Source organism: Streptomyces sp. RKAG293 (assembly GCF_023701745.1).
Taxonomy (GTDB): Bacteria; Actinomycetota; Actinomycetes; order Streptomycetales; family Streptomycetaceae; genus Actinacidiphila.
The window spans coordinates 745,339-859,480 of record NZ_JAJOZB010000001.1 but is presented as its reverse complement, the minus strand read 5'-3'; the positions used below and the strand labels follow the sequence as shown (position 1 = coordinate 859,480).

At 70.0% G+C, this 114,142-nt stretch carries 100 protein-coding genes and 4 pseudogenes (2 of these 104 running past the window's edge); 47 read left to right on the top strand and 57 right to left on the bottom strand.

Features of this window, described 5'->3' with window-relative positions; genetic code table 11:
• Positions 1–359: the 5' end (the start) of a pyridoxamine 5'-phosphate oxidase family protein gene (locus LNW72_RS03745; protein ID WP_250974016.1), read on the bottom strand. 610 nt of this gene lie to the left of the window's left edge; the window shows 359 of its 969 coding nt (coding positions 1–359); it begins with the start codon at positions 357–359; its stop codon lies beyond the left edge, outside the window.
• A 225-nt stretch (positions 360–584) separates the two neighbouring features.
• On the bottom strand, positions 585–1,052 hold the full coding sequence (locus tag LNW72_RS03740) for a DUF2269 family protein (protein ID WP_250974015.1): 468 nt from the start codon (positions 1,050–1,052) through the stop codon (positions 585–587).
• A 341-nt stretch (positions 1,053–1,393) separates the two neighbouring features.
• On the opposite strand from LNW72_RS03740, the gene LNW72_RS03735 reads away from it, so the two are divergent.
• Positions 1,394–2,344 (top strand): GlxA family transcriptional regulator, encoded by a 951-nt coding sequence (locus LNW72_RS03735; protein ID WP_250974014.1) that lies wholly within the window; start codon positions 1,394–1,396, stop codon positions 2,342–2,344.
• On the opposite strand, the gene LNW72_RS03730 is transcribed toward LNW72_RS03735, so the two are convergent.
• Positions 2,255–2,860, bottom strand: a complete 606-nt coding sequence (locus LNW72_RS03730) for an ATP-binding protein (protein WP_250974013.1) — start codon at positions 2,858–2,860, stop codon at positions 2,255–2,257. The genes LNW72_RS03735 and LNW72_RS03730 overlap by 90 nt on opposite strands.
• Positions 2,861–3,068: 208 nt before the next feature.
• Here LNW72_RS03730 and LNW72_RS03725 point away from each other — a divergent pair, with 208 nt between their 5' ends.
• Positions 3,069–4,031: a helix-turn-helix domain-containing protein gene (locus tag LNW72_RS03725; RefSeq protein WP_250974012.1), complete on the top strand. Its 963-nt coding sequence runs from the start codon at positions 3,069–3,071 to the stop codon at positions 4,029–4,031.
• Between the two features lie 29 nt (positions 4,032–4,060).
• Here the strand turns inward: LNW72_RS03725 and LNW72_RS03720 are convergent, their stop codons facing one another.
• From LNW72_RS03720 to LNW72_RS03710, 3 genes are all read right to left on the bottom strand, one after another.
• A complete protein-coding gene (locus tag LNW72_RS03720; RefSeq protein ID WP_250974011.1) occupies positions 4,061–6,583 on the bottom strand; it encodes a discoidin domain-containing protein in 2,523 nt (840 codons plus the stop codon).
• A gap of 163 nt (positions 6,584–6,746) precedes the next feature.
• A complete protein-coding gene (locus tag LNW72_RS03715) occupies positions 6,747–7,955 on the bottom strand; it encodes a cytochrome P450 (protein ID WP_250974010.1) in 1,209 nt (402 codons plus the stop codon).
• Positions 7,945–8,694: a tRNA-dependent cyclodipeptide synthase gene (locus tag LNW72_RS03710; RefSeq protein WP_250974009.1), complete on the bottom strand. Its 750-nt coding sequence runs from the start codon at positions 8,692–8,694 to the stop codon at positions 7,945–7,947. Before LNW72_RS03710 ends, LNW72_RS03715 begins: the two co-directional genes overlap by 11 nt.
• A 383-nt stretch (positions 8,695–9,077) precedes the next feature.
• Between LNW72_RS03710 and LNW72_RS03705 the strand changes: the two genes are divergently transcribed.
• Positions 9,078–9,650: a TetR/AcrR family transcriptional regulator gene (locus LNW72_RS03705; protein WP_250974008.1), complete on the top strand. Its 573-nt coding sequence runs from the start codon at positions 9,078–9,080 to the stop codon at positions 9,648–9,650.
• A gap of 76 nt (positions 9,651–9,726) precedes the next feature.
• On the opposite strand, the gene LNW72_RS03700 is transcribed toward LNW72_RS03705, so the two are convergent.
• Both LNW72_RS03700 and LNW72_RS03695 read right to left on the bottom strand, forming a co-directional pair.
• On the bottom strand, positions 9,727–10,146 hold the full coding sequence (locus LNW72_RS03700) for a nuclear transport factor 2 family protein (protein WP_250974007.1): 420 nt from the start codon (positions 10,144–10,146) through the stop codon (positions 9,727–9,729).
• Positions 10,147–10,361: 215 nt separating this feature from the next.
• Positions 10,362–11,084, bottom strand: a complete 723-nt coding sequence (locus LNW72_RS03695) for a spermidine synthase (RefSeq protein ID WP_250974006.1) — start codon at positions 11,082–11,084, stop codon at positions 10,362–10,364.
• A 192-nt stretch (positions 11,085–11,276) separates the two neighbouring features.
• Between LNW72_RS03695 and LNW72_RS03690 the strand changes: the two genes are divergently transcribed.
• Together LNW72_RS03690 and LNW72_RS03685 are read left to right on the top strand one after the other, a co-directional pair.
• Positions 11,277–11,873, top strand: coding sequence for a dihydrofolate reductase family protein (locus LNW72_RS03690; protein ID WP_250974005.1), 597 nt, complete (start codon positions 11,277–11,279; stop codon positions 11,871–11,873).
• Positions 11,874–12,084: 211 nt separating this feature from the next.
• A complete protein-coding gene (locus LNW72_RS03685; protein WP_250974004.1) occupies positions 12,085–13,164 on the top strand; it encodes an alpha/beta hydrolase family protein in 1,080 nt (359 codons plus the stop codon).
• Between the two features lie 93 nt (positions 13,165–13,257).
• On the opposite strand, the pseudogene LNW72_RS03680 reads toward LNW72_RS03685, so the two are convergent.
• Positions 13,258–13,476: pseudogene (locus LNW72_RS03680) on the bottom strand (GNAT family N-acetyltransferase); the annotation flags it as partial.
• A gap of 209 nt (positions 13,477–13,685) precedes the next feature.
• Here LNW72_RS03680 and LNW72_RS03675 point away from each other — a divergent pair.
• The 6 genes from LNW72_RS03675 (at position 13,686) to LNW72_RS03650 (ending at position 19,390) form a co-directional block, all read left to right on the top strand.
• Entirely contained in the window at positions 13,686–13,904 is a 219-nt protein-coding gene (locus LNW72_RS03675; protein WP_250974003.1) for a DUF6243 family protein, read from the top strand.
• 415 nt (positions 13,905–14,319) lie between these two features.
• On the top strand, positions 14,320–14,970 hold the full coding sequence (locus LNW72_RS03670) for a hypothetical protein (RefSeq protein ID WP_250974002.1): 651 nt from the start codon (positions 14,320–14,322) through the stop codon (positions 14,968–14,970).
• 273 nt (positions 14,971–15,243) lie between these two features.
• The gene (locus LNW72_RS03665; RefSeq protein ID WP_250974001.1) at positions 15,244–15,843 is read left to right on the top strand and encodes a TetR/AcrR family transcriptional regulator; all 600 of its coding nucleotides are present in this window, start codon (positions 15,244–15,246) and stop codon (positions 15,841–15,843) included.
• A 59-nt stretch (positions 15,844–15,902) separates the two neighbouring features.
• Positions 15,903–17,420, top strand: coding sequence for an MFS transporter (locus LNW72_RS03660; protein ID WP_250974000.1), 1,518 nt, complete (start codon positions 15,903–15,905; stop codon positions 17,418–17,420).
• Between the two features lie 126 nt (positions 17,421–17,546).
• Entirely contained in the window at positions 17,547–18,545 is a 999-nt protein-coding gene (locus LNW72_RS03655; RefSeq protein ID WP_250973999.1) for a pyridoxal-phosphate dependent enzyme, read from the top strand.
• A gap of 80 nt (positions 18,546–18,625) precedes the next feature.
• Positions 18,626–19,390, top strand: coding sequence for a hypothetical protein (locus tag LNW72_RS03650; RefSeq protein ID WP_250973998.1), 765 nt, complete (start codon positions 18,626–18,628; stop codon positions 19,388–19,390).
• 4 nt (positions 19,391–19,394) lie between these two features.
• Here the strand turns inward: LNW72_RS03650 and LNW72_RS03645 are convergent, their stop codons facing one another.
• Entirely contained in the window at positions 19,395–20,375 is a 981-nt protein-coding gene (locus LNW72_RS03645; protein ID WP_250973997.1) for a hypothetical protein, read from the bottom strand.
• A gap of 204 nt (positions 20,376–20,579) precedes the next feature.
• Between LNW72_RS03645 and LNW72_RS03640 the strand changes: the two genes are divergently transcribed.
• Positions 20,580–21,266 carry a formylglycine-generating enzyme family protein gene (locus LNW72_RS03640; RefSeq protein WP_250973996.1) on the top strand — a complete coding sequence of 229 codons (687 nt, stop codon included), beginning with the start codon at positions 20,580–20,582 and terminating at the stop codon, positions 21,264–21,266.
• Between the two features lie 87 nt (positions 21,267–21,353).
• On the opposite strand, the gene LNW72_RS03635 is transcribed toward LNW72_RS03640, so the two are convergent.
• Together LNW72_RS03635 and LNW72_RS03630 are read right to left on the bottom strand one after the other, a co-directional pair.
• Positions 21,354–21,785: a hypothetical protein gene (locus tag LNW72_RS03635; protein WP_250973995.1), complete on the bottom strand. Its 432-nt coding sequence runs from the start codon at positions 21,783–21,785 to the stop codon at positions 21,354–21,356.
• A 335-nt stretch (positions 21,786–22,120) separates the two neighbouring features.
• Complete coding sequence (locus LNW72_RS03630; RefSeq protein WP_250973994.1) at positions 22,121–22,345, bottom strand: hypothetical protein; 225 nt, start codon at positions 22,343–22,345, stop codon at positions 22,121–22,123.
• Positions 22,346–22,436: 91 nt separating this feature from the next.
• On the opposite strand from LNW72_RS03630, the gene LNW72_RS03625 reads away from it, so the two are divergent.
• A complete protein-coding gene (locus tag LNW72_RS03625; protein ID WP_250973993.1) occupies positions 22,437–23,057 on the top strand; it encodes an MBL fold metallo-hydrolase in 621 nt (206 codons plus the stop codon).
• Positions 23,058–23,102: 45 nt separating this feature from the next.
• Here the strand turns inward: LNW72_RS03625 and LNW72_RS03620 are convergent, their stop codons facing one another.
• Positions 23,103–23,882 carry a GNAT family N-acetyltransferase gene (locus tag LNW72_RS03620; protein WP_250973992.1) on the bottom strand — a complete coding sequence of 260 codons (780 nt, stop codon included), beginning with the start codon at positions 23,880–23,882 and terminating at the stop codon, positions 23,103–23,105.
• Positions 23,883–24,054: 172 nt separating this feature from the next.
• On the opposite strand from LNW72_RS03620, the gene LNW72_RS03615 reads away from it, so the two are divergent.
• Complete coding sequence (locus LNW72_RS03615) at positions 24,055–24,645, top strand: TIGR03086 family metal-binding protein (protein WP_250973991.1); 591 nt, start codon at positions 24,055–24,057, stop codon at positions 24,643–24,645.
• Between the two features lie 36 nt (positions 24,646–24,681).
• Positions 24,682–24,891 carry a hypothetical protein gene (locus tag LNW72_RS03610; RefSeq protein WP_250973990.1) on the top strand — a complete coding sequence of 70 codons (210 nt, stop codon included), beginning with the start codon at positions 24,682–24,684 and terminating at the stop codon, positions 24,889–24,891.
• A gap of 88 nt (positions 24,892–24,979) precedes the next feature.
• Here the strand turns inward: LNW72_RS03610 and LNW72_RS03605 are convergent, their stop codons facing one another.
• Together LNW72_RS03605 and LNW72_RS03600 are read right to left on the bottom strand one after the other, a co-directional pair.
• On the bottom strand, positions 24,980–26,545 hold the full coding sequence (locus LNW72_RS03605) for an oleate hydratase (protein WP_250973989.1): 1,566 nt from the start codon (positions 26,543–26,545) through the stop codon (positions 24,980–24,982).
• 213 nt (positions 26,546–26,758) lie between these two features.
• Positions 26,759–28,000: a GAF domain-containing SpoIIE family protein phosphatase gene (locus tag LNW72_RS03600; protein WP_250973988.1), complete on the bottom strand. Its 1,242-nt coding sequence runs from the start codon at positions 27,998–28,000 to the stop codon at positions 26,759–26,761.
• 301 nt (positions 28,001–28,301) lie between these two features.
• Between LNW72_RS03600 and LNW72_RS03595 the strand changes: the two genes are divergently transcribed.
• Both LNW72_RS03595 and LNW72_RS03590 read left to right on the top strand, forming a co-directional pair.
• Positions 28,302–30,551 carry a glycoside hydrolase family 3 N-terminal domain-containing protein gene (locus tag LNW72_RS03595; protein ID WP_250973987.1) on the top strand — a complete coding sequence of 750 codons (2,250 nt, stop codon included), beginning with the start codon at positions 28,302–28,304 and terminating at the stop codon, positions 30,549–30,551.
• A gap of 133 nt (positions 30,552–30,684) precedes the next feature.
• A complete protein-coding gene (locus LNW72_RS03590; RefSeq protein ID WP_250973986.1) occupies positions 30,685–31,608 on the top strand; it encodes a haloalkane dehalogenase in 924 nt (307 codons plus the stop codon).
• A gap of 15 nt (positions 31,609–31,623) precedes the next feature.
• On the opposite strand, the gene LNW72_RS03585 is transcribed toward LNW72_RS03590, so the two are convergent.
• Positions 31,624–32,622 carry a DUF5937 family protein gene (locus LNW72_RS03585; protein WP_250973985.1) on the bottom strand — a complete coding sequence of 333 codons (999 nt, stop codon included), beginning with the start codon at positions 32,620–32,622 and terminating at the stop codon, positions 31,624–31,626.
• Positions 32,623–32,679: 57 nt separating this feature from the next.
• Here LNW72_RS03585 and LNW72_RS03580 point away from each other — a divergent pair, with 57 nt between their 5' ends.
• Positions 32,680–33,612: an aldo/keto reductase gene (locus LNW72_RS03580; protein ID WP_250973984.1), complete on the top strand. Its 933-nt coding sequence runs from the start codon at positions 32,680–32,682 to the stop codon at positions 33,610–33,612.
• 6 nt (positions 33,613–33,618) lie between these two features.
• Here the strand turns inward: LNW72_RS03580 and LNW72_RS03575 are convergent, their stop codons facing one another.
• The 14 genes from LNW72_RS03575 to LNW72_RS03515 form a co-directional block, all read right to left on the bottom strand.
• Entirely contained in the window at positions 33,619–35,280 is a 1,662-nt protein-coding gene (locus LNW72_RS03575; RefSeq protein WP_250973983.1) for a hydrogenase maturation protein, read from the bottom strand.
• Positions 35,281–35,428: 148 nt separating this feature from the next.
• Positions 35,429–36,145 carry a DUF6390 family protein gene (locus tag LNW72_RS03570; protein WP_250973982.1) on the bottom strand — a complete coding sequence of 239 codons (717 nt, stop codon included), beginning with the start codon at positions 36,143–36,145 and terminating at the stop codon, positions 35,429–35,431.
• On the bottom strand, positions 36,146–37,210 hold the full coding sequence (gene hypE / locus LNW72_RS03565; protein ID WP_374117128.1) for a hydrogenase expression/formation protein HypE: 1,065 nt from the start codon (positions 37,208–37,210) through the stop codon (positions 36,146–36,148).
• An 8-nt stretch (positions 37,211–37,218) separates the two neighbouring features.
• The gene (hypD, locus tag LNW72_RS03560) at positions 37,219–38,322 is read right to left on the bottom strand and encodes a hydrogenase formation protein HypD (RefSeq protein WP_250973981.1); all 1,104 of its coding nucleotides are present in this window, start codon (positions 38,320–38,322) and stop codon (positions 37,219–37,221) included.
• Positions 38,319–38,615, bottom strand: a complete 297-nt coding sequence (locus tag LNW72_RS03555; protein WP_250973980.1) for a HypC/HybG/HupF family hydrogenase formation chaperone — start codon at positions 38,613–38,615, stop codon at positions 38,319–38,321. Before LNW72_RS03555 ends, hypD begins: the two co-directional genes overlap by 4 nt.
• 76 nt (positions 38,616–38,691) lie before the next feature.
• Positions 38,692–41,244: a carbamoyltransferase HypF gene (gene hypF / locus LNW72_RS03550; RefSeq protein ID WP_250973979.1), complete on the bottom strand. Its 2,553-nt coding sequence runs from the start codon at positions 41,242–41,244 to the stop codon at positions 38,692–38,694.
• 2 nt (positions 41,245–41,246) lie between these two features.
• Positions 41,247–41,759: a hydrogenase maturation protease gene (locus tag LNW72_RS03545; RefSeq protein ID WP_250973978.1), complete on the bottom strand. Its 513-nt coding sequence runs from the start codon at positions 41,757–41,759 to the stop codon at positions 41,247–41,249.
• Positions 41,760–41,846: 87 nt separating this feature from the next.
• Positions 41,847–41,966, bottom strand: a complete 120-nt coding sequence (locus tag LNW72_RS42025) for a hypothetical protein (protein ID WP_374117127.1) — start codon at positions 41,964–41,966, stop codon at positions 41,847–41,849.
• On the bottom strand, positions 41,963–43,411 hold the full coding sequence (locus LNW72_RS03540; protein ID WP_250973977.1) for a hypothetical protein: 1,449 nt from the start codon (positions 43,409–43,411) through the stop codon (positions 41,963–41,965). Before LNW72_RS03540 ends, LNW72_RS42025 begins: the two co-directional genes overlap by 4 nt.
• Positions 43,408–44,049 (bottom strand): DUF6084 family protein, encoded by a 642-nt coding sequence (locus LNW72_RS03535; protein WP_250973976.1) that lies wholly within the window; start codon positions 44,047–44,049, stop codon positions 43,408–43,410. Before LNW72_RS03535 ends, LNW72_RS03540 begins: the two co-directional genes overlap by 4 nt.
• A complete protein-coding gene (locus tag LNW72_RS03530) occupies positions 44,046–44,699 on the bottom strand; it encodes a DUF5947 family protein (protein WP_250973975.1) in 654 nt (217 codons plus the stop codon). The genes LNW72_RS03535 and LNW72_RS03530 overlap by 4 nt, the downstream gene beginning before the upstream one ends.
• Complete coding sequence (locus LNW72_RS41545; RefSeq protein ID WP_250973974.1) at positions 44,696–45,688, bottom strand: NifU family protein; 993 nt, start codon at positions 45,686–45,688, stop codon at positions 44,696–44,698. The genes LNW72_RS03530 and LNW72_RS41545 overlap by 4 nt, the downstream gene beginning before the upstream one ends.
• A 1-nt stretch (position 45,689) precedes the next feature.
• On the bottom strand, positions 45,690–47,483 hold the full coding sequence (locus tag LNW72_RS03520; RefSeq protein WP_250973973.1) for a nickel-dependent hydrogenase large subunit: 1,794 nt from the start codon (positions 47,481–47,483) through the stop codon (positions 45,690–45,692).
• Positions 47,484–47,517: 34 nt separating this feature from the next.
• Positions 47,518–48,573 (bottom strand): hydrogenase expression protein HypE, encoded by a 1,056-nt coding sequence (locus LNW72_RS03515; protein ID WP_138351533.1) that lies wholly within the window; start codon positions 48,571–48,573, stop codon positions 47,518–47,520.
• A gap of 278 nt (positions 48,574–48,851) precedes the next feature.
• On the opposite strand from LNW72_RS03515, the gene LNW72_RS03510 reads away from it, so the two are divergent.
• Entirely contained in the window at positions 48,852–49,181 is a 330-nt protein-coding gene (locus LNW72_RS03510; protein ID WP_250973972.1) for a hydrogenase maturation nickel metallochaperone HypA, read from the top strand.
• Between the two features lie 63 nt (positions 49,182–49,244).
• The gene (hypB, locus tag LNW72_RS03505) at positions 49,245–49,895 is read left to right on the top strand and encodes a hydrogenase nickel incorporation protein HypB (RefSeq protein ID WP_250973971.1); all 651 of its coding nucleotides are present in this window, start codon (positions 49,245–49,247) and stop codon (positions 49,893–49,895) included.
• Positions 49,896–49,992: 97 nt separating this feature from the next.
• Here hypB and LNW72_RS03500 read toward each other — a convergent pair whose 3' ends face one another.
• The 7 genes from LNW72_RS03500 to LNW72_RS03470 all read right to left on the bottom strand — a co-directional run bounded on the left by LNW72_RS03500 (position 49,993) and on the right by LNW72_RS03470 (position 56,796).
• Positions 49,993–50,562: a GNAT family N-acetyltransferase gene (locus LNW72_RS03500; RefSeq protein ID WP_250973970.1), complete on the bottom strand. Its 570-nt coding sequence runs from the start codon at positions 50,560–50,562 to the stop codon at positions 49,993–49,995.
• Positions 50,563–50,663: 101 nt separating this feature from the next.
• On the bottom strand, positions 50,664–51,902 hold the full coding sequence (locus tag LNW72_RS03495) for a GDSL-type esterase/lipase family protein (protein ID WP_250973969.1): 1,239 nt from the start codon (positions 51,900–51,902) through the stop codon (positions 50,664–50,666).
• A gap of 179 nt (positions 51,903–52,081) precedes the next feature.
• Complete coding sequence (locus LNW72_RS03490) at positions 52,082–52,957, bottom strand: RICIN domain-containing protein (protein WP_250973968.1); 876 nt, start codon at positions 52,955–52,957, stop codon at positions 52,082–52,084.
• A 140-nt stretch (positions 52,958–53,097) separates the two neighbouring features.
• On the bottom strand, positions 53,098–53,874 hold the full coding sequence (locus tag LNW72_RS03485) for a polysaccharide lyase family 7 protein (RefSeq protein WP_250973967.1): 777 nt from the start codon (positions 53,872–53,874) through the stop codon (positions 53,098–53,100).
• Between the two features lie 292 nt (positions 53,875–54,166).
• On the bottom strand, positions 54,167–55,081 hold the full coding sequence (locus LNW72_RS03480) for an SDR family oxidoreductase (protein ID WP_250973966.1): 915 nt from the start codon (positions 55,079–55,081) through the stop codon (positions 54,167–54,169).
• A 2-nt stretch (positions 55,082–55,083) separates the two neighbouring features.
• Entirely contained in the window at positions 55,084–55,695 is a 612-nt protein-coding gene (locus LNW72_RS03475; RefSeq protein ID WP_250973965.1) for a helix-turn-helix domain-containing protein, read from the bottom strand.
• Positions 55,696–56,019: 324 nt separating this feature from the next.
• Positions 56,020–56,796, bottom strand: a complete 777-nt coding sequence (locus LNW72_RS03470; protein WP_374117396.1) for an NPP1 family protein — start codon at positions 56,794–56,796, stop codon at positions 56,020–56,022.
• Positions 56,797–57,082: 286 nt separating this feature from the next.
• Here LNW72_RS03470 and LNW72_RS03465 point away from each other — a divergent pair, with 286 nt between their 5' ends.
• Both LNW72_RS03465 and LNW72_RS03460 read left to right on the top strand, forming a co-directional pair.
• Positions 57,083–57,883, top strand: a complete 801-nt coding sequence (locus LNW72_RS03465) for a formylglycine-generating enzyme family protein (protein WP_250973964.1) — start codon at positions 57,083–57,085, stop codon at positions 57,881–57,883.
• A gap of 155 nt (positions 57,884–58,038) precedes the next feature.
• The gene (locus LNW72_RS03460; protein ID WP_250973963.1) at positions 58,039–59,127 is read left to right on the top strand and encodes a hypothetical protein; all 1,089 of its coding nucleotides are present in this window, start codon (positions 58,039–58,041) and stop codon (positions 59,125–59,127) included.
• A 60-nt stretch (positions 59,128–59,187) separates the two neighbouring features.
• On the opposite strand, the gene LNW72_RS03455 is transcribed toward LNW72_RS03460, so the two are convergent.
• Positions 59,188–60,087 (bottom strand): LysR family transcriptional regulator, encoded by a 900-nt coding sequence (locus tag LNW72_RS03455; protein ID WP_250973962.1) that lies wholly within the window; start codon positions 60,085–60,087, stop codon positions 59,188–59,190.
• A 218-nt stretch (positions 60,088–60,305) separates the two neighbouring features.
• Between LNW72_RS03455 and LNW72_RS03450 the strand changes: the two genes are divergently transcribed.
• Both LNW72_RS03450 and LNW72_RS03445 read left to right on the top strand, forming a co-directional pair.
• Positions 60,306–61,415: a M20/M25/M40 family metallo-hydrolase gene (locus LNW72_RS03450; protein WP_250980004.1), complete on the top strand. Its 1,110-nt coding sequence runs from the start codon at positions 60,306–60,308 to the stop codon at positions 61,413–61,415.
• Between the two features lie 26 nt (positions 61,416–61,441).
• Positions 61,442–62,170: a DUF6585 family protein gene (locus LNW72_RS03445; RefSeq protein ID WP_250973961.1), complete on the top strand. Its 729-nt coding sequence runs from the start codon at positions 61,442–61,444 to the stop codon at positions 62,168–62,170.
• A 17-nt stretch (positions 62,171–62,187) separates the two neighbouring features.
• Here LNW72_RS03445 and LNW72_RS03440 read toward each other — a convergent pair whose 3' ends face one another.
• Positions 62,188–63,444 (bottom strand): YncE family protein, encoded by a 1,257-nt coding sequence (locus tag LNW72_RS03440; RefSeq protein ID WP_374117126.1) that lies wholly within the window; start codon positions 63,442–63,444, stop codon positions 62,188–62,190.
• 200 nt (positions 63,445–63,644) lie between these two features.
• Between LNW72_RS03440 and LNW72_RS41540 the strand changes: the two genes are divergently transcribed.
• Together LNW72_RS41540 and LNW72_RS03430 are read left to right on the top strand one after the other, a co-directional pair.
• The gene (locus LNW72_RS41540; RefSeq protein WP_250973959.1) at positions 63,645–63,851 is read left to right on the top strand and encodes a helix-turn-helix domain-containing protein; all 207 of its coding nucleotides are present in this window, start codon (positions 63,645–63,647) and stop codon (positions 63,849–63,851) included.
• 123 nt (positions 63,852–63,974) lie between these two features.
• Positions 63,975–65,009, top strand: coding sequence for a cation diffusion facilitator family transporter (locus LNW72_RS03430; protein ID WP_250973958.1), 1,035 nt, complete (start codon positions 63,975–63,977; stop codon positions 65,007–65,009).
• Between the two features lie 50 nt (positions 65,010–65,059).
• Here the strand turns inward: LNW72_RS03430 and LNW72_RS03425 are convergent, their stop codons facing one another.
• Positions 65,060–65,467, bottom strand: coding sequence for a DUF2690 domain-containing protein (locus LNW72_RS03425; RefSeq protein WP_250973957.1), 408 nt, complete (start codon positions 65,465–65,467; stop codon positions 65,060–65,062).
• Positions 65,468–65,732: 265 nt separating this feature from the next.
• Between LNW72_RS03425 and LNW72_RS03420 the strand changes: the two genes are divergently transcribed.
• Together LNW72_RS03420 and LNW72_RS03415 are read left to right on the top strand one after the other, a co-directional pair.
• Positions 65,733–66,719, top strand: a complete 987-nt coding sequence (locus tag LNW72_RS03420; protein ID WP_250973956.1) for an NAD-dependent epimerase/dehydratase family protein — start codon at positions 65,733–65,735, stop codon at positions 66,717–66,719.
• Positions 66,720–69,269: pseudogene (locus tag LNW72_RS03415) on the top strand (ABC transporter permease); the annotation flags it as partial.
• A 250-nt stretch (positions 69,270–69,519) separates the two neighbouring features.
• On the opposite strand, the gene LNW72_RS03410 reads toward LNW72_RS03415, so the two are convergent.
• Together LNW72_RS03410 and LNW72_RS03405 are read right to left on the bottom strand one after the other, a co-directional pair.
• Positions 69,520–69,885: a chaplin gene (locus tag LNW72_RS03410; protein ID WP_250973955.1), complete on the bottom strand. Its 366-nt coding sequence runs from the start codon at positions 69,883–69,885 to the stop codon at positions 69,520–69,522.
• Between the two features lie 247 nt (positions 69,886–70,132).
• On the bottom strand, positions 70,133–70,999 hold the full coding sequence (locus LNW72_RS03405) for a LysR substrate-binding domain-containing protein (protein WP_250973954.1): 867 nt from the start codon (positions 70,997–70,999) through the stop codon (positions 70,133–70,135).
• Between the two features lie 175 nt (positions 71,000–71,174).
• On the opposite strand from LNW72_RS03405, the gene LNW72_RS03400 reads away from it, so the two are divergent.
• Together LNW72_RS03400 and LNW72_RS03395 are read left to right on the top strand one after the other, a co-directional pair.
• On the top strand, positions 71,175–72,068 hold the full coding sequence (locus LNW72_RS03400; protein WP_250973953.1) for an MBL fold metallo-hydrolase: 894 nt from the start codon (positions 71,175–71,177) through the stop codon (positions 72,066–72,068).
• 22 nt (positions 72,069–72,090) lie between these two features.
• Positions 72,091–72,390, top strand: coding sequence for a hypothetical protein (locus LNW72_RS03395; protein ID WP_250973952.1), 300 nt, complete (start codon positions 72,091–72,093; stop codon positions 72,388–72,390).
• Here LNW72_RS03395 and LNW72_RS03390 read toward each other — a convergent pair.
• From LNW72_RS03390 to LNW72_RS03380, 3 genes are all read right to left on the bottom strand, one after another.
• The gene (locus LNW72_RS03390; protein ID WP_250973951.1) at positions 72,381–73,346 is read right to left on the bottom strand and encodes an aldo/keto reductase; all 966 of its coding nucleotides are present in this window, start codon (positions 73,344–73,346) and stop codon (positions 72,381–72,383) included. The two genes, LNW72_RS03395 and LNW72_RS03390, sit on opposite strands and share 10 nt — an antisense overlap.
• A 130-nt stretch (positions 73,347–73,476) precedes the next feature.
• Positions 73,477–74,673: a hypothetical protein gene (locus LNW72_RS03385; protein ID WP_250973950.1), complete on the bottom strand. Its 1,197-nt coding sequence runs from the start codon at positions 74,671–74,673 to the stop codon at positions 73,477–73,479.
• 271 nt (positions 74,674–74,944) lie between these two features.
• Complete coding sequence (locus LNW72_RS03380) at positions 74,945–75,412, bottom strand: DUF4442 domain-containing protein (RefSeq protein WP_250973949.1); 468 nt, start codon at positions 75,410–75,412, stop codon at positions 74,945–74,947.
• 152 nt (positions 75,413–75,564) lie between these two features.
• On the opposite strand from LNW72_RS03380, the gene LNW72_RS03375 reads away from it, so the two are divergent.
• A complete protein-coding gene (locus tag LNW72_RS03375) occupies positions 75,565–76,500 on the top strand; it encodes a GNAT family N-acetyltransferase (RefSeq protein ID WP_250973948.1) in 936 nt (311 codons plus the stop codon).
• Between the two features lie 56 nt (positions 76,501–76,556).
• Here the strand turns inward: LNW72_RS03375 and LNW72_RS03370 are convergent, their stop codons facing one another.
• A complete protein-coding gene (locus tag LNW72_RS03370; protein WP_250973947.1) occupies positions 76,557–78,101 on the bottom strand; it encodes an ABC transporter substrate-binding protein in 1,545 nt (514 codons plus the stop codon).
• The gene (locus LNW72_RS03365; RefSeq protein ID WP_250973946.1) at positions 78,098–80,176 is read right to left on the bottom strand and encodes a hypothetical protein; all 2,079 of its coding nucleotides are present in this window, start codon (positions 80,174–80,176) and stop codon (positions 78,098–78,100) included. The genes LNW72_RS03370 and LNW72_RS03365 overlap by 4 nt, the downstream gene beginning before the upstream one ends.
• A gap of 420 nt (positions 80,177–80,596) precedes the next feature.
• Between LNW72_RS03365 and LNW72_RS03360 the strand changes: the two genes are divergently transcribed.
• Positions 80,597–81,832: a glycosyltransferase gene (locus LNW72_RS03360; protein WP_250973945.1), complete on the top strand. Its 1,236-nt coding sequence runs from the start codon at positions 80,597–80,599 to the stop codon at positions 81,830–81,832.
• Positions 81,833–81,923: 91 nt separating this feature from the next.
• Here LNW72_RS03360 and LNW72_RS03355 read toward each other — a convergent pair.
• From LNW72_RS03355 to LNW72_RS03340, 4 genes and pseudogenes are all read right to left on the bottom strand, one after another.
• Positions 81,924–84,409: pseudogene (locus tag LNW72_RS03355) on the bottom strand (glycoside hydrolase family 3 C-terminal domain-containing protein).
• 77 nt (positions 84,410–84,486) lie between these two features.
• Entirely contained in the window at positions 84,487–85,407 is a 921-nt protein-coding gene (locus tag LNW72_RS03350) for a carbohydrate ABC transporter permease (protein ID WP_250973944.1), read from the bottom strand.
• Positions 85,404–86,387, bottom strand: coding sequence for a carbohydrate ABC transporter permease (locus LNW72_RS03345; protein ID WP_250973943.1), 984 nt, complete (start codon positions 86,385–86,387; stop codon positions 85,404–85,406). The genes LNW72_RS03350 and LNW72_RS03345 overlap by 4 nt, the downstream gene beginning before the upstream one ends.
• 54 nt (positions 86,388–86,441) lie before the next feature.
• Entirely contained in the window at positions 86,442–87,740 is a 1,299-nt protein-coding gene (locus tag LNW72_RS03340) for an ABC transporter substrate-binding protein (RefSeq protein ID WP_250973942.1), read from the bottom strand.
• Between the two features lie 149 nt (positions 87,741–87,889).
• Between LNW72_RS03340 and LNW72_RS42020 the strand changes: the two are divergent.
• Together LNW72_RS42020 and LNW72_RS42015 are read left to right on the top strand one after the other, a co-directional pair.
• Positions 87,890–88,549, top strand: a pseudogene (locus LNW72_RS42020) (discoidin domain-containing protein); the annotation flags it as partial.
• 852 nt (positions 88,550–89,401) lie between these two features.
• On the top strand, positions 89,402–91,090 hold the full coding sequence (locus LNW72_RS42015) for a discoidin domain-containing protein (RefSeq protein ID WP_374117395.1): 1,689 nt from the start codon (positions 89,402–89,404) through the stop codon (positions 91,088–91,090).
• A gap of 147 nt (positions 91,091–91,237) precedes the next feature.
• Here LNW72_RS42015 and LNW72_RS03330 read toward each other — a convergent pair whose 3' ends face one another.
• A complete protein-coding gene (locus LNW72_RS03330) occupies positions 91,238–92,278 on the bottom strand; it encodes a DUF1996 domain-containing protein (protein WP_250973940.1) in 1,041 nt (346 codons plus the stop codon).
• Between the two features lie 491 nt (positions 92,279–92,769).
• Positions 92,770–93,042, bottom strand: a complete 273-nt coding sequence (locus LNW72_RS03325) for a hypothetical protein (RefSeq protein ID WP_250973939.1) — start codon at positions 93,040–93,042, stop codon at positions 92,770–92,772.
• A gap of 388 nt (positions 93,043–93,430) precedes the next feature.
• Between LNW72_RS03325 and LNW72_RS03320 the strand changes: the two genes are divergently transcribed.
• Together LNW72_RS03320 and LNW72_RS03315 are read left to right on the top strand one after the other, a co-directional pair.
• Positions 93,431–94,813 carry a family 2B encapsulin nanocompartment shell protein gene (locus LNW72_RS03320; RefSeq protein ID WP_250973938.1) on the top strand — a complete coding sequence of 461 codons (1,383 nt, stop codon included), beginning with the start codon at positions 93,431–93,433 and terminating at the stop codon, positions 94,811–94,813.
• Positions 94,800–96,221, top strand: a complete 1,422-nt coding sequence (locus tag LNW72_RS03315; RefSeq protein WP_250973937.1) for a cysteine desulfurase — start codon at positions 94,800–94,802, stop codon at positions 96,219–96,221. Before LNW72_RS03320 ends, LNW72_RS03315 begins: the two co-directional genes overlap by 14 nt.
• Before the next feature lie 114 nt (positions 96,222–96,335).
• On the opposite strand, the gene LNW72_RS03310 is transcribed toward LNW72_RS03315, so the two are convergent.
• Positions 96,336–96,539, bottom strand: coding sequence for a hypothetical protein (locus tag LNW72_RS03310; protein ID WP_250973936.1), 204 nt, complete (start codon positions 96,537–96,539; stop codon positions 96,336–96,338).
• 121 nt (positions 96,540–96,660) lie between these two features.
• Here LNW72_RS03310 and LNW72_RS03305 point away from each other — a divergent pair, with 121 nt between their 5' ends.
• From LNW72_RS03305 to LNW72_RS03295, 3 genes are all read left to right on the top strand, one after another.
• A complete protein-coding gene (locus LNW72_RS03305) occupies positions 96,661–97,173 on the top strand; it encodes a DinB family protein (protein ID WP_250973935.1) in 513 nt (170 codons plus the stop codon).
• Between the two features lie 175 nt (positions 97,174–97,348).
• The gene (locus LNW72_RS03300; RefSeq protein ID WP_250973934.1) at positions 97,349–98,365 is read left to right on the top strand and encodes a LacI family DNA-binding transcriptional regulator; all 1,017 of its coding nucleotides are present in this window, start codon (positions 97,349–97,351) and stop codon (positions 98,363–98,365) included.
• Between the two features lie 141 nt (positions 98,366–98,506).
• On the top strand, positions 98,507–99,562 hold the full coding sequence (locus tag LNW72_RS03295; protein ID WP_374117125.1) for a LacI family DNA-binding transcriptional regulator: 1,056 nt from the start codon (positions 98,507–98,509) through the stop codon (positions 99,560–99,562).
• A gap of 125 nt (positions 99,563–99,687) precedes the next feature.
• Here the strand turns inward: LNW72_RS03295 and mmsB are convergent, their stop codons facing one another.
• From mmsB to chvE, 3 genes are all read right to left on the bottom strand, one after another.
• A complete protein-coding gene (gene mmsB, locus LNW72_RS03290) occupies positions 99,688–100,941 on the bottom strand; it encodes a multiple monosaccharide ABC transporter permease (protein ID WP_250973932.1) in 1,254 nt (417 codons plus the stop codon).
• Between the two features lie 3 nt (positions 100,942–100,944).
• On the bottom strand, positions 100,945–102,492 hold the full coding sequence (mmsA, locus tag LNW72_RS03285; protein ID WP_250973931.1) for a multiple monosaccharide ABC transporter ATP-binding protein: 1,548 nt from the start codon (positions 102,490–102,492) through the stop codon (positions 100,945–100,947).
• 117 nt (positions 102,493–102,609) lie between these two features.
• Entirely contained in the window at positions 102,610–103,707 is a 1,098-nt protein-coding gene (gene chvE / locus LNW72_RS03280) for a multiple monosaccharide ABC transporter substrate-binding protein (RefSeq protein WP_374117124.1), read from the bottom strand.
• Positions 103,708–104,269: 562 nt separating this feature from the next.
• Between chvE and araB the strand changes: the two genes are divergently transcribed.
• The 8 genes from araB to LNW72_RS03240 form a co-directional block, all read left to right on the top strand.
• The gene (gene araB / locus LNW72_RS03275) at positions 104,270–106,012 is read left to right on the top strand and encodes a ribulokinase (protein WP_374117123.1); all 1,743 of its coding nucleotides are present in this window, start codon (positions 104,270–104,272) and stop codon (positions 106,010–106,012) included.
• A gap of 21 nt (positions 106,013–106,033) precedes the next feature.
• Positions 106,034–106,885: an L-ribulose-5-phosphate 4-epimerase gene (locus LNW72_RS03270; protein WP_250973928.1), complete on the top strand. Its 852-nt coding sequence runs from the start codon at positions 106,034–106,036 to the stop codon at positions 106,883–106,885.
• Positions 106,882–108,387, top strand: coding sequence for an L-arabinose isomerase (araA, locus tag LNW72_RS03265; RefSeq protein WP_250973927.1), 1,506 nt, complete (start codon positions 106,882–106,884; stop codon positions 108,385–108,387). The genes LNW72_RS03270 and araA overlap by 4 nt, the downstream gene beginning before the upstream one ends.
• A gap of 133 nt (positions 108,388–108,520) precedes the next feature.
• On the top strand, positions 108,521–109,561 hold the full coding sequence (locus LNW72_RS03260) for an ABC transporter substrate-binding protein (protein WP_250973926.1): 1,041 nt from the start codon (positions 108,521–108,523) through the stop codon (positions 109,559–109,561).
• A 99-nt stretch (positions 109,562–109,660) separates the two neighbouring features.
• Positions 109,661–111,190: a sugar ABC transporter ATP-binding protein gene (locus LNW72_RS03255; RefSeq protein ID WP_250973925.1), complete on the top strand. Its 1,530-nt coding sequence runs from the start codon at positions 109,661–109,663 to the stop codon at positions 111,188–111,190.
• Positions 111,190–112,314, top strand: a complete 1,125-nt coding sequence (locus LNW72_RS03250; RefSeq protein ID WP_250973924.1) for an ABC transporter permease — start codon at positions 111,190–111,192, stop codon at positions 112,312–112,314. The genes LNW72_RS03255 and LNW72_RS03250 overlap by 1 nt, the downstream gene beginning before the upstream one ends.
• Complete coding sequence (gene yjfF / locus LNW72_RS03245; RefSeq protein WP_374117122.1) at positions 112,311–113,321, top strand: galactofuranose ABC transporter, permease protein YjfF; 1,011 nt, start codon at positions 112,311–112,313, stop codon at positions 113,319–113,321. The genes LNW72_RS03250 and yjfF overlap by 4 nt, the downstream gene beginning before the upstream one ends.
• Positions 113,322–113,399: 78 nt before the next feature.
• Positions 113,400–114,142, top strand: the beginning of a protein-coding gene (locus LNW72_RS03240; RefSeq protein ID WP_250973923.1) for a LamG-like jellyroll fold domain-containing protein. 2,491 nt of this gene lie beyond the right edge of the window; only the first 743 of its 3,234 coding nucleotides appear in the window; it begins with the start codon at positions 113,400–113,402; the stop codon falls past the right edge of the window.

The window sequence follows — 114,142 nt, the reverse complement described above, 5'->3', positions numbered from 1 at the left end:
AGGCCGACCTGCTGCGCGGGCGCCGGCCCCGGTGCGGCCAGCGGATCGCCCGGCGCGGGCAGGGCGTGGACGCGGAGGGTCGTGTCGTGGCCGTCGAGAAAACCCGGGGCGCCGCGCAGAGGGGAGGTCCACAGCGTCCCGTCGTGGTCCCGGGCGGTGAGGACGGCCAGGTCACGCGCCTCCAGGAAGCGGCTCGCACCCCCGGTGAGGTCCGGCGGCGCGAGCATGCCCGACAGCCGGGCGGCCGCGCCGAGGGATCCGGCGCGGCGCTGCACGGCGAGTTCTCCGTCGTGGAATCCGGTGGGATCGGTCGTGGGGGCTGTCCTGGCGGCTTCGCCGGTCTGCGGGAGCTGGGACATCGTGAACGCCTTCCGTGGGAGCACTCACTTGTGCTAATGGATACAGAAAGCTCTATCCATTAGTACAATGCCACGGATGCCGACTCAGGGCAAATGGCTGGATGGACTTGCATCCGTTAGATCGGCCGGGATGGGGCGGGCGGGTCGGCTGCCCGGACAGGACCACGAGGGAGGCCGGTTCGACGGCGGCGGAGACGCGCAGCGGCTGCCGGGCGCGCTTCATGGTCATGCTCCTGTGGTGGAACCGGGGCGGACGATCATCAGGACGGTCACCGCGGCCCACAGCAGGTTGAAGATCCCGGTGAGCATCGCCAGCCGCGCTGTCGCGCCGCGCTCGACGGGTGGCGACCCCTCGTCGAGCTGGGTCAGCAGGGCGTCCTGGCGCGGCAGAACCAGGAGCGCCAGGACTCCGGCGGCCACCGCTGTGAGCACGATGGACACGATGAGCCAGGTGTCACCCAGGACACCGAGGCTGCTGGCGGTGGCGAACCCGAAGACCGGGACCGCCAGCGCGATCACGGCGTACACGCGGCAGATGCGGTGCAGCAGCCGGACTGTGGCGATGGACGACGCGTCCGGGCCCGCCGCCTGGGCGCGGCGGGCCGCGGCGGGCAGCATGCTGGCGGCGACGGTCACCGGACCGATTGCGACGATGGCGGCCAGGACATGGACGGCGAGGAGGAATTTCGTCATGACAGGACGCCGTGCTCCGGCTCCGCTCCGTCCCGCAGGGCCGGTTCCGCCCTGACGTGTTGCTCGCCCAGCGGGGTGTCGATCGTCAGGTTCCAGATGCCTTCGGCAGTCACGTTGCAGACGTACTTTCGCTCGCGGAGTGGGCCAGCACGGGCAGTCTCTCTTCCGTCGTTCTCAGCGGTGCCGCACCACACGCTAGGCGAACCGTCGGAGGCTTCCCATGGGCTGGAACGACAAATGCCAACGGGTTCTCGCCATCCTTCTGACATGGTCGATTCCACGGCAGAAGCCTGTGAACATGGCTTGGTTCCCATGGCGAGAACTCATCTATCGTGTACTCCATGCACACCGTCGCAGTCCTTGTCCTGGATCAGGTGGTGCCGTTCGACATGGCGACGCCCATCGAGGTGTTCGGGCGTACCCGCCTCCCCGACGGGCGCCGGCCGTATCGCGTGCGGGTCTGCGGCGCCACGCCGGAGGTGGCCAGCGAGACCTTCACCCTGCGCGTTCCCTGCGGTCTGGAAGCGCTGGCGGACGCGGACACGATCATCGTTCCGGGCTGCTCGGAGGACGCCCCGCCGCCCGGCCCCGAGGTTCTCGACGCGCTGCGCGCCGCGGCCGCTTCCGGCACCCGCATCGCCTCGATCTGCAGCGGCGCTTTCATCCTCGCGGCCACGGGTCTGCTGGACGGGCTGCCCGCGACGACCCACTGGGTGGCGGCGGACCGGTTCGCCGAACGGTTTCCCCTCGTCGAGGTGCGGCCCGACGTCCTGTACGTCGACAACGGCCGGCTCCTCACCTCCGCCGGCGCGGCGGCCGGCCTGGACCTGTGCCTGTACATGATCCGCCGCGACCTGGGTTCCGCCGTGGCGGCCGACGCCGCCCGGCTGGCGGTCGTGCCGCTGGAGCGGGAAGGCGGTCAGGCCCAGTTCATCGTCCACGAGCAGCCGCCCGTACCGCGGGGATCACTCCTGGAACCGGTGCTGTCCTGGATCGAGGACAACCTCGGACAGGACATCACCCTGGAGGCCATGGCCGCGTGCGGTGGGATGAGCGAGCGGACCTTCAGCCGGCGGTTCCGGGAGCAGACCGGCACCACGCCGCTGCAGTGGCTGCTGCGGGCGCGGGTGCGCCGGGCGCAGTTCCTGCTGGAGACCACCGACTACGCGGTGGAGCGGATCGCGACGCAAGCGGGTTTCGGGTCACCTACCGCGTTCCGCGAGCGATTCAAACGGGTCGTCGGAGTGACTCCGTACGGCTACCGGTCCTCGTTCCGCCGTTCCGCCGCCTGAGCGGACGCCGACGTCGCGGACGCCGACGTCGCGGACGCCGACGTCGCGGACGCCGGCGTCGCGGGTGCACGGCAGGGTCCGGTCGGGGCGGGGGAGCCGGACCAGGAGCGTCTTCCCCTGCTCGTCGGTGTCGGTGTGCGTGTGGGTACTGCCGAGGGCCTCCGCGGCGAGCTCCGCCACCAGCCGCAGTCCCCAGCCGCCGCTTCCGTCCGCATGCGGTTCGGGAGTCGGGCGGGGGCAGTGCGGGTGGCGGTCGTGCACGGCGACGATGAGACTGCGCGGGCCGAGCGCCAGGATGATGTCGGCGGTCGGGGACCGGTGCGCGGTGTGCTGAACGCTGTTGGTGAGCAGTTCCGTCAGGATGAACAGGGCCGTCTCCACCACCGGGTGCTCCACATCCAGATCCCACGTCGCGAAGTGCGCCCGGGCGCGGCGCCGGGCGGTGGGCACCGACACCGCGACGGTGGGCACGGTGAAGATGTGTTGGCGGAGCTGGGACTGGATGGAGACCGGCACAGCGCGGATCCTTCCGGTGGGGCGGCATCGAACCCGGGTGAAAACGTCCGCAGGCCGAGCGGGGCCGTTGCGGAATGGTGCCGCTGGGGAGGCCGGTCCAGTGGTTCGAACGGACTGGCTGAAACCCACCGTAAACCGACCCCTTCCTGAGGGGAATGCCGGATAGTAGACATTGACCATAAGTAGACGCACCCATTCTGGGGGTCAGGTGTCCGACGGTTTCCTGTCGCCGGTGGGGCTCGGAGAGGTCGAAAGCGGCCTCTACCTGCATCTTCTCTCGGCGCCGCGCAGCACTGCCGCACAGCTGGCCGTCCTGGACGGCTCGACCGCGGCACGGATCCGTCCGGCCCTGGGCCGCCTGGCGGACGCCGGCCTGATCACGCGGCTGACGGGCTCACCCGTGCGCTACGTCGCGTCCCCGCCCGAAGCGGCCGTCGGCTCGCTCGCCTCCCGCCGGCAGCAGGAACTGGAAGAGCTCCGTGCGCACGTCCGCTCCCTCGCGCTGCGGTTCCAGGGCGCCGACGCGGGCCACCCCAGCGAACTGGTCGAGCTGGTGGAGGGCCGCGAGGCCCAGCTGAACCGCGTCGAGCAGATGCAGCTCGGCTCGGCGGAGGAGATGCAGGTCATCGACTGCCCTCCGTACTTCAGCAGCCCGACGTTCAACCCGATCGAGTTCCAGCTGCTGCGCCGCGGGATCAGCTGCCGGGTGATCTACGACTCGGTGTCGCTCGAAGGGCGCATGCCCTTCGTCCAGGACTGTATCGACGCGGGTGAGCAGGCCCGGAGTCTGCCGGCGGTGCGGATGAAGATGCTCATCGCGGACCGGCGCGCCGCGATGATCCCGTTGAACTTCGAAGCGACCGAATCGATGGCGGCCCTGTTCGTCCACCCCTCTCCGCTGCTGACGGCCCTGGTCACCTGCTTCGACCTGCTGTGGGAACGGGCGACCCCGCTGGCCGTCGACAAGAAGGGCACGGCAGGCGGCCTGGCCCCCGCCGACCACGAGCTGCTGTCCATGCTGGCGGCCGGAATGAAGGACGCCACGATCACCCGCGCGCTCGGCATCACCCAGCGGACGATGACCCGCCGCGTCGCCCACCTGATGGATGCACTGGACGCGAAAACCCGCTTCCAGGCCGGTCTGCAGGCAGCCAAACGCGGCTGGTTGTAGACGTCGCAGGACCGGTGCGGCGAGGACGGTCAGCCGATGGTGATCGTCTTGGCGATGCTGGGCACCCCGGCGGCGTCGAGGGCGAACAGCAGATAGGAGCCGGGCAGCGCCACGCCGGGGTCGGTGGGGACGGTCAGTTCGTAGACCCCCGCCGATACCTGATGCGACGTCAGCGGCACCCGCCGTTGGTCGTTGTCCGTGGAGTGGGTGGCCGCTCCGGTGCGGACGAGGGAGAAGGCCGTGACCGGCGTGCTGGTCGTGACGGTCAGCGTGGCGCCGTAACCGGCCGTCGTGGGAGGGGTGTTGGTGATGACGGGCCGCGGCCGCTGGGTGCCGTCGGGGTTGAGGAGATACGGCGGCGTGAAGATCGCGCCGTCGAAGTGGTTGGTGGCGCAGTCGCCGCACAGTCCGCCGCCGCCGGAGAAGATCCGGCCGTCGGGGAGCAGGTTCGCGACGCTGTGGTAGTTGCGGGGTACGGCCATGGTCGCCAAGCGGGTGAAGGCGCCGGTGGCCGGGTTCCAGATCTCCGGTGTCATGGCCGAGGTGGCGTCGGAGAAGGGAACGGGCCGGGACTGGCCGCCGAAGACGGCGACCTTGCCGTCCGGCATGACGACGCTGTTGCTGAAGGCGCGGGCGAAGGCCATGTCGCCGGTGCGCGCGCTGACGGGCTGCGGCCCGGCGGTGAGGTCGACGGTGTAGGCGCGGTTGGTGGCGTTGACGTTCTCGTACGCGGTGGCGCCGCCGAGGGTGAGGAGCTTGCCGATGTCGTAGGCGACGGCGTTGCCGTTCATCGCGTCCGGGCTGTCGGCGCGCACTCCGGCCGGGGTGATGGTGCCGTTTCCGGTGGTGTCGATCCAGTTGAGCTGCTTGCTGGGCCCGAGCTGGAGCACCCGGCCGTTGGACGTGCCGTAGAGCCACTGGTGGTTGTCGGCCCGGTAGGGCCCGGCGGGGTCAGCCGTCATCGTGGTCGTGACCGGAACGCCTGAGAGGGTGCGCCAGGTGCCGGTCGCGGCCGACCACACCTCGCCGTCCTTGCCTCCCTGGCCGCCGTTCCAGGATCCGCCGATGACGAAGGCGTCGCCGTTGGAGAGCAGCGTCATGGCCTGGTAGCCGCGGGGGATGTTCATGTCCGCGGTCGCGCTCCAGGTATCGGTGCGGGGGTCGTAGATGCTGGCGCGGGCGGCGTTGCTGCCACCGGTGACCAGCACCCGGCCGTCGGCGAGCATCGCCACACCGGGGCAGAACATGTCGTGACCGGTGTTGTCGACGCGCCGCTGGGTGACCTGGCCGGTGGTGAGATCCATGATGGCGGTCTGGGTGTAGCCGTTGCTGCCGCCGAAGCGGTCGGTGGCGTAGGCCGACCAGGCGAGCAGCTTGTTGTTCGGCAGCAGCGCGGTGGCCACCGGTACGAGCGGGAAGCCGGTGATCGGGCTCCAGAGGCCCGCGACGGCCGGGTCCGCCGGCCCGCTGAGGCGGATCTCGGCCGCGGAGGACCACGGTCCGCGGGCGCCCGCCTCGCTGGTGGCGGTGAGGCGCACGAACCTGGCGGTGGTCGGCGCCGTGAAGGTGGCGCTCTTGACCGTGTCGTCGTCCTTCCACGTCCCGGCGGCCAGCGGAGCCCCGAAGGTGACCCCGTCCGGACTGGCGGTGACCGTATAGGCACCGATCCGGCCGTTGGCCCCCGACGCGCGCGGCGTGTAACTGAGCGCGGACACCAGCTGGTTGGTGTGCATGTCCAGCGTGATGGAGTGCGGCAGCGCGGTGGGCGTGCCGGACCACTTGCTGTGCCACAAGGTGGTGGCATCGCCGTCCAGGACGTTGCCGGCACGGTTGTTCTGCGCGGCCGTCTCCTCGTCACTGGCCGTGGCGGTCCAGCCCGTGACGGGAAGTTCGACGACGGAGGCGGGCAGACCGGGATCGCCCAGCAGGTTGATCTCGGCGGCCGATGTCCATGGGCCGCGGTTTCCGGCCTCCGTCGAGGCGGTCAGCCGGACGAACCTGGTTCCCTGGGCGGCGAAGTTCAGCGTCTTGATGGTGCCGTCGTCGGGCAGGGTGCCGGCCGCCACCGGTCGCGTCCACGTCAGCCCGTCCGCGCTGAGCGCGATGGCGTAGACCCCGACCCGGCCGTTGGCACCGTTGGTGCGCGGCCGGTAGACGAGCGCGGACACCACCGCGGTGCGATGCATGTCGATGGTGAGGCTGTGGGGCAGCGCGGTGGCGGGCGCCGTCCACTTGCTGTGCCACAAGGTGGCGGCGTCGCCGTCCAGGACGTTGGCCGCCCGGTCGTTCTCGCCGGCGGTCTCCTCGTCGCTCGCGGTCGCCGTCCAGCCGGCCCGGGACAGGACCGGTGCGATCGGCTCCATGGCGGACGCCGGTGCGACACCGTGGTGCGGGGCGGGTGGCGGCGCCGTACCGCCCACCACGGGGACGGCGGGACGGCCGTCCGCGACGGCAGGCCCGCCCGCCGCCAGGAATGGCACGAACGCGGCGGCGACCGCGGTGAGCGACGTCAGGATCAGCCACCGCGAGCGCAGCCGGAGCAGCCACGGCAAACGCGAGGTCAGAAACGGCACAACGGTCCCCCCAGACACGTCAGCGACCGCCGTGCCCCCCAATTGAACCCGGCGATGGCCCGACCGTGTCAGCAAGGAGCGCCACTGTAAAGAGGCACTCGCCCGCCCCGGCTCTCCCGGGACGGGCGAGGACCGTCGGCCGTTACCACATGACGGGGAGCCGCTCGGGCATCCGCTTCATGAACCCGGTCCGCCATACGAGCTGTTCGACGGGGACGGCGAGCTGCAGGTCCGGCATCCGCTCCAGCAGCACTTCCAGGGCGATCTCGGTGTGCTTCTTGCCCAGCGCGGTGGCGGGGCAGTAGTGCTGGCCGCCGCCGAACGACAGATGTGCCGCGGTGTTCTCACGGCCGAGATCCAGTCGGTGCGGATCGGCGAACACCTCGGGGTCGAAGTTGGCGCCTTCGACGAGCACCAGGACCAGTTCGCCCTTCTTGACCTCCACGTCCCCGAGCATGACGTCCTCGAGGGCCAGCCGCGGCAGGCCGTCGCCGATCGACAGGTTGATCCGCAGCAACTCGTCGACCGCCGCGGGGATCTTGCCGGGGTTCTCGCGCAGTTCGGCCCACGTCTCGGGGTGCTGGATGAGGGAGAACACCGCCATCGTCAGGAACGCCGAGGTCGAGATCACTCCCGCGCCGAACATGGTCACGCCCACCGTGGCGAGCATCTCGTCCGTGAGGTGGTCGTACTCCGGGTCCTTGCGCAGTGCGGCGATATCGGCCATCAGCCCGGTCGTCGACGGGTCGTCCAGCCGCTCCACCATGTACGCCATGTCGCGGTCCCAGTTCAGCTTCGCACCGCTGACGGGGCAGGCGGAGTTCATGAACGCGATGTCCAGACTCGCGGCCAGCCGGGGAGCGTCGTCCTGCGGGATGCCCAGGATGCGGCAGTGCATGGCCTCGGAGTACGGATTGGAGAACTGCGCCCGCAGATCCACCGGAGCACCCTGCGCCGCCAGGCCGTCGACCAGGCCGTCCGCGTGGGAACGCATCCAGTCCAGCAGGCCGTCGGCCTTCGGGTTGATGGCCTTGAGCACCGCTTTGCGAAGGCCCGCCCCCGTGATGTTGCCCATGTTGTTGACGACCTCGGGCGGGATCGTCAGGGCATACTGCCTCGGCGCACCCGGCATCGAGGTGTCCTTCAGACTGAACCGGGTGTCCTCCAGCACCTGCTTGCACAGGGCGTGGGAGGAGACCAGCCACGCCTCGTCGCCGGCGATCGTCCGGACCCGCTTGACGGGCTCCTCACGCAACGCATCTATTTCGTGCGGCAGTTGGTCACCGCGCCAGGAGAACGGGAAGTCGAGCAGCGTCCCGGCCTGCGGGTCGAGCAGCGTCTCAACGGACATCGGAATCTCCTTGTGCGGGTGTGACGATGGCATGGCCCTGGTTACGCGAGGCTCGCAGTCCGAATCCGCGCGAGTAGAGAAGTTCGGCCATCGGCAGGAGCTGGTGGTAGCAATTGAGGGAGGAGGGAACCTCCAGGATCGCGGGGGTGTCCAGGAACAAAGGGGCCTCCGCGCATACGTACTTGAGGCACACTTCGCGCTGCCGCTCGGTGCTGGGCCTCCCGTCCAGGACTTTGGAGGTGAGGAAGGAGTCCACGAGCGTGTCGCAGGTCTTCCGGAACTCCGGATCGGTGTCCAGAAGAGCCCAGAGGCGGTCGTGGATTCTCCGGTAGGCCGGGATGTCCAGGAAATCCGACATGGCGTGGGCCCTGAGCCGCCCCCCGTGGGAGGCGGCTTCCACGGCATTGGTCACCTTGGCCCGGACGCCGCGCAGATTCTTGACGGCCTTGCGCCGGGCGTCATCGGGCGTATAGCCGGATGCCTCGTACATCTCGGCGACATGGAGGTCGGTATAGACGAAATCGACCTGCCGGAAGTTGTCGATGCCCCAGCGGGCGAGATCGGAGATGCGCTGCGCCGAGAAGTAACTGTTTCCCGGCGACACACCGATGACGGCATGGTCGCCCTCAGCGCGGATCACCTGGCAGTGGGAGGTGTAGGGCTGAACCTCGAAGACTTCGGCCGCTGTCGCAACCGGTGTGCAGGACGGAATCTCGAAGATTTCGGTCGCTGTCGTCAACTGGAGAGCGTCCTTCGGTGTCGCTAGTCCCGGGGAGCCTTGTGCTCCTGGTGTGGCGACAATGCGAGAAGTTAGTGCCCGGCCACGGAGAGTGTCAACGGGGGATCCGGCGCGCGAGATGAACATGAATGGGACATGACGTCGCCTTGTATCAACACACCATGCGGGATTGGCAATTGATGAGGATTCTCCGATTGATGGGGCGTCACCTGCGGGATGGTCGGGTCGCAGCGGCTGATGAATGACGTGGCCATGTCGATTCCGGGCCAATGGAGGGCGGGGCGGGAACGGATTGCGCCGTCCGCAGGCATTTCCGGAGGCCGCCTGGGTTGTTGCTACCCTAGGAGAACGATGGTTCTCGACGTGAGCGGAGATGGCTGGAAGTGCTGACCCCCGAGCTGGCCGAGGCGCGCGTCCTGGACGCGGCCGAGACCCTGTTCTACGACCGCGGGATCCAGTTGGTGGGGATGGACGAGATCCGGTCCACCTCCGGCGTCTCCCTGAAGCGGCTGTATCAGCTGTACCCCGCCAAGGGGGACCTGGTCGAGGCGTATCTGCGGCGGCGGGACACGGCCTGGCGGCGCCGGCTGGCCGAGTACGCCGATGCCCGGCCGTCGCCGCGCGAGAGCCTGCTGGCGGTCTTCGACTGGCTCTACGACTGGTTCGGCGAGCCGGACTTCCGCGGTTGCGCCTTCATCAACTCGTTCGGCGAACTCGGCGCGACCTCGCCGGAAGTGGCCGCCATCGCCCGCGCCCACAAGGACGCCTTCCGGAGGTATCTCGCCGACCTCGTGGCCGCCGCCGGCGAACCGGCCTGGGTCGCCGACCATGTCGCCCTGCTGGCCGAGGGCGCCATCACCACGGCCGCGATCTGCGGTTCTCCCCAGTCCGCACGTCAGGCCAAGGACGCGGTGCGCATCATCCTCGAATCCACCGGCGGCACCCGGCCCGCCTGACGGCGACGGCGAGTGGCCCCGCCGGGGGTTCGGCGGGGCTCTCCGCGAACGGTGAAGGCCGTCCGGGCGGGCGGCGTCAGAGGGAGATGCGGCGTTCGTCGGCGGTGATCGCGAGGTCGTTGATGCTCGCGTAGCGGCGGCGCATCAGGCCGTTCTCGTCGAAGTCCCAGTTCTCGTTGCCGTAGCTGCGGTACCACTGGCCCTGGTCGGTGTGCCATTCGTACTCGAAGCGCACCGCGATGCGGTGGTCGGTGTAGGCCCAGAGTTCCTTGCGCAGGCGGTACTCCAGTTCGCGCTCCCACTTGGCCCGCAGGAACTCCACGATCTCGGCGCGGCCGTTGATGAACACGTCGCGGTTGCGCCACTCGGAATCCTCGGTGTACCCGAGGGAGACCCGCTCCGGATCGCGGCTGTTCCAGGCGTCCTCGGCGGCCCGGACCTTCTGCAGCGCGCTCTCGGCGGTGAACGGCGGCAGCGGCGGCCTCTGCTCAGGCATGGTGTATTCCTTCCCATGGGAGAACCAGCGTTCTCCTCGCTTCGCAGCTTAGGAGAACGCTGGTTCTCGCACAAGGTCCGGCCCGGTTGCCCACCGGCCTCCCCGGCTCCTAAGGGAGCTGCCCGGGTGGCGGTGCGGTGTCGGCGAGGAAGTCGAAGGCCAGGCCGCTGGAGCCCTCGCCCCGGCCGGTGCCGCGCGCACAGCGGGCCGGCGACCTACCGCGCCTTCCTTGCCACGTAGACGGTGTTCGTCGCCGTTCCCTCTTGCAGTGGATTGTCGAACGGGACGACGTGGGCGGCCGGTTCCGCGAAGACCTCCGCGAGGACGGAGTTGAACTCCTCGTCCGGCGGGTCGTTCGACCACAGGGCGAAGACACCGTCGGGGTGGAGGCGTTCGGCGAGCGAACGCAGGCCCGCAGGCTGGTAGAGCGCCGCGTGCCGCGGGTGCAGGACGTGGCGCGGTGAGTGGTCGACGTCCAGCAGGATGGCGTGGAAGCGGCGCTCCGGTGCCTGGGGGTCCAGGCCGGTGGAGTCGCCGACCATCGCGAAGAAGTCGCCCTGGACCAGCCGGCAGCGGGGGTCGGACGCCAGCCCGGCACCCAGCGGCACCAGGCCGCGCCGGTGCCAGTCGATCACCTCGCCCAGCGTGTCGACGACGATGAGCGAACGCACCCGCGGGTCGTCCAGCGCCGCCCGAGCGGTGTACCCGAGGCCGAGGCCGCCCACGACGACGTCCAGTTGGGCGGCGTCCGGCAGCGGCGCCAGTCCGAGCCGGGTGAGCGCGATCTCGCCCGCCGTGAAGAGGCTGGACATCAGGAACTCGTCGCCGAGCTTCACCTCGTACACCTCGTCGCCGGACACCGGGTCACGTCGGCGCCGCAGACTGATGTCGCCCATCGGCGTCGGCTGCCAGTCGATCTCCTCGAAACGCGCGCTCATCCGTTCGCCCTTCTGGTGCCGGGATGACAGGAGAATGCCCGGCAAATCCGAAACGCCCACTCTCTCATGGCACAGGAGACGACTCTGCCGTGTGGCGATGGATCAACACGATCCCGGCGGGAGCGATGATTCCGGAGCGGCGCCGCAGTCTTCAGTGCCGTACACCCGGAGCGAGGAAGAGGAGCGAGTCCCATGCGCATCGTCATCAGTGAGTTCATGAGCCTGGACGGCGTCGTACAGGCGCCCGGCGGTCCCGAGGAGGACACCGACGGCGGGTTCGCGCACGGCGGCTGGTCGCACCCGTTCTTCGATCCCGAGGTGGTGGGCGGCGCCTTCTCCGACGCGTTGGCCAAGGCCGAGGCGCTGTTGTTCGGGCGCAGCACATGGCAGACCATGGCCGCGGCGTGGCCCGAGCGAGCGGGCGACCCGTTCGCCGATCGGATGAACACCATTCCGAAGCACGTCGTGTCCGGGACGCTCAAGGACGACGAGCTGACGTGGGACAACACCACGCTCATCCCCGGCGACCAGGCGGCCTCCCGCATCCGGGAACTGCGGGACGCCGAGGGCGGCGACCTGCTGGTCATGGGGAGCCCGACGCTCGTGCGCACCCTTCTGGGCGAGGGCCTGATCGACGAACTCCGCCTCATGATCATGCCGGTACTGCTCGGCGGCGGTAAGAGGATCTTCCTTGACGACGGTGCGCTGCGCACGCTCGAGCTGGTGTCCACCGTCATCAGCGACGCGGGCGTGCACGTGTGCACCTACCGGCCCGTCGCCGGTCGGTAGCACCGGCTCGGGGCGGCCCTGGGGTCGGCGAGCGAAGACGCGAGCGCGTCCCCAAGTGCGGTATGCCCGGCCAGGTTCGGGCATGCCGCACAGCCGTCTGCCGGATGCGTGTGAGACGTTGACAACGAGCACCGGAACCCGGATCAGGGAACCGGATCGGCGGTTGGAGCAGCGTGGCATCGCGCCATCGCACCAGGGTGGGAGGCTTTACGTGAGTCTGACGGGAACGTCGTTCTGGGTCGTGCTCATCACCGTGACGCTGCTGATGGTCATCGGCACGATGCTCCTGTGGGCGAAGATTCCCGGACCGCGCCTGGTGCGGGCACTGACCCGGCTGGTCATGATCCTGCTGTGTCAGCTCACCGCGATCTCGGTGGTGGCCGTATGGATGAACAACAGCTACGGCCTCTACTCCTCCTGGGACGACCTGCTCGGCACACCCGACAACACCAACACCATCGCGATGCCCGGCCCGCCCGTGGCCCGCGCCCAGTTCAACCGCAGCGACAACGGGATTCTGGACACCTATTTCCACGGAACGCACTCCAAGCTCTCCGGGCAGGTCATCGTCTGGACACCTCCGCAGTACGACGATCCCGCGTTCCGCTCCACCCGCTTCCCCGTCCTGATGCTGCTGCACGGCGTGCCGGGATCACCTCAGTCGTGGCTGGAGCACGGCGGTATGCCGGACGCCTTCCAGAAGATGGTGGACGCCCACCAGTCGCACCCGTTCATCCTGGCCATGCCGGTGATCAACCCGGGCAGCGTCGATACGGACTGCAGCGATGTGCCGGACCGCAAGGTCGCCACCTGGCTCGCGGCGGACGTCCCGGAGCTGCTGCGGGAGAAGTTCCGTACGGTGCCCGGTCCCCACGGCTGGGGGGTGATGGGGTTCTCCACCGGCGGGTACTGCGCCGCGAAGCTCCCGCTGCAGTTCCCCCGCGTGTTCGGCGCCGGCGCCGCCCTCGATCCCGACCCGCTGACCGGCGACCCGTCCGTGCTGCCCGACCCGGCCCTGCGGGAGCGCAACAGCCCGACGCACCTGGTCGCGGGCTCCCGGGCGGACGTGGGGATCTTCCTCGCGACCTCGGCGCAGGACCGCGACAGCCCGCCGGCCTCCATCGAGCAGTTCGTCCGGGCGGCTCAGGACAGCACGGTGCGGGTGAAGGCCGTGCTGCTCGCGACGGGTGGGCACAACTACGGAACCTGGATCAGCGAGTACCCGGCAGCGATCGGCTGGCTCAGCCAGCAACTCGCCGGCCCGCAACAGGCCCCCTCGCCGAAGAAATAGCCGGTGCCCCGCAGCCGTACCGCGCCTCGGGCCCCCTCGACCCGATCCCGGCGGTGCCACCCCGGCGTATGGCAGGCCGAGCGGGCGGGAGCCTCAGCCGCGGTGGCGGAGGTCCAGCATGCAGGGGACCTTGTCGTAGCGGCGGTCACCGACGGCGACGAAGTCAGGCAGCCGGCCGTACTCCGTGAAGGCCAGCGACCGGTAGAGGTGCAGGGCGTTGTCGTTGTCGCCACGGGCGTCCAGGGTGAGGACCTCGATGCCCGCCCGCCGGGCGTCGGAGATCAGGGCCGCGGTCAGCGCCCGGCCGACCCCGGGCGCTCGCCGAAGGCCCGGCCGGCGCCGGGGCGGCGAAAGGGTTGGTGCGCGGGGCCGGCGGAACCGGGTAACGTCTTTGTCATGTTCTTCCAGACGCCGATTTACGAGTGAGAGCGTGATGGGCCTCTGCTGACGTCGTTCGACGTCGCCGCCCGTCCCCCACCGATGAATCCGTAGATCACTCCACATCATTACCGGGAGAACCCGTGACCGTGAGCAAGAACATCAACAACCCCGTGGGCATGGGCGGTGGCCAGCGCAAGAGGCTGTCCCGCGCCGAACGGCAGAACAACGGCCCGCACCGCAACCTCGACCGCCAGGGTGCGGCCGACCAGAAGGCGGAGCTGGTGCGCAAGATGCGCGAGAAGGCCGGCGCGGCTGAGGGCACCACCGGGCAGGCGGACGACGACACCGCACAGAGCTGACGCACCGCCGCCGCAGGGCGGCACCGCACGGGGCAGGGCCCGGACCGCGACGCGCGGTCCGGGCCCTGCTGCCGTATCGGGGCTCTGCTGCCGTTCGGGCGCGCCCGGTCCCGCTCCGCTCTCGGCCTGCCTCGCACATCGGGGACGGTGCCGGCCTCATGCATTTGCTGTTCGGACGGAAATAGGTGGCTGCTCGTTCCGGCCGAGAGTTCGCCGAAATTCAGCCAACTTTCTCCCGCCTCACCTGGGAGTAGTTGTGCGGAATCGATTACTCCTCCATTCACCGGCGTGAACGACCCTCTTGACACCCGAAATCACGGAACGAGACCATCGCGTGGTCGCGTTCCGGTGGGACGTGGCGAACATTCCACATCGACGGTCGAACACCGTCGATAATCGCGGGGGAGGACGAAAAATGAGTATTCTCGAACCAGTGGAAGATCCGCTTCAGCAGGCTGAAATCGAACGCTCGGGAAGGCGGGTCTTCCTGGCCAGGGCGCTGGGCGTGACGGCCGGTCTCCTCGCGGTCGCGGCGACCGGCGAGGCGCATGCCGCCACTCCATCGCAGGCGCCCACGGCCACGAAGTCAGCCACGAAGTCCGCCGCCAAGTCCTCGGCCAAGGCCGGTGCGGCCCTGGCAGGACAGGCGGACTGGCGCTTCTGCGGCAAGTGCTACGGGATGTACTTCTGGGGCTATCCGACCGACGGCGTCTGTCCGGCCGGCGGCGCGCACGCTGCTCAGGGGTACAACTTCGTCCTCCCGCACGATGTGCCCGCCACGCCGACAACACAGGCCAATTGGCGCTTCTGTTCCAAGTGCTTCGGCATGTTCTTCTATGGATACCCGGACAACGGCCACTGCGCGGCCGGCGGCGCTCATGCTGCTCAGGGGTACAACTTCGTGCTTCAGCACGACGTGGCCGAAACACCGACCGCGCAGGCCTACTGGCGCTTCTGTTCCAAGTGCTACGGCATGTTCTTCTGGGGTTATCCGGCGAAGGGCCACTGCCCCACCGGCGGTGAGCACAACGCGTCGGGATACAACTTCGTCCTTCAGCATTCCTGAGGGACCGCGAGCGCATTGAATCGCCGGTGGTTCGGGGTGGCCCTGCCAGGTCACCCCGAACCACCGGCGATTCGCCGTCCAGGGCGGGGCAGGGCCGGGCAGTGCCGACCGTCGTACCCGCTCCCTGCGACCGCCCGCGTCACGCCGCTCCGGCGCCCGTCATCGGAAGACGCTCCAGTGGCCCGTGGGCGCCGTATGAAACGGTTGCGTTTCTCCGGGGCAGGCCTTAACGTTATGGAACGAAACGGTTCCGTACTATAAGGAGGCCTCGCGATGCCGGCCGACGCTCGCAAGACCACGGTGCGCCGCCCACGGATGACGCCCGACCGTGAGCTGGAGCTGCTCGTCGCGACGCTCGACGTCCTGCGCGAGGACGGTTACGAGGCCCTGACCATGGATGCCGTGGCGGCCAAGGGACGCTGCAGCAAAGCCACCCTCTACCGGCAGTGGCAGACCAAGCCCGAGATGATCGCCGCCGCGCTCTACGCCACCCGCCCGGTGCGGGCGAACGAGATCGACACCGGCTCGCTCCGCGGTGACCTGATGCTGCTGGTCGAGCAGGTGGCTCCCCGTGCCCAGCAGGACACCGCGCTGTTCACGGCCCTCGGGCATGCCGCTCTCTCCGATCCCGCACTGGTGCGGGCGCTGCGCGAGAGCGTGATCGATCCGGAGACCGCGAACCTGACCGCCTTCGTGGACCGGGCGGTGGCCCGGGGCGAGCTCGCGGCGCGACCCGCGGCGCTGGCCTTCCTGCCGCAGCTGCTCTTCAGCTCGCTCCACACCCGCCCGCTCTTCCAGAACGCCGTCGCCGACTACGACTACCTGGTCGGTTTCATCGATGACGTCGTGATGCCCGTCCTGCTGCACACCTGACCGGAGACCGCCGACGTCCGCCCCCTCATCCCCGGCTCACAGCCCTGGAGCGCTGAACCATGCCCAGAACACTCGACGACACGCCCATGGACATCCTGTCCAAAGCCCCGGTCCCGCCCTCCAGGGCGCAGGAGCCCGGAGCCCGTCGCTGGTGGATCCTCGCCGTCGTCGCTCTCGCCCAGCTGATGATCGTCCTGGACGCGACCATCGTGAACATCGCGCTGCCCTCCGCGCAGAAGGACCTGGGCTTCTCCGACGGCAACCGGCAATGGGTGATCACCGCCTACGCGCTGGCCTTCGGCAGCCTGTTGCTGCTCGGCGGCCGGATCGCCGACCTGTTCGGACGCAAGATCACCTTCCTGGTCGGTCTGGTCGGCTTCGCCGGCGCGTCCGCCCTCGGTGGCGCGGCCGGCAGCTTCGAGGTGCTGGTCAGCGCCCGCGGACTGCAGGGCCTGTTCGGCGCCCTGCTCGCCCCCGCCGCGCTGTCCCTGCTGACCACCACGTTCACCGACGCCAAGGAACGCGCCACCGCGTTCGGCGTCTTCGGCGCCATCGCCGGAGCCGGCGGCGCGGTGGGACTGCTGCTGGGCGGTGTGCTCACTGAGCACCTCGACTGGCGCTGGACCATGTACGTGAACCTGATCTTCGCCGTCATCGCCTTCGCCGGCGGCATGGTGTTCCTGCGGCACAGCGCGCGCGACCGGAGCGTCAGTCTCGACATCCCTGGCGCCGTCCTCGTCTCCGCCGGCCTCTTCGGCCTGGTCTACGGCTTCTCCAACGCCGAGAGCCACACCTGGGGCTCCCCTGCCACCTGGGGCTTCCTGGCCGCCGGTGTCGTGCTGCTGGGCGTCTTCGCCTGGTGGCAGACCAGGGCCGCTCACCCGCTGCTGCCGCTGCGCGTGCTGCTGGACCGCAACCGCGGCGCTTCCTTCATCGCGGTGCTGATCAGCGGCGCCGGAATGTTCGGTGTCTTCCTCTTCCTGACGTACTACCTGCAGCAGTCGCTGGGCTACAGCCCGATCCAGACCGGGCTGGCGTTCCTGCCGATGGTCGGCGCCCTGGTCCTCACCTCGGCCCTCGCCAGCACCCGGCTCATTCCCCGCTTCGGCCCCAAGCCGATCGTGCCGCTGGGCATGGGCATCGCCGCGGCCGGCCTGGTCTGGCTGACGGCACTCAGCATGGACAGCACCTACGCCGCCCACATCCTGCCGCCGCTGGTCGTCCTCGGGCTCGGCATCGGCCTGGTGATGGCCCCGGCGATGAGCCTTGCCACCTCGGGCGTCGCCCCGCACGATGCGGGGGTGGCCTCCGCCGCCGTCAACACCATGCAGCAAATCGGCGGCTCCATCGGCACCGCACTGCTCAACACCCTCGCCGCCAGTGCCGCCACCGGCTACCTCGCCGGCAGGAACCCCGCCGACCCGGCCGTGCGCGGACAGGCCCTGCTGGAGAGCTACTCCACCGCCTACTGGTGGTCGGCCGGCTTCTTCGCCGCCGGGCTGCTCATCAGCGTGCTCCTCTACCGCCGGGGCGTCCCCGCCCAGGACGAGAACGCGGCACCGACCGTTCACATGTAGCGGGGTGACGGGACGTCACCGTCCCGCGGCAGGGAAGCCGGCGCTGTTTCCGCACATCGGACGTGATCGTCGCCGTGGCAGGATGTCCGGCACGAACGCAGGACGGCACCGCGAACGAAGGACGGCATGATGACATCGGGCAGCGGTAACGCCTCGCGGGCCGTGCTGGGGACCTGGCCCACCCCGCTCGAACCGATGCCGCGGCTGGCCGCCGCACTGGGTCTCGGCCCGGACGACCTGTGGGTCAAGCGGGACGATCTCATCGGCCTGGGCGGCGGCGGGAACAAGGTGCGCAAGCTGGAGTGGCTCTGTGGCGCGGCGCGCGACGCCGGCGCGACGGTGCTGGTGACCACGGGCGCTCCGCAGAGCAACCACGCGCGGCTGACCGCGGCCGCCGCCGCCCGATTGGGGCTCGACGCCGTCCTCGTGCTCGTCGGCACACCCGGATCGCCGGGGTCCGGCAACCTCGTACTCGACGCCCTGTTCGGCGCCACCGTCGTATGGGCCGGTGATGTCGGCGCCGAGGCACTCAAGGCCGCGGCCGGGCAGGTGGCCGGGGAACTGCGGGGGAAGGGCGCCGTTCCGGCACTGATCCCCTTCGGCGGTTCCAGCGTGGTGGGTGCGCGCGGCTACGTCGAGTGCGGGCGGGAACTCCTCGCGCAGGCCCCCGACCTGGCGACCGTCGTCACCGCACTCGGCTCCGGCGGCACGATGGCCGGCCTCGTCGATTCCCTGGGTACCGCGCGAGTGCTCGGCATCCACTGCGGGGCCATCGCGGATCCCTCCCACACCGTTGCCGAGCTCGTCTCGGGACTGAGCGGGAAACGCTGCGAGCCGGGGACCCTGCGGGTACGGCTCGACCAGGTCGGCGAGGGCTACGGCACACTGACCGACCAGGTCATGGACGCCCTGCTGCTGGCTGCCAGAACCGAAGGCATGGTGCTCGATCCCATCTACACGGGACGGGCGATGGCCGGCCTGATCGCGGCGGTCCGGGAAGGCGGCATCGTGCCCGGACACCGCACGGTCTTCCTGCACTCGGGCGGTCTGCCCGGCCTCTACGGCCATCCGCAGACGCTCGCCAGAGCAGCGGCCGCACTGACCATCGGAACGATCAGCGGATGAGGACGATGTCGCGCAGCAGGCCGTCGGGCTTGTCGTCGAGGGGGCCGTCGGGCATCGCGCTCGCAGGGGTCCTCATAGTGATGTGCTGGTTGCTGAGCGGCTGCGGCACGCTGCACGCCGATGCCGGTTCCGGCGCGACCGGCACACGAAGTCCTTCCGCCGCGGAATCCGCCGTCCCCTGGACGCTGGCGGCCCCCATCGCCGTGAACGGGCTGAGCGTCGCTGCCGACGACCGCACCCTCCAGTTGGATGTCCAGGTGCCGGCCGGGACGAACTGCACACGCGGCCTCCAGGCCGCCGTCGACACCGTGGAGAACGGCGTCATCTATGTGAAGGTGACCTTCGAATCCCGCAGCATGGACCGGAGCTCGGGATGTACGCACGATGAGCGGGCGCTGACGACCGTTCGTCTGCCGGTGTCCGTCGTCGGGCACCCGGTCATGGTCAACAGCTCCGACGTCTTCACCCTGTCCGGCGCGACCCGCCCGGCCCTCCGCAAGTGCGGCAAGCTCGGCTGCGATCCGGCACCCACCGGCTGCACGAGCGCCTCGTACCAGCAGGCGATGCTCGTCGCCGACACCCCGCAGCACACCTACTGGGACGACCTCGGCTGCGACGGCCACTGGCTCATCCTCGAACTCTCCACCCGGATGGGGCCCGCCTGCGGCGACGCGTCCTCGGGCTGCAAGGAGAGTGCGCTGACCACGCGGTGGTTCTTCCGGGCGACGCCCGACGGATGGCACGCCTTGGGCACCTCCGGCGCGGCCGGATGCGCGGGCGTTCTGCGGATGAACCCGGCCTTCCCGGAGGCCCTGTGCCGTCATCTCCCGGCGCTGAAGCGCTGAGTCCTCAGGAAGCCGGGCCGGCGGGCGGGGCGCCGGTGATCGCCGCGTGGTAGAGATCCTGGGTGGCGGCGCCGAAGTAGGCGCTGTAGGACACCTTGGGGGTGTTGCCGCCGGTGTGGTAGCCGCCGATGACCCCGATCACCGCCCAGCCGCCCGGCCACGGCACCAGCATCGGCCCGCCGCTGGTCCCGCCCACGAACGCGTCGCACGCGATGCGTGGGAAGGTGCCCGGATCGGCCGGGTCGTCGCTCACCCACTTGGTGGTCCAGCTCCAGCACTCCAGCGGCTTCGTCGCACCCGCCGGATACCCGATCATCCGAACCGGGGCGTGGTGGTACCCGCTCACGGTGAGCAGTCGCACCCCACCGACCGCGTCCTGCAGTCGCGTTCCGTCCTGATTGGGCTCGGTGACCGCGAAGCCGAAGTCGTAGGCGGCTCCCGCGTGCTCGCCCAGGTCGTAGTACTGCTGCGAGACGTAGACGCCGTCGCTCGCGACGGGGAAGACACCGAACGGTTTGAGCCCGTCGTGGTACTGCGGCACGAAGGCGAGGTTGCGCTTGGGGGAGGTCCCGGAGTAGCCCTTCAGACAGTGCCCGGCGCTGAGCACCAGGTCGCGGCCGGGACCGCGCACCACGGATCCGCTGCAGGTGCGCCCGGTACCGGTGGCGTCGGTCCAGAAGAAGGTGCCTGCCTGGGGAATGCCGTCGAAGCTGCGGCTCGGCGGAATGTACTCACCCGGCCGGGGCCCGTCCACGGTGGGGGAGGCGCTACGGATGGACGAGCCGGTCCCGGGGCCGTTGCCCGGTTCGCCGCGCAGTGCCTCCGCCATCCGGGCCGGGCTCCAGTACGCGTCGAGCTGGACGGCGGCCGGGTTCGACCGTGCCGGGCGGCCCATGGCGGATGCCGTCGGGGCGAGCCCGCCGCCGAGCAGCAGCGCTGCCACGGACACGGCGGCGTATCGGATGATCCGGGTCCTACGCACCATCAGTTCCCTTCTGGTCACACGCATATGACGGCTCACCATAAGGGCGACCATGGGTCGGTGCGCCAGACGGCATGCGGTGGCGTCCCGCTCTTCGACCTGAACGGAGGGCGGTGATCAGGTCGGCCCGCAGCCACAGCCGGTGCCGTAGCAGCAGACGGTGCCGGCCGATCGGCGGGAGAGAGGTCCCGGTAAGCTCACGTCCCCATGGACCCGAGTACAGGAACAGAGTTGGTCGCCATCCCGTCAGGGCGGGTGACGCTGTCGGACCGGCGGACACAGCGCAGTTGGTCGGTGGAGGTCGCGCCGTACGAGCTGGCGGCGTTTCCGGTCACCCAGGCGCTGTACGCGGAGATCACCGACCGAAGCCCGAGCACCGCTCAGGGCGACCGGCTGCCCGTCGAGAGCGTCTCCTGGTGGGACGCGGTCCGGTTCTGCAACGCCCTCTCCCAGCGCGACGGTTTCACACCCTCCTACCACCTTCACGCCGACGGTGAGGGCATCGACTGGGACACGTCCGCCGACGGGTACCGGCTGCCGACCGAGGCCGAGTGGGAACACGCCTGCCGCGCGGGTACGGACGGACCCCGTTACGGCCCGTTCGACGAGATCGCCTGGTACCGCGGCAACTCGGACGAGCGAGTCCATGACGTCGGCGGTAAACAGCCCAACCCGTGGGGCCTCTACGACATGCTCGGCAATGTCTGGGACTGGTGCTGGGACGTCTACGACGCCGAGGTCTACGGCACGTACCGCGTCCTCCGCGGCGGGGGCTGGTTCGACGAGCACTGGAGCTGCCGCGCCTCCGCGCGCCGCCGCAGCCACCCGACCTTCCAGGTCGACGACGTCGGGTTCCGCGTCGCACGTTCCGTCGCGCACGCGCTTCCGGCATGACCGGCTGAGATGGTCCCACCGTGTCGGTCGCAGCCGTGCGTTCGCGACTGCGACCGAGTCGGTTCGCCTACCTGATGCGGCAGAGCGTCAGGCGGCGGCGCAGGCCGTGACGGCGGCTGCGGTCGCGGTGGCCGCGGTTTCGGCGGCGGCGACTCCGGCGGTGGTGGACGTCACCGCGGCCGTCGCGGCGGCGGTCGCCGTGCCGGCCGCTGTGGTGAGAGCGGTGGCAGGCGCCCCGGCCGCGACCGCGGCGGCGAGCTCCTTGACAGCGGCGGCCGCTGCGGCGGCATCCGTTTCGGCGGCCTTCGCGGCGGCCGAGGCGTTGGCGCTCGACGCGGCGGCCGCGGTGGTGGACGCGGCGCAGGCCGCCGGGTCGGCGAGCACCGCCGGGGCATGGTTCGCCGATGCCGTGCCTGCGGTGAGTGTGGCTGCGCCGGCAGGTGCCACGGCCAGCAGGGCGCTTCCGGCGATGAACGTGCCGACGGCGAACGACGCGAGGGAGATGCGGCAGATCTTCATGAGGGCTTGGCTTCTTCCCAGTCAGGGAGCAGCGGGCCCCGCACGCCTGGCGGAAGCCGGCACGCGGGAAGCGAGCCGGCGGGATCCGCCGGTCACCTCTGAAGAGGAACATCGAAAACCCTGCACGGCGCGTTCTGACCCTCCGCGGAGCCGGTGCACGCGGGTCGGGTCTGTGGGCCGTCTGCCGAGGAACACCCGGTCGGGGTACGTGCAGGAAGGACACGGACGAAAATCGGACATTGGTCCGAATGCCCCGAGGCCCGCCCCGAGGCCTGCCCCCGAGGTCCACCCCCTATGCCCGCCCCCGACGCAGCGTCAGGGCCGGACAGCAGGCTCTAGCCCCACTCCTCCGAGCCGCCCCCGCGCCAGCTCACCTGTGACGCGTCCGCGGTGTCCAGGTCGTCGAAACCCGCGCGCCGGGCGAACTCGACGACGTCCGCGACGGAGTACGCCTTGCCGACGTTCACCTTGTTGATCCAGACACGGCGGAACGGCCTGTCGGCATGGTGGACATCCCACACGATGACCGACGGCGTCACGAGCCGCGCGCCCGGGTCCATGCATCCAGGCTGCGCCTTCGCCGGGCGATGCGCACCTCGGGCGTCCGGAAGTCCGTGGATCTTGTGCCACACCTGCCAGTAAGTTGATCGGATGCGTCTGACGAAATACGGCCACGCCTGTGTGCGCCTCGAAATCGGTGACCGAGTGCTCGTGATCGACCCGGGCACCTTGTCCGAGGGGGAGGCACTGGCCGGCGCCACGGCCGTGCTCATCACCCACGAGCACGAGGACCACATCGACGTCGACAAGCTCACTGCGGCCCGTGAGAGCAACCCTGAGCTGACCGTCCACACCCACGCCGCCCTGGCCGCGAGCCTCGGGGCGGGCGTGACCGGTGTCGCCGTCGGGGACACCTTCACCGCGGCCGGATTCAGCGTGCGCGCCGTCGGCGGTGAGCACACCGAGATCGTCGACGGTCTGCCCGGCTGCACCAACATCGGGTTCATCGTCGACGGCCTCTACCATCCGGGGGACTCGATGTTCGTCCCGGCAGAAGCGGTCGACACCCTGCTGGTTCCGATTTCCGGCCCGTGGGTGAAGCTCGCCGAGGCCGTCGAGTTCGTACGGGCGGTGGGGCCGGCGCGCGCGTTCCCCATCCACGAAGCCCATCTGAGTGCCATCGGTCTGGAGAGCTTCGACTGGTGGATGGCCACGAAGGGCGGGACCGACTATGCGCGCATCCCGCTGGGGGAGTCCGTCGACCTCCCGTAGCGTCGGCCTCCCGTAGTCCGGTTCAGGCCCGCGATGCGGTGGCCGCTAGGGCTGGTACACGTACGGCGTCGTGGTGGTCAGCGCGCTGAACCCGAGGTTCCGCAGGATCGGGCGGCTCTGGTCGGAGGCGTCGACCTGCAGATATCGATAGCCGAGTTCGGCGGCGATGGCGGCTCGGTGGGCGACCAGCGCCCGGTAGATGCCCCGGCCCCGCCAGGCGGCCACGGTGCCCCCGCCCCAGAGGCCGGCGAAGTCGGTGCCCGGGAGCAGTTCCATCCGCGCGGCGGACACCGGCAGGTCGCCGGCCATCGCGAGGACCATGCTGAAGGTCTCCGGCCGTCCCGCCAGCTGGGAGTGCAGGCGGTGCCGAAGCCGGTCGGCGCTCGTGCCGAAGGCCTGTTCGTGGACGTCCGCCGCGAGATCCACGCCGGACGGACCGGTGACCGGCCACAAGCGCACGCCCTCCGGTGGTTCGACGACGGTGGAGAGGTCGTCGATCGGGGCGACCATCACGGTCTCCTCGGCCTCGGGGGAGAACCCCGCGGCCAGCAGCCGCCCGGCAAGGTCGCCGGGCCGGTCATGGCCGTACAGCTTCCACTCGAACTCGCGCCCCAGCGCGCCGAAGTGCCGGACCTGTGCCGCGATCGCCTCGTCCGCCGTGGTCCCGTCGAGATCGGACCAGACGACGCCGTTCCAGTCGTCGTTCCCGGCGCCGACCTGTCGCACCACGTCACCGGTCCGTTCGATGCGCGCAGCGGGATCGTCCGCCTGCGCGTCCCGTCGCATCTGCCGGTCGAACAGGGCGAGTACCGCTGCGTGATCCATCAGCTCAGTTCATCACCGAACGGACACCGGGGGCAACCGCGATTCTCCGGCGGATCCGGCGGATCCGGCCGTCGGCGCGCGTCCGGCGGTCGAACGCGGTCTCCTGACACGTCGGCCCGGCACGGCTAGTGTGCGATCCCTAGATCCCAATGCTGATCCGAAGGGGCATGACGTGACTTCCGTCGACGGATTCAAGCTGCTTGCCGAGGCGCACAGTTACCTGCGCACGGCCGTGCTCGGGGTGCCGGAGGACGCCTGGGGGAACCCGACTCCCTGCGCCGAATGGACGGTTCGTCAGGTCCTCAACCACGCGCGGCTCGACCAGCAGGCGCTCGTCATCCAGATCGCCGAAGTGGGCCGGCCGGCCGACCCCTTCGAGCCGGCGGACGCGCTCGACGCCGACCCGGTCGGGCAGCTCGACGAGGTGCTGGCCGCGGCGACCGCCGCCTGGGTCTCGGTCGGTCGGGACGCCGAGAACGTACCGACACCCTTCGGCCCGATCCCGGCGTGGCAGGGAACCGGGGCGGCCGCACTGGATGCCGCCGTTCACGCCTGGGACATCGCCAGGGCCACGGGCCAGGAGCTGCCGCTCACGGCCGACCTGGCGGAGGGACTGCAGGTGATCGCCGATCTGATCGTCGATTTCATCCGCGACAACTTCCACAAGTTCGGACCCGCCCTGCCGGCCCCGGAGGGGGCGACCGCCGCGCAGAAGTTGCTCGCGTTCACCGGCCGCGACCCCGAGTGGGCTCCCGCGGTGTGATCCCGGCCGAACCCGTGGTCGTCGATGATTCCGACGATGCCGCGCGCCGCCTGGACCGTGGGCAGCGAGGTGTCGTCGGGACCACGGGAGCAGGGGGGCTTCATGGATTTCCCATGGGCCGGATTGTCCGGGCCGAAACCGGCACCGGTGAGTGAGACCGAGGCGGAGGCGTTGCGCTCGCTGCACAACCTTTTCGTACCCACCACGGCGTCGTCGCAGTTCAACAAGTTCCTGAAACGCGAGTAGGCCCCCAAGACCGCCGCGAGGGACGGCCGGAGGCAGCGTGCCGGCCGTGCGGATTGCACGACCGGTCACGCTCCCGATGGCTTTTCCGTCAGTGCCGGTGCAGGGTCTCGAGCGCTTCGACGAGGATCTTGGGGTCGTGCCCGCCCTTGTAGACGGGCGGCGGCTGCTTGTCGAGGCCCAGTAGGCCGGCGACGGCGGTCCAGGCGGTGCGCACGGAGTACTCGACGGTGAAGACGACGTCGTCGGGCACCTCGGCGTACTGGCCGATGAAGGCCAGGTTGGTCGACCCCGCGGGGACGACCTGGGGGCGGTCGCCCGCCTGGCGGACCAGGAACTGGCTGGTGATGTACGGCATCATCGCGGGGAGCACGATCGAGCCGTCCAGGATCTCCGGGCGCTGCTCGAAGCGCAGGTGCCGCAGCACCTCGTCGAGGATCTCCCGGCCGGTGCATTGGGACATCGGCTTCTTGACGAAGTCGCCCTGCTTGTCGGGGAACAGGGCGTAACCCCACCACACGAAGGTGTCCTCGGGCTGCTCGCGGAAGTGCGGCTGGTGGTTGAGGACGATGGTCAGCAGCCAGTTGGATTCCTTGAACGTGATCAGACCGCCCTTGCCGGCCTCGCTGCCGCTGAACTCCTCCATCAGCTTGAAGAAGACGGGATCCTTGGTGGTGACGGTGAACGACTCCCAGGTGGAGTCCGCGGTGCTGGAGTCGAACGCCGAGGGGTTGCCCAGCCCCGGGCGCTTGGCCGCGAGTGTCTCCCACAGCTGCCAGGAGCCACTGGTGCTGGTGGTGTCCAGGACCGGGGCCGCGTCGGTGGAGCCGAGGGTCGAGTTCGCCGTCATCGAGCCGTTGGTGACCATCGCCAGGTCACCGGCGTCCAGGGTGACCACCTCGGTCTTCCCGTCCCGGACCCAGGTGATGGTCTCGACGGTGAGGGCGTCGCCCGGGGCCAGTCCGAGGTCGGTGACCCGGGTGTCCAACTGCACGGTCACCCCCTGGTCGGTGAGCCATTTCAGCAGCGGGCGCACGATCGAGTCGAACTGGTTGAACTTGGTGCGGTAGATCCCGGACATGGTGTCGAAGGTCTTGAAGAGGTGGACGAAGCGGTTGAGGTAGCGGCGGAACTCGATCGCGCTGTGCCAGGGCTCGAAGGCGAACGTGGTGCACCACATCGCCCAGAAGTTGGTGGTGAAGAACTCCTCGTGGAAGCAGTCCGAGATGCGCTTGCCGTCCAGCAGGGTCTCCGGGGTGCCCACGCACTTGACCAGTTCCAGCCGGTCACGCTCCGAGAACGTCATCGAGTGCGCGTCGATGATCTGCCCCTCGGCATCCACCAGCCGGGCATGGTCGTTCCACGCGAAGTCCTCGTGGAAGGCGAAGGTGTCCTCGGTGACCGATTTCGACGGATCGTCGAGGGACGGGATCGAGGAGAGCAGGTTGTAGGTGCAGTCGAAGTGCACCTCGAACATGCGCCCGCCGCGCATCGTGTAACCGGTCTCGGGAGAGCCCGCCGCGTCCAGGCTGCCGCCTTCGCGGTCCTGCTCCTCCAGGATCACGATGTCGGCCCCCCGGAAGCCGCCTTCGCGGATCAAGAACGCCGCCGCCGACAGCGATGCGATCCCGCTGCCCACCAGATAGGCCTTCGCCATGTCCGTCCCTCACCTGTCGTCCGTCATGTGGGTCCCCGGGCCCGTGACCACGACTTTCCCCAGGGAGCGATGCGGTAGGGAGGCGTACCCGTTCGGCCGCGCCGCGACGCGGGGGGCACGGCCGGGTCCCCGGTTCGGCGGATAGGGCGCCCGCAGCGCCGGCCCCGTAACGCGCGGCCTTCCGCCCCGGCCACTCGCCCAGTTGCGGCGGGTTTACCGGGACGGGTCGGCGACCGGGGAGGCTTCGCCGAGGTCGGCGCCGTGATCGGCGTCGCGCAGGGTGTCGCCGGTGCCGCGCCAGTCCAGACACATGACCGTCGCGTCGTCCTCCAGATGCCCGTCGTGGGCGCTGATGACATGTTCGATCAGGATGCGGGCGGCCTCGCGGGGGTGGAGGTCCTGGGTGCGTTCGATGAGCTCGGGGAGGTCGATGTCGGTGGCACTGCGTTCCATCACCCCGTCGGTGAGCATCACCAGCCGGTCGCCCGCCCGGATGTCCAGGGACTGCACGGTGTAGGTGTGGGGGTTCTGGAACCCGAAGGGCATGTTCACGGCCGGCTGCAGCTGCTCGACCTTGCCGTTGCGCAGGAGCAGCGGCCAGGGGTGTCCGGCGTTGATGAACTCGTTGCGCCCGTCGAGCAGACTGATGCGCAGCAGTTGTCCGGTGACATAGCGGCCGCCGCTGTGGTCGATCACGGCCCGGTCGGCCTGTCGCGCCTGCTCGGCCAGGTCCGCGCCCTGCCGGCGGGCCCGGCGCAGGGCGCCGACCAGGAGGGTGGCCAGCAGCGCCGCCTGCACGTCGTGGCCCATCGCGTCGGTGACCGACAGCTGCACGTAGTCGCGGTCCATGACGTAGTCGAAGGTGTCCCCGCCGACGAACTCGGCCGGTTCCAGGGCGCCGGCCACCGAGAACTGCGCTGCCTCGCACGCCAGTGACGCGGGAAGGAGCCGGTGCTGGATCTCGGCGGCCAGGCTCAGCGGGGTGGTGCGCCGGCCCCACTGGTAAAGGTCGGTGAACGGACGGTTCGCGATGACGATGTAGGCGAGGGCGTGCGCGCTCTGACTGATCTCCCGTATGACCGCGGAGTCCGGGTGGCCGGGGAGGTACAGCTCCAGGAGGCCGATGGCGTCCCCCCGGTTGGTCACCGGCGCGATCACCCGGGTCCAGTTTCCGTCGCCCAGCTGCTCCACATCGGGGCGCTGAGTCCTGATCACCTCTTCGTACACGGTGCCCGGCACGGCGATCGGGTCGGCGGGACGGTCGACGTCGATGCTGTCCACGGACCCGAGCCGCACCACCGAACTGCCCGTGAAGTCGGTGATCAGGAACGAGACCGAACGGGCACCGAGCTGCTCCCGCAGTGCGGCGGCGATGACGTCGACGGACTCCACCGGCGGCGCGGCCTCGGCCGCCTCCAGCGCCCTGCCCAGACCGTCGGATCTGCCGACCGGCATCGCAGCCCTCTTTCCGCCGTGCACCGCGCTGTACGTGGATCCGCCGACCGTAGCGTAGACGCCGGAGCGGCCCGGTGACCCTGAGGCGCGACCGCGGGTCGCATCCGGTGGCTCCTGACCCCGTCGAATGGCTTGATTCCGCTCCCAACTTCAAGGTCTGAACCATTGACCGCCTTCCCCGCAGACGCAATTCTGTTGCGGGCGGCTTACGGCCGGCTGAACCACGATCCGTAGGGTGAACGGCAATAGTGGAGGAAGACCCGAATTGACGTATGCAACGGGCGGGTTACGCAGATCCAGGATGATGTCGGCGCTGCGCCACCGGGTTCCGGTGGCGGTCACGTTCGCGCTGGTGGCCACCATCCTCGCCGTTCCGCAGGGCGCCTCGGCGCACGAGCCCTATCCGGACCCCTCGCTGCCCGTCGCGACGCGCGTCAGCAGACTGCTGGCGACGATGACGCTGGACGAGAAGATCGGCCAGATGACCCAGGCCGAGCGGGCGAGCGTCAGCAACGCCGACATCACCGACTTCGCGCTCGGCTCGCTGCTGTCCGGCGGCGGCTCGGCCCCGTCCCCGAACAACGCGACGAGCTGGGCCGACATGTACGACGGTTTCCAGAACGCGTCGGTGGCCAGCCGCCTCGGCATCCCGCTGATCTACGGCGTGGACGCGGTGCACGGCCACAACAACGTGGCCGGCGCCACGGTCTTCCCGCACAACATCGGACTGGGCGCCACCCGCGACCCGGCGCTGGTGCAGCAGATCGGCCGGGCGACGGCCGAGGAGGTCTCGGGCACCGGCATCGACTGGGACTTCTCGCCCTGCCTCTGCGTGGCGCGTAACGACCGGTGGGGCCGCACCTACGAATCGTTCGGCGAGAAGCCGGAGATCGCCACGTCCATGAGCACGTACATCACCGGTCTGCAGGGCGGCACGCTCGGCGGCGCGGCGTCTGTGCTCGCCACGGCGAAGCACTTCATCGGCGACGGCGGCACGACCAACGGCACCGACCAGGGCAACACCCAGATCAGCGAGGCCGAGCTGCGGGCGATCCACCTGCCGCCGTTCCAGGCCGCGGTGCAGAAGGGCGTCGGCTCGGTCATGATCTCGTACAACAGCTGGAACGGGGTCAAGGACCACGGCAACCAGTACCTGATCACGACGTTGCTCAAGGGCGAACTGGGCTTCTCCGGATTCGTCGTGTCGGACTGGAACGGTATCGACCAGATCGACGGCCAGGCCGGGTTCACCGCGGCCGAGGTCGCTCAGGCGGTCAACGCCGGGATCGACATGGTCATGGTGCCCACCGCCTGGAAGTCGTTCATCAGCATGCTGCGCGGTGAGGTGCAGGCCGGGCGCGTGCCCATGTCGAGAATCGACGACGCGAACCGCCGCATCCTGACCAAGAAGTTCGAGCTGGGTCTGTTCGAGCACCCGCTGACCGACCGCGGCTACACCTCGACCGTCGGCAACGCGGCGCACCGGGCCACCGCCCGCCAGGCCGTCCGCGAGTCCCAGGTGCTGCTGAAGAACTCCGGCAACGTGCTGCCCCTGGCGAAGACGAACAACAAGATCTTCGTGGCCGGCTCGAACGCCGACAACATCGGCAACCAGAGCGGCGGCTGGACGATCTCATGGCAGGGCGCAAGCGGTGCGACGACGACGGGCACGACGATCCTGCAGGGCATCCGTGCCCAGGCGGGCACCGGCAGCACCGTCACCTACAACCAGGCCGGGACCGGCATCGACAGCTCGTACAAGGTCGCGATCGCCGTCGTCGGCGAGACCCCGTACGCCGAGGGAGCCGGTGACCGCCCGAGTGGCATGGGCCTGAGCACCGCCGATCTGAACACCATCGCCAAACTGCGGGCGACGGGAGTTCCGGTCGTCGTCGTGATCGTCTCGGGACGGCCGATGGATCTCGCCGGCCAGCTGCCGAACTGGAACGCGCTCGTCGAGGCATGGCTGCCGGGGACCGAGGGCAACGGCGTCTCGGATGTGCTGTTCGGCGACTACGCGCCCACCGGCAAACTGCCCGACACCTGGATGCAGTCCGCGAGTCAGCAGCCGATCAACGACGGCGACGGCAAGCCCGCGCTGTTCCCGTACGGCTTCGGTCTCACCTACGGTGCCGTTCCGGCGCCCAGCGCCTACCAGCTGACGCAGGCGGAGGCTTTCGCATCCCAGTCGGGTACGCAGAACGAGGCCTGCACCGACACCGGTGGCGGTACCGATGTGGGTTACATCGCGGCCGGCGACTGGATCAACTACGGCAGTCTCGACTTCGGCGCGACCGGCGCGGCCTCGGTCACCACACGGTTGGCCTCGGGCGCGGGAGTCACGGGCACGGTGCAGTACCGGCTCGACAGTACGACGGGTCCGGTGGTCGCGAGCGTGCCGGTCGGCAGTACGGGCGGGTGGCAGAACTGGGCCGGCAGAACGACCGCCCTGACCGGGTCGGCGACGGGGGTGCACGCCGTCTACGTCACGTTCACCACCAGCGGCTCCGGTGACCTGGTCAATCTGAACTGGTTCCAGTTCGCGCACTGACGAGGCCGTCCGGCCGCACTTCCCGGGCGCCGGTGCCCGCGCCGCTCCTCGCGGCCGGTCACCGGCGCCCGCGCCGTCCGGATCACTTCTCCTCCCCTTTACGTTAGTGACACTAACGGTATACCGTCGTCCCATGGTCACCGTCAGCGTCATCGATTCCCACATCACCTACGCCGAGAGCGGCGAAGGCGGCCTGCCCGTGGTGTTCCTGCACGGCAACCCGACCTCCTCGCACCTGTGGCGCAACGTCACCCCGCACATCGCAGGACAGGCCCGTGCGCTGGCGCCGGACCTGATCGGCATGGGCGCCTCGGGCAAGCCCGACATCGATTACAGCTTCGCCGACCAGGCCCACTACCTGGACGCCTGGTTCGAGGCACTGGAGCTGCGCGAGGTCGTCCTGGTCGGCCATGACTGGGGCGGCGCCCTGGCCCTGGACTGGGCCGCCCGTCACCCGGAGCGGGTGCGCGGCATCGTCCTGCTGGAGACCATGCTCAAGCCGCTGTCCTCCGAGGAGATGCCGCCGCCCGCCCGCTCCCGGTTCGAGGCGTTCCGCACCCCCGGGGTCGGTGAGCAGCTGGTGCTCGAGGAGAACGTCTTCATCGAGACCGCCTTCAAGGGCGGCGTCCTGACCCCGCTCAGCGAGGCCGAAGTCCAGCCCTATCGCGCCCCCTACCCGACCCCGCGCAGCCGCCGCCCCCTGCTGGCCTGGCCGCGCATGATGCCGATCGACGGCGAACCGGCCGACGTCGTCGCCCGCATCACCGACTACGACACCTGGCTCGCCGCCAGCGCCGACGTCCCCAAGCTGCTGCTGACCTTCGACTCCTCACCCACCCTGCTGATCGGCGAGGACATGATCGCCTGGAGCCGGGAGAACATCGCCGCCCTGGAGGTCGAGCACTGCGGCCCGGCCGGGCACCATGCCCCCGAGGACCAGCCCGACGCGATCGGCCGGGCGATCGCCCGCTGGCTGACCGCGCACAGGCTGACCTCGAACGGCACCGGCCAGGAGCGGAGCAGGGCGCGAGTGGCTCAGGAGAGCCGGTCGGCGTAGCGGGCAGGTCCGGCTCTACGGTGCGGCGGCGAGGACGGCGTCGGCCACGGACGTGCGGGCGTAGAGCACCGAGCGGCCGGCCCGGTGGGCGCTGACCAGGCCCGCATCGCGCAGGGCGGTCAGGTGCTGGGACGCTGCCGGTGCGGTGAGCCCCGTACGGCGGGCCAGGTCCGTCGTGGAGGCCGGAGTCTCCAGTTCGGTCAGCAGCAGGGTCCGCGAGCGGCCGAGCACGGCCGCGAGGGCGTCGGTCCGCGGAATGGGCCGGGACTCCCACAACGCGCCGATGCCGCGCGCCGGATAGGCCAGTTGTGGCGGCTCCGGCAGTGTGACCCGGGTGAGCAGGCCCGGGCCGGTGAAGGCCGACGGAATCAGCAGCAGTCCCGCCCCTGCGGTCTGCCGGGACAGCGTCCGCTGCCGGCGGGCCAGCCGTAGCGCGTTCTCGTCCCAGCTCACCGACGTGTGCAGATCGTTGAAGAGGCGGCCCACGCCGTGTTCCGCGACCTGCCGGGCCCGGTAGAACACATCAGCGTCGAGCACGGCCCGGATCCGCGCCCAGTAGGGCGCGATCGCCACTTCCCAATAGGTCTCGATCTCTTCCGCGACCCGGACCATGCGGGCCTGCGGTTCGGCGTACAGGGCCCGCAGGCGCGGGCCGGGGGAACCCTGGTCCTCCTGGATGCGGTCGAGTTCCCGGCGTACCCGGTCGACCGGTGTGGCCAGGACGCCGGCCAGCTCCTCCGCCAGCGTGGGGGCCGGTCCGATGGGCGCCGGGTTGAGGAAGTCGGGAACGTAACCCGTGGGCGGGATCAGCTCGGCGAGCCAGCCCCGGTCCAGGCCGGCGGCCGCGACCCGGGGCCGGACCTGCTCGATCCAGGGCTGGTGCACCGGATGGGCGGAGCCGGAACTCAGCAGCCGGAAGCTCGTTCCGGCCTCCCACATCGGGGAGATGGAGAAGCGCATCTGTGCCAGATCGCTCGCGGAAAACGCCAGCTCCGCCAGCACGGCCACTCCCATGATTCAGACATACCTTAATCAATGGCCCGTAGCCTACAGGGCGGCCATCATCCCGGCATGACCTCACAGACGATGACCGCAACGACCATGACACCCCCAACGGACCAGCGCACCTGGGTGCTCGGCGACCTCACCGTCAACCGGATCGGCTTCGGCGCGATGCGGCTGACGCAGAACGGCGCGGCCTTCGAGGCCGGTGCCGCCCCCAGCGATCGCGGCCGCGCGATCGGCGTGCTGCGGCGCGCCGTTGAGCTCGGGGTGAACCACATCGACACCGCCGCGTTCTACTTCTCGCCGCTGCGCTCCGCCAACGAGCTGATCAACCAGGCACTGGCGCCCTATCCGGACGACCTCGTCATCACCACCAAGGTCGGGCCGAGCCGGGACGCGTCGGGTGCGTGGCAGCCCCACGCCACGCCTGAGCAACTCCGCGGCCAGGTCGAGGAGAACCTGCGCCAGCTCGGCCGCGACCACCTCGACGTGGTGAACCTGCGGATCGTCGGCACGGATTCGATCGCCGAGCGCTTCGGCGCACTGGCCCGGCTGCGCGACGCCGGGCTCATCCGCCATCTGGGCCTGTCCAACGTGCGCCCGGAACACCTCGCCGAGGCCCGGGCCATCGCGCCGGTGGTGTGCGTACAGAACCTGTACGGCCTCGGGGTACGGCCCGACCAGGACGAGTTCGTCCGGCTCTGCGGTGAGCAGGGTGTCGCGTTCGTGCCGTTCTACGCGATCGCCGGAGCCGGGCGCGAGGCCGGCGCCGGCGCCGGCGGCGCCGACGGCGAGGCGGTGCTCGCCGTGGCGCGCGCCCACGGGGCGAGCACGGCGCAGGTCCGGCTCGCGTGGACGCTGCACCGCGGTCCGCAGGTGCTGGCCATCCCCGGCACCGGAAACCCGGACCACGCCGAGGAGAACGTGGCCGCCGGAGCACTGCGCCTGTCCGAGGACGAACTGGCCGTCCTGGACGCCTTCCACCAGGGCGGGGTGTAGGCGGCGTTACACCTTGTGGACGAAGGCCCGTCGGAGAGCGTGGTACGGCCGGCCCGGGTCGTCGAAGATCTGCCGCATCCGGCTGAGTTCCTCCTCGCGGTACGCGGCCAGCGGCTTGGCGGCCTCCGCGGCGTCGCGCTCCGCCTTCTTCGCCGCGATGCGGGTCATGGTCGAGGGCATGGCGGCCAGCCGCACGGCGAATCCGCCGACCTGCCCGGCGAATTCCCGCGGGCCGGTGTCGAACAGCCGGTCCACCAGCCCGAGGCGCTGCCCGGTCGCGGCGCTCACCGGCAGCGCCCGCTCGGTGAGCTGCTCGGCGACCGAGGCGCCGACCCGGCGCGGCAGGGAGTACGTCCAGTACTCCGAGCCGTACAGTCCCATCCGCCGGTAGTGCGGGTTGAGTACGACGCCGGTCCTGCACCAGACCTCGTCCGCGGCCAGGGCCAGCATCACCCCGCCCGCCGCGGCGTTGCCGCCCAGCGCGGAGATCACATAACGGTCCGTGGTGGTCAGGATCGCCTGCACCACGTCGTCGATCGCGTTGATGTTGGCCCAGGACTCCGCGGCCGGATCGGGCGCGGCCTCGATGACGTTGAGGTGGATGCCGTTGGAGAAGAAGTCCCGGCCGCCACCCAGGACCAGCACCGACGTCGGCCGCGTGCACGCGTAGCGGTAGGCGGCCAGCAGACGTCGGCAGTGGGTCGTGCTCATCGCGCCGCCGGGGAACGAGAATCCGAGGAAGCCGGTGTCCCCGTGCTCGCGGTAGTGGATGTCGGTCCAGGTGCGGCGGCCGTCGGGTGTGCCGTCGAGGGGGAAGGGCAGGTCCGGCACCGGCGGCAGCCGTTCCCCCAGAGCGGTTGTCGCGGGCAGCGAGAACGTCGGCGGCTGCCCCGGGACACGACGTGGCCGCAGCCGCGGGATCCATACGGCGCCGTCACGGGTCGCGCGGCAGATCGCGCCCGCGCGGGTGGCCAGTACGTCGCCGGGGGCGCCTGTCAGGGCGTCCTCGGGGTGGCCGCCGTGCAGGAACCACTGAGCGCCGAGGAGATCATCCAGGACACCTGGCTGCGAGTCGGCGGAGCGCAGCTTGCGGGCCACCGTCCCGGTGCTGTCCGCGGCCCAGTCGATACGCCGTGTCTCCTGGCGCAGGTAGGGCCGGGCGGTGACGGTGATCCCCTCGTCCGGGTCGCTCTGCGAGCGGGGGACGAAGGTGCCCGAGGCGAAGCGTTCCACGGCCAGCAGCACGGCTTCGAGCGCCGCGTCGGAGACCTCATTGCGGTACAGATCGCTCTTGCCCACCTGGGGAAGCGAACAGGACACCGAGGCCCATACGTCCCCGGCGTCCATCTCGGCGTTGGCGCGCAGAACGGTCACGCCCCACTGGCCGACGCCTTCCTGCACGGCCCAGTCGAGCGAGGACGGCCCGCGGTCGCCCAGCGGGCCCGGGTGCACGATCAGGCAGGTGTGCGCGGACCACACCTGCTCCGGGATCGCCTCCTTGAGCATCGGTGCCACGATCAGCGCCGGCCGGTGCCGTTCCAGCGCGTCGCGCAGCGCCCCCTCCTCGCAGGAGTGTTCCACCGCAACGGTGTGGCCCCGGTCCGACAGCTCGACGTACACGCGCTGCGTCAGGCTGTTGAACGCACCGGCGAGCAGCAGGATGTTCATGGCGACCTCCAGCGGATCCCGTGGGAGGGAAGGTGAGGACCCTGACCGGAGATCCTTGCGCGCCGGCCGCCGCCCACGACCGACGCGCGCCCGCAAGGTCACCCGAACGACGGCGCCACATGGCCCCGTCACCCGCCCGGTTCCACCCTCACCGAGCCATGCTGCTGTGCGTGTCGCGCTGTCGGGCCTCCAGGGACTCGACGCGTGCGACCTGGTCCTCGGTGAGCACGTCGCACACCCAGTCCCAGTGCAGGGCGACGCGGTCGCCGGGGGAGAGCCCGTCGAGCAGTGTCCTGCCGCCGGTCGACCAGCGCACCACCTCCTGCCGCTGCGGTCCGGTCCCGAGCGTGGTCCCGCTCCAGCTCAGCGGGCTGGAGGTGACGGTCGCCGACTCACCGTGGACGTCCAGGACGACACCGGTGCGGATGCGGCATTGGTCGAGGACGGTCAGAGCGGTCGGGTTGTTGCCCGTGCGGAGCAGGTGCGCCCACGGGTAGACGTCGAAGACCTGGAAGCTGTGATGGGCGAGAGCACGGTGTGCGGCTTCGCGCCAGGTGCCGCCGATCTGGCCACGGAACCGGTCCAGCATGCGGTCCACCAATGCCGCGGAATCGGCCTGTTCCAGCAGGTCGTTGCCGATCCAGTAGGCCTCGACCACCCGCTCGTCGAGCGGATCGGGGATTCCGGCCGCTTCCGCGAGGAACTCGAGGTAGCACCAGGCGCCCTCGAACTGCCGCGCCCGCCGCTCGATTCCGGCGGTCGCGCCGGAGTCGAGCAGGGCGGACGCGTCGGCAGGACCGCAGTAGCCGAGTTCGTTGGGCGGGTAGGCGTATCGCGCGAACAGGAGCGCGCCCCGAGCGCTCATTCAGCAGATCCTCGGGAGCTGTTCGCCGATGGGAAGGCCGATCACCCGGGTACCGCCCAGCCCGGTCCTGGCGACCACCATCCCGGGGTGATCCGCTCCGCAGGTGCCGATCCGGCGCGCCGACCGGCCCAGCGGGTGCGCCCGCAGCGCCTCCAGCACCTGATCCGCCGACTCGGCGGGCACGATGGCGAGCAGCTTGCCCTCGTTCGCCACCTGGAGCGGATCGAGCCCGAGGAGACTGCAGGCGTCCCGCACCGTCTGCGGAACGGGCAGATCCCGTTCCACGAGGTCGATGCCGACCGCCGACGCACGGGCGATCTCGTTCAGCGAGGCCGCGACCCCGCCGCGGGTCGGGTCGCGCAGGACATGCAGATCCGCACGCGTGGCGATCATGGCGGCGACCAGGCCGTGCAGGGCGGCGGTGTCGCTCTCCACGGTGGTGCCGAACTCCAGACCCTCGCGGCAGCTCATCACCGCCACGCCGTGCACCCCGATGTCGCCGCTGATGAGCACGGCGTCGCCGGGCCGCGCGCGACGCGGGTCGATGTCGACCCCGTCGGCGATCACCCCGATGCCCGCGGTGTTGATGTAGACGCCGTCACCGCTGGCGCTGTCGACGACCTTGGTGTCCCCGGTGACCAGACGGACGCCCGCGGCCTGCGCGGCCGTGCCCATCGCCTCGGCGATCCGGCCGAGTTCGCTCAGTTCGGTGCCCTCCTGGAGGATGAAGGCGGTGGAGAGGAACAGCGGCGTCGCGCCCGACATCGCCAGGTCGTTGACGGTTCCGTTCACGGCCAGGTCGCCGATCGACCCGCCGGGGAAGAACATCGGCTTCACCACGAACGAGTCGGTGGAGAAGGCGAGCCGGGTGCCGCCGATGGACAGGACGGCCGAGTCGCCCAGTTCCGCCGCCGCGGCCGCGCCGTACGCGGGCAGGAACAGATGCTCGATCAGTTCCCCGGACATCACCCCGCCGCCTCCGTGCCCCATCACGATGGTCGGAGTGTCCCGCAGCGGGACGGGGCAGACCCAGCTCTCGAAATCGAGGTCGCCCACACGGTGCATCGCATCAGTCACTTGGCATCGACCAGTTCCAGTCGGCGGTAGGTGTAGTACGCGGCACAGGCGCCCTCGGAGGACACCATCGTCGCGCCCAGCGGGTTGCGCGGGGTGCACTCCTTGCCGAACGCCGCGCACTCATGCGGCTTGATCAGCCCCTGAAGGACCTCGCCCGCCCTGCACAGCGCCGACTCGGCCGTATGGATGCCGGTCACGTCGAACCGGAGCTCGGCATCGAACTCGCGGTATTCCGCGGACAGTTTCCAGCCGCTCCGCGGGATCATCCCGATGCCCCGCCACGTCCGGTCGGTCACCTCGAACACATCGCGCAGCATCTCCATGGCGGGGACGTTGCCCTCGTCGCGTACCGCGCGGGGGTAGGCGTTCTCCAGTTCGTGGCGGCCCGCTTCGAGCTGGATGACCGTCCGGCGGATGCCTTCGAGGATGTCCAGCGGCTCGAAGCCGGTGACCACGATGGGGACCTGGTACTTCTCCGCCAGCGGCGGGTACTCGGAGGTGCCCATCACGCTGCACACATGCCCTGCGGCGAGGAAGGCCTGCACCCGGCAGGTGGAGGACTCCATGATGGCCCCGATGGCCGGCGGCACCAGGACATGGGAGACCAGCAGCGAGAAGTTCCGCACCCCCAGGCGCTTGGCCTGGTACACGGTCATCGCGTTGGCCGGCGCGGTCGTCTCGAAGCCGATCCCGAAGAAGACGACCTCCCGGTCCGGGTTCTCCCGGGCCAGTTTCAGTGCGTCCAGCGGCGAGTACACCACTCGGACGTCCCCGCCGGCGCTCTTGACGGCGAACAGGTCCTGGCTGCTGCCCGGCACGCGCAGCATGTCGCCGAAGGAGCAGAAGATGACTCCCGGGCGGGCCGCGATGGCCAGCGCCCGGTCGATGATCTCCAGCGGCGTCACACAGACGGGGCAACCCGGGCCGTGGATCAACTCGACGCCGTCGGGGAGTAGTTGGTCGATACCGTGCCGGATGATCGAATGGGTCTGGCCGCCGCAGACCTCCATCATGGCCCACTGCCGGGTGGTGGCGGCATGGATCTGGTCCAGGAGCTTCTTCGCCAGGTCAGGGTCGCTGAACTCGTCGAGATACTTCATCTGCCGGCTCCTTCCGGGGCTTCCTTGTGCTTGGCCGCGAGTTCGAAGCCGTCGCCGAACTCCTCCGCCAGGATTCCGAGCCGCTCGAAGTCGGCCAGGGTGTTCTGGGCCGACCGCTCGTCGAGGCGCTGGATGGCGAACCCGACATGCACGACGACGTACTCACCGATCGTCACGTCGGGGATGTACTGCAGGCACACCTCTTTCTGCACCCCGCCGAAATCGACCTGGGCCATCAAGGTGCCGTCGACTTCGGCGGTACTGAGGACACGCCCCGGAACTGCCAGACACATGGTCCCTCTTCTCTGTGAATCCCGAAATCCCTGGGTATCCGGGTGGAGCCCGGTGGATCCGTCCGAGCCCCGGGGGTCAGCCCGAAGCGGCGATCAGCAGCTGGCCGAGGGCGATGCCACCGTCGTTCGGTGGGAGCAGCCGGGGCCGCAGGACGGTGAACCCCCGGCCGGTCAGCATGCGCTGCGTCTCCTCCAGCAGCACGGCGTTCTGGAAGACGCCGCCACCGAGGGCCACCACCTCCAGGCCGCTCTGCGCACGGCAGATCTCCGCGAGGTCGACGATGAGTACGGCGACGGACGTGTGGAAGCGGGCGGCGATACGTTCCGCGGAAGTCCCGGCGCGTACGTCGTGCACCACCGCGCGGATCACCGGCCCCGGGTCGGCGACGGCGGGATGTGCGCCGTTCGCGGAGCGGACGGCGAAGGCGTAGCGGCTCTCCGTCCCGTCGCAATCCGCCGATGCGGCGCGGGCCAGGCCTTCCAGCGCGATGGCCGCTTCGGCCTCGTACTCCACCTGCTGCCGGACCCCGGTCAGCGAGGCGAGGGCGTCGAAGAGCCGGCCCATGCTCGAGGTGGGCACACAGCCGAAGCCGCTCTCCAACTGGTGTGCCAGGACGTCGCGTTCTCTGGATGGGCAGGCGGCGACGGCCGGCAGGTCGTCCTCCCAGGCGACCCCGGCGGCGCGCAGGTGGGCGAGCGCCATCCGGTAGGGGCGCAGCACACTGGCGTCGCCGCCCGCCAGCGGAACGTAGCCGAGGTGTGCCGCCCTGCGGAACGACTTGTAGTCGGCGATCAGTACCTCGCCGCCCCAGACCGCGCCGTCGGTTCCGTAGCCGGTGCCGTCGAAGGCGACGCCGATCACGCTCTCGCCGGCGCCGAGCCCGTGCTCGCCCATCACGGACGCGATGTGCGCGTGGTGGTGCTGCACCGTTCGCACCGGCCTGTCGTGCGCGTGGGTACGGGCCCAGTCGCCGGACCGGTAGTCGGGATGCCGGTCGGCCACCAGCTGACGGGGGTCGACGCCGGTGAGGCGTTCGAGGTGGCTCTCGGTCCTGGTCAGTGCTTCGACGGTGGACAGGTCGTCCATGTCGCCGATGTGCTGACTGACCCAGGCGTAGCGGCCTTCCCCGAGCGCGCAGGTGTTCTTCAGGTCCGCGCCGACCGCGAGTGTCGGCGGTACGTCGAACGGCAGGGCGAGGGGGAGCGGCGCGTAACCGCGGGATCTGCGGATCGGGAGCTCCGCACCCGCGACGAACCGGCTGACCGAGTCGTCGCACGGGACATGGATGGGCCGGTCGTGCCGCAGCCAGCCGTCGACCAGCGGAGCCAGGGTGGTGAGGGATTCGGCGTCGTCGGTGACGATGGGCTCGCCGGACAGATTCGCGGAGGTCATCACCAGCGCGTCCGGGCCCGGCCGATCGTCCCCGATCCCGAAGAGCAGAACGTGCAACGGGGTGTAGGGGAGCAGCAGTCCGAGGTCGGGGTTGCCCGGCGCCACGGCGTCGGAGACCCCGGCCGCCGGCTCCGCCCGGAGCCGGGGCAGGAGCACGATCGGCTTACGGATGCCGGAGAGCAGCTCCCACTCCTCCCCGGTCATGGTCACCAGCTGTTCGGCGACCTCGGGGCCGGAGACCATGACCGCGAACGGCTTGCCGCCGCGTTGCTTACGGCGTCGCAGCTCGGCCACGGCCGCGTCGTTGCGGGCGTCGCACGCGAGGTGGTACCCGCCGAGTCCCTTGATCGCGAGGATCCTGCCGTCGGAGAGCAGTTCCCGTGCGGCTCGCAGGGCGTCCGCACCGTGCTCCGGGTGCCCGCCGTCCTTGCGGATCAGTTCCAGCCGGGGTCCGCAGGCATGACAGGCGATCGGCTGGGCGTGGAACCGGCGGTCCGCCGGATCGTCGTACTCCGCCCGGCAGTCGTCGCACATGTCGAACGCCGCCATGGTCGTGGCGGCCCGGTCGTACGGGGTACCGGTGACGATCGTGAAACGGGGGCCGCAGTGGGTGCACGTGATGAACGGATGACGGTACCGGCGGTTCTCCGGGTCACCCATCTCGGTGAGGCAGTCCTCGCAGGTGGCGACATCGGGGGAGACGAGCGTGCGGGCGCGGCCGCCGTCGCTGGAGTCCTCGATGGTGAACTCCGTACCGCCACGCGTCGGCTGCTCGGAATCCCGCACGCTCTCCACGATGGCGAGCGGAGGGGCGTCGGTGCGCAGCCGCCGCCCGAATTCCGCCACCGCCTCCGCGTCACCCTCGACCTCGACGACCACACCCGCGCTGGTGTTCGCCACCGAGCCTGCGAGGGCCAGTTCCGAGGCGGTGACGTAGACGAAGGGCCTGAACCCCACCCCCTGGACGACACCGTGCACCTCGAACCGGCGCCGGGCCCGGCGGGTGCGGGCCTGACCCATCATCTCCAGACCCGAGAGGGCCTCGCGGGCCTTCTCCTGGTCGATGATCTCCATCGCGAAGCCCATGTGCAGCAGGACCCAGTCGCCGGGGCCGGGTGCCTCGTCGAGCATGCCGATGTTGATCCGCCGCTGCGCGCCCTCCACGTCGACCAGTGCGAGCTGCCCGGCGAACCCGTCCACGATCTCCACCACTTGACCGGGAATGCCAAGGCACATGATCAGGACCTCCGGGGAACGGCGGACGGAACGGTCTCGGTGGGCTCGGGCGGCAGCAGACGACGGATCAGCCGGTGCACCGCCTCGATCGCGTCGGGTACCGCGGCGCAGACGGCCTCACTGAGCCCGATGCCCTCTTCGATTCCGGCGGGAGTACAGCCCACGAGGTAGGTGACGGGAAGAGTACCGCCCAATTGATCCAGATTTGCCAGAACTGACACCGGATTCATGCCATGCGCGTCGAATTCACCCGTACCGAGGTGCTCAGCGGTGATCTCCAGCACCGTCACCTCCCCGGCAGGCCCGCCCCCGGGGTAGGTGTCGACCAGCACCAGGGCGTCGTACCCGTTGAGCAGGTCATAGGCGAGATGCATACCGCGGATCCCGTAGTCGACCACCTGGACCCGTGGCGGGAGGCCGTCGGGTCCGGCCAGCCGGCGCACCACCTCCGGTCCGAAGCCGTCATCGCCGAGAAAGAGATTGCCGATGCCCGCTACCAGCACGCCGCCGGCCACGTCAGGACTGACCTTCGGTGGCCGGGGCGGTGGACACGGGCGCCTGCTGTGCGCGGGGCACGCCCGCGACCGGGCCCGCTCCCTCGCTCACATCGAACGCATTCTCAGATACCTGCGGATGTCGGGGATCGATTTCACGCCCACAGCCACGGCGACCAGCGCCACGGCCGCGGCCACGCCTGTGGTGATCATGCCCAGGGTTCTCATGGGGTCTCCTCTCGGTGTTCCATGGGGCTCCCGACGGGCAGGGGTTCCAGCTCGTCGGGGGCGAAGTAGAAGTAACGGCCGTACCAGTCGTGCAGGTCCGAGGCCGGATCGTCGACGAGGACCAGGGCGACGTGCACCGCTCCGTCGACATCCGAGAGCACCGCGGTCACCCGAGCCACCTGGTCGGCGAAGAACAGGTCCTGCGCGTCGGCGCGGCGGGACGGGTGCACCCGGACGAGGCTGCCCTTCGCCACCCGGACGCCGTCGATGACGACCGCGTCGGACTCCGGCCGCACCGCGGCGTCGGTCGCGGGGTCCCACCAGGGCACGCCACCGGTGTCGAAGGGGTCGGAGTCGAAGGGGGCCGACGTGTCGGCAGGAGACGGACCGGCAGGAGACGGACCCGCGGGAGCCGACCGCGGGGCGTGCGGATCGCGCAGCAGACCGTGGAGCTGTTGCAGGTCCGCGGGCGACATGCCGTCGCAGCGATCGATGATCTCCCGCGCCCTGGGGTCGGTGGCCCGGGCCTCCGCCTTCTCCGCGTCCGTCATGGTCATCACACGAAGCGTCAGGATCTCGTCGATCTCGGTGGAGTCGAACAGGGCGCCGGCGCTCTGTTCCGCCACCTCCGGGTAGTCGTACAGGATGATGGGCGCACCCAGCACGGTGTCGGTGGACCCGCTCGGGCCGGCCAGCACCGGCCAGCACCGCCGCTGCCGGCAGCGGCCGGCCGCACCGGCCGCCTCGGCGGCGGGCTCGAGCAGGGAGACGAACCCGGCCCCGTGTGCCTGCAGGAGCAGGTGCGAGCCGATCAGCGAGGCGCGGATCGCGGAGTCCTTGTCGGAGGCGGTGTCCGGGTGCTCGTTGTCCACCGACACCGACAGCCGGACGAATCCGTCGTCGGCCGTCCAGCGGGTACGGATCCGGGCCGCCAGTGGCTGCCGGCGGCGCACGATGCGGCCCACCTCGGCGCCGCTCAGGTCCGTCAGGGGTTCGGTCTCCGATCCGCCGGTGACGCGGTGCAGCTGATCGAGCTCCTGGTTCCAGGCGAGTGCGGGCAGCGTGACTTCCCGCTCCACCGCCTCGTCCCAGCTCAGCACCGACACACCGTCCACGACGAGCTGCTCGACCGGGGTGTAGCCGCCGTCCTCGTCGCGCCGTTGCACTTCGCGGACCTGCAGCTGGAGGAAGCGCAGATGGATCGTGACGCCACCGGGCGGCTCGTGCGGAGCCGTGAGCAGGCACTGCATCTCCAGGCCCGGATCCTCGCTGAAGCTCGCGGCGGACGCGGACGGCGGCCCGAGGACTCCGAACTGCCAGCGTGACTGGTTCTTGTGCGAACTCGCCCGGTACGGGTAGAGCAGATAGCCCTCGTAGAGCACCGCGTCGGCGATCGTGCGGACGTGATCGAGGCTCACCGGTCCGGCGGGGCTCAGCGCGTTCACGGGACCACCTCGCCGATGTCGGCCAGCAGGGTGCGCACGGTCTCGTCCCAACTGATCAGCCCGCGCCTGGCGCGGAAGTCGGCGATGCGGTCGAGCACGTCCTGGTCCAATCTGATCCAGCCGGAGTTGGGGAAGTAGGACGCGATCATCCGCCGCCACACCGTGACCGGCATCTGATGGCGGGCCTCGCAGTCCCAGGGCACCTGCCGTACCCCGAAGCCGGCGGTCCCCTTGGTGAACACCGTGCCCGAGAAGAGCAGGGTCAGCGGCACCGAGCCCTCGCCGAGAGCATGCAGATAACGGGAGCCGATCACGTCGAAGTCGTACGTGCAGGGCAGGGCGAGGTCCACTTCGGTGGTGCCGGTGAACCCCTGCACCGTTGTGTTGCACTGCATCCAGAGGAAGGGCTTGAGGGTGTCGGACCAGCGCTCCCGATCCCCGAACAGCCCGCGCAGCCCGTCCTGTTCTGCGGCGTCGTAGTGCCGTCGCTGCGGCTCGATGCGGACCTGGCAGCGCAGCACGATCGCGTGGATCCGCTCGCCGCTGTCCTCCTCGATCCGCAGCCGCGCGGTGAGTTGCGGCGCGACGGCGTACGGCTCGGCGACGACGTCGAGTACGGAGAAGCCGAGGCCGCTCACGACCGGTCGTCCAGGGTCGCGGGCCGGCTGCGCTCCGCCACGTAGGCGAAGAACACGTCCATCGCGTCGTGCGCCTCGCGGCCGCCGTCGAAGCCGCGCCACAGGGACCGGAGCCTGCCGACCAGTTCGTAGCAGGCGTCGATGGGCACCAGGTGGCAGGACCCGCCGACGCCGTCTGCGCGGCGCACCAGCAGCGCCTCCACATCGGGGCGCAGGACGGCCAGCTGGGGGTTGGCCTCCACGATGGTGTCCCAGGCATCCAGCGGCAGTTCGGACTCGGTGGCGCCCGCAGGACCCGGATAGAACGCGATGGTGCGGTCCTGGACGGAGTTGCGGAACAGGAAGGCCAGCCCGACCGGGATCTGCAGGGTGTCCCAGGTCCGTTCGTCGACGGTCGGACCGTCGAAGGACAGAAACCGCTCGGGGACCGCGCGATAGCGCAAGTGCGCGTCCTGATCGCTGAACAGCAGGTAGCAGGCCCGGCAACTGCACATCAGGGCCCGGCTCTCCAGGTTCACCACATGCGAGTGACCCGGGTCGATCGACTCCGCGCACATCTCGCAGCGTTCTCCGGCGGCCGGCTGCGGACGGTTGCGCGTCACCCGGAGCAGCGAGGCCACAGGTGACGCCGAGCGGCTTCCGCTGATCATGTCGCCGCCGGGGTGGGTACGGCGAGCGAGACGGTCGCACCGTCCGCGAGCAGTGGCAGCGGGTCCAGGTGCAGATCCTCCGCCTCGACACAGGCACCGGCCCGCCGCACGTCGTAGTGCGCGAGGCAGGCGGGGCACCGCAGCACCCCGTCGCCCGAGGCGCCGCCCAGCCGCCGGGCCAGTACGGCGCCCTCCAGCGGCCGCTCGCACCGGGCACAGCGGTCCCGGAAGGCGAACAGGTCCGAGCCGATGCGGCAGGCCAGCACCGGGACGAGCCCGGCGGTGAACCGTGTGACGGCACCGGATTCGAGGCCGGCCAGTTCCGGGACGAGCTCCCAGGACGCGCCGGAGTCGTCAGGAGCGGGAACGGTCTCGTGGAGGCGGGAGAACAGCGCCTCGACCGGGACCATCGGCCCGGCGGCTCCGGACTCCTCGTCGGCGGTGGTCTCGACCTCGATCGTGGTGATCTCGGGAGCGGCCGCCTCGACGGCCCCCTGCACGGCGAGCTTGAGGGTGGCCGAGGAGGACGGGCAGCCGTCGCAGCTGCCGAGCAGCCGCAGCCTGACCACACCGTCGTCGGACACACCGAGCAGCTCCACGTCGCCGCCGTGCGAGCCCAGATAGGGCCGTACGCTCTCCAGCGCCTTCTCGACGCGCGTCTCCACGCTGTACGGGTGCAGGCCGTGCACGAGCAGCAGACTCGCGACCAGCTCGTCCGCGGCGAAGGAGGCCAGGACGTCATCGGTGAGATGGCCCTGCTCATGAAGGAGGTCGAGCAGCTGTTCCAGCCCGGCACCGTAGAAATCGGTGACGAGCCGGACCAGTTCCTCGCTGCGTTCACGCGCGATGGCACCCCCCGACGCGCTGGCGGCGATCAGGGTGTCGATGCGCTCACCGGTCGCCCGCCAGTCGGACGGCGTGGCGGCGGACGGTACGGGGCCGGTCGATGCCGCGTCGGGCGCGGGCGATTCTTCGCTGTGCTCGGCCACGTCATTCACCGCCCGCGGACTGGGTGGGGGAGTGCAGCCGCTCGATCTTCTTGCCCTCGCCGAGGTACATGTGCACGCCGCACGGCAGACAGGGGTCGAAGCTGCGCACTGTGCGCATGATGTCGATGCCCTTGAAGTTCTCCCGGTCGTTCTCCTCGAAGATCGGCTGGCCCTGCACCGCGTCCTCGTAGGGCCCCGGCGTGCCGTAGGAGTCGCGCGGGCTCGCGTTCCACGGAGTCGGCGGGTACGGGTGGTAGTTGGCGATCTTGCCGTCGCGGATCACCAGGTGATGCGAGAGGACGCCGCGCACCGCCTCGGTGAAACCGCAGCCCACCGCCTCTTCCGGGACCTCGAACTTCTCCCAGGTCTTCGTGCGTCCCGCGCGGATCTCCACGAGCGCCTTCTCCGCGAAGTGCAGCGCGCAGGCAGCCGCGTAGGCCTGGAAGTAGGTGCGCGCCCGGTTCCGCTCGATGGTGTTGCTCCACTGCGGGATGCGCCATTCCAGCTCCACCGGACCCTTGAGCGCGGTCTTGGGGAGATTGATCTGCACGCTGTTGCCGGTGGCCTTGATGTAGCCGATGTCGACCAGCCCGGCCAGCGCCGTGGTCCACAGTCGGGCCAGCGGTCCGCCACCGGTGTCGAGGGCGAGATAGTCCTTGCCGTCGAACCAGCGCGGTGACATCACCCAGCTGTACTTGTCGCCCAGGTCGCGCTTCTGCGGCTGCGGGTTGGTGTGCTGGTTCCACGGGTGCCGGCGGTCGACCGGATTGCCGAGCGGGTCGTGGGTCACGAACATCTCCTGCTCTTCCCAGTCGTTGTAGTACGACGAGCCGAGCAGAATGCGGATGCCGAGGTTGATCTCGACCAGGTCGGTGGTGACCAGTTTCCCGTCGACGACGACGCCGGGGGTCACGTACATCTTCCGGCCCCAGTCGGTCATGTCCTTGTACTCGAAGTTGCAGTGTTCGGGATCCTGGAAGGATCCCCAGCAGCCGAGCAGAATGCGGCGGTTGCCGACCATCTCGTATCCGGGCAGCGCCTCGTAGAAGAAGTCGAAGAGATCGTCGTGCATGGGCACGACCTTCTTCATGAACTCGACGTACCGCATGAGCCGGGTGATGTAGTCGGTCATCAGCTGGATCGTCGCGACGGTGCCCACACCACCGGGATAGAGCGTGGAGGGATGCACATGGCGGCCCTCCATCAGGCAGAACATCTCCCGGGTCATGCGGCTCACCTGGAGTGCCTCGCGGTAGAACTCGCCGGTGAACGGGTTGAGCGAGCGCATGATGTCGCCGATGGTCTTGTACCCATGGGCTTCCGCGTGCGGGGAATCGGTCCGATTGGCCTTCTCCAGCACCCCGGGGTTGGTCTCGGCGACCATCTTCTCGCAGTAGTCGACCCCCACCAGGTTCTCCTGGAAGATGTTGTGGTCGAACATGTATTCCGCGGCTTCGCCGAGATTGACGATCCATTCGCCGAGGTGCGGCGGCTTCACCCCATAGGCCATGTTCTGCGCGTAACAGGAACATGTGGCGTGGTTGTCACCGCAGATCCCGCAGATCCGGCTGGTGATGAAGTGCGCGTCGCGCGGGTCCTTGCCCTTCATGAAGACCGAGTAGCCGCGGAAGATGGAGCTCGTGCTGTGACATTCCGCGACCACACGCTGCTTGAAGTCGATCTTCGTGTAGATACCCAGGCTGCCGACGATGCGGGTGATGGGGTCCCACGCCATCTCCACCAGTCCGTCTTTGCCCTGGGTTCCGCTGCCACCCTTGCGTTGCGTCGCGGTCATTGCGCCGCCTCATCTTTCTGTCTGTTGCGGTGGGTCACCAAGTGCGGGTGGCACCGGTCGTGAGGTCTTTTCCGGGCTTGCGCCACTTGGGCTCCCGGTCGAGCGTGTGCGTCGTGATGTGGCGCAGCCGCCGCATCGTCGCGCCGTACAGTCCGACGGTGTTCGTGGAGAGCTTCCCGCCGGGGGGCTCGTCCATGAAGGGCATGAACTTGTCCGGGAATCCCGGCATGGTGCAGCCGATGCAGATTCCACCGACGTTGGGACAGCCGCCGATACCGTTCATCCAGCCGCGCTTCGGCACGTTGCATTTGACGGTGGGGCCCCAGCAGCCGAGCTTGACGATGCATTTCGGCGAACCGTATTCGGTCGCGAAGTCGCCCTGCTCGTAGTAGCCCGCCCGGTCGCAGCCCTCGTGCACCGTCTGGCCGAACAGCCATGCCGGACGCAGTGCGTCGTCGAGGGGAATCATCGGGGCCTGGTCGGTGGCCATGTACAGCAGATACGTGAGGGTTTCCGAAAGGTTGTCCGGCTGGATGGGGCACCCGGGGACGCACACGATCGGGATTCCGGCCTTGGACTTCCAGTCCCAGCCCAGATAGTCCGGCACTCCCATGGCCCCGGTCGGATTGCCCGCCATGGCGTGGATGCCGCCATAGGTTGCGCAGGTGCCGACCGCGACGATGGCGGTGGCCTTCGGGGCCAGCCGGTCGAGCCACTCGCTGGTGGTCATCGGCTGACCGGTGGCGGGGTCGTTGCCGAAGCCCGACCAGTAGCCCTCGTCGTGCAGCTGCTCGTTGGGGATCGACCCCTCGACGACCAGGACGAACGGTTCCAGCTCACCTCTGTCGGCCTTGAAGAACCACTCGAGGAAGTCGTCGGCGCCGCCGGTGGGGCCGCATTCGAAATCGATGAGCGGCCAGTGCACGGCCACCTGGGGCAGCCCGGGCAGGGCACCGAGGGCGATCTCCTCGATGCTGGGCTGGGTGGCGGCGGTCAGTGCCACCGAATCGCCGTCACAGCTGAGACCCGCATTGATCCACAGAACATGGATCAGTGTCTCTTCCGCTTTTATTGCAGCCTCTGTCGGCATAGTGCCGCCGCCTTCCGGGGCCGGCGGCTGATCCGCCGCGCTACGGGGATCGCCTTCGGCTCACACGTGTGGTGTCGATCACATTGGTACCATCTAGACTCCGTCAGAGCGCGCTGTCAACACGGGAATCCGCTCGATGGGCGCGGGCATATCGGCAATCATTCATGGCTCGCATTGGGCCGAACGAGTGATTCGCGCGAGAAAGGCCGATGGTCAGCATGTGGGCCGGCCGGTGGCAGATTCTTCGGTTTTGATGGTGGCACTGGAGCGGGGCGCTGATGCATGAATTGTCGATTACGCAGAGCGTCGTCGACGCGGTATGTGAACGCGCCGCCGGCCGGCCGGTACAGGTGGTGACCGTCCGGGTGGGAATGCTGACCGCGGTGGTGGCCGACGCGATGCGCTTCTGCTTCGATCTGGTCACCGCGGGGACAGTGGCCGAAGGCGCACGCCTGGAGATCGACCAGCCCGCCGGCGCCGGCCATTGCCGTGCGTGCGACACCGAATTCACGCTGGCCGATCTGATCCTCCTGTGCCCGTGCGGCAGTGCCGATGTGGAGATCACATCGGGTCAGGAGCTCCAGATCATCTCGATGAAAGTGGGCTGACGTATGTGTGGTACCTGTGGCTGCGACTCTGACGGCGGCACCGGGGGCGGGCACAGCCATCCGGTGAACGGCGAGACGCTCACCCTGGAGCAGAGAGTGCTCGCCAAGAACGAGGATGTCGCGTCGCGCAACCGCGACTGGCTGTCCGGCCAGGGGATCGTGGCGGTGAATCTGATGAGTTCACCGGGAGCCGGAAAGACCACGCTGCTGGAACGAACGATCGGTGATCTCGCGGGCAGACGTGCGGTGTCGGTCATCGAGGGTGATCAGGAGACCACGCTGGACGCCGACCGGATCAAGCGGGCCGGATGCGCGGTGGTCCAGGTGAACACCGGGGCGGGATGTCATCTCGACGCGGAGATGATGCACGGCGCCCTGAGGACCCTGTCTCCCGCCCCCGGTTCGCTGATCCTGGTCGAGAACGTGGGCAACCTGGTGTGCCCCGCGCTGTTCGACCTGGGTGAGCGCAGCAAGGTCGTCATCATCTCGGTCACCGAGGGCACGGACAAGCCACTGAAGTACCCGTACATGTTCGCCGCAGCGGATCTGGTCATCATCAACAAGATCGATCTGCTGCCCTACGTCGATTTCGACGTCGACCGCTGCGCGGAGTACGCGCGGTCGGTGAATCCGAAGGTGCGGGTGCTGACCGTGTCGGCGACGACGGGCGAGGGCATGGCCGACTGGTACGACTGGGTGGCGGAGCAGTACTGAGGGGCGTGACCGCTCGCGAGGGGGATACCGGGCGGACCGGCCGGGCGCTCTTCCGCCCGGCCGGCTCCGAAGGGGCCGCTCTGATCCGGCGGGGGAGTCAGGACCGGGAGGGGTCGGCGGAACGCGCGGAACGCCACTCGGGGGCGAGCACCGACCAGATCTCGGTGTCCTGCCGGATGCCCCGGTAGAGGGAGCTCTCGCGCTGGACCCCGTCACGGCTCATGCCGAGCCGCTTGGCCACGTTGATGCTCGGTGTGTTCTTGGAGGACACCAGCCACTCCACTCGGTGGATTCCGCGCTGCTCGATCGCCCAGTCGATGATCACGCGTACCGCACGGGTGACCAGACCGCGGCCGGCGGCGGCCGGCTCCAGCCAGCAACCGGCCTCACAGGTCTCGGCCTTCGCGTCGAAGACCCGGAAGAGGACGCCGCCCACGAGGAGCCCGTCGAGCCAGATGCCGTACAGCCGGCCGGCGTCGGCGGCGGTCTTGTCGGCGTAGGACTGGAGCCAGTTCCGCGCCGAGTCGAGGTCGGCGGTGGCGTCGGGCAGTCCGACGTGCTGGCCGATGTATTCGCGGCCGCGGTCCATGTGGGCGAGGAACTCCTCGGCCTGCCAGGGTTCCAGCGGCCGCAGTTCGGCTCCGTCACCCAGCGATGTCGCGAACATTCTCGTCCTCCTCGGCGGTCCTGCGCGGTCCATGGATCCTCGCACGGCCACCCGTGCTTCTCGGCGCTGCCCCGGGAACCCTCCGGTGCGGGGCGGCCGGCTCAGTCCCGCTCGCCCGCGAACGGCCGGCCGGCGCCGAAGGCCAGGGCGGCGAAGCGTTCGCCCATGCGGTGGTGCGCGGCCGCGTCCGGGTGAAGCTGGTCGGGCAGCGGCAGCTCGGCGAAGTCCGCCTCACCGTAGAGGTCGCGCCCGTCGAGGTAGTAGAGGTTCGGGTCGTCGACCGCCCGCTGCTTCACGATGCGGGCCAGTTCGTCCCGGATGACGTTGAGCGTCAGCTTCCCGGCGGCCCGTTCCGCCGGGTCGCCCACGGCCAGGAACCGGATCCTGCCTTCGCTCAGGTTGCTGAAGTCCGGTGCGCTGGGGCCGGGAGTGTCCTCGTGGATGGGGCACAGGACGGGGGAGACGACCAGCAGGGGAACGGTGGGATGTCCCTCGCGGATGGTGTCGAGGAAACCGTGCACCGCCGGGGTGAAGGCGCGCAGCCGCATCACGTCGGTGTTGACCAGATTGATGCCGATCTTGACGCTGATGAGGTCCGCGGGGGTGTCCCGCAGGGCGCGGGCGGTGAACGGATCGAGCAGGGCGCTGCCGCCCAGGCCGAGGTTGATCAGCGCCACGCCACCGAGGGAGGCGGCCAGCGCCGGCCAGGTCGTGGTGGGGCTCGCGGCGTCGGAGCCGTGGCTGATCGAACTGCCGTGGTGCAGCCACACACGGCGGCCGTCCGCCGGTGCCGCCTGCACCGGGGCGTCGGTGCGCAGCGCCACCAGCCGGGTGATCTCGTTGTAGGGCAGCCAGATCTCGATGTTCTTCATCCGGTCGGGAAGACCGGGGAACCGGACGGTGCCGACCGGGCCCGGACGGCTCTCCACCGACCCGGTGGTCATGTCCACCAGCAGCACATTGCCGCCGGTCGCACTCGCCTGCCCGGCGAGGTGGCCGTCGACGAGCAGGTCGTACACGCCGTCCGGACGGGGCGGGGCGCCCTGGTAGGACATCTTGGTGCGGAGAGTGTCCAGCTCGATCGTGGTGGCCCGGGTGCGGAGCACCAGCCGAACGCCGGAAGGCTGGGCCTCCACCATGGCCAGCTGCCCGTCGGAGCACTGCGCGCGGGCCCGCGCGGGCAGCCGGTGCGGCAGGACGCCGTGCTCGGTGAACTCCACGTCGAGCGCGCCGCGCAGGAGGTCCGCCGTGATGGGCGTGGTGGTCCAGTCCGTGCCCTGGGGCTCCGTGTCCTGGGGCGGGTTGGAGGAGCCGGGGACGGGGTCGTGCTGAGAAGTCATGGTCCCACCTTGTCAACCGGATACGTGGTGCGCACATGATTTACCCGGCCGGCCTGATCGCCGCGCCCCTTCCGCGAAGCGGCAGGATGCGGGAACGCGCTTCCCGATCAGCATTCCGAACGTCCTCGACCGGCTCGAACCGGTGCCGCGCCGTATCGAACAGGGCCCGCCGGCCTGGCCTAGGGCAGTCGGCCGACTCTGTTCAGGAGCCACTTCTGGGCGTCGGTCTGGTTGTTCTCCCACTGCTGGACGTTGGCGTGGTTGGCCGTGCTGGCGTTGTCGACGTCCAGGACCCTGCCGCTGTTGACGTTCGTCAGGGTGTGACTGCCGCTCGCCAGTCGGTGGATCAGCCACTTCTGGGCGTTGGAGCCGTTGGCCTCCCACTGCTGGACGTTGGCGCCGTTGTGCGTGCCGGCGCCGCTCACGTCCAGAGCCTTGCCGCTGTTGGCGCTGATCACGATGTGGACGCCGTCGCCGAGCGGGTTGAGACGCCACAACTGGGCCTTGGACCCGTTGGGTTGGTACTGCTGGACGTTGGCGCCGGAGGCCGAGGCGGCGTTCACGACGTCGAGTGCCTTGCCGCTGTTGACGTTGACCAGGGTGTAGATCCCGGCGGTGAGCGAGACGAGCTGCGGGGCGGGTTCCTCGAGCCGTACCGAGGAGACCGCGTCGTTCAGGTCCTCGATCGGACAGTCGTCGAGGAGGCCCGCACCCCTGGCCCCGCTTCTCCGGACACCGGCCAGGCCCTGCCCCGGGTCCAGTCCGATCTCCCGGCCCCCGAAGTCCGCGTGGTCGAAGCAACCGACGTGGTACCGCGTGTGGTTCACGATCGACGAGGCGCGGTCGTTGAAGCCGTGGTCCTGGAGATCGGCGATGCTCTGGTCGGAGATCAGGATCTCGCCGGACCTGTTCCCCTCGTTGAAGTCGGCGTCGTCGTACAGCGCCCAGTAGTCCTCCGGACAGGCGTACCTGCCCGCGCCGCGGATGATCCTGACCGTCACGTCGCCCTCCCCGGTGTCGTCGCCACCGTAGGTGAGCGCGGGATGCCCGTCCACGGTGCCGCGAGCGGAGCAGCGTGATCCGGTCAGGCCCGCCCCGGTGCACCTGCGAAAGGCCCGGTGTCGCGTTTCGCGTCGCAACGCCCCAGGGGATCCGCCTGGGCACCGGGCCTTTCGCGTGCTGTGCCGGGGACCGCTCAGCTGTGGGAGACGGTCAGCCCGTAGAAGGCGACTCGTGCGCCCTTGGTGGTGCTGTCGGAGGACGACTGGTTGTACGAGCCGGCCTTGAAGTACTGCTTGTACGGGTTGAAGGACGACGGGATCGCGTAGTGCGTCGTGCCGCCGTTGACCGTCAGGTCGATCGTGTGACCGCCGGAGACGGCGATCGTGTAGCTCCACGTCTTGCCGACCGCGACATGGCCCACGGTGTGCGGCGTCTGGCCGCCGGAGGGCGAGTTCTCGAGGCCCGCGACGATGTCGCCGTTGGAGTGGTAGTAGAGCTCGATCAGCGGTTTCGTGGAGGAGCCGCCGGTGCCGAGGTGGATCTGTCCGACGCAGACGTTCGACGTCACGGACACCACGCGCAGCGTCGCGTTGAGCTTGTGGGCGCCGCTGAGTGACCAGTTCGCGGAACTGCCGTTGGCGTTCATCTCACGGAGTTCGGAACGGGCGTAGTTGGAGTTGGGGGTGGTGACGCCCTTCTCCGGCGCCCAGAAGGTCATGGCTCCGTCGCGGGTGTCGGTGTAGAAGTACGAGTCCTGGAACCCGTTCGGACCCTGGAGCCGGGACGACGAGATGGTGGTCGGCGATCCGGGGGAGCCGACCGGCTCCTGCAACTGCCATACGGACAGGTTGAAGTTGCCACCGGGCGCGACGGAGGGGGACGCCGCGTCGGCGTTGGCGCCCAGCAGGCCGAGCGTGCCGGCTATGCCCGCCGCGGTGGCCAGAGCGAGGACTTTGGAGCGAAGTTTCATGTGGGGGGCCTTCCAGCGCTTGTTCAAGGACGTGAACTAGGTCTAGTCCAACGGTGCGCCAGATCTGAATAGCACGGCCCTGTCGCGCCGTCAACGGTGGTCTCCGCGCGTAGAGTTTATTCCCGCAGTTCAGGGCTTCGTGGTCGGGGAATGCGAGCGCGGCGAGGGCGGTGTTTCCCGGAGTTGCGGCCGTGTGGGCACGAGGCGTCGCGGGTTCGGGGCGTACCGCGCAGAGTTCACATCCGTGGACGTGGAACTGCTCGGCGGACGCCGGGGTGGCGTCCCGGTGCCGTCAGAGCGGCTCTCCGAGCGGCCCGTACTCCTGTTCCAGGGACGCGGCCCAGTGAGCGGCGAAGTCCGGCTGTGTACCGTCCGCGTCGGTGAATCCGTACTCCTGGTACAGGCCCCAGGTGGCCAGGGCCCGACCGCTCTTCGCCATGATGTCGGGGTCGGCGGCCAGCGCGACGATCGCCCTTCCCAGATAGGCCGGGGTCTCGGAGTGTGCGAAGTTCGGGTCCTTGGCCACCCCGTCGCGCCAGTTGTCCTCGGTGACGCCGAAGTGCTCCAGCAGTGCCTCCGAGCGCAGGAAGCCCGGCGTGATCGCGACGGCGGCGACGCCGTGCGGTTTCAGTTCGGCCGCCTGCGCGACGGCGAGGCGGATCACGGAGGACTTCGCCAGATCGTAGAAGAACGATCCGCGATAGCGGGCGGTGTTGCCGTCGGTGACCTCCACCACCAGGCCGCGCTTGCGGGCGACCATCAGCGGCAGCGCGAAACGGCTGGTGATGACGTGCGTCTCGACCGCCTGCCGCAGCAGCCGGATCCCGGTGTCCAGGTCCTGCTCCCACAGCGGGTGTTCCCAGTCGGTGAGCGGATCGCCGCCCCACACGGAGTTGACCAGGACGTCCAACTGCCCGCTCTGCTCCGCCTCGATCCGGTCGACCAGGACGCGGACCTCCTCCGGCCTGCTGTGGTCGGTGCGCACCGGGATGCCGAGGCCTCCGGCGGCGGTGACCGCCTGCGCGGTGGCCTCGATGGTCTCCGGCCGGTCCAGGCCGGAGCGTCCGGCCGCGCTGCTGCGGCCGGTGACGTACACCGTCGCGCCCGCGGCGCCGAGGGCTACGGCGACACCCCGCCCACCGCCCCGGGTGCCCCCGGCGACCAGGGCCACCTTTCCGGTCAGCGGCCGGATCTCCTCGTTGTTCACGGCTACTCCAGGGTGGATCGGTCGGGCGGCTGGAGGTGGGGGCAGAGCGCGGTGTCGATCCCTTGCCGGAGCCGTTGTGCGAGCGTGCCCTGCCGGTCGAGTGCCCACATCAGGCCGGTGCCGGCGGTGGCCGCCTGCACGGACCGGGCCAGGGCCACGACGTCCGTTCCGGTGCGGAGCGCGCCGGTGGACACCGCCTCTGCCAGCAGGCTCTCCACCGCCTGCCCCTGGACCTGGTGAACGGCCAGTGCGTGCTGGTGGAACTGCGGATCGGTCAGGTCGATGCACAGGAAGGCCAGGTGGTTGGCGTACATCTCGGGCGAGGCCATGGGGGCCATCGACTCCACCGTCAGCGTCACCAGTGCCTCAAGAGCCGGCTCGTGCTCGGATCGCTTACGTCCGAAGAGTGCGCTGGCGTCCTTCGCGGACTGCTCGGCGAGCGCCAGCAGCAGACCGCGCTTGGATCCGAACCGCTGCACGAGCGTGGCGGGGACCATCCCCACCTCCCGGGCCACGACCGCCAGGGTGAGTCCCGCGGGACCTACCCGGCCGACCACCTCAGCTGTCGTACGCAGGATCACCGCGTCATCCACTCCCCGAGGGCGTCCTGTCACCACGACTCCCCTCCAGTTAGTAAATGAACGTCCATTTATTAAAGCGCCTGGTCGTCCGCGCCGCAAGTGTGGCGGGGCGGTCGCCGACGAGGCGGGTGAATGCGAGGGGAGAGCCGGAGGTCCAGCCGCCGTTCCCCCCACGGGACGACGGCCGGACCCCCGCTGTCGCTGCTGGCCATGTGCAACGAGAACTGAACGTACGCGAGTGCTCTACGCACGGCTACCGTACCTGGGGAATGTGGCCGAGAATCAACCGAAAAGAGTCGAACACCTGCGCAGCGCGCGCAGCCGTCGGACCTACGGCCCCGGACGGCCGATCCGGTGTCAGGCGTAGGGGTCGAACGGGATCCCGGCGGGCTTGGAGTTGTTGAGGGCGTCGTTGAAGGTGCTGTCCGAAATCTTGATCGTGGCGTCGCCGAAGTTCGCGTTCATGAGCTTGTCGCGCAGGCCCGTCGGGTAGCCGTTCCAGCCGACGAGGCGCGGATAGAACCAGCCACCGGTGACGTTCTCCGGCGGTTCGTCGTTGTTGTTCGCGAGGCGGAAGAAGTGGGTCGAGGCGCCGTCCTTGTTGTAGACGACCTTCGGGTGGGTGCCGTCGAAACGCACCGACGAGCGGGGATACCACTTCCAGCCGCTGTGCTGCGACGTCGAGACGTACTGGACCTGGTTGTCGTTGATCCACACCACGACGTGTTCCCAGTCGTGCCGGTGTCCGATGGCCGCGGGTCCGAGGGTGGCCTGGTCCTTCTCGAAGTAGCCGGCGTACACGACCGCGCACCAGCCGTTGTTGCACTTCTCGCGTGAGTACGTGTTGGAGTTCGCCAGCTGGGGGTAGTCGTGGCAGTGCCCGTTCACGTCCCCGCCCGGCTTCAGGCCGGGGTTGAGGGTGCCGTCGGTGCCGATGGCGGCGGTCGCGTAGCAGCCGTCCCCGTCGTAGTCGAAGGCCGGGGAGAAGGACTGCTCGAGACCGTCGGCGTTCTGCGGCAGCGACTGGAGGATGGAGGCGCTCGCGTCGGTGGGGACCACCATCACCAGAGCCGCCGCGCTGAGGACGCTTGCGAGCGCGGACCGGCGGAACCTTCCCGGGCGCATCGGGCGCATCGGGCGGCGGATCGCCGCTGTTCCGGGGATTGTCGTCGACGACAGCATGCTGCGCACATCAACTCCATAGCAATACATATGGGGTGAGACATTCTCGCCCGGATTCCTGGCCGGGAATCGGGCAACTCTACGACCGTGACGTCGGCCGCAGAAGTCTCCGGACGAAAGGTCCGGTGTCCCGGACATGAATTGCGGACCTGCTGAACGATGGGGACTGAATCGTGCGCCGGGGGCGGCCGGTTGGCCGGTCGGGGTTGTGTCAGTGGTCCGTGTGAGACTGCTTGACATGTCTCTCGCCGATCTCACTCTTGACCAGTGGCAGTCACTCGATCTGCCGGCCGCCCGGCGCTTCGCACAGCTGGCCGCCGACCGGGTCGGCGGCCGCGTGTCCCTGGTCGGTGCCGCCGAGCGCCTCGGCGCGCCGTGGCACCGTGCCCGCATCGAGAAGGACGGGCGGGAGTTCGCTCTGATACCCGGCGGTGAGGTGACGCTCGGCTTCGACGTCGACGCCTGGCAGCCGACACCGGGGCAACTCGCCGACTACGCGGCGAGCATGGAAGAGGGCTTCGGCTACGGATCGGACCTGAAGGCCCATCTCGCCGAGCTGGTCAGTCCGCGCCGGACCGTCACGTTGGCCACGATGCTCATGAGCGTCGAGGACGAGGACCTCACCGAGCTGCCCGCCGACATGCCGGCCCTGCTGGCGAAGAACGGCGTGCGGATGCCCAGCGCCGACGAGTGGGAGTACGCCTGCGGAGCCGGAGCGGCCACCCTCTTCCGGTGGGGCGACGAGTGCTCCCTCGACGGGACGCCGGACGAGGACGGCAACGGTCCCCAGCATGAGCTGAGTGTCTTCGGGCTGCGCATCGCCTACGACGTCTACCGCACGGAACTGAGCAGTGACGTGACCGCCGTTCACGGTGGTGACGGCGGGGAGGCGGTCTGCGGGGGCTACGGCAACCTGCTGGCGTGGCTGCCGCTGGCGACCGCCAACCGCAATCCCTTTCTGGCCGAGTTCGTGTACGGACCGGACGGCGAGGGCGTCGGTGAGGAATTCTCCACGCGCCATGTCATCACGCTCGCCTAGCCTTTCCGTTCCTTCGGTTCCCGCCGTTCCTTCCGTTGCCGTGCGATCGGTACCGTCGATGGGGTCGATGCGGTTTCCGGAGGGAAATCGACTGTTCCGCCGGTGGTCCGCGGAAAGATCTTTCGGTGGCCGCCGGTTCACGGCACAATCGCACCGTGACGATCACTGAAGCCCCCGCCCCCCATCGCGCAGGACCGGTGGTGCTGATCCGCGGATTCGTGGCCGCCGCGGTGGCCGGTGCCGCGGTGGCGTGCGTCGTCGTCGGGATCGTGATCGGGAACGTGGCGCTGTGGTGTGCCGGCGGCGGGCTCCTCGTTCTCACGTTCGCGGGCATGACCGTCGCGGGGCGGCTGAAGCGTGCGCGGAGGCCACCTCAGGAGAAGCACCGGGCCCTGGCCATGATCGAGAGCCGGCGCGCCACCAGTGGTGAGTCGGCGGACGTTCCGATCAGGTTCGTCCTGACGGTGGCGCCGGACGACCGGGCGGCCTACCGGGTCGAGTTCTCCCAGCCGATCAACCTGGTCGACGTCCCCGACTACCGGCCGCGCGGCATCGTGGTGGTCGAGTACCCCGCCGACGAGCCGTGGTCCGTCAGGATCATCACCGAACCGGACCAGGAGTGGGCGGCGAGGGCGGCCGAGGCGTTGCTGGACTCCGCCCCGGAGTCCAGTCTGGTGAAGGATCCGACCAAGTGGGGTTCGTGCTGCCTGATCGGCGTCGCGGGGATTCTCATCGGTGCGGCGATCGTCGTTCTGCTGTTCCGCGCGGAACTGTTCCGCGATGAGCACACGGGTGGGGTGAAGTCCGGGGGAACGGGGAGCTCTTCGTCCTCAACGACCACTTCGTCGTCGAGCACGACGACCGCGCAGACCTCGGAGTCGATGCTGCAGGACGGACGGATGCGCCGCACCGCCGCCGAGATGATCGCGACACACTCGCCGATGGCCGTCGAATTCACCATCGAGGACCACCGGATGTCGGCCCGCGGTGCCGGCTCCGGAGAGTCGACCGCCGCTCACCCGCCGATCGACCTGCGGACCCTCCCGTACGAACGGCTCCCCGGCCTGGTCCGCGAGGCGCGCACCACCCTCGGTGTCAGCGACGCCGGCACCTGGCGCATCGATGTCGACCACGACCCGAAGACCAAGGCCCTGCTCTTCCGCGTGACCGTAACGGACCCTCACCGGTCGGCCTTCCTGCTCGCGGACGCTCTGGGCCGAGTCACGCAGCGCGGCGCCCGCTGACGCGAGATCACTGACCCCAGGCCGCTGACGCGAGTCCTCTGACGTCCGGTCGGGCGGCTCTCAGCGGACGGCGGTCCCATCAGCGGTCGCGTGCAGCTGCTCCCGCAGGGTGAGGGCCGCGGGCAGCGGGGTGGCGGGTAGTGCGGTGTGGATGGTCCGGTGGGGGAGCAGCCCGTCGAGCGGGCGCAGAACGAGTTCGGCCGGGACCGCCCACGCGGCCAGTGACGGGACCAGCGCGACGCCCAGGCCGGCGGCGGCGTAGCCGAACTTCCCGGTCCACTCGGCGATTCTGATGAGCTTCCGGGGAGTGAAACCCGCCCGGGCACAGACGTCGTCGAGGAGGGTCGGGCGGCCGGCGAGCGGGTCCTGGAGCCACGCCTCGTCGCGCAGATCCCGCAGGTCGATCGTGGCGGTCGCGGCCAGCGGGTGCTCACGGGGGAGGACGACGAGCAGCTCGTCCTGCAGCAGTTGGGTCGTCGTGACGCCCTCGGCCGTCGGAAGCCCGGACGGATAGTCGCTCACCACGGCAAGGTCGAGGGCCCCGTCCGCGAGCCGCTGCATCAGCGTGTTGCTGCGGCCTTCGACGGCGATGACCTCGATGTCCGGCCGCCCCCGCTGGAACGCCCGCAGGGCGGCGGGTAGCAGGGAGATGTTCGCGGTCGCGAACGCGCCGACCCGCAGCGTCCCGCCGTGCCCCGCGTGGATGGCGGCGACCTCCCGCTCCGCCCGCGCCAGCCGATCGAGGACGTCCACGGCGTGGCGGTGCAGCGCATGTCCCGCGGGATTCAGCCGTACGCCACGGGGGAGCCGCTCGAACAGCGGCCCGCCCGCCCGCTGTTCGAGCGAGGCGATCCGGCGGGACACCGCGGACTGTGTGTAGTTGAGCCGGTCCGCGGCCTGGGTGAACGACCCCGTGTCGGCGACGGTGACGAGCAGACGCAGCGCGTCGATCTGAAACACATTCCCCCCATGCATGGCTGCGATGCATTCTAGTCGCTGGTGGAATGCCTTGGCCCGTCCTAGCGTCACACCTGTGGCCGTGGCCGCGTTCGTCGGACCGGAACGCGGCGATGCCGCCACCCGTGAGTTCACATCCGAGGAGGCAGCGTGCTGGTGTTACTGCGGGTCGAGATGGAGCCGGGCCGGTGACCGCGGGAGCGGTGACCGAGCTGACGGCGATGCTGGCCGACCTGGAGGAACTCGTCGTCTGTGAGTCCTTCTCCGCCGACCATGCGGCCCTGGCCCGCAGCGCCGAGGTGGTCGGTGCGCTGGGCGCCCGACTGCTGGGCGCCGAGCCGGAGCGGATCGTGATCGAGGGCGTCACGCACCTGAGGTGGGTGTTCGGCACGCCGCGGGTGCTGCTGGTGGGGCATCACGACACCGTGTGGCCGATGGGGTCGTTGCGCAGCCACCCTTGGTCGGTGGTGGACGGGGTGGCCCGGGGCCCGGGGGTCCTGGACATGAAGGTGGGGCTGGTGCAGATGTTCCACGCATTGGCGTCGCTGCCGTCCCTGGAGGGCGTGTGCGTGCTGGTCAACGGGGACGAGGAAGTGGGATCGCCGACCTCCCGGGAGCTGATCGAGCAGTCCGCGCGTGGCTGCGCCGCCGCGTTCGTCCTGGAGGCTGCCGCGAACGAACAGGGTGCGCTGAAGACGGCCCGCAAGGGCACGGCACGCTACGAGGTAGTGGTGCACGGCAAGGCCGCACACGCCGGTCTTGAGCCGCACAGGGGAGTCAACGCCGCGATCGAGGCGGCCCACCAGGTCCTGGCCATCACTGAGTTGGCGGCCTCCGTCAACACGGCCGCCACGAGTGATGCCGGCTCCGCTCTGGGAGCCGCGACCATCACGCCCACGCTCCTCTCCGCCGGCAGCACACTGAACACGGTGCCCGCGCTCGCGAAGATATCGGTGGACGTCCGGGTGCCGAGTCCGGCGGCGCAGGACCGGACGGACGCGCTCATGCGGGGGCTGACCGCCAGGACGGACGGGGCGCGGTTGGAGGTGCTGGGCGGCAGGAGACGACCCCCCATGGAACCGGAATCGTCCGCCGAACTGTTCGCCCTCGCCGCGGGAATCGCCGAGGAACTGGGTCAGGAGCCGCTGCGGGGGATCGCCGTCGGCGGTGCGTCGGACGGCAACTACACCGCGGGCGTGGGCTGCCCCACGCTGGACGGCCTGGGTGGCGTCGGCAGCGGCGCCCACGCGGATTCCGAACACGTCGTGGTCGCCCGGATCATTCCCCGCACCCGGCTGCTCGCCCAACTGATCGCGCGGACACAGCGATGATCCCTGACCGATCGAAGAAGACGTCCATGACCACCGCGAACACTCTGCCGCCCGAAGCCCGCGAACTGGCAGCGCATCATCATCTCGGGCCACTTCAGGGCGCGTTCACCCCCAAGCCGATCGGCAAGGGGCTCGTCGCGCTCCACCTCTTCGCGACCGTCAACCTCCTGGCGATGTTCGTGATCCCGGGCCTGCTGTACTACTGGTGGTTGCGGCGGCTGCCGAACTTCAACCGCAAACAGGCCGCGAAGCGGCTGTACCTGTTCGAGCACGGGCTGATCGTCCATCCGCAGTTCGGCGACGGCGTCATCGCCCTGCGCTGGGAGTCCGTCCGGCTCTACCAGAACATCATCCAGACGATCATCAACGGTGTTCCCGGCCCCACCACCTACACCTACTCCGCGGTCGGCCCGGGCAGGACGAGCGCGACGATCACGGAGTTCTACGACGGCCCCCAGACCTGGGGGCCGTGGATGCAGGGCGCCGTGGTCCGCACCCAAGGCCAGGCGGCCCTCGAAGCGGTTCTTGAGGGCCGGACGGTGAACTTCGGGTCGTTCACCCTCTCCCGCGCGGGCGTGAGCACCCATGCCAAGGGCCAGCTGCCCTGGTCCCATGTCCAGGAGTGCCGCGTCACCGCGGGCAGGGTGCACGTCATGAGGACGGGTGCGTCCAGCCCCTGGTCCAGCGACGCGGTCGGCAGCGTCGCCAACCTCCACCTCTTCCTGACCCTTGCCGCCAATCTCGCCGCGGAGTGACCACCCCCACCGGGCCGTCAGCCGGTGGCCGGTCCGGTCCAGTCGGCGGCCAAGTGGCCGAGGCGGACGCGCTGCGGGTGGTAGCCGACGGGGACGGAGAGGATCTTCTGTCCGGTGGCGAAGTCGATCGCGGTGATCTGGTTCGCTCCGCTCTCGGAGATGATGCAGGCCGTGCCGTCCCCGCTCAGCGTGGCCCAGTACGGTTTCGACGCCGGAACGAGCGGGCCCTCCTGCAGCGTGGTCCGGTCGACGACCGTCGCGTAGTCGTCCACGGTTCCGGCGACACAGAGCTTGGCACCGTCCGGACTCATCGCCAGGCCGTGGTCGCGGGAGTCGTTGGGCCACGTGGTCCGGTCCGGGTCGGTGGCCGGGTTCTCCGGCAGTGTCTTGACCCGGGTGATCCTGTCCGTCGCGACCGAGTACTCGACGAAGCCGTTGAAGAACGACACCTGGAAGTAGAGCTTCGACCAGTCCGGGGAGAACGCCACCGGCCGGACCGCATTGGAGAGGTCGGAGCGGCCGAACGCGTTGAGCCGGGACCGCATGTCGATGGTCCGGATCGGCTGGTACGTGGAGCCGTCGACGACGGTGATGTGCCGGTCGCCCTTGGTCCAGTCCCACAGCGGGTCGTCGAGATTCGTCTGGACCTCGCCGATCGACATGTTCCAGAGATACCTTCCGTCCCCGGTGAAGACGTTCTCGTGCGGCTTGTCGCCGGTCAGGAACGAGCCGAGCTGCCGGCCGGTCCGGATGTCGATCACAAAGGCCGTGTTCGCCAGGGAGGCGGAGACGACGACGCGGCGGCCGTCGGGGGAGAGTGCCATGTGGTCGGAGCGGTAACCGGCCACCTCGTAGCGCCAGTTGGCCTTCCCCGTGGCGAGGTCGAGCGAGACCACGTCCCCGAAGCTGGGGCGGGAGACGACCACGGACTTTCCGTCCGGCGTGGTGTACATGTCGTCGACGTACTGGTCGTGGCCCTCGCCGGGGCCCTGCTGGATGCCGAGGTAGATGGCGAGCCGCACCGGGTTGAGGTAGATCTCGGTGAGCCGCTGGGTCTTGTCGGGGACCACGTTGAGGTGCCCGACCTTCGCGAACGTGCCGGTGGAGCGGACCACATCGGCGGTGCCGTCCCAGTTGTTGCCGACGAACAGCACTTCCTTGAGGTGACCGGCGGCTCTGGGCTCGGCGCCGGCCGGAGCGGTGCACAGAGCGGCGTGGGCCAGGGTTGCGGCGAGCAGCACGAGGGAAGTCCTCGGGCGTTTGCATGCGGTCATGGCGACTCCGGGGGACGGATGCTTCGAACGGGGGCTGGACGACCGGAAGTTCACTGCGGCTCGGGCGGGAGCGGCGCGGCGGCGTGCCGCACGGAGGGGTCTCCAGCACGGCACACCGGTGTTACTTTTCGGTGGTCCAAAGGAAACCAAGGCGGCTCGCACCACCGATAGGCAGCTTCCACCGGCAACTCGCGGCGACCGTGCTCGCCTACCTCGATCACGGGCAGCGCTTCGACCGCACCGCGACGGCCCTGCACGTCCACCCGAACACCATCCGCTACCGGCTCACCCGCTTCGAGGAAACGGTCGGGATGTCGCTGCAGGCCGTCACCGTGGAGAGCCGGGCGGCCGTCATGGACACCCTGCACTGGTGGTGGGCCCTGCGAACCTGGCTCGGACCGCACTGATCCCGCTCCCGAGGGTCGGCGCCGGTGACGGCGCGCCACCGGACGGTGTCGGATGCCCGGGTGTTCCATCGGTCCGTACGGGTAGGCGAAGCCGACAGCAGCGATCGGGAGGACAGTCCGCTGATGACACAGCAGTCCGAGAAGGCGGCCGGGTCCCGGTCGGAAGAGGACAGCAGGACCAAGGTCACGATCATCATGGCGCTCGGCGCCAATCTGGTCATCGCCGTCGCCAAGGCCGTCGGAGGGCTCTTCGCCGGATCGCCCGCCCTGCTGTCCGAGGCCGCCCACTCGGTGGCGGACAGCATGAACGAGGTCTTCCTGCTGGCCTCGCTCAAGCGCAGCAAGCGTGCCCCGGACAACGAGCACCCCTTCGGCTACGGCAAGGACCGGTTCTTCTGGTCGCTGCTCGCCGCGGTGGGGATCTTCACGATGGGTGGCTGCTTCTCGGTCTTCCAGGGGGTCGAGGCGCTGCACTCGAGCGGTGAGGAGAGCCGTTCCGGCTATCTGGTGGGACTGGGGGTGCTGGTCGTCGCGCTGCTCGCCGAGGGCGCGTCGCTGGCGAAGGCGCTGCTGCAGGTGCGCGGGCAGGCCCGCGCGGCGGACCGGGGCCTGCTGCAGCAGATCCGGGTGGCCGACGATCCGGCACTGCGTACGGTCATGGCCGAGGACGGCACAGCCGTCATCGGTGTGCTGCTGGCCATCGCCGGAATGGCGCTGCACATGGCCACCGGGCAGGTGCAGTGGGAGGCCGGCGCCTCCCTGGCCATCGGCGTTCTGCTCATCTACGTCGCGTACCGGCTCGGGAAGGACGCCCGCGGGCAGCTGATCGGTGAGGCCGTCGATCCCGGACTGCAGCTGCGGATACGGTCCTTCCTGGCCGAACAGCCCGAGATCGACGCCGTCACCTCATTGCTGACCATGCGGCTGGGCATGGACTCCACACTGGTCGCCGCGCGGGTGGACCTGGTGGGCGGGCTGGACAGCGAGGAGGTCGAGGAGATCTCCGGGCGGATCAAGGGCGAGATGCGGGAGAAGTGGCCGACGGCCGACCACGTCTTCCTCGACATCACCCATGCCTCGGACGAGGACCGCTCCCGGGCCGGCCGGGACCGGGAGATCCTCGACGGGGCGGCCGCGGAACACCCCGCAGGTCACTGACGTGCGCTCGGCCCGCCGCGTGGCCGAGGCCGTGATCGGCCGGACAGGCCCTAGTACCAGCCGGTGCAGACGATCTTGCCGTTGTAGCCGCAGGCCCTCATGACGTAGCCGGCATCGTTGAAGGCGGGTGTGTACGTGCCGGTGCCGGACCGCAGGTACGTCATCCCCATCGGGCCGGTCCACGTCGCTCCACCGTTGGACGACCGGTCCACCCACACCTGGTTGCCCAGCTTCGACCGGCTGATCCGGCCCCACGCACAGCGCGTGGCCGCGTTGTAGCGCAGCTCGATGATCATGTCTCCGTTGTGAGCGGTCTTCTTGCTCACGGCGCTGCTCGTGTTGCACACCACCGGCGCGCTCGATGCCGCGTCGGCGACGGGGGCCAGGGTGAGCAACCCGCCCCCGATGAGGGCGATGGCACCGATTCCGGCGGCGATCCGGCGCTTGAACACTGACATCCGCGGTCCTCTCGACAGGTTGTCGGATCAGGCCGGCACGGCCCGAATCCCACAGTGATGGCCCCCGAAACAGGGGACGAACGGGATAAGCCTCCCCTATCGGGACCTTGTTGTGCGGTGATTCCGCCGCGTGTCACCCGCTCGAGCCACAGTGGACTCCGCCCGGACCGGACCCCGCACCGCGGACCGCTCCGCTCTCGGCGAACCTCTCAGCTGTCGGCGAAGTGGGGGCGCGCAGGGCCGCCGGCGGTGTTTGAGTAGCCGCATGGAGATCTTGGTATTGGGTGGAACGGCATGGCTGGGGCGCGAGGTCTCACGACAGGCGCTGGAGCGTGGGCACCGGGTGACGTGCCTGGCCCGGGGGGAGAGTGGCCAAGTCGCCGAGGGTGCGACCCTGGTGGCCGCGGACCGGAGCGACGCGTCGGCCTACGAGAACCTGGCGGGCCGGGACTGGGACGCCGTGGTCGAGGTGTCCTGGCAGCCCGGCTTCGTCCGCGGGGCGCTGGCGGCACTCGGCGAGCGGGCGGGCCACTGGTCGTACGTGTCGTCGGTCAGCGCGTACGCATCGCATGCGCAGCCGGACGCGGACGAGTCGGCCGAACTGCTCCCGGCGGCCGCAGGGGACGAGGCCGAGCGCGAGGAGTACGGGGAAGCCAAAGTGGCGTGCGAGGAGGCCTCGACGGCCGCGGTCGGGGACCGGCTCCTCGTCGCCCGTGCGGGACTGATCGGCGGCCCCGGTGACCACAGCGGCCGTACCGGGTACTGGGTCGGGCGCGCGGCCCGCGAACCGCTGGCGCCGATGCTCGTACCCGATTCCCCCGGGATCCCGACGCAGGCGGTCGACGCCCGGGACCTCGCGGCATGGCTGCTCGACTGCGCGGAGAAGCGGACGACCGGGACGTACAACGCGGTCGGCCCCATCGTGCCCTTCGGGGAGTGGGTCGCGCTGTCACGGGAGATCGGCGGGCACACCGGCCGGGTGGTGGAGGCCGATCCCGGCTGGCTGCTCGCCCAGGAGGTGGGCCAGTTCATGGGCCCGGAGTCGCTCGCGATGTGGATGACCGACCAGGACTGGCTCGGCTTCAGCGCCCGCAACGGCGACGCGGCGAGCGCGGCCGGCCTGCGACACCGGCCCCGCGCGGAACTGCTGGCGGACACCTTGCGATGGGAGCGGGAAGCGGGTCTGGACCGGCCGCGCCGGGCCGGGCTGAGCGGCGAGCGCGAGCGGGAACTACTCGACGCTCTGGGGTGAATGGGGCCCGGTTACCCTGGTGGGACGGGAGCGGCCGACGCTTCCGAACCACGGGGGTGGGCAGCTGTGCTGCGGGTGACGTTGGCCGGACTCAGGGCGTACAAACTACGCTTGTTGCTGTCATCGGTGTCGATAGTGCTCGGGGTCGCGTTCATCGCGGGCACGTTCATGATGACCGACTCGATCAATCAGGTATTCGACCACAGCTACGCCCGCGCCGCGGAGAACGTGGACGCGGCCGTGCAACCGTCGGACGCCGCGAAACAGCGGCTCGCCGCGCAGCCCGGTGTCACGGTCCTCACCCCGGAGGTGCTGAACGCCGTCCGCCGCGTCGGCGGGGTGGCCGCGGTGGCCGGGCGGCTCAAGGCACCGGCGCCGATGCGGGACGTCGACGGGCAGGTGATGACGACCGACGGGATCGCCGGCAGCGCGCTGGCGATCCCGGACGACGTCGCACTCAGCGGCGGCACGGTCGTCGAGGGAACACCGCTGCACCGGCCCGGTGAGGCGGTGGTCGACAAGGACACCGTCGCGGAACGGCATCTGAGGATCGGTCAGGACGTCGAGGTCGTCGCGCACGATCAGCGGGTGCGGCGGTTCCGGCTCGTCGGAGTCATGGAGTTCGGGGTGGACAACCGGGCCAACGGCTACACCGTCGTGGGTCTGCAGCCCGACGTGGCGTTGTCCGTCACCGGGCACACCGGCTACGACCAGATCGACGTACGTGCCGCTGCCGGGATCTCGCAGGCCCAACTCGCGGACCGCATCCGTGCGGTGCTCGGGCCGTCCGCCGATCTCTCGGTCCTGACCGGGCAGCAGTACACCCGGGCAACGCTGTTGCACCGCGCGAAGATCGCCGGAAACCTGCCACAGATCCTCCTGGTCTTCAGCGTCACGGCGCTGCTCGTCGCGGCCTTCGTCATCTACAACACGTTCACGATCCTGGTCACCCAGCGGATGCGCCAACTGGCGCTGCTGCGCTGCGTGGGAGCGACCCGCAACCAGGTGTTCGTCAGCACCCTGCTGGAGGCCGCGGTGGTCGGGCTGCTCGCCTCGGTGGCCGGGCTCTTCGCGGGGATCGGCATCGCGGCGGGGCTGCGTTCCGTCGTCGGTGCCCTGTCCACCGCGGCGGTGCCCGCGGGCGGTGTCGTGGTGCACAGCACCACGGTTGTCGCCGCCCTGACAGCCGGAATGGTCGTGACGGTGGCCGCCGCGGCGATACCGGCGCGCGCCGCGACGACCGTGGCGCCGATATCCGCCGTGAGCCAACAGCCGGACACGACCACTTCCCGCGGCCGGATCGGCACGTCGAGGCTCTGGGTGGCGACCGTGCTGGGCAGCACGGGGATCGCGGTCATCGCCATCGGCACCCGCTCGACCGACCTCTACGCCGGCATCAAGGTGATCGGTACGGGGTGCGCGACGGTCTTCCTCGCGGTGCTGGCGATCGGCCCGGTCATCGTCGGACCCCTGACACGCGTCCTGGGCTGGCTGCCTGCCAAGGTGCTCGGCACCCCGGCGAAACTTGCGGCCGCCAATGCGCGGCGGAACCCGAGGCGGACCGCCACGACGATGGCGGCGCTCTCCGTCGGTGTCATGCTGATGAGCCTGTTCACGGTGATCCAGGACTCGGCCATGGTCACCCAGTCGCAGTGGATCGAGTCCCACAATCCCTATGACTACTCGGTCGACCCGCTCGCCGGTTCTGACCACAGTGTGCCGTTCTCCGTGGCGGCCGAGCTGCGCAGAAAACCCGAACTGGCCCATGTCGCCGCGGTCGACGGTACGAAGACCGAGGTGAACGGGCACCCGTCGGATGTGGGTGCCGTCGAAGCGAGCGCCTACGGCTCGCTGTTCCGGCCGAACGTGCGCAGTGGCTCCCTCACCGACTTCACCGCCGGTACGGTCGCCGTCTCCAACGAACTCGCCGCCACGTTGCACCTGAAGCTCGGTGACACGGTGAAGGTCGCGACCCCACGGGCCGGCACCGTCACGGCCCGGCTCTCCCTGATCTACCAGGTCTACACCGGGCACGGCATCGACTGGTTCGACGTCCTCCTGCCCCGCGACGACTTCCTCCGCGGCTTCGCACCCGCCGGCGACAGCCAGGTGCGGATCCTGGCCAGGGAGGGCGTGAACATCGTCGACTCGCGCGCGGCCGTCCAGGACGTCGTCTCCGCCCTCCAACTGCTCCACATCGGCAGTCTCGCGGAGAAGAAGTCCGACCTGTCCGGCAGCGCCCGGTCGACCCTGACCCTGTTCACCGTGATGCTGGCCATGGCGATCCTGATAGCAGTCCTCGGCATCGCCAACACCCTGTCCCTGTCGGCCGTGGAACGCTCGCGGGAGTCCGCACTGCTCCGCGCCCTGGGGCTGTCACGCGGCGGGATGATGAAGATGCTCTGGGTGGAGGCCGTACTGACGGCCCTGCTGGGCACCCTCATCGGGATGCTGCTCGGGGTGTCGTTCGCCGGGGCCTTCGAGCAACTCATCGGCCACAGCCAGGGCGGCGCCGTACTCAGCGTCCCGATCGCGAAGCTGGTCGCGTATGCGCTGATCGCCACGGGGCGAGCCTGTGTGCGGCCCTGCTGCCGGGCAGCCGTGCCGCGCGCGCCTCGGTGGTGGCGGCGTTGGCGGACGCCTGATTCCAGCCTCAGGCAGGGGGCGCGCGGGAATGCCGGTGCCGATGGGTCCGGCGGTCGTCCGTCGGGCCCATCGGCATCTTCTGATCTGCGTGTGCCACGTGGTGAACCGAACAGTCCTCGGGGGATGTCCGGCACACCGTCGAGCAGGCCGCGAATCAGTGGTCGCAGTCGTCCTTGCCGCCGTGACCCTTGCCGCCCTGCTGACCGCTCTCGTGGTGCATGCCCTGCGGGCGGCTGTGGTGCTCGCCGCCGCGGCCGTCATCGCCGGTCATGTGGTGGTCCGAGGAGTTCTCACACCTGTTGCCGAACGCGGGGTTCAGCAGGCCGATCACGTTGACCGTGTTGCCACAGAGGTTGACCGGGACGTGCACGGGCACCTGGAGGAGGTTGCCGGACAGGACACCGGGCGAACCGACGGCCGCCCCGTGCGCACCCGCGTCGGCGGAGGCCATGCCCGCACCGGCGAACAGGGCGGATCCCATGACGGCGATGACCGTGGTGGCCTTCGTGAAACGCGACATCAACAGCTCCTTGATGGAGGAAGTACCGCACCTGTTGCGGCACAGACCCCACGATCAACACCACACAATCACCATGAAAACCGGCCCAACACGCCGACTTTGCGCGGACGGGAACGGCATCTCACCGCAACGGAGCACGCGACCCCGGCCGTTACCGGACCACCGGCCCGTTCCGTGGCGTACGCAAGGCCGGGGAAGACGGCCGGCAGGAGCCGGTCCGGGAGGTCCGCAGACGGGAGATCGCGGTTCAGGCCGGTCGGTAGACGGCGGCGGCGAGATGGACGAAGGAGCGGATCAGCGGGTTGGTGTCGCTGCTGTTCCACGCGATGACGAGGTCGCTGGACGGCATGTCGATCAAGGGTACGGAGGTCAAGCCCTGGGGAAGGGCGTGGGCGAGCGGTGCCAGTCCCACGGCGCCGTCCCACAGGACGGACTGCAGGCACTCGTGCACGGTGCGCACGACCGGGCCGTCCCGTCGGTGGGCGGTCGCCGGCGGGCCGTTCCAGAAGGCCCGCCACGCGGGATCGGTCCCTTCGGGCAGCTGGAACCATCGCCGGTCCGCGAGATCGTCCGGTCGCAGGCTTCCACGGTCGGCGAGCGGGTCGTCGGCTCGCAGGACCACGCCGACGGGGTCGGAGCGCAGCACGCGGACGGTGATGCCGGTGTCGTCGAAGGGCGCCCTGGTCAGGGCCACGTCCACCAGGCCGGCCCGCAGCCCGGCGGTCGGGTCGGTGAAGTCGGCCTCGCGGATGCGGACACGGGCACTGGGGTGACGTTTCCGGTAGGCGGCGGCCAGCCGGGTGTCGACCTGTTCGGCGCTGTCGGCGAGGGTCCCGATGGTGAGGGTGGCGGTGCCGCCCGCGGCCGCCACCCGGGTACGGAGCTGTTCGACCTGGGACAGCAGGGTGCGTGTCTCGTCGTAGAGCACGGCTCCGGCGTCGGTGAGCGAGACGCCGGTGGGGGTGCGGTGCAGCAGTGCGCAGCCGAGGTCCGACTCCAGTTGCTGGACGGCCCGGCTCAGGGGTGGCTGGGTCATGTGCAGTCGTGCGGCGGCCCGGCCGAAGTGGAGCTCTTCGGCGACCGCCACGAAGTAGCGCAGCGTCCGCAAGTCCATGAACAGCAACGATACCCGCTCAGTATCGGCGGGAAGGAATCGGTGTTGGACACCTGGGACACCCCGCGGCTGACTGGGACCACGGGACCCGCCACGACGGGCCCCCGACGGACCCCCGGGTGTCGGAACGGCACCGCCGGCTCGGTTCGATCGTCGACGAGACCCAGGAGCCACGATGGCCGAACACGTCATACCGGACCCCGCCGTACAGGTCACGGAGGTGCGGGAACTCGCCCGTGACCTGGTGGTCATCCCTGATCGGCGGGTCCAGCTCGTCCCGAACATCGGCATCATCGGCGGTCGGGAATCGGTTCTGGTCATCGAGACGGGCCTGGGCCCCGGCAACGCCGCGAAGGTGCTGGAGTTCGCGGCCGACTACGCCAGGGGCCGCCGGCTGTTCCTGACCACGACGCACTTCCACCCCGAGCACTCCTTCGGGGCGCAGGTCTTCGCCGGCGAGGCGACGTTCCTGGTCAACCGTGCCCAGGCCGAGGACCTGAAGGTGAAGGGCGCCGGCTATCTGGAGATGTTCAAGGGGCTCGGGGAGCCGGTCGCGCGCCGGCTGCGGGGCGTCGAGCTGGTGGATCCCGACGTCGTCTACGACGAGGCGTACGACCTGGACCTGGGAGGCCGGGTGGTCCAGCTGCGGGCCACCGGCCGGGCACACAGCAAGGGGGACCAGGTCGTCAGGGTGCCGGACGCCGACGTCCTGTTCACGGGGGACCTCGTGGAGGCCGGCCAGTTCGCCATCTTCCCGTGGTTCCCGCCGTACGACGCCGACGTCTCGGGCACCCGCTGGCTCGCCGTGATGCAGCGGCTGGCCGCCGAGGGCGCGGGGGTCGTGGTGCCCGGTCACGGTGACGTCGGCGGCCCGCGACTCCTGTCGGACGTCCGCGACTACCTGCGGCTCCTGCGCGACGAGACCTGGATCCGCCGCGACTCCGCGGTCGGTGAGCAGACGATCATCGACGAGATATCGGCACTGATGATCGAACGGCACCCGGACTGGGCCGGTCAGGAGTGGATCGAGAAGGGCGTCAGCTGCCTCTGCTCGGAACACCCCGCGTGAGACACGGCCGCCGGCGGGTTCCGTGCTGGCGGGATCCGTCCCGGTGCGGGGAGTGCGGGCCGGGCTGCGCGTGCTGCTCGATCTGCCGCCGTCCGCCGACGCGGCGACGGTGACAGCGACGGCCCTGCGGCGGGGCCTCGCCGCCGCGCACCTCGACGAGTTCCGCATCGACCCGACGGCGGGCACCGGTCGGACGCTGGTGCTGGGCCACGGAAATCTCGCCGACCGCGCGGTCGGCGCCGCGGTGGGGATGCTGGCCGAGGTCGTGATGGACCAGCGCCGTCGGTCGACGGGGTTGTCCCGGCCCACCGGTCAGGCGTAGAAGCTGCGCTGCCAGCGGTGCTTGGCGAGCACGGCGAGCTGGTCGGCGGTGAGCGGGCGTCCGTCGCTCACCGCGGTGTTGCGCTCCACGTTCCGGACGGTGCGCATGCCGGGGATGACGGTGGACACGGCCGGTGCGCTGAGCACGTACCGCAGGGCCGTTTCCGCGATCTCGTCGGGGGCGATGCCCAGATCGGCGATGATCGCGTCGACATGCCGCTCGACCTCGGCGGGACGGTCGCCGCGGAAGTAGCGGCTGCGGAAGTCACCGTCGGGGAAGGTGGTCCCGGCCGTGATCCGTCCGGTGAGGCCTCCCTCGTCGAGGGCCACCCGGACGATCACGCCGACCCCGTGTTCCTGGCAGGCGGGGAGCAGAGTGTCGGCCGGGGCCTGGTCGAAGATGTTGTAGATCACCTGGACGGTGTCCACGACGCCGCTGCGGACCAGGGCGAGGGCGCTGTCGGGCTGGTGGTCGTTGATGGACACGCCGAACAGCCGGATCCTGCCCTGCTGCTTCAGCTCGGCGACGGTCTCCAGCCAGTCGCCGCGGCCGACCCACTCGTCGTTCCAGACGTGGAACTGCAGCACGTCGAAGTGGTCCAGGCCGCTGACGCGCAGGCTGGTCTCCAGGCTGTCGCGGATGTGCGCGCCCGGGAAGGCCTCCGCGGGGTCCAGGCCGTCGGGGGCGGGCCAGACGCGGTTCTTCGGGGGCACCTTGGTCGCCACGTACACCTGGTCGCCGGCCCGTTCGCGGACCACCCGGCCCACGATCCGCTCGCTCTCGCCGTAGCCGCGCGCGGTGTCGATGAAGTTCACGCCCTGGTCGATGGCGTGGTGCAGTGCGCGCAGGGACTCGTCCTCCGTGGCGCCGATCCAGCCGGACTCGCCGATGCCCCAGGCCCCGTAGCCGATCTCGGACACCTGGATTCCGCTGCGTCCCAGCTGGCGGTTACGCACAGTCGTCCTCCACGTCATGGTCGTCGTCCCGGCGCAGCGGATCACTCCGCCGGGACGACACTAGGCGATGGCGTGCAACAGTCAAACGAGTTAGGGGGCGTCCGTCCCGGCCACTGCGGGAGCTCTGTTGTCAGTGCCCGCGCGGGGTCCAGAGGACGGCGTGGTAGCTGGAGTTGACGGTATCGGGGTCGGTGGTGGTCGCGGCGGTTCCAGCGACGGCTCCCTGCTCATCGGCGCTTGACGCGGTGGAGTAGAGGCCGCCGGGCGCGGGAAGCAGCGTGGACGAGCGGGTGTCGGTGCGGTACGCGAAGGCGAGGGGGCCGGGATTGGTCTCGCCGACGACGACCCGCCCGGTGATCCCGTTGACGCCGGTGGAGCCCTGGCCCAGGCCGAGCGGCGTTCGGATGCCGGTGCTGAGATCGACGGTGTAGGCGGTGTGGCCGTCCGTGCCGGCGGCGGTGTGTCCGCTGACCTGGAGGTGGGCGATCATGTGGTCGCCGAGGTCGGTCCAGGCCCTGCTGCGGATGTCGTAGGCGAAGCCGTGCACGGCGTCGGGTGCCGGAGCGCTGCCGGTCCGGCTGATGCCGACGACGGTGTTTCCACTGATCGCGGTGGCCTGGCTGGAGGCACCGCCGTTGGCGCCCAGATCGGTCATCCGGTGCGTGCGGAGGTCGTAGAGGAAAGCGTGCTGAGTGGTGTCGGGCGCCGTGCTGACATCGGACGTGCCCGTGATGAAGCGGCCCTGGGAGATCCCGGCCGCGCTGCTGACCCCGGACGGCCCGGCCAGGCTGCCGAGGTCGGTCATCAGGCCGGTGCGCACGTCGTACGCGAACGCGTGCTCGCCTTGGTTGCCCGTCGTTCTGGCGCTTCCCACCACGGTGTCTCCGCTGATGGCGTTGACATGGCTGCCGGTGCCGCCGAAGGTGCCGAGGTCGGTCATCCGGTGGGTGCGCAGGTCGTGGACGAAAGCGTGCTCATCGCCGTCGGCCGTGGTGGAGTCGCCGATGACGTAGCGGCCCTGGACGGCGACCGTGCTGCTGGACGTCCCCCCGAGCGTGCCGAGGTCGGTCATCGTTCGGGTGGCCCGGTCGTAGGCGAACGCGTGGAAGTCGGTGTTGCCGGGGAGCGTGGAGCTGCCGACCACGGTGGCGGCGTCCAGGGCGATACCCGAGCTGATGGTGCCGCCGAGGGTGCCCAGGTCCACGACGGTGTAGGGGCGAGGGTGCGGTGCGTGCGGGGTGGCGGCGAGTGCCTGGCCCGAGCCGAGGGTGAGCGCCGCGAGCGCGGCCCCGGCGGTGGCGCAGGCGCGTAATCGGGTGAGAGTCATGGAGCCCCCTGTGAGAAGGATGAGCGGAGAACGGTGTCACACCGGGCGTACGGCCCCCGGGACCTGTCCTTGCTACCGTCCGTGCGGCCCGGCCAACCACCGGGCGGCCGTAGGTACGGCCAATCTCATCCCCGAGGCGGGCGCCAATGACCGTCACCGGCGCATATTCGGTCGCAGTCCGCCGCGAGTCGGACACCTGTACGGGTGCGCCGGGTTAGGGCGGTCGGGGGCCGCCGGGCCAGGCGGTCCGGGTCGGAGTCACCGGCCCCGGTCAGGCCGTCGCGGGACGGCGGCGGATGCTCCAGCCGAACGTGCCCCGGCACACCAGGTCTCCCGCCGCGTCGGTGACGTCGGCGACGGTGGTGATCCGAGCCCGGGTCGCCTTGCCCGACAGCACCGGTCGCAGCACACGGCGGGCCTCGGCGTCGAGCCGGCAGGACGCCAGGAGCTTGCCGCGGGCGGGCGCCCGGAAGTCGAGCGACGCGGTCGCCCCGAGCGGAACGACGTGCTGGAAATCGTCCGCGGCCTCGCACGCGGCGATGATCGCCGCCAGCCCCGCGGCGTCGACCAGCGTGATGAGACCGCTGGAGTGCAGGGAACCGATGACGTTAGTCATCTCCGGCAGCGTCACCATGGCGACCTCGGCGGCGCCGTCGGCGGCGCGCAGGACTTCGAGCCCCGCCGCCCGATGGGCCGGTATCGGTTCCAACAGCGCGCGAGCCAATGTCGTGACGTCCACGGGCGCAGCGTGACAGCACGGGTGAACGCGGGAGTGGCCGCAGCCCCAACACCGCGCGAAAGCAGGTGGTCCGTGACCGGTCGCGCGCGCTAGGTTCGCCGGGCGGCATCGATCTCCGCGCCCCCGACACCCCCGAACGGACAAGGTTCTTTGTGACGCTCATTCGTATCGCCCGCGCCGACGAACTCCCCGCCCTGGTCGAGCATCCCGGTGATGCCGAACGCAACGCCGCGACCCGCGAGTACCTCACCGGGCTCCTCGACAGCGGATGCACGCGGCCGCAGTGGTGCCTGGTCGCCGAGGGCGGCGACGGGCGGCCGGCCGGCAGCGCGGTGCTGTGGACCATACCCGGACAGGAAGTCCCTCGCGCCCTCGTGCTGTTCGAAGCACCCGAGGACTCGCCCGGGACCGGCGTCGCGCTGCTCGACGCGGCAGCCGCGCAGGCCAGGGAGCTCGGAGCGACCGAACTGGAACACGTCCTGGACTCGCCCGCCCAGGCCCCGCAGTTCCAGCGCGACCCCCAGAGCCGGCAGGAGCTCCTGCGGGGCGCGGGGTTCGAGCTCATCCGTGACGGGCTGCGCTTCCACCGCACGCTGACCGGGGAGCAGCTGCCCGCGGATGACGCCCGGCTGGACTTCCGTTCGCTCGCCGCCATCGGCCGGGAGCCGTTCATCGACGCGCTGGAGGAGCTCCTCGCGGACACCGCTGACGCGCGCCTCACCGCCGACGTGGACAAGCACGGGTTGCGGCACGCGGCCGAGCTGCTCTTCGAGGACACCGCCGGGCTGCGGCACGAACCGGAGTGGTGGGAGCTCGGCTACGCCGCGGACGGCACCCCCGCCGTGGTCAGCCTGCCCGCCGAGAACCCCAGCGTGCCGGTGATCGGATTCGTCGGCGTCACACCGGCCCACCGGGGCAACGGATACGCGGCCTCGGTCGTACGCCGGAGCACCCGCATTCTCGCGGCGAACGGCGCGACCGAGATCCGTGGGGACTGCGACCGGGCCAACGTGGCCATGGCCAAGGCGTTCCGGAGCGCCGGATACGAGAACTTCGCGGGCCGGCTGGAGTTCAGCCGCGCGCTCTGATCCCGGCGGACGCCCAAGGCCTCCGCCCGGCGCCGTGGCCCCCTCAGCAGGACCGCTCAGCCGCCGGTGCGGATCGAGCAGTTCGCGTCCGGGGCGCGCCCGGCGGGCCAGGCCAGCCGGTCGAAGGCGGCGGACTTGGTCACCGGGTCCAGATGCACGATGGCGACCGCCTTGTTGTAGGGGTTGCCGTACTGGTCCAGGCAGATCCAGCCGCCGGCGCCGTTGACCCGGTTGCCGCCGTGCAGCCGGAGCCAGCTGTTGGCCACCTCGTCCAGGGTGGGCATCTCCACCTTGCCCACGGTGTCGTTGCGGATGCCGCTGACGGCCGTGGTGACGGAGTCGTACGTGATGATGGTGCGCGAGTCCGAGAGCGAGGTCCGGCCGATGCCGGTGGCCGACGTGTTGCCGAACGTCGTGGCGAGATCGGCGAGTTCCTTGTACGCCCTCCTGGAGCCGCCCGGCGTCTCGGGACCGTCGCCGCTCCAGGAGTCGGGGTGCGCGAGGGCGGCATACCGTACGGTGATTCCGGCACCCGCGGTGAGCGAGCCCCACTGGTCCTGGAAGTTGGCGTCCACGGTCAGGGTGGAGGCGTGCGAACCGCTGATGACCGTGTAGTGCTTGGCGCAGTTGCGGCGTCCGAGCTCGATGAGGAACTGCCGCAGCTGCACCGGACGTCCGGCGAAGTAGATGGTCTTGGCGTCGGAGGAGCAGATGTCCGGGACCATCTGGTGGAAGTCGTTGGCGAGGTTGCCCTCGTCGTTGAAGTCGGTGGGGGACCGGAAGGTCTCCGGGGCGTGCGGTGCGCCCTTGGCGAGCTTCTCGAAGGCCTGGCGCAGGGTGGTGAGGTAGTTGTCGTCCTCCCGGACGTCCTCCACGACCATGGTCTCGGCGGGTTTGATGTCCGATCCGAAGGAGCCCAGGGCGGCCGCCTGGTCGGAGTTGCTGGGGGCGACGCGGGCCAGGCCGGGGTAGGCGTGCGGACGGGCGGCGCTGTTCATGATGTCGTCGGCGGTCATGGGCCCGGCGACCACGGGAATGCCCTTGGCCGCGGTGAGGAAGGCGATGGCCTTCTCGGTCTCCTTGAGGCTGATGTTGATGCCCGTGACGGCGCGGAGGTTCTCGGTCGGTGAGGCGGCGGCGTCGGCGAGCTGCTGGGCCACCGGCTCCCAGAACTCGTAGTTGCGGCCGGGGTTCGCGAGCAGCAGCCGGATGGGCGGCCGCTGCCCGTTGGCCTGGTGGTTTGCGCGGTACTGGGCGAGATAGGCGCCCTGCACCTGCTCGGTGAACTCGTGCTGTTCGGCCGGATTGTCCGAGATCATCGGGATCATCAGGGCGACCGTGGCCGGTGACTTGTCGGCGATGCTGTCGTTCTCGGCCTTGATGCGCCCGAAGACCGGTGCCAGCGCCTCGGCGAAGTGGAAGCTCCCGTCGGTGACTCCGGTGCATTCGCTCTTCGTGCCGCGCTTCTCGACGCCGTGCGCGCACCCGGTGTCATCCGTGACCAGCCAGGCCACGAGGAAGTAGATGCCCAGGCCGAGTACGACGGTCGCGGTGCCGAGTACCAGGGCGCGGTAGAGCCTTCCGTCGGGCAGTAGCTTCATGTGCCGGACACTCCGTAGGTCTGCAGGTTGGGCGCCTGGGTCCAGTGGTGCAGTTCTCGCGGCCACTCCTCATGGGCGCGGAAGAAGACCTTCTGGGCCTCGGGCCCGCTGTTCTGGGCCAGGGTGAGCAGCTGCAGCCCGATGCTGTTGATCGCGGCCGCCGTGGGGACCGACAGCGGCTGGGACAGCTGCCACAGGTGGTTCACGAGGAGCCGGACCGCCTGGTGGACGGGATGATCGGCTTCGGCCGCGCAGCCCGGGCACGGCACGGTGTCGTCGGCCGGGACGGGCAGGGTGTCCGGGGGAGCGGGTGCCGCGCAGACGAGGTTCACGGCGGACAGCCACCCCGTGGCGTCCTGCTCGGTGAACCGCCGGTGCAGACAGCGCACGACCAGGTCCGTCTCGCCCAGCGCGAGCGAGTGGTGCAGATAGCGCGTGTCGGGGCGATGGGCGGCACCGCCCTGGTCGTGCGGGTCGTACAGGGACCGGCAGCGCCGGTGGATGGTCTGCCACGGCTCGGCGCCGGGCACCCGGCCGGTGCGGGCGCTCAGTTCGTGCAGCAGCAGAAGCCGCAGCGGTGCGTCGCCGACGAACGGCCCCTCGACGCCGGCCCAGAGCACCTGGGGCCACTGGTTGTCGCGCAGATGGGCCAGCGCCTCCTGGACCGGGACACCGCCCGGGTCCTGCGGCGGGTAGACGGTGCTGAGCCGGTACGCGGCCATGTCGTCCAGCGCCGACGCGTAGTAGGTGAGCCGCTCACGGGCCACCTCGTCCGGTATCAGACGCTCCAGCAGCCTGCCGTTCACGGACGGTTCCGGGTCGGCGGCGGCCGGAAGGTCGAGGAGCCCTGCGAGGCCGGTGTCCTCGCGCAGCCGGACACGTCGCGCGACGGCCTGGACCAGGCTGTGGGCCACCCCCGCCCGCCCACCGCTGAGGCGCAGGATGAGCCGGGCGGCACCCGGTGGCGGGTGATCCTCCCCGAACATGTCCTTGACCTCGTCGAGATCCAGCTGCGCCAGCCGCAGCGGCACGATCCAGTCGGCCGGCGCGTTCGGCCGGCTCTCCTGCCAGAAGGACCGGATCACGCGCCGTGTCGACGGCAGGATGTCGTCGTCCCGGACGGGTGTGACCTCCTCCAACGCCGTCGCGACGACGACCGGCCGCATCACCCTGCGGGAGCCGGCCGCCTCCTCGTGCCACACCCGCACCAGCGCGTCCAGGAACACCCGGCCCAGCGGGCTGTGGACGTTGTCCAGGAGCAGCAGCGGACGCGGCACGCCGTTGGCCACCTGCAGGAAGCCGTAGTGGTCCGCGATGTCCGCGAGCAGCGCGGCTATCAGGAACCGTTCGGCCAGCTGCCGGTCCTCCGCGTCACCGCGGAACCTCATCGCCAGTTCCGTCAGCTGGTCGTGGGCATCGCCCTGCGGTGCCACCTGCCGGCTCGCCCACCACGTCAGACCGCCCCGGTGCGCGCGCGGGCTGAACAGCTCGGCGGCGACGATCCGCAGCAGCGCCTGCACCATCGCGTCCATCCCCGCGGGCAGCGGCAGTGGGCCGACCGCATGGATGACCTCGTCGACCCAGGCCGCGGCCTTGTCCCTGCGCCGCTGCTGGTCGGGCTGGCTCGCTCTGAGCAGTTCCGCGAGCCGCCGTTTCGCGGCGGCCAGTTCCTCCGGCCGCACCGCGTGCCCGGGGTTGTCGGCGCTCTCCGCCTGCCATCCGCTGACGGCGAGCAGCCCCTGCGTCAGCCGGGGGAAAGACATTTTCTTGCCGAATTCCGCGGGTTTTCTGCTCAGCCGGAAATTGAGATAGAAGAGCAGATCAGACGTACGGGAGGCATTCGCCGTGGTGTCCTCGGCCAATGCGGCGAGTCCCGGTTGGCCGAAATCGATCGCCGCGAGATCCGCGTGTGCCTGGGGTATGCGCTGTGCGTACTGTTCGGCGAGGGCCGTCAGAGCGGCGCTCTTGCCGGAGCCCCGGCCGCCGACGCATTTGATCAGCAGCGGATGACCCCGCCGTGGCGGGTCGATGCGCCCCGTGCCGCTCGGCTTGAGCCCGACCAGCGAGGGCACCACGGTTTCCAGTAAGACCGTCCCCCCGTACAGCCTTGCCATGATCCCCCCGGTCGCCCGCCTCAATGGTGCGCAGCAGCAGTGACAGGAGAATATGTGACCTGGCCAAGGCCCGTACTTGGTACGGGTATTGACGCACGATCAGTTATCCATTCGTGACGCGTGGGACGGCGGGGAGTGCAGGGTTTCGGAATCGAATACCTGCGATGCGTGCTGGTTGCCCGATGTGCCGCCGTACGCGCGGAAACGCCGTTTCGCGAGGAGGCCGTCCGTCCGCAGCGGACGACCAACAGCAAAGGCGAGGAGATACCTCTCCTCGCCACTATCAATCTATAGCGCACCGGGGGGCTTGCGGCAAGACCCCGGTGGTACCGCAGAATCGGCGGCGCAAAGCCGGAACCTGCGGAAACGGGGAGTTGCGAAGTGCGTGTGCTGTTGACGTCATGGGGGTCGCGCGGGGATGTCGAACCGCTGGCGGGACTGGCGGTGGAGTTGCGGGAACTGGGAGCGGAGGTACTGGTGTGTGTGCCGCCGGACGAGGATTTCGGGGCGCTGCTGGCGCGGGTCGGCGTGCCGCTGGTGCCGCTCGGCCCGACGGTGCGTTCGGTGGTCGCCGGAACGGAGCCGCCGTCGGCGGAGGACGCGTTCCGGCTGGCCCCCGAGCTGGTCGCAGCGCGGTTCGAAACGCTCACCGCGGCGGCCGAGGGATGTGACGTGCTGCTGGCGACCGGTCTGCTGCCGGCCGGAGCGCGGGACGTGGCCGGGAAACTGGGCATCCGCTACGTGTACGCGTGCTTCCACATCTTCGGACTGCCGTCGCGGCGCTTCCGCCCGGGGGGACTGCCGGGCATACCGTCCCCGCAGGACGAGACCGACAACCAGGTGCTGTGGGAGAAGCACGCCCAGGGGATGAACGCGTTGTACGGGGAGGCGCTCAACAGCCACCGGGCGGCGATCGGACTGCCGCCGGTGGACAACGTCCGCGACCACGTCTACACCGACCGGCCGTGGCTGGCGGCGGACGCGACGCTGTGTCCGTCGCAGGGCATGACCGACCTCGACGTCCTGCAGACCGGCGCGTGGATCCTGCCCGACGACCGGCCGCTCCCGGAGCGGCTGGAGGCGTTCCTGGAGGCGGGCGCACCACCGGTGTACGTGGGCTTCGGCAGCATGGCCGCGCACGCCCCGAAGGGCATCGCCCGGGTGGCCGTCGAAGCGAACCGTGCGCAGGGCCGCCGCGTACTCATCGGCCGCGGCTGGGCGGATCTGGCCCCGATCGACGACGCCGACGACTGCTTCGTCGTCGGCGAGGTCAACCAGCAGAAGCTGTTCCGGCGGGTGGCCGCCGTGGTGCACCACGGCGGCGCGGGCACCACGGCGACGGCGGCCCGGGCCGGCGCGCCTCAGGTGGTGGTCCCCCAGATCGGGGACCAGCCGTACTGGGCCGCCCGCGTGGCCGAGCTGGGCATCGGCGTGGCTCACGAAGGCCGGACGCCGACCTTCGACTCCCTGTCCGCCGCGCTCACCACGGCCCTGACCCCCGAGATCCGGGCGCGGGCGAGGGCCGTGGCCGGCACGATCCGCACCGACGGGGCGGCGGTGGCCGCGAAACTGCTGCTCGAAGCAGCCGGCCAGGAAGAGCCGCCCGTGTCCGTGTGAACCGCACGCCACTGGTGCGCCCTCCGGGGTCAGGGCCGGAGGGCGCACCCGTCGTGGGGTCGGCATGCCGCGGACGGGGTGGGGCTGCCGACTACCCGGCCCCAGGCCCCGCCACTGAGGTCTCCGCCGTCACCTCCAGCGCCGCACGCAGCGGCAGTTCGGCCGACGAGGAGCCCGCGAACAGGGCGACGTCGCCGGGCTCGGTGCGCCAGCCGGAGTGTTCCGGCGACCAGTACTGGAAGGCGCGCGGTGCGATGCGGATGGTCGCGGTCACCGTCTCGCCCGGTTCGGCCCGGACGGCGGCGTACCCCGCTAGCCTGCGCTCCGGGCCGCGCGCCGATCCGTCCGGCGGACGGGAGAGGTACACCTGGACCACCTCCCGGCCCGCCCGCGCGCCGGTGTTGCGCAGACGGACGTCGACCGTCAGGGCGGCTCCCGCGGCGAGCGTTCCGGGGGCCGAGACGCCCTCGTAGCTCCAGCTGGTGTAGCCGAGGCCGTGCCCGAACCAGAAGGCCGGCTCGTTCGTCGCGTGCAGCCACGCCTGGTAGCCGATCCGGGGGCCTTCCGCGTAGTGCAGGACACCGTCGACGGGCACGGTGTCGAGCACCGGGACGTCCTCGGTGCGGGCCGCCCAGGTGGTGGGGAGCCGGCCCCCGGTTCCGCGGCGCCGAAGAGCACATCGGCCAGCCCGTCGCCCGCCTCCTGCCCGGGGAACCAGCCGAGGAGGATGGCCGGAACCGCCGCCCGCCAGGGCATGGCGACCGGTCCGCCGGAGTTCACGATGACCACGGTGCGCGGATTGACGGCCGCGACGGCGGCCACCAGCTCGTCCTGCCGCCCCGGCAGGGCCAGCCCCGGACGGTCGAACCCCTCGCTCTCGAACTCGTCGGTGGTCCCCACCACCACGATCGCCAGCTCCGCGGATCCGGCGAGATCCACCGCCGCCGCCAGCTCCGCGTCCTCGTCACGGCGCGGCGGGTCGGCGGCCAGCGCCACCGCGTACCCGGAACCGGCCTCCATCCGGCGGCGGGCCACCAGCCGTACGTCCTGGCCGGCCTCGGCCTGCCAGGCCACCTGGCGGAACGACGGCGCGACATGGAGGTAGGTGGGGTCCCGGGACTCGGGCGTCACGTACTCGTCGATCAGGGCCCGGCCGTCCACCAGGAGGCTCACCTGGCCGAGTCCCACCACGGCGAACTGCCATTCCCCGGAGCAGGCCGGCCGCAGCAGGGCGCTGACCTCGACGGTGGTCGCCGCGCTGATGTCGGCGCCATCATCGGTGGGTTCGAGGATCCGGCCGCTGAGCCGGTGCTCGACGTGCACCTCGGCGTCATGGTCGTCGAGGTAGCGCACCAGGATGCCGGGTTCACCCGTACGCGGATCGCGGGCGTCCCGGGCCGACAGCGGTGTCGGGCGGGCGGTGAGGAAGACGCCCGCGCAGTGCTGGACCTCGGCGACACCGGCCAGCGCGCCGCGGATGCCCTCCAGAGGTGAGAGCGCGGTAGCGGGGAAGACCCCGGCGCTGCCGCCGCCCTGGATCCGGGCGGCGGCGGCGTTCGGCCCGATGACCGCGACCGTCCGCAGCCGTGTGCGGTCCAGCGGCAGCAGGGCCTCCTCGTTGCGCAGCAGGACCGCCCCGGCGGCGACGGCGCGGCGCAGCAGAGTCCGCGCCGCACCGGGGGAGGACGCGGGCGCGGGGAAGGAGCGGGGCGGTTGGCCGGCCAGGGCACCGACGCGGGCGGCGAGCCGCAGAATGCGGCGGATCTTCTCGTCGATCGCGGCCTCGGGGACGGTGCCGTCCTCGACCGCCCGCACCAGCGCCGCGCCCCACAGGGGGTTCGGTCCCGGCATGGACAGGTCCTGGGCCGCGCGGGCCGAGGCGGCGGTGGAGCGCACCGCGCCCCAGTCCGAGACCACCAGGCCGTCGAAGCCCCACTCACCCTTCAGCGGCTCGTCGAGCAGCGGGCTCTCCGACATGGCGGTGCCGTTGACGGCGTTGTACGCCGACATCACCACCCAGGCGCCGGCCTGGACGGCGGCTTCGAAGGGCGCCAGATACACCTCCCGCAGGGTGCGTTCGTCGATGTGCGCGTCCAGGGTGAGCCGTTCGGTCTCGGAGTCATTGGCCACGTAGTGCTTGGCGGTGGCCGCCACCCCGCCGCTCTGCACCCCGCGTACGTACGCGGCGCCGGTGCGGCCGGTGAGCAGCGGGTCCTCGGAGAAGCACTCGAAGTGGCGGCCGCCGACCGGGGAGCGGTGCAGGTTGAGGGTGGGCGCGAGCAGGACGTCGATCCGCTTCCGGCGGGCCTCACCCGCCAGCAGGCCGCCGAGTTCCTCGACGAGTTCCTCGTCCCAGCAGGCGGCGAGCGCCGTGGGCGACGGGAGGGTGAGGGCGGCGTCGCGTTCGTCCCAGCGCTCGCCCCGCACGCCGACCGGGCCGTCGGAGAACGTGATGGCCCGGAGTCCGACGGCGGGCTCCGCCGGGGTACGGAACACCGCGGAGCCGGAGAGCAGGCGCACCTTGGCCGGCAGATCGAGCTTGGCGACGAGCCGGTCCAGCTCCTCGGTGGACGGCAGCGGAACGGCGTCCGGGGGTACGGAGACGCCGGCCGGAACGGGGACGGGCGGTTCGGAGGGGTCCTCTGCGGTCACAGTCATCCCTTCATCGCTCCCTGCATGATTCCGTCGAGGATCTGGCGGCCCATCAGAAGGAAGACCACGATGATCGGCAGGCTGGAGACCAGCGTGCCGGCGAGTACGAGTGAGTTGTCCCGGAAGTAGCCGCTGGCCAGTTCCGACAGGGACAGCTGGACGGTGGGGTTCTGTTGCGTCATGACGACCTTGGGCCAGTAGAAGTCGTTCCAGGTGGCCATGAACGTCAGCATCCCCAGCACCGCCATCGCCGGTCGGGCGGCGGGCACCACGACGTGCCAGCACAGGCCGCGGGTGGTGCAGCCGTCCATCCGTCCCGCGTCGAGCAGTTCGTCGGGGACGGCGGTGACGAGGTACTGACGCATGAAGAAGACGCCGAAGGCGTTGGCGATGGAGGGGACGATGAGCGCCTGGAGGTGGTCGGTCCAGTGCAGCCAGTTCGCCATCATGATGTAGAGCGGGATGATGCCGAGCTGCGTGGGCACCATCATCGTCGCCACGACGGCCCCGAGCAGGCCGTTCCGCCCCCGGAAGCGCAGCTTCGCGAAGGCGAAGCCGGCCAGGGTCGAGGTGGCGATCACCGAGACCGTCACCAGTGAGGAGACGATCACCGAGTTGAGCAGGGCCAGTTGCATGTCCGACTGGCTGAAGACCCGGCCGAGGTTGGACCACAGGCGGGAGCCGGGCAGCAGGACGGGTGGCATGCGGGTGATCGAGGCGTTGTCGCGGGACGCGGCCACCACCGTCCAGTAGAGCGGGAAGAGCGAGAGCAGGACCACCACGGCCAGCACCGCGTAGATACCCCGTCCGGCGGTGAGCTGGCTGTTACGGCCCCTGCGGGGACGGCGGAGCGGGGGCGCGCCGTCGGTCCGGAACGGGTCCCGGGCGGGTGTCGTTGTTTGCGCCTGTGCCGGTGCGCTCATGCGGCGTCGACTCCCTTCAGACGTCGCGCGAGGACGAAGTTCAGCGCGACGATGAGGACGATCACCAGGAACATCGCCCAGGAGATCGCAGCCCCGTAGCCGTACTTGAACTTGCCCCAGAACTGGTCGTACGTGTAGAGCGCCATCGTCTGGAACTGGTGTTGCGAGCCGCCGGCCATGGGCGTCTGGCTGGCGCTGAACAGCAGCGGCTCACCGAACATCTGCAGCGCTCCGATGGTCGAGGTGATGACGGTGAACAGAATCGTCGGACGCAGCATCGGGACGGTGATGCTGCGAAACTGCCGCCACCGGCTCGCCCCGTCGATGGCGGCGGCCTCGTACAGCTCGAACGGCACGGCCTGCATGGCGGCGAGGTAGATCAGGGCGTTGTAGCCGGTCCAGCGCCAGGTGACGATGCAGGAGATGCCCACCCAGGAGGACAGGGTGCCGGCCTGCCAGTCGGTGTGGCCGACGCCGAACAGGCCGAGCACCCAGTTCACCAGCCCGTAGTCCCGGCCGAAGAGCTGGACGAAGATGATGGTGACGGCGGCCACCGAGGTGACGTTCGGCAGCAGCACCCCCATCCGGATGAAGGTGCGCCCGCGCAACCGGTAGTTGAGCAGATGGGCCAGCCCGAGCGCGAGCAGCAGTTGCGGAACGGTCGACAGGACGCCGATGCCCAGGGTGTTCTTCAGCGCGTTCCAGAAGAACTGGTCGTGCAGCAGCGTCCGGTAGTTGTCCAGTCCGACGAAGGTGTGCTCGCTGCCGTCGGTGTCGGCCCGCCATCCGGTCACGGAGACGTACGCGGTGTACAGCAGCGGGAAGAGGCCGAAGACGGCGAACACCAGGAAGAACGGGGCGATGTAGAGGTAGGGCGAGGAGGTGCGCTCCAGGCGGCGCCAGGCGAACCGGGAGGGCCCCCGGGCGAGGGGAGCCGCAGCCGTACCGGCGGCGGGTGGTGATTCGGTCGACACGGCCATGGCGGCGTACTCCTTGCGGGCGGGGATCGGGAAGCCGGGCGGATCAGCCGCCGGTCAGCCGCCGATGTTGGCGATCTCGGCGAGGGAGTTCTTCCAGGCCTTGTCCGGGGTGGCCTTGCCCTGCTCCACGGAGACCAGGCCGTTGCCGAAGACGTTGCCGATGTCACCACCGTGCGCGCCCAGCGGCTGCGGGTTCAGCGCCTTCGCCGACTCGGAGAAGATCTTTCCGGTGGGGGCGTTGTTGAAGAGCGGGTCGGTGAAGGACGCGATGTCCGGCTGGCTCCACAGGGCCTGGTCGGAGGGGAAGTACCCCTTGTTCTTGAACAGCCACGCCTCCTGGGCCGGCGCGCTGAGCCACTTGGCCAGCTCCACGGCCGCCGCGGTGTGCTTCCCCTGGGTCGGAACCGTCAGGTACGAACCGCCCCAGTTGCCCCCGCCGCCGGGAATCCGGGCCATGTCCCACGTACCGCCGCCGACGGGCGGGTTGGCCTTGAACTCGTAACTCATCCAGGCGGGGCACGTGACGGTGGCGAACTGGCTCTTCTGGAAGCCGGTGTCCCACGCGGGAGTGAACGCGGCGATCCCGGCGGACTCGCCGTCCTTGACGGCGGCACCCACCTGGTCGAAGGCCTGCTTGACCGCCGGGTTGGAGTCGGCGATGACCTTGCCCGAGTCGTCGTAGAAGCCCTGCGGCGACTGCGCGGTCATCGCGGAGAAGACGTTGCTGCCCGCGTCGAACCACTTGGCCTTCTTGTCCGGGCTCTTGGCCAGGAACTGCTTGCCGGTGGCGAAGTAGGCGTTCCAGTCCGTGAGCAGCGCCGAGACCTGGCCACGGTCGGTGGGCAGGCCCGCCTTCTTGAAGAGGTCGCTGCGGTAGCAGAGCGCCATGCCGCCCATGTCGGTCCCGAGGCCGTACAGGGACGTGCCGTCCTTGCTGCTGGCGGGCTTGGTCTTGGACGGCACCCACTGGTTCCTGTCGACGCCGTGGTCGAGGAAGTTCACGAACTTGCCCGCCTGCCCCTGGAAGCCGGCGATCTGCCCGATCTCCACGGCCTCGATGTCGGCGGTGCCGCTGCCGGCCATCAGGTGGGCGTGCAGGTTCTGGTGGTGCGCCCCCATGTCGGCGCGGTTCTCCTTGATCGTGATGTTGGGGTGCAGCTGGTGGTACTGGGCGTAGAGATCCTTGTAGCCGAAGTCGGAGAAGAGGTTGACGGTGAGCGTGATCTTGGCGTTCGCGCTGTCGGCGGCCGGCTTGGCGTCGCTGCCGCCGCAGGCGGTGACGAGCAGCGCGCCGACGAGCGTGGCACCGACGGCGGCGAGCCGGGTCGTACGTCTGGTGAGGGTGTCGCGCATGGTGGGTCCTCGGTGGCTGGGGGTGGGAGAGCACGGGGTGAACGGTGTGGGAACGCACTGGGAGAGCGCTCTCCCGCTGCCGTAGATTCCTGCCGAAGGGTCATGGCTGTCAAGGGTTCGCGACGGATGCGGGACGGGGAATCCACGCCATGGCCGAGTCAATGCCAACAACCCTGACAATTCAGCGACATGGAGCGGCCGGCAGAACCCCCGATCCGGTCACAACGCTTGACACTCCGGAAACGCGAAGGAAACCATCACCCCACTCAGAGAGCGCTCTCCCGGCGCTCCGCCCCCACGCCCCGGACAGGACTCCCGGTATGCGACCTCCCCCCTCCGCCGCCGCACGGCGCGGCGGCCTCCCTCCCGCACTCCGACTGACGGCCCCGCTCGTGATCGCGTTCTGCCTCGCGCTCTACGCACTGATCGCACCGGTCGGCCGCGCGCACGCCGCCGACCCCGTTCTGCTGTCCCAGGGCAGGCCCGCACTCGCCTCGTCCGCCGAAGGGGACGGCCTGGCGGCGGCCGCCGCGGTCGACGGCAACGCCGCCACCCGCTGGGCCAGCGCGTGGAGCGACCCGCAGTGGCTCCAGGTCGACCTCGGCAGCTCGTCGGCCATCAGCCAGGTCGTCCTGAAGTGGGAGAACCACGCGACCGCGTACAAGATCCAGGTCTCCGACGACGGCACCACCTGGACCACGCCCTACTCCACGACCACCGGAGCGGGCGGCACCGAGACCCTCGCCATCTCGGCCACCGGCCGCTACGTGCGGATGTACGGCACCGCCCGGGTCAACGGCTACGGCTACTCGCTGTGGGAGTTCCAGGTCTACGGCGGCGGTGGCGGCCCCACCGACCCGCCGCCTACCGACCCGCCGCCGGCCGGTGACTGGACCACCGTGTGGAACGAGGACTTCACCGGCGCGGCCAACACCGCACCCTCCGCCGGCAACTGGATCACCCGGACCGGCACGTCCTACCCCGGTGGCCCGGCGAACTGGGGCACCGGCGAGGTCGAGACCGCTTCCGACTCCACGGCCAACGTCGGCCTCGACGGCGGCGGCAACCTGAACATCACCGCGCTGAAGAACGGCGACGCGTGGACATCGGGCCGGATCGAGACCCGGCGCAGCGACTTCGCCGCGCCGGCCGGCGGACAACTGCAGATCTCCGCGACCATCAGGCAGCCCAACCCCGCCAACGCGATCGGCTACTGGCCGTCCTTCCGCGCCACCGGCGCCGGCTACCGCGGCAACCCCGCCGCCTGGCCCGCCGTCGGGGAGACCGACATCATGGCGGACGTGCACGGCCGCAGCCAGCAGGCGGCGACGTTGCACTGCGGCACCGCCCCCGGCGGCAACTGCGACGAGTACACCGGCCTGAGCAGCGGACTGGCGAGCTGCACCGGCTGCCAGACCGGCTTCCACACCTACTCCGAGATCATCGACCGCTCGAAGTCCGACGAACAGATCCGCTGGTACCTCGACGGCAAGCAGATCTGGCAGGTCAACGAGTCACAGACCGGGGTCAGCACCTGGGACGCGGCCGTCCACCACGGCTTCTTCCTCTCCCTGAACCTGTCGATCGGCGGTTCGTACCCCAACAGCATCTGCGGCTGCACCTCCCCGACCGCCGCCACCAGCTCCGGCGGCACCCTCAGCGTGGGTCAGGTCACCGTCTCGCAGACCACCGGCCCGGCGCCCGCTCCGCTCACCGACCCGCCGGTGCCCACCGGCACCAGCGACGTGCACGTCACCGGCGGCCAGGGCAACTGGCAGCTCAAGGTCAACGGCGCCCCCTACCAGGTCAAGGGCATCACCTGGGGACCCTCCAACGACACCGCCGGCGCCCACATGCGCGATCTGAAGTCGATGGGGGCCAACACGCTGCGCGACTGGGGCACGGACGCGGGCAGCAAGGCGCTGCTGGACAGCGCCTCCGCCTACGGCCTGAAGGTCATCAACGGCTTCTGGCTCAACCAGGGCGCGGACTACGTCAACGACGCCGCGTACAAGGCCGCCACCCTCGCCGACATCAAGAAGTGGGTGACCACCTACAAGGACCATCCCGGCGTCCTGATGTGGGACGTCGGCAACGAGGTGCTGCTCACCATGCAGGACCACTACTCGGGACCAGCGATCGAGCAACAGCGCGTCGCCTACGCCCAGTTCGTCGAGCAGGTCACCCAGGCGATCCACGCCATCGACCCCAACCACCCCGTGACCTCCACCGACGCCTGGACCGGCGCCTGGGCGTACTACAAGACGAGTACCCCGAGCCTGGACCTGTACGCCGTCAACTCCTACGGCGCGGTCTGCGACGTCAGGAAGAACTGGACCGACGGCGGCTACACCAAGCCGTACATCGTCACCGAGTCCGGCGAGGCCGGCGAGTGGGAGGTGCCCAACGACGCGAACGGCGTCCCGGCCGAGCCCACCGACATCCAGAAGCGCGACGGCTACCTCAGCGCCTGGAACTGCATTTCCGGGCACACCGGGGTCGCACTCGGTGCCACGATGTTCCACTACGGCAACGAGAACGATTTCGGCGGCGTCTGGTTCAACGTCCGCCCCAGCGGCTGGAAGCGGCTTGCCTACTACTCCGTCGCCAAGGACTACGGCGGCACCCCGCAGACCAACACCCCGCCGGTGATCAGCGCGATGAACCTCAGCAACACCACGACCGTGCCGGCCGGCGGCACCTTCACGGTCAGCACCACCACCTCCGACCCCGACGGCGACGCGCTGCGCTACCAGCTGATGTACACCAGCAAGTACGTCGACGGGAACACCGGCTTCCAGCAGGTCACCTTCACCCAGACCGGCGACGGCCGCTTCACCGTCACCGCCCCGAAGACGCTGGGGGTGTGGAAGGTCTACGTCTACGCCTACGACGGGCACGGCAACGTGGGCATCGAGACCAGGTCCTTCCGGGTGACCGCCCCACCGGTCAACGGCACCAACGTCGCCCTCGGCAGGCCGACCACCGCGTCGACCTACCAGTCGCAGGGCAACGGTGCGCCCTTCCCGCCGTCCAACACCACGGACGGCAAGTGGGACACCCGCTGGGCCAGTGAGTGGAGCGACCCGCAGTGGCTCCAGGTGGACCTGGGCCAGGCCACCGCACTGCACCACGTGCAGCTCGGCTGGGAGGGCGCCTACGGCAAGGCGTACCAGGTCCAGACGTCGAACGACGGGACCAATTGGAGCACGGCGTACTCCACCACGACCGGCACCGGCGGTATCGAGGACCTCGCCGTCAACGCGTCCGGCCGATACGTGCGGCTGAACATGACGCAGCGCGGGACCGCGTACGGCTACTCGCTGTACGAGTTCGGCGTCTACAGCTGACGGCGGCCGGCGGCGGCCGGCGTATCTGGTGACGACCTCGGCCGGCCCGGTGAGTTACCGGGCCGGCCGAGTGCTGTGCACGGAGAGCGCTGAGGTGGGGGTGGAGTACTCAGGTGGGGAGTGGAGTGTGGTGCCGGTGGTGCCGGACTACGGGAGGACGTACTGGTCGTTGAGGGCGGCGCCGGCCTCGGGGTGGGTCTGGTCGTAGCCGCGGGCGTCGCACTGCAGGCCGCCGTCGATGCAGTGGGTGACCAGGGCGCTGAGGGTGGGTGCGTCCCAGGCGTTGTAGAAGTCGTAGTGGAACGAGAAGGCCCGGCCGCTGGAGAGCCGGACCTGGGACATGTCTCCGGAGACCGGGAAGGCCATCTTGAACTCGATCATCGGCAGGGCGACCGGGTGGTCCGCCGTGCACCGGCCGTTGACCGGGTAGGCCATGTGGCTCTTGTGGTCGGGGGTGTCCAGGTACTTGCCGTCCCAGCAACTGGGGGCCTGGTATCGGATGTTGAGCTGGCTGCCCGGCGTGCAGGTGACCGGGAAGTCGATGTTGTGGTAGCTGTCACCGCACTCCCAGCCCGCCACGTACCCCGGGTCCTGCCGGAACTGGTCGGCGGTCGCCATCGGGCTGCCGACGACGAAGCGCAGTCCCTTGGGGAACGGCCGGACGCTGGTGTAGTCGATCAGATTGGTCTTGTAGTAGATGACCTGGGGCCCGATCGGCTTGATGACCTGGTTGCCGTTGTAGAGCGTCGGCATCCAGTAACCGCTCTTGTCGCCGGGCGCCTTGCACGAGGTGCCGCCGGCGTTCAGCGAAGCCTGGGTGCTGTTCGCGTCCGTCGTGGTGTTGCCCATGAAGGTGTGATCGTGCGAGGCGCCGGGCTGGCCGGGGTAGACGATCGGATCGTCCGGGATGTTGCGGGTGACCGAGCAGTTGGCCTGGAACTCGTGGAAGTACCGGTTGGGCGGGGTTGCCTGGGACGGGACCACGCCGGTGACCTGCGGGTCGGCGAGTACGTAGGTCCCGGCCGGGGCCGCCATCATGGCGGCGGTGTGCCCGAGGTGGGACGCCGCCTGGGCGGCGGGGTCGGCGCCAGGGGTGGCGGTGGCGCCGATCGTATTCAACCCGAACGCCACCAGAGCGGCGGCGGTGGCGATCAGACCACCGGAGAAGAGTCTGGACTTGCGTACCATGCGGGCCTCCAAGACCTGTGGGAGAGCGCTCTCCGAAAGCGTCAACAGTGTTTCGTCGGCCGCGCGAACATGTCAATAGAAGATGAACTCACGGGCATAAAGAGGGTGTTGAGGGGGTAATGCTCCGGTCCGGCTCGAGTGGGCCCGGCCGCCTGCGTCTCCTGGCCGCCGTCGCCAACGCCCTTGGGGGAGCGCTCTCCAGCACCGAAGGGCCGGGTGCACCACCGTCAGCGCCAACGAGACGGCTCTCTGCTGATCGTGGTCACGGACCGCGCCGTCATTCCCCAGGCACGGGTGCGGGACCGTTCCCTGGCCGGGCATGAACAATCGCCCGACCGCGACGGCCGGACTTCTTTCGGTGACGGGGGAGACCTCTTGCGGCCCGGATCACGGCGCCGGTCCACGGCGCGCAGGGGTCCAACCGACGGCCTGTCCCGTCCTCCTCCGGAGAGAACGGACGGAACGGACGCCCGCTGCGCGGGGGCTCGCGTTCAGTGCGGGACGGTGGCGGCCGTGCCGGCGCGCACCGCGTGGACCACCTCTTCGTGCAGTGTCCGGCTCTCCGTCTCCGACGGGCAGGGGATGGGGCTGCCGGTCATTGTGAACCAGTCCGATGAGCCGCTGTACTGCACGGCGACCCGTGCCTCGCCGCCGGACCAGGTGGTGTGCACGGTGAGGTCGCCCGTCAGGATTCCGACCTCGTCGGTGCGCACCCCGCCACGGCCGGCGAAGACACCTGTGGTTGTCCATGACGCCCAGCTCATCTCTCCACTGTCACACTTCTGGCGGATCCCGGCGAGCGGGGGACGGCGGGCCTCCCGGAGGCCCTGCGGAGACCACTCGGAGGCCCCGCGGGGCCTCCGGCAGGGCCCCCTCGGCGGCCCAAGTGGGCGGAATATCCTCCAAGGGGTTCTTTCAGGATCACAAAGCTTCAATAAGGGAACAAATTACGTCATATATACGGGCTGGAAGCGTGCTCGCAGCTGGGATTCCCGAGGCCGCGAGGGTGCACGCTTCGTGAATCACATATTTCAGGCCCAATGCGAATAATGCCGCCTTGTTCTCGGCGGATGCCGGAGACCACGATCACCTCGTTCCGGCGTCACCCCTGGCCACCGCCCGGATGTGACGCCCGTCCTCGAGGAGGTTCCTGTGAACGATCGACTCAGTCTCGGTCCGGATGCGGCACGGCAGCTGGCCACCGCCACCAAGACCAGCCCGCAGATGCGCGGCATCACCCCGCGCTATCTGCTGCGCGCACTGCCCTGGGTGGACGTCGAATCCGGTGTCTACCGCGTCAACCGCCGCCGGACCTTCGTCCTGGGCGACGACCTGATCAGCAGCTACAGCGAGGACGGCACCCACCACATCGTCCCGGAGGACCTGCGGGAGGTGCCGTACCTGAGGGACGCCGACGAAGCGCTGCTCACCGAACTGGCCGCCGCGTTCGCGGAGGTCACCTTCGAGTCCGGTCAGTTACTGGCCTCGGAGGGCGACGCCTCCGATCGGATATGGGTGCTCGTGGAGGGCCGGGCCGAGAAGCGCGTGACGGGCCGATACGGTGAGGACGCGCTGCTCGAAGTGATCGGGGACGGCCAGTTCTTCGACCTCGACGCCTGGACCCGCGCCGAGCCGATGCCCTACCGGGTCAAGGCCCTCACCCCCGGAGTGGCGCTCTGCGCCGACCGCAGCGCGCTGGCCGGACTGACCACCCGCAGCGAAGACCTGCAGGCGGCACTCGACTCGTACCTCGCCGGGGACATGCCCGTGCCGGGCTCCGAGGTGCCGGTGGATCTCAGCGCCGGCCACGTCGGAGAACCGGACCTCCCGGGCACGTTCGTGGACTACGAGGACACGCCGCGGGAGTACCACATGAGCCTCGCGCAGACGGTGCTGCGGGTGCACACCCGCGTCGCCGATCTCTACAACGGGCCCATCGACCAGACCCGCGCCCAGGCCAATCTGACCATCCAGGCGCTGCGCGAGCGCCAGGAGTCGTCGATGCTGAACCACCCGGAGTTCGGGCTGCTCAACACGGTCGCACCGGGGCAGCGGGTGCAGTCGCGGACGGGCTCGCCGACCCCCGACGACCTGGACGAACTGCTGGCGAAGGTCTGGAAGCAGCCCGGCTTCTTCATCGCGCACCCCCGGGCGATAGCCGCCTTCGGACGGGAATGTACGCGGCGGGGTGTGCCCCCGGTGACGGACAGCAGATTCGGCAGCCCCCTGCTGACCTGGCGGGGAGTGCCGCTGCTCCCCTCCGACAAGGTGGGGTTCACGGGTCACAACGGCGCCAGCACCACCTCGATCCTGCTGATGCGGGTGGGCGAGGCCGAGCAGGGCGTGGTGGGGCTGCGGCCGACGAAGGTCCAGGACGAGGTCGAACCGGCGCTGTCGATGCGGAACATGGGCGTCGACCAGAAGGGCATCACCTCGTACCTGATGACGGCCTACTTCAACACCGCGGTGCTGGTGGAGGACGCCACCGCCGTCCTCCGGAACGTCGAGGTGCACAACTACCATGACTACTCCTGACGTTACGGAGCGCACGGGCTTGGGCGGCCTCACCCCGAACGGGGTCGCGGGTGCGGTCCCGGGTTCAGCCCCGGGTTCGGCCCCGAGCGTGGTCCCTGCCGCATCTCCGGCTGCGGATCCGGCTCCAACTCCGGGGCCGGGGCCGGGGCCGGGGCCGGGGTCGGGGTCGGGAATGGGCCGGCAGGGCGGTGCCTTCTCTCCTGAGACGGCTCGGAAGGACTTCCCGATACTGCAGCGCCTGGTCAACGGCCATCCGCTGGTCTGGCTGGACAACGCCGCCACGACGCAGAAGCCGCGTCAGGTGATCGAGGCACTCGCCGCCTACTACAGCGCGACCAACTCCAACATCCACCGCGGCGCGCACACTGTGGCGCGCGAGGCCACCGAGGCGTACGAGGCGGGCCGGGCCGCGGTCGCCGAGTTCCTGGGCGCGGCGTCTCCGGAGAACATCGTCTTCGTGCGCGGCACCACGGAGGCGATCAACCTCGTCGCGCAGAGCTGGGGGCGGGCCAACCTCGGGCCGGGGGACGACATCCTGGTGCCGGTACTGGAGCACCACTCGGACATCGTTCCCTGGCAGCTCATCGCCAAGGAGACCCGGGCCCGCGTGGTTCCGGTCCCGCTCGGACCGGACGGCCAGATCGACCAGAACGCCTACGCCGACCTGCTCTCGTCGCGGACGCAACTCGTGGCGATCAGCCACGCGTCGAACGTACTCGGCACCGTCCCGCCGGTGCGGGAGATGACGGCGCTGGCGCACCGCTACGGCGCCAAGGTGCTGGTGGACGGGGCACAGGCGGTCGCTCATTTCCCGGTCGACGTCCAGGAGATGGATGCCGACTTCTATGTGTTCTCCGGCCACAAGATCTTCGGTCCCACGGGCATCGGTGTGCTGTACGGGAAGCCGGAGGTGCTGGAGAGCATGCCGCCGTGGCAGGGCGGCGGCAACATGATCGACTCGGTCAGCTTCGCCCGCACCACGTACGCGCCCGTTCCGCAACGGCTGGAGGCCGGCACCGGTCATATCTCCGGGGTGGTCGGACTGTCGGCCGCGCTGAACTGGCTGACCTCCTTCGACCGGGGTGCCGTCGCCGCCTACGAGCAGGGGCTGATGTCCTACGCGCAACAGGCGCTGTCCATGGTCCCCGGCCTCGAGACGGTGGGCGCCGCACCCGACAGGATCGCCGTCCTGACCTTCACGCTCGCGGGTCAGGACCCGGCCACGGTGGCCGACTGGCTGGACCGCGACGGCATCGCCATCCGCGCCGGCCACCACTGCGCCCAGCCGGCACTGGCCCACTACGGCCTCGAAACCGCGGCACGCGCCTCACTCGCGCTCTACAACACATCCGAGGAGGTGGACCAGCTGGCGGCCTCCCTGCGCCGGCTCACCGACAGTACGCCGTGACGAGGAAGCGCTCCCAGCAGGCCCGGAGGGACGCCCGCCGCCCGCGGCCGGGACGGCGAAGGGGGCGCCCGGACGGCCGGGTACCCCCTTCGTGTGTCATGACGGTCGCGCTGCTCAGCCCTGGAAGTGACTCATCGAGGAGTCGTCGAAGGGGGCGTTCATCACCTTCGAGGAACAGCAGGACGAGATGACGCCGGTGCTCACCTTGATCTTGCAGACATCGAAGCAGGCGTAGTTGATGTAACCGCCCGGAGCGGCGTACGCCGTCCAGGTGGCGGCGTCGCGGGCGGCGGGGTCCGGGCGCGGTAGCTTCGTCATGTCTGCCGCCACCCCCCTGTACACGGCACCGCCGCTGCGGAGATCCTTTGGAGCGGTGACCGACAGTGCCGCCGCTACCGCCCGCCTCCGTGACCGGCGGCCATATCCGGGAGAGAGTGCATTGACTCAGGAACCGACACCGGATGCCGAGATCAGGGCGCTCCTGGCGTCCCTGGACGGACAGCGACGGCACGTCCTGGGAATCCTCGACGGGCTGGACGCGGACGGGCTGCGTCGAGTCGTGCTGCCGTCGGGATGGAACTGTCTCGGGCTCGTCCAGCACCTCGCCCTGGACGTCGAGCGGTTCTGGTTCCGTGCCGTCCTCACCGGGGACAAGGACGTCATCCGCAGCCTCGACGAGATCGACGACGCGTGGGTGGTGGGACCCGATACCCCGGCCGCCGACGTCCTCGAGCGGTACCGCGGGGAGACGGACCTCGCGAACGCGGTCATCACCGCCACCGCCGCGGACGCCCCACTGGCCTGGTGGCCCCACCACCTCTTCGGCGAACCCCACCTGCACACCCTCCGAGACGTCCTCCTCCACGTCATCACGGAGACCGCCTGCCACGCGGGCCACCTGGACGCGGCACGGGAACTCCTCGACGGCCGCCGCTGGATGGTCCTGACCTGAGCCGCCCCGCAGCGGCCGGCGAAGGAGGCCGTCACTTCGAGGCCGCCCGACGGGCCGTGCCTTGTTCTGTGATCGTGAACAAATAGACTCTTCCCCATGCCGTGCGAAGGCCGCCCCAGGGCGTGCAGCCGCAGGTACTCGCCGATGAGGGGGCCGACACGTGGGAGGCGGACGGATGGATCCGGAAGCGCGGCCGCCGGTGATGGCGGATGTGGCGCGGGTCGCGGGCGTGTCGCATCAGACGGTGTCGCGGGTTCTCAACGGGGCGTCGCATGTACGCGAGGAGACGCGGGACCGGGTGCTCGCCGCGATCCGGCAGCTGGACTACCGGCCCAATTCGGCGGCCCGGGCCCTGGTGACCCGGCGCTCCCAGACGCTGGGCGTCGTCAGTTTCGGCAGTGTGCTCTACGGGCCCGCCTCGATGCTGGACGGGATCGAGCAGGCGGCGCGCAGCGCGGGCTACTTCGTCAGCGTGGCGAGTCTGCGGTCCCTGGACAGCCGCTCGGTGCAGGAAGCGGTGGACCGGCTTCGTGACCAGGGGGTGGAGGGCATCGCGGTGATCGCGCCGCAGACGTCGGCGGTGAGCGCGATCGGCAAGCTCTCGACCGTCGTGCCGGTGGTCGCCGTCGGTTCCGGCAGCGAGTCCCGTGTGCCGGTGGTGGCGATCGACAACGAGTCCGGTGCGCTGGCCGCCACCGGGCACCTGCTGGATCTCGGGCACACCACGGTGCACCATGTCGCCGGCCCGCCCGGCTGGTTGGAGACGACGGCCCGCCAGAACGGCTGGCGCAAGGCGCTCAAGGCGGCGGGGGCGCCGGTGCCTCCGGTGCGGAGCGGGGACTGGAGTGCCCGCTCGGGATACGAGGCCGGACTGGGGCTCGCGGCGGACCCCGCGGTCACGGCGGTGTTCTGCGCCAACGACCACATGGCATTGGGGCTGCTGCGGGCGCTCCACGAGTCGGGCCGCGCGATCCCCGGCGACATCAGCGTCGTCGGGTTCGACGACATCTCCGAGGCGGCCTACTTCTCACCGCCCCTGACCACCGTGCGTCAGGACTTCGGCGAGTTGGGCCGCCGCGCGCTGGAGCTCCTGGTGGAGGAGCTCAACGGCGCCGGCCACTCCCGGCGGCACATCCTGGTGCCACCGGAAATGGTGCTGCGCTGGAGTACGGGCCCGGTCCCGTCCCGATGAGTGCGGTGCCGGATGAGTGATGTCCGGACCGAAGAACCCCCGCGGTCGCGCGGCCGAGCCCGGCTCCCGGTCCTTGGCGCGCAACTTTGTTATCGTTAACAATCACATCCGCTCTTCATCGTGTCAGCTCCAGGAGGGTCTGTGCCGCGGCCTGCCGAAGACACTCGTCTGCCCACCATGTCGGACGTCGCCCAGCTGGCGGGCGTCTCGCATCAGACCGTGTCCCGGGTGCTCAGCGGCCATCCGAACGTGCGCGAGGTGACCCGCGCGGGGGTGCAGAAGGCGATCGACGAGCTGGGATACCGTCGCAACTCCACCGCGCGGGCCCTGGCGACCCGGCGCACCCGCACGCTGGGCGTGGTCGCGGCGGACACCACGCTGTTCGGCCCGGCCAGCACGGTCGCGGGGCTGGCGGAGTCGGCCCGTGCCGAGGGGTACATGGTCTCGACCGTGAGCGGGCGGGCACTCAGCCGGCACAGCCTCACCGAGGCGTTGGAGCACCTCGGTGAATGGGGTGTCGAGGGGGCCGTGGTCATCACCCCGCAGCGCGAGGCGGCGGCCGCGCTCTTCGAGCTGCGGCACCCGTTCCCGGTGGTGACCGTCGAGGGCGGCCACGATCTGGAGATCCCCAGCGTGTCGGTGGACCAGCACCTGGGCGCCCGGCTGGTCACCGACCATCTCCTCGGGTGCGGCCACCGCACCGTCTGGCACGTGGCCGGGCCGCAGGACTGGCTCGAAGCGGCGGCCCGTATGGCAGGCTGGCGTGCGGCCCTGCACGAAGCCGGCGCCGACGTGCCACCGCCGTTGATCGGGGACTGGAGCCCGCTCTCCGGCTACCGCGCCGGCCAGGAACTCGCCGGCCGCGTCGGCCGCCGGGGCGCCGGCGGCTCCGATCTGACAGCGGTGTTCGCCTCCAACGACCAGATGGCGCTGGGCATCATGCGTGCCTTCCGGGAGGCCGGGGTGCGGATCCCCGTGGACGTGGCGGTCGCCGGTTTCGACGACATCCCCGAGGCGGAGTTCTTCGCACCGCCGCTGACCACCGTCCGGCAGGACTTCGCCGCGGTCGGGCGGGCCAGCATCCGGCTGCTCCTGGACCGGATCGAGGGCGGCGACCGCGACCGTACGACCATCCCGCACCATGTGATCGAACCCCAGCTCATCGTGCGCGGCAGCACGACGACCCCGGTGGTCTGAACCCGCCGGCTTGCCGGCGCAACGTCATGCTGCCGGCCCCCGAGAGCACCTCTCGGGGGCCGGCAGCGAAACCCACAGCGGGGCATGAGGTGGGTGCGGGACGGGTCAGGAACGGGTCAGGATCGTCAGGAACCGATCTTGCGCTTGTTGTAGACGTCGAAGCCGACGGCCGCCAACAGCACCAGCCCCTTGATGACCTGCTGGTAGTCGGTGCCTATGCCCACCAGCGACATGCCGTTGTTGAGCACACCGAGCACCAGACCGCCGATGATCGCGCCGAGGACGGTGCCGACGCCGCCGGCGGCCGAGGCGCCGCCGATGAAGGCCGCCGCGATCGCCTCCAGTTCGAAGTTGATACCGGCCTGCGGCGTACCGGCGTTGAGCCGGGCCGCGAAGACCAGACCGGCCAGCGCGGCCAGGACGCCCATGTTCACGAAGGCCAGGAAGACGACGCGCTTGCTCTTCACGCCTGACAACCGGGCAGCCGGCTCGTTCCCGCCGATCGCGTAGGTGTGCCGGCCGAGTATCGAGTTGCGCATCAGATAACCGAAGCCGACCAGCAGGACGCCCAGGATGAGCAGGACGACCGGGAAGCCGTGATAGCTGGCGAGGAGCAGGGTGAACACGGTCACCGCGGCGGTGATGGCGGCCAGTTTGGCGAGGAGGAAGCCCAGCGGAAGCAGTTCGAGCCCGAAGGCGGCGGCCTGCCGTCGGCCGCGGACCTCCTGGAGCACCGCGATGGCGAGCACTCCGATCCCGAGCAGCAGCGTCAGGTTGTGGTAGTCGGTGTACGGGCCGACCTCCGGCATGAAGCCGCTGCTGATCTTCTGGAAACCACGCGGGAACGGGGCCACCGACTGGCCCTGGAGCAGGATCTGGGTACCGCCGCGGAACAGCAGCATGCCGGCCAGCGTGACGATGAACGACGGGATGCCGACGTACGCGATCCAGAACCCCTGCCAGGCTCCGGCGACCGCGCCGATCAGCAGCGCGGCGACGAGCGCCACCGGCCAGGGCACCTGGTGTTTGACCATCATCACCGCGGCGGCCGCGCCGATGAAGGCGGCGAGTGACCCGACCGACAGGTCGATATGGCCCGCGATGATGACGATCATCATGCCGATGGCCAGGATCAGGATGTAGCTGTTCTGCTGGATCAGGTTGGTGACGTTGAGCGGCTTGAGCAGGGTGCCGCCGGTCCAGATCTGGAAGAGCAGGACGATCAGCGCCAGCGCGACCAGCATGCCGTACTGGCGGATGTTGCCGCGCAGGGCCTGGACCAGCTGTTGTCCCACCCCGCCACCCGCGCCCTCAGGGCCTGTCGGCCTGTCGTCGGCCGGTGTGCTCGCCTCGATGCCGGAGGTCTGTGTCTGGGCCATGCGTCACACCTGCTCGTTCTGGGTTGCCGCGCTCACGGTCATGAGGCGCATGAGTGATTCCTGGGTGGCGTCGGCGCGGTCCACCTCGCCGGTGAGCCGGCCCTCGGCCATCGTGTAGATCCGGTCGCACAGGCCCAGCAGCTCGGGCAGTTCCGAGGAGATGACCAGCACCGCCTTGCCCTGGGCGGCCAGTTCGGCGATCACCGTGTAGATCTCGGCCTTCGCACCGACGTCGATGCCGCGGGTGGGCTCGTCGAGGATCAGTACGTCGGGCTCGGAGAAGATCCACTTGCTGAGGACGACCTTCTGCTGGTTGCCGCCGCTGAGCTTGCCGGTCGCCGCGAAGACGGAGGGCGCCTTGATGTTCATCGAGGCGCGGAACCTCTCCGCGACCCGTGTCTCCTCGTGCTCGTTGACCCAGCCGCGCCGGGAGACCTTCCCGAGCGCGCTCAGCGAGATGTTGCGGCTGATGTCCTCCGTCAGATGGAGCCCGAGCTGCTTGCGGTCCTCGGTGACGTACGCCAGTCCGTGCCCGATCGCCTCCGGCACCGTACGGGTCCTGATCTCCACCCCGTTCAACAGCACCCGGCCCCCGGTGTACCGGCCGTAGGAGCGGCCGAACACGCTCATCGCGAGCTCGGTACGCCCGGCGCCCATCAGCCCCGCGACGCCGACGATCTCGCCGCGCCGCACATGGACCGAGACCGCGTCGACGACCTTGCGCTGGTGGTCGATCGGATGGAGGACGGTCCACTCCTCGACGGCGAAGGCGACGTCGCCGATGTCGGGAGTGCGTTCGGGGAAACGGTGGTCCAGGTCGCGGCCGACCATGCCCCGGATGATGCGGTCCTCGGAGATGCCCTCGGTGCCGACGGCGACGGTCTCGATGGTCCGGCCGTCCCGCAGGATGGTGACGGAGTCGGCGACGCGGGCGATCTCGTTGAGCTTGTGCGAGATGATGATGCAGGAGATCCCCTGCGCCTTGAGTTCGAGGATGAGGTCGAGCAGCTTGCGGCTGTCCTCGTCGTTCAGCGCGGCCGTCGGCTCGTCCAGGATCAGCAGCTTCACCTCCTTGGCGAGCGCCTTGGCGATCTCGACCAACTGCTGTTTGCCCACCCCGATGTCCGCGATCCGGGTCTGCGGGTTCTCGTGCAGACCGACCCGCTGGAGCAGCTTCTTCGCGTGGGTGAGGCTGCGGTGCCAGCTGATGATGCCGTGCGAGGCGTGTTCGTTGCCGAGGAAGATGTTCTCGGCGATGGAGAGATGGGGCACCAGGGCGAGTTCCTGATGGATGATCACGATGCCGCGCTGCTCGCTCGCCCGGATGTCCTTGAAGGCGCACGGCTCACCCTCGAAGAGGATCTCGCCCTCGTACGAGCCGTGCGGGTACACCCCGCTGAGCACCTTCATCAGGGTGGACTTGCCGGCGCCGTTCTCACCGCAGACGGCGTGGACTTCGCCGGGCGCGACGCTCAGGGTGACGTCGGAGAGCGCTTGGACGCCGGGGAAGGACTTGCTGATCGAACGCATCTCCAGGACGGGTCCGGCCATGATGGGCATCCGTTCGGGTCGGGGTCGGGCTTGGGGGTTGGGGGGCAGGTCGGGGGCGGGGTCGGAGGCGGGGCGGGGAAGTTCGGCGGGTAGTGGGGAACAGGCCCTCGGAGTCGGCTACTTGAGCTGAGCGGCGGAGAGCTGCCCGGTGTCGACCAGCACCTTGCGGTAGTTGTCCTTGTCGACACTGACCGGCTGCAGCAGGAAGGCCGGCACGACCCTGGCGCCGTTGTTGTACTGCTTGGTGTCGTTGACCTGGGGCTTGCCGCCGGTGAGCAGCGCGTCGCCCATCTGCACGGCCACCTTGGCGAGCGCACGGGTGTCCTTGGAGACGGTCTGGGTCTGCTCGCCGGCGATGATGGACTTCACCGACGCCAGTTCGGCGTCCTGACCGGTGACGATGGGCAGTTCCTTGCCCGACCCGCCGTATCCGACGCCCTTGAGGGACGACAGGATGCCGATCGAGATGCCGTCGTAGGGGGAGAGCACCGCATCGACGCGAGCCGTCGAGTAGGACTTGCTGAGCAGGTTGTCCATCCGGGACTGCGCGAGCCCGCCGTCCCAGCGCAGGGTGGCGATCTGGTTGAAGTTGGTCTGGCCGCTGCGGACGACGAGCTTCTTGTCGTCGAGGTACGGCTTGAGCACGCTCATCGCGCCCTGGAAGAAGTACGGGGAGTTGTTGTCGTCCGGTGAGCCGCCGAACAGCTCGACGTTGAACGGGCCCTTGCCGTCCTTGAGGCCGAGCTTGTCGGCGATGTAGGTGCCCTGGAGGACGCCGACCTTGTAGTTGTCGAAGGTCGCGTAGTAGTCGACGTTCTTGGTGCCGAGGATGAGCCGGTCGTAGGAGATCACCGGGATGTCGGCGTCGGCCGCCTTCTGCAGCACGTCGGTGAGTGACGAGCCGTCGACCGCCGCGATGACCAGCAGCCGGGCGCCCTTGGTGATCATGTTCTCGATCTGGGACACCTGGTTCTCCACGACGTTGTCGCCGTACTGGAGATCCGTCCTGTACCCCTTGTCCTGGAACTGCTTGACCATGTTGGCGCCGTCGTTGATCCACCGTTCCGAGGATTTGGTGGGCATCGCGATACCGACCAAACCGCCCTTGGCGTCAGGGTGTTTCGCATGGGCGCCGACGCCGTTGGCACTCTGCCCGCAGGCGGCCAACACCATTGTTAGCGCAACCAGGGCGAGGCCCGTCGAAATTTTCCGCACACTTCCTCCAGTGATGTGCCGCGATCAGCGGGACCCGCGTACGGCATCCGCGTGACCCCGGTGTCCTCGGACCAGTCGAGTCCCCGTGCTGGGGCGGGGTGTGATGAGCGCGCAGGAATCGCGCACGGATCGGGCTCGACCGACAGGGGCCCGGTGGCTGCTGACAAGCCCGCCGATGTCCGGCCGGGCCATGGCGCCGGCTTGGCGTTACAAGAGTGTTAACGCTAACAGAACGGGCGTCAAGGCCCGGAGGGTCACCGTTTTGAATCGCACGCCAGCGGGGCGGCGTCCGCACGGCACCGCACGGCATCGCACGCCATCGGGCCGGCGTCGCAGGGGGCATGGGGTGGCGGCGCACGGCTTGGGGCGGCATCACGCGGGCCGCCCGCCCGTTGTCGATTTGTGATCTGCGCGGAGCATTGACGCCATCTGTTGTTAACGCTCACACTCTGGGGGTCGGAAACCTTCGGGCAACATGCCGGGGTCGCCGGTTCCTGGGTCGGGCGCCGGCCCCGCCCGTCAAGCCCCACCGTCCCAACTCATGCAACGGAGAGTTCGATTGATGATTGTTAACGCTAACAATTCGGCTGGCACCTTGCCCGCCACTGCCGGGGCCGCCGCCGGGGCCTCCCGCACCACCCCGACCGACTACGTCCTGGGCATCGACTTCGGCACGCTCTCCGGACGCGCCGTCGTCGTCCGGGTGTCGGACGGTGCCGAGATCGGCAGCGCCGTCCATGAGTACTCCCATGCGGTGATCGACGACCGATTGCCGGGCAGCAACGTCCCGCTGCCACCGGACTGGGCCCTCCAGCATCCGGAGGACTGGCTGGACGTGATCCGCCGCGCCGTCCCCGAGGCCATCGCCGCCGCCGGGATCGACCCCGCCGCGGTGATCGGTATCGGCACCGACTTCACGGCCTCCACCTGCCTTCCCACCAGCGCCGACGGCACCCCGCTCTGCCTTCGCCCGGAGCTCGGGTCCCGGCCGCACGCCTGGCCGAAGCTGTGGAAGCACCATGCGGCCCAGCCCCAGGCCGACCGGATCACCGCGCTCGCCCACGAGCGCGGTGAGGACTGGATCGCCCGCTACGGCGGCCTGATCTCCTCCGAGTGGCAGTACGCCAAGGCCCTCCAGGTGCTGGAGGAGGACCCGGACACCTATCGGCGCACCGACCGCTGGATCGAGGCGGCGGACTGGATCGTCTGGCAGCTCACCGGCGTCGAGACCCGCAACACCTGCACGGCCGGATACAAGGGGATCCACCAGAACGGTGGCTACCCGTCGACCGGGTACCTGGCCGCTCTCAACCCCGCCTTCGCGGACTTCGCGCGGACCAGGCTGGAGCACCCGCTCTCCCCGCTGGGCGACCGGGCCGGCGGCCTGACGGCCCGGGCCGCCGTCTGGACCGGGCTCCCGGAGGGCATCGCCGTCGCGGTCGGCAACGTGGACGCCCACGTCACCGCTCCGGCGGCACGGTCGGCCGGCGCCGGCGAGCTGCTCGCCGTGATGGGCACCTCCACCTGCCACATCCTCAACGGCGAACAGGTGGCCGAGGTCCCCGGCATGTGCGGGGTGGTCGACGGGGGAGTGGTCGACGGGCTGTGGGGCTTCGAGGCCGGACAGAGCGGCGTCGGCGACATCTTCGGCTGGTTCGTCGAGCACGGCATCCCGCCGACCTACCACGAGCAGGCCGCCGCCGAAGGCATCAGCCTGCATGAGCACCTGACCCGGCTGGCCGCCGGCCAACCGGTGGGCGGGCACGGCCTGGTGGCGCTCGACTGGTGGAACGGAAACCGGTCGGTGCTGGTCGACCACCGGCTCTCCGGGGTGCTGGTCGGTGCCACGCTGGCCACCCGGCCGCCGGAGATCTACCGCGCGCTGCTCGAGTCGACCGCCTTCGGCACCCGGGTCATCGTCGAGGTCTTCGAGAAATCCGGCGTCCCCGTCACCCGCTTCACGGTGGCCGGAGGCCTCACCAGGAACGCGCTGCTGATGCAGATCTACGCGGACGTGCTGCGCCGCCCGCTGAGCGTCGCCGCCTCCGAACAGGCCCCGGCGCTGGGCTCCGCCATCCACGCGGCGGTGGCGGCCGGGGCGTACGAGAACGTGCCCGCCGCGGCCGAGCGGATGGGGCGCGTGCACCGGGACCGGTACCTCCCGGACGCGGCCCGTGCCGACGCGTACGACCGGCTGTTCGCCGAGTACCGCGCCCTGCACGACCTGCTCGGCGGCGAGCACAGGGGCGTGCTGCACCGACTGCGCGAGTTGCGCAACGCGACCGGCACCTCTGCCGCCAACTGACCCGTACGGAAGGCCGCCATCATGACCGAGCGCACAACCGACGACCCCCGCACCGAGCGCACAACCGACGACCCCCGCACCGAGCGCGCAACCGACGACTCCCGCACCGAGCGCGCAACCGACGACTCCCGCACCGAGCCCGTGGCCGACCCCGGGACCGCATCCCTGACCGCGCTCACCGCCCCCACCGACCCCGCGATCGGCCGGATACGGCAGCAGGTCAGCGATCTGCACCAGGAACTCGTCCGCTACCAGCTCGTGGTGTGGACCGCAGGCAACGTCTCGGCCCGCGTGCCGGGACACGACCTGATGGTCATCAAGCCCAGCGGTGTGTCCTACGACGACCTGACCCCCGAGAACATGATCGTCTGCGATCTGTACGGGCAGGTCGTCGAAGGTACGCACAACCCGTCCTCGGACACCGCCGCCCACGCCTACGTCTACCGCAACATGCCCGAAGTGGGGGGCGTGGTGCACACCCATTCCACGTACGCCACCGGCTGGGCGGCGCGCGGTGAGGCGGTGCCCTGCGTCGTCACCGCGATGGCGGACGAGTTCGGCGCGGAGATACCGGTCGGCCCGTTCGCGCTGATCGGTGACGACTCGATCGGCCAGGGCATCGTCGCCACCCTCAAGGGCCACCGTTCGCCCGCCGTGCTGATGCAGAGCCACGGCGTGTTCACCATCGGCAAGGACCCGAAGGCCGCCGTCAAAGCCGCCGTGATGTGCGAGGACGTCGCTCGCACCGTCCACCTCTCCCGGCAGCTGGGAGAACCGGTGGGCATCGCCGCACCGGACATCGACTCGCTCTACGACCGCTATCAGAACGTATACGGCCAGCAGCCCGCCGGCCGTGAAGGAGTGCAGGAATGAAGTCGCTCGAAGGCCGCGAAGTCTGGTTCCTCACCGGCAGCCAGGGACTCTACGGGCCGGACACCCTCCGGCAGGTGGCCGAACAGTCCCAGCAGATCGCCGAGGCACTCAACGACGGGCCGGACATCGCGGTCCGGGTGGTGTGGCTGCCCGTACTCACCGACGCGGACGCGATCCGGCGGGTCTGCCTCGACGCCAACGCCGCCGACGACTGCGTCGGCGTGATCGCCTGGATGCACACGTTCTCCCCGGCCAAGATGTGGATCGCCGGCCTCGACGCGCTGCGCAAGCCGATGCTGCACCTGCACACCCAGGCCAACCGGGCGCTGCCGTGGGGCTCCATCGACATGGACTTCATGAACCTCAACCAAGCGGCGCACGGGGACCGCGAGTTCGGTTACATCCAGTCCCGACTCGGAGTGGCCCGCAAGACGGTCGCCGGACACGTCAGCGACCCGTCGGTGGCCCTGCGGATCGGATCCTGGGCCCGTGCCGCGACCGGTCACGCCGCGCTGCGCGGCCTGCGGGTGGCACGGTTCGGCGACAACATGCGGGACGTCGCGGTCACCGAGGGCGACAAGGTCGAGGCACAGCTGCGGTTCGGCGTCTCGGTCAACACCCACGGCGTCAACGACCTGGTCGCCGTGGTCGACGCGGTGACCGACGCCGACGTCACCGAGCTGACGAAGGAGTACCAGGAGACGTACCGGGTCGCGCCCGAGCTGCGCTCCGGAGCGGAGCGGCACGACGCGCTGCGGTACGCGGCGCGGATCGAACTCGGCATGCGGGAGTTCCTCACCGACGGCGGATTCCAGGCGTTCACCACCAACTTCGAGGACCTCGGAGGGCTGCGCCAGCTGCCCGGTCTGGCCGTCCAGCGCCTGATGCTCGACGGTTACGGCTTCGGCGGTGAGGGGGACTGGAAGACCGCCGCGCTGCTGCGCACCCTGAAGGCGATGTCGGCGGGTCTGCCCGGTGGGACGTCGTTCATGGAGGACTACACCTACCACCTGGAGGCCGGGCAGGAAGTCATCCTCGGTGCGCACATGCTCGAGGTCTGCCCGTCGATCACCGCCGAGGTGCCCTCGTGCGAAATCCATCCCCTGGGCATCGGTGGCCGGGAGGATCCCGTCCGGCTGGTCTTCGAGGCCGCCCCGGGCCCGGCCGTCGTCGTGGGGCTCGCCGACATGGGGGACCGGTTCCGGCTGGTCGCCAACGAGATCGACCTGGTCGCCGCCGCGGAGCCGCTGCCCAACCTTCCGGTGGCGCACGCCGTATGGAAGCCGCAGCCCGACCTGCGGACGTCGACCGAGGCGTGGCTCACGGCCGGTGCCCCGCACCACACCGTGCTCTCCAGCGCCATCGGGACGGAAGAGCTCGTGGACCTCGCGGAGATGACGGGGGCCGAACTCCTCGTCATCGACGCGGGGACCACGATCCGGCAGTTCAGCCAGGAGATCCGCTGGAACCAGGCGTACCACCGGCTGGCACGAGGTTTCTGAGAGCGGCTTCCCGTTCACCGCAGAACCACTCCAGTCGCACCAACGCAGTCGCACCACTCCAGTCGCACCAACGCAGTCGCACCACCCCGGTCATACATCGCAGGGAATTCCCCGGCTCGAAGGAGAGTGCACGATGTCCCTCACCGCCTCCACCCCGGCAAGACCCCGTCACCCACGACTGCGTACGCGCTGTGCCGCCGCGGCCGTCCTGGCCGCGGCGCTGTGCCTCTCCCTCGCCGCCTGCGGCGCGGGCAAGAAGGCCCCCGCCGGCAGCGGCACGGACGCGAACGGCGCCAAGAAGCTGGTCTTCGGATTCTCCCAGGTCGGATCCGAGAGCGGCTGGCGCGCCGCCAACACCAAGTCCATCCAGGACGCGGCGAAAACCGCCGGCTTCGAGCTCAAGTTCTCCGACGCGCAGCAGAAGCAGGAGAACCAGATCGCCGCGATCCGCACCTTCATCCAGCAGAAGGTGGACGTCATCGGCTTCTCACCGGTGGTCGTCACGGGCTGGGACACCGTACTGAAGGAGGCCAAGGCCGCCGGCATCCCGGTGATACTCACCGACCGGGCGATCGACACCCAGGACACGTCCCTCTACAAGACCTTCATCGGGTCGGACTTCGTCAAGGAGGGGACCGCCGCCGGTCAGTGGCTGGTCGACGCGGAGAAGAGCGGCACCGGCACGGTGAACATCGCGGAGCTCGAGGGCACCACCGGCTCCGCCCCGGCGATCGACCGCAAGAAGGGGTTCGAGGACCTGGTCCTGAAGGACCCCCGGTTCAAGCTGGTCGCGGACCAGACCGGTGACTTCACCCGCGCCAAGGGCAAGGAGGTCATGACGGCCTTCCTGAAGGCGCACAAGAACATCAATGTCCTCTTCGCGCACAACGACGACATGGCGATGGGTGCCATCCAGGCGATCGAGGAGGCGGGTCTCAAGCCCGGCAAGGACATCCGCATCGTCTCGATCGACGGGGTCAAGGACGCCTTCCAGGCGATGGCCGACGGCAAGATCGAGGTCGTCGTCGAGTGCAACCCGCTGATCGGCCCGCAGGTCATGGACCTCGTGCGGAAGCTCAAGGACAAGGCCGAGGTGCCGGCCCGGGTCGAGTCCAAGGAGGGCGTCTTCACCAAGGACAAGGCGGCCGCCGAACTCCCCAACCGCCAGTACTGATCTCGCCGGTACCGCTCCGGTGATCCGGGACGGGGGCGCCCCAGGTGGGCGCCCCGGACCCGGCCGGAGCCGACAAGCGGCCCGAGGAGAGGAGCTCCCATGTCGACGCCGCAGCTCAGCCCCGCTCAACCCGTCCTCCGGATGGCCGGCATCACCAAGGAGTTCGCCGGCGTCCGGGCCCTCGCCGGAGTCGGACTCGACCTGTATCCCGGTGAGGTGCACGCCCTGATGGGCGAGAACGGCGCCGGGAAGTCCACCCTCATCAAGGTGCTGACCGGAGTGCACGAGGCCGAAGCCGGGACCGTCACGCTGGACGGCGTCCCGGTCCGGTTCGCCGGGCCGCTGCAGGCGCAGCGGGCCGGGATCAGCACTGTGTACCAGGAGGTGAACCTCTGCCCCAACCTGTCGGTCGCGGAGAACATCTTCCTCGGCCGCGAGCCCCGCAGGCTCGGCCGCATCGTGTGGTCCGAACTGCGCCGGCGGGCCCGTGACCTGCTGTCCGGGCTCGACCTGGAGATCGACGTCCGCGCGCCGCTGGACGCCCTTCCGCTCGCCCTGCAGCAGATGGTCGCCATCGCCCGCGCCGTGGACATCCGGGCGAAGGTGCTGATCCTCGACGAACCCACCTCCAGCCTGGACCGCGAGGAGGTGGCCCAGCTGTTCACGGTGATCCGCCGGCTGCGTGGCGAGGGCGTGGCGATCCTGTTCGTGACGCACTTCCTGGACCAGGTCTACGACGTGTCCGACCGGATCACCGTGCTCCGCGACGGCCGTCTCGTCGGCGAGTACCGCACCGCGCACCTGCCGCAGATCGAGCTGGTGTCGGCGATGCTCGGGCAGGAGCTGGGGGAACTCACCGACCGGGGCCGGGGCGACCGCGAGCGCCCGGCCGGGGCCCCGTTCGCCGAGGCGCGCGGACTCGGACGTAAGGGCGCCATCGCGCCGTTCGACCTCGCTGTGCGCCCGGGGGAGGTACTGGGCCTCGCCGGGCTGCTCGGCGCGGGACGCTCGGAGACCGCCCGGCTGCTGGCCGGCGCCGACCGCGCCGACACCGGCAGTCTCACCGTCGACGGCCGGACCGCCCCCCTGCGCAGCCCCCGCGCCGCCGTCCGGCGGGGCATCGCGTTCTGTTCGGAGAACCGCAGGAGCGAGGGCATCATCCCCGATCTGACGGTACGGGAGAACATCGTCCTCGCCCTCCAGGCCGCCCGCGGCTGGGCCGGAGCACTCCCCGCCCGCCGGACGGAGGAGCTGGTCGCGCACTGGATATCGGCCCTGCACATCCACCCGGTCGACCCGGAGGCGGTCGTCCGCAACCTGAGCGGCGGCAATCAGCAGAAGGTGCTGCTCGCCCGCTGGCTGATCACCGAACCGAAACTGCTGATCCTCGACGAACCGACCCGGGGCATCGACATCGGGGCCAAGGCCGAGATCCAGCGGCTGGTGGCCTCGCTCGCCGCGGACGGCATGGCGGTGGTCTACGTCTCCGCCGAACTCGAAGAGGTGCTGAGCCTGTCCGACACCGTCGCGGTACTGCGCGACCGCGAGCTCGTGGCGACCCTGCCCAACACCGCCGAACTCACCCTGGACCGGCTGATGGAGACCATCGCGACCGGAGGGACCCACTGATGCCGCCCCTCATCACCAGGCTGGCCGCCCACCGGCTGTTCTGGCCGCTCGCGCTGCTCACCGCCCTGCTGGTCACCAATGTCGTCCACACCCCCGACTTCTTCTCGATCCGGATCCGTGACGGCCACCTCTTCGGCAGCCTGGTCGACATCCTGCGGCTCGGCTCCCCGCTGCTGCTGGTCGCCCTCGGTATGACCCTGGTCATCGCCATCGGCGGGATCGACCTGTCGGTCGGCGCCGTGGTCGCCGTCTCCGGAGCCGTCGCCTGCCTGAACATCAGCGAGCTCACCGACCAGCGGAGCGTCGGTGGTGTCGCCGTCGCGGTACTGCTCGCACTGGGCGTGTGCACCGCCCTGGGTGTGTGGAACGGCGTGCTGGTCGCCGGGATCGGCATGCAGCCGATCATCGCCACCCTGATCCTGATGGTCGCGGGGCGCGGCGTCGCACAGATGATCACCAGCGGCCGGATCGTCACGGTGAACAGTGAGCCCTACCACCTGATCGGGGGCGGGTACGAACTCGGCCTCCCGCTCTCGGTGGTGATCGCCGCTGCGGTGCTCGTACTGACCGGTCTTGTCGTCCGGCGCACCGCACTCGGGCTGCTGCTCGAAGCGGTCGGCGGCAACCGGGAGGCCAGCCGGCTGGTCGGAATCCGGGCCCGGGGTCTCACCATCGCCGTCTACGCGTTCTGCGCGCTGTGCGCGGCCGGCGCCGGACTGATGATCAGCTCCAACGTGGCCGCCGCCGACGGGAACAACGCGGGCCTGTGGATCGAGCTCGACGCGATCCTCGCCGTGGTCATCGGCGGAACCTCGCTCACCGGGGGCCGCTTCCACCTCGGCGGCACCGCCATCGGCGCCCTCGTCATCCAGACGCTCTCCACCACGGTCTACACCGTCGGGGTGCCGCCCGAGACGACGCTGGTGTTCAAGGCGCTGGTCGTCATGGCGGTCTGTCTGCTGCAGTCCCCGGCGTTCCGCGCCAAGGTGCTGTCGCGCAAACCGCCCCGCCGGCCGGATACCGGCGGCGCCCGCCCGGACGTCACCGCGAAGAGCACCGGCACCTCCCGGAGCAACACACCGGCCAACGCCGCCCAGAGCCCGAAGGAGGCGACCACCCTGTGAGCGCGACCCAGCCCCGCGCCGCCGCCGGCCGCGGCGTCCGCACCTTTCTGGCCCAGCACCGCGACTACGTCCCGGTCATGGCCACCGCTGTCCTGTTCGCGCTGACCCTCGAAGCGGGCAACTACCGCTACCTGGACTTCCTGGCCGGCCAGACCATCGCCAACCTCTTCGTGGACAACGCGTTCCTGTTGGTCATCGCCGTCGGCATGACGTTCGTGATCCTCACCGGCGGCATCGATCTCTCGGTCGGAGCCGTCGCCGCGCTCTCCACGATGCTGTGCGCCACGCTCGTCGAGCGGCACGGATGGCCGCCCGCCCTGGTCATCCCGCTGGTCCTTGCGGCCGGCGCCCTGATCGGTGGCGCCATGGGCTACGCCATCCATCACTTCGAGGTGCAGCCCTTCATCGCGACGCTGGCCGGGATGTTCTTCGCCCGGGGCCTGTGCTACCTGATCAGCACCAACGCGATCCCGATCGACGACCCGGTCTTCACCACCCTGGCGCAGTCCCATGTCACCTTCCCCGGAGGGGTGTTCATCTCCTGGTCGGTGGTCATCGCGGTGGCCGTCGTCGCCGTCGCGTTCCTGACGCTGCACTACACGAGGTTCGGCCGGGCGGTGTACGCGGTCGGCGGCAACGCGCAGTCGGCGCTGCTGATGGGGGTCCCGGTAGGCCGGACGGTGATCCGGGCCTACACCGTCAGCGGGCTGTGCTCGGCCCTGGGCGGAGTGCTGTTCACGCTCTACACGCTGTCCGGGTACAGCCTGCACCTGGTCGGCACGGAGCTCGACGCGATCGCCGCCGTGGTGATCGGCGGGACGATCCTGGCCGGCGGCTCCGGCTACGTCCTGGGCTCCCTGCTGGGCGTGCTCGTCCTCGGGGTCATCAAGACCATCATCACCTTCGAGGGCACGCTCAGCTCCTGGTGGACGAAGATCGCGGTCGGCACGCTGCTGTTCGCCTTCGTCCTGCTGCAGCGCCTGATGACGTCCCGCCGGCGAGCCTGACCGACCGGCCGCCTCGCGGTCCGCCCCGCACCCCACGCGCCATGGAATCCGCCCTTCACCACCTTTCAAGGGAGACCCATGCCTTTCACCCGGTCCCATCGACCAGGCCGTCATCTCCGGCAACGGCTCCGTACCGCTGCCGCCCTCGCCGCGAGCGCGGCACTCCTCACCGTCGGCTTCGTCCCCCTCGCGGCCACCCCCGCCGCCGCGGCCACCGCCCTCGCCGGGCACTGGGCACTGGACGAGGCCACCGGAAGTACCGCCGCCGACGACTCCGGCGGCGCCCACCCGGGCACTCTCGCGGCGGGAGCCAGCCACGCGGCCGGGCAGGTGGGTGCCGGGAGCGTCGCGACGAACGGCACCGGCACCGGCACCATCGACCTCGGCGCCCCGATCGTCGACACCTCCGGCTCCTTCAGCGTCTCCGCCTGGGTGAAGCTCGACAACACCGACGGCTACCAGACCGCCGTCAGCATCGACGGCGCCGACGTCAGCGGCTTCTACCTCGGACTGCGCGGCGACACCGGGACGTTCGCCTTCGCCCGGCTGCCCTCCGACACCGTCGGGACGGCGGCCGTCGCCGCCTCCGGCGACAGTCCGGCCGCCGGTTCCTGGTACCACCTCACCGGTGTCCAGGACACCGCGGCCGGCACGCTGTCGCTGTACGTCAACGGCGCACTGCAGACGGCCGTTCCGTACACCACTCCGTGGAAGGCCACCGGGCACGCCTTCGCCGGCCGGGGCAAGTACGCCGGGAATCCGGTGGACCACCTCGACGGAGGCGTGGACGACCTGCGGTTCTACACCGGCGCCCTGGCCGC

Excerpts from the sequence above, each read along its gene's own strand:
- LNW72_RS03740 (WP_250974015.1), bottom strand. The coding sequence starts at position 1,052 with ATGACGAAATTCCTCCTCGCCGTCCATGTCCTGGCCGCCATCGTCGCA.
- LNW72_RS03735 (WP_250974014.1), top strand. The coding sequence starts at position 1,394 with ATGCACACCGTCGCAGTCCTTGTCCTGGATCAGGTGGTGCCGTTCGAC.
- LNW72_RS03715 (WP_250974010.1), bottom strand. The coding sequence starts at position 7,955 with ATGTCCGTTGAGACGCTGCTCGACCCGCAGGCCGGGACGCTGCTCGAC.
- LNW72_RS03700 (WP_250974007.1), bottom strand. The coding sequence starts at position 10,146 with ATGCCTGAGCAGAGGCCGCCGCTGCCGCCGTTCACCGCCGAGAGCGCG.
- LNW72_RS03695 (WP_250974006.1), bottom strand. The coding sequence starts at position 11,084 with ATGAGCGCGCGTTTCGAGGAGATCGACTGGCAGCCGACGCCGATGGGC.
- LNW72_RS03690 (WP_250974005.1), top strand. The coding sequence starts at position 11,277 with ATGCGCATCGTCATCAGTGAGTTCATGAGCCTGGACGGCGTCGTACAG.
- LNW72_RS03670 (WP_250974002.1), top strand. The coding sequence starts at position 14,320 with ATGAGTATTCTCGAACCAGTGGAAGATCCGCTTCAGCAGGCTGAAATC.
- LNW72_RS03665 (WP_250974001.1), top strand. The coding sequence starts at position 15,244 with ATGCCGGCCGACGCTCGCAAGACCACGGTGCGCCGCCCACGGATGACG.
- LNW72_RS03660 (WP_250974000.1), top strand. The coding sequence starts at position 15,903 with ATGCCCAGAACACTCGACGACACGCCCATGGACATCCTGTCCAAAGCC.
- LNW72_RS03655 (WP_250973999.1), top strand. The coding sequence starts at position 17,547 with ATGATGACATCGGGCAGCGGTAACGCCTCGCGGGCCGTGCTGGGGACC.
- LNW72_RS03650 (WP_250973998.1), top strand. The coding sequence starts at position 18,626 with ATGTGCTGGTTGCTGAGCGGCTGCGGCACGCTGCACGCCGATGCCGGT.
- LNW72_RS03645 (WP_250973997.1), bottom strand. The coding sequence starts at position 20,375 with ATGGTGCGTAGGACCCGGATCATCCGATACGCCGCCGTGTCCGTGGCA.
- LNW72_RS03640 (WP_250973996.1), top strand. The coding sequence starts at position 20,580 with ATGGACCCGAGTACAGGAACAGAGTTGGTCGCCATCCCGTCAGGGCGG.
- LNW72_RS03635 (WP_250973995.1), bottom strand. The coding sequence starts at position 21,785 with ATGAAGATCTGCCGCATCTCCCTCGCGTCGTTCGCCGTCGGCACGTTC.
- LNW72_RS03630 (WP_250973994.1), bottom strand. The coding sequence starts at position 22,345 with ATGGACCCGGGCGCGCGGCTCGTGACGCCGTCGGTCATCGTGTGGGAT.
- LNW72_RS03625 (WP_250973993.1), top strand. The coding sequence starts at position 22,437 with ATGCGTCTGACGAAATACGGCCACGCCTGTGTGCGCCTCGAAATCGGT.
- LNW72_RS03620 (WP_250973992.1), bottom strand. The coding sequence starts at position 23,882 with ATGGATCACGCAGCGGTACTCGCCCTGTTCGACCGGCAGATGCGACGG.
- LNW72_RS03610 (WP_250973990.1), top strand. The coding sequence starts at position 24,682 with ATGCCGCGCGCCGCCTGGACCGTGGGCAGCGAGGTGTCGTCGGGACCA.
- LNW72_RS03605 (WP_250973989.1), bottom strand. The coding sequence starts at position 26,545 with ATGGCGAAGGCCTATCTGGTGGGCAGCGGGATCGCATCGCTGTCGGCG.
- LNW72_RS03600 (WP_250973988.1), bottom strand. The coding sequence starts at position 28,000 with ATGCCGGTCGGCAGATCCGACGGTCTGGGCAGGGCGCTGGAGGCGGCC.
- LNW72_RS03595 (WP_250973987.1), top strand. The coding sequence starts at position 28,302 with ATGATGTCGGCGCTGCGCCACCGGGTTCCGGTGGCGGTCACGTTCGCG.
- LNW72_RS03590 (WP_250973986.1), top strand. The coding sequence starts at position 30,685 with ATGGTCACCGTCAGCGTCATCGATTCCCACATCACCTACGCCGAGAGC.
- LNW72_RS03585 (WP_250973985.1), bottom strand. The coding sequence starts at position 32,622 with ATGGGAGTGGCCGTGCTGGCGGAGCTGGCGTTTTCCGCGAGCGATCTG.
- LNW72_RS03580 (WP_250973984.1), top strand. The coding sequence starts at position 32,680 with ATGACCTCACAGACGATGACCGCAACGACCATGACACCCCCAACGGAC.
- LNW72_RS03575 (WP_250973983.1), bottom strand. The coding sequence starts at position 35,280 with ATGAACATCCTGCTGCTCGCCGGTGCGTTCAACAGCCTGACGCAGCGC.
- LNW72_RS03570 (WP_250973982.1), bottom strand. The coding sequence starts at position 36,145 with ATGAGCGCTCGGGGCGCGCTCCTGTTCGCGCGATACGCCTACCCGCCC.
- hypE (WP_374117128.1), bottom strand. The coding sequence starts at position 37,210 with ATGCACCGTGTGGGCGACCTCGATTTCGAGAGCTGGGTCTGCCCCGTC.
- hypD (WP_250973981.1), bottom strand. The coding sequence starts at position 38,322 with ATGAAGTATCTCGACGAGTTCAGCGACCCTGACCTGGCGAAGAAGCTC.
- LNW72_RS03555 (WP_250973980.1), bottom strand. The coding sequence starts at position 38,615 with ATGTGTCTGGCAGTTCCGGGGCGTGTCCTCAGTACCGCCGAAGTCGAC.
- hypF (WP_250973979.1), bottom strand. The coding sequence starts at position 41,244 with ATGTGCCTTGGCATTCCCGGTCAAGTGGTGGAGATCGTGGACGGGTTC.
- LNW72_RS42025 (WP_374117127.1), bottom strand. The coding sequence starts at position 41,966 with ATGAGAACCCTGGGCATGATCACCACAGGCGTGGCCGCGGCCGTGGCG.
- LNW72_RS03530 (WP_250973975.1), bottom strand. The coding sequence starts at position 44,699 with ATGATCAGCGGAAGCCGCTCGGCGTCACCTGTGGCCTCGCTGCTCCGG.
- LNW72_RS03520 (WP_250973973.1), bottom strand. The coding sequence starts at position 47,483 with ATGACCGCGACGCAACGCAAGGGTGGCAGCGGAACCCAGGGCAAAGAC.
- LNW72_RS03515 (WP_138351533.1), bottom strand. The coding sequence starts at position 48,573 with ATGCCGACAGAGGCTGCAATAAAAGCGGAAGAGACACTGATCCATGTT.
- LNW72_RS03510 (WP_250973972.1), top strand. The coding sequence starts at position 48,852 with ATGCATGAATTGTCGATTACGCAGAGCGTCGTCGACGCGGTATGTGAA.
- LNW72_RS03500 (WP_250973970.1), bottom strand. The coding sequence starts at position 50,562 with ATGTTCGCGACATCGCTGGGTGACGGAGCCGAACTGCGGCCGCTGGAA.
- LNW72_RS03495 (WP_250973969.1), bottom strand. The coding sequence starts at position 51,902 with ATGACTTCTCAGCACGACCCCGTCCCCGGCTCCTCCAACCCGCCCCAG.
- LNW72_RS03485 (WP_250973967.1), bottom strand. The coding sequence starts at position 53,874 with ATGAAACTTCGCTCCAAAGTCCTCGCTCTGGCCACCGCGGCGGGCATA.
- LNW72_RS03470 (WP_374117396.1), bottom strand. The coding sequence starts at position 56,796 with ATGCGCCCGATGCGCCCGGGAAGGTTCCGCCGGTCCGCGCTCGCAAGC.
- LNW72_RS03465 (WP_250973964.1), top strand. The coding sequence starts at position 57,083 with ATGTCTCTCGCCGATCTCACTCTTGACCAGTGGCAGTCACTCGATCTG.
- LNW72_RS03450 (WP_250980004.1), top strand. The coding sequence starts at position 60,306 with ATGCTGGCCGACCTGGAGGAACTCGTCGTCTGTGAGTCCTTCTCCGCC.
- LNW72_RS03445 (WP_250973961.1), top strand. The coding sequence starts at position 61,442 with ATGACCACCGCGAACACTCTGCCGCCCGAAGCCCGCGAACTGGCAGCG.
- LNW72_RS03440 (WP_374117126.1), bottom strand. The coding sequence starts at position 63,444 with ATGACCGCATGCAAACGCCCGAGGACTTCCCTCGTGCTGCTCGCCGCA.
- LNW72_RS03430 (WP_250973958.1), top strand. The coding sequence starts at position 63,975 with ATGACACAGCAGTCCGAGAAGGCGGCCGGGTCCCGGTCGGAAGAGGAC.
- LNW72_RS03425 (WP_250973957.1), bottom strand. The coding sequence starts at position 65,467 with ATGTCAGTGTTCAAGCGCCGGATCGCCGCCGGAATCGGTGCCATCGCC.
- LNW72_RS03420 (WP_250973956.1), top strand. The coding sequence starts at position 65,733 with ATGGAGATCTTGGTATTGGGTGGAACGGCATGGCTGGGGCGCGAGGTC.
- LNW72_RS03410 (WP_250973955.1), bottom strand. The coding sequence starts at position 69,885 with ATGTCGCGTTTCACGAAGGCCACCACGGTCATCGCCGTCATGGGATCC.
- LNW72_RS03405 (WP_250973954.1), bottom strand. The coding sequence starts at position 70,999 with ATGGACTTGCGGACGCTGCGCTACTTCGTGGCGGTCGCCGAAGAGCTC.
- LNW72_RS03400 (WP_250973953.1), top strand. The coding sequence starts at position 71,175 with ATGGCCGAACACGTCATACCGGACCCCGCCGTACAGGTCACGGAGGTG.
- LNW72_RS03385 (WP_250973950.1), bottom strand. The coding sequence starts at position 74,673 with ATGACTCTCACCCGATTACGCGCCTGCGCCACCGCCGGGGCCGCGCTC.
- LNW72_RS03370 (WP_250973947.1), bottom strand. The coding sequence starts at position 78,101 with ATGAAGCTACTGCCCGACGGAAGGCTCTACCGCGCCCTGGTACTCGGC.
- LNW72_RS03350 (WP_250973944.1), bottom strand. The coding sequence starts at position 85,407 with ATGAGCGCACCGGCACAGGCGCAAACAACGACACCCGCCCGGGACCCG.
- LNW72_RS03345 (WP_250973943.1), bottom strand. The coding sequence starts at position 86,387 with ATGGCCGTGTCGACCGAATCACCACCCGCCGCCGGTACGGCTGCGGCT.
- LNW72_RS03340 (WP_250973942.1), bottom strand. The coding sequence starts at position 87,740 with ATGCGCGACACCCTCACCAGACGTACGACCCGGCTCGCCGCCGTCGGT.
- LNW72_RS03330 (WP_250973940.1), bottom strand. The coding sequence starts at position 92,278 with ATGGTACGCAAGTCCAGACTCTTCTCCGGTGGTCTGATCGCCACCGCC.
- LNW72_RS03325 (WP_250973939.1), bottom strand. The coding sequence starts at position 93,042 with ATGAGCTGGGCGTCATGGACAACCACAGGTGTCTTCGCCGGCCGTGGC.
- LNW72_RS03315 (WP_250973937.1), top strand. The coding sequence starts at position 94,800 with ATGACTACTCCTGACGTTACGGAGCGCACGGGCTTGGGCGGCCTCACC.
- LNW72_RS03310 (WP_250973936.1), bottom strand. The coding sequence starts at position 96,539 with ATGACGAAGCTACCGCGCCCGGACCCCGCCGCCCGCGACGCCGCCACC.
- LNW72_RS03300 (WP_250973934.1), top strand. The coding sequence starts at position 97,349 with ATGGATCCGGAAGCGCGGCCGCCGGTGATGGCGGATGTGGCGCGGGTC.
- mmsB (WP_250973932.1), bottom strand. The coding sequence starts at position 100,941 with ATGGCCCAGACACAGACCTCCGGCATCGAGGCGAGCACACCGGCCGAC.
- mmsA (WP_250973931.1), bottom strand. The coding sequence starts at position 102,492 with ATGGCCGGACCCGTCCTGGAGATGCGTTCGATCAGCAAGTCCTTCCCC.
- araB (WP_374117123.1), top strand. The coding sequence starts at position 104,270 with ATGATTGTTAACGCTAACAATTCGGCTGGCACCTTGCCCGCCACTGCC.
- LNW72_RS03270 (WP_250973928.1), top strand. The coding sequence starts at position 106,034 with ATGACCGAGCGCACAACCGACGACCCCCGCACCGAGCGCACAACCGAC.
- araA (WP_250973927.1), top strand. The coding sequence starts at position 106,882 with ATGAAGTCGCTCGAAGGCCGCGAAGTCTGGTTCCTCACCGGCAGCCAG.
- LNW72_RS03260 (WP_250973926.1), top strand. The coding sequence starts at position 108,521 with ATGTCCCTCACCGCCTCCACCCCGGCAAGACCCCGTCACCCACGACTG.
- LNW72_RS03255 (WP_250973925.1), top strand. The coding sequence starts at position 109,661 with ATGTCGACGCCGCAGCTCAGCCCCGCTCAACCCGTCCTCCGGATGGCC.
- LNW72_RS03250 (WP_250973924.1), top strand. The coding sequence starts at position 111,190 with ATGCCGCCCCTCATCACCAGGCTGGCCGCCCACCGGCTGTTCTGGCCG.